Raw genomic sequence first — 111,930 nt, 5'->3', positions numbered from 1 at the left:
GCGGTGAGCCACGGCGCCTCGCTGATCACCGAGAACATCTTCGACGGCCGGTTCATGTTCGCCAACGAGATGATGCGGCTGGGCGCGGACATCAGGACCGACGGCCACCACGCGCTGGTATGCGGTCGCGACCGCCTCTCCGGCGCCCCGGTACGGGCCACCGACATCCGGGCCGGCGCGGGCCTGATCATCGCGGGGCTCTGCGCCCAGGGCGTCACCGAGGTCTCCCACGTGTACCACGTCGACCGGGGCTACCCGGACTTCGTGGGTGATCTGCGGGCGCTGGGGGTGCGGGTGGAGCGGGGCACCGCGCCGGAGGCGCCGGACCTCACCATCTGAGGAGGCCCCGGCGCCGCGGCCGGGGCCTTAGCCGTCGTTCAGGCTCGCCGACTAGGGTGCAGACAGACACTCATTCGCAGCGAGGGAGAAGCAGATGGCGGGTCGACTCGCGGTCGTCGGTGCCGGGCTGATGGGTTCGGGCATCGCCCAGGTGGCGGCGCAGGCGGGCTGGCAGGTGACGCTGCGCGACCTGGACGACGCGGCCACCAAGCGGGGCGTCGACGGCATCCGGAAGTCGCTGGAGAAGTTCGCCGAGAAGGGCCGCATCGACGCGTCCGAGGTCGACGCGACGCTGGGCCGGATCACCCCGACCACGGACCTGGAGGCGGCGGCCGACGCGGACATCGTGGTCGAGGCGGTCTTCGAGCGGCTGGAGATCAAGCACGAGGTGTTCCGCGCGCTGGACAAGATCTGCAAGTCCGACGCGGTGCTGGCCACCAACACCTCGGCCATCCCGGTCACCCAGATCGCCGCGGTGACGCAGCGCCCGGAGTCGGTCGTCGGGACCCACTTCTTCTCGCCGGTGCCGATGATGAAGCTCTGCGAGCTGGTCCGGGGCTACAAGACCAGCGACGAGACGCTGGCGACGGTGAAGGCGTTCGCCGAGGGGATCGGCAAGACCGTGGTGGTGGTGAACCGGGACATCGCCGGTTTCGTCACCACCCGGCTGATCGCGGCGCTGGTCGTCGAGGCGGTCAAGCTGGTCGAGTCCGGCGTGGTGTCGGCCGAGGACCTGGACACCGCCTGCAAGCTGGGCTTCGGCCACGCCATGGGCCCGCTGGCCACCACCGACCTGACCGGCGTGGACGTGCTGCTGCACGCCTCGAAGAACATCTACACCGACACCGCCGACGAGAAGTTCTTCCCGCCGGAGCTGCTCCAGCGCATGGTCACCGCCGGCGACCTGGGCCGCAAGACCGGCAAGGGCTTCTACACGTACTGAGCCCGGGCAAGGAAAGGGGGCGGGCGCCGTGCGCCCGCCCCCTTCTTTCCGTCGTCAGCCGTCGCGCTTGGTGGTCCAGCGGAAGGTGGTCAGGCAGAGCACCAGGCCGATCACGCACCAGAGCGCCAGCACCAGGGCGACCCGGCCCAGTTCGAAGGAGCCGCCGGGCTCCTGGGCGCCGAAGCTCTCCGGCAGGAAGACCGCCCGCAGTCCCTGGCACATCCACTTGAGCGGAAAGAGCGCCGCCACCTGCTGCATCCAGGCGGGCAGCTCGGTGAAGACGAAGAACACCCCGGAGATGAACTGGAGCACCAGGGCGACCGGGGTGACCACGGCCGAGCCGCTACGCGCGGTGCGGGCCAGCGAGGAGATGGCGATCCCGCACAGGGTGCAGGCGGTCACCCCGAGCACGGAGACCCAGCCGAAGGTGAACCACTTCCCGGCGGTGCCGGGCAGGTTCAGGTCGAACAGCGCCACGGCGACGGCCAGCAGCAGCGCCGTCTCGGCGACGCCGATCGCCACCACCATGATCACCTTGCCGGCGAACCACACCCACTTCGGCATCGGCGTGCCCCGGTAGCGCTTGAGCACCCCCCGGTCCCGTTCGATGGGGATCCAGATGCCGAGGTTCTGGAAGCTCACCGTCATCAGCCCGGTCGCGATCATGCCGGTGATGAAGTACTGGGTGAACTTCACCCCGCCGCCGATCGTCCCGTCGAAGATCGACGCGAAGATCAGGATCATGATGATCGGGAAGCCCATCGTGAAGACGACGGACTCCCGGCTGCGCAGGAACTGGGTGATCTCCAGCCGGCCCTGCCGCAGCGCGAGGGCACCGGGCCCGATCCGCCGGCCACCGGTCGCGGCGGTCGGGGCCGCCGGCTTCGTCGTGGTCGTCATGACTGTCCGATCATCCGCAGGTAGACGTCTTCCAGGGTCGGCCGGGTCACGGTCAGGCCGGGGACCTCGCCGCCGAAGCGCGCGGCCAGCTCCGCCACCAGCGCCGTCGGCGTCGCGCTCTGCGCGGTCTGCGGCGTCCCGTCCGGGGTACGCCAGGAGACGGTCGCCAGGGACTCCTGCCGGTTGCCCAGCCGGTTCGGTGGGGCCACCTCGACCAGCCGGCCGCCGGCGATCACCCCGACCCGGTCGGCGAGCGACTCGGCCTCGTCCAGGTAGTGCGTAGTCAGCACGATGGTGGTGCCGGCCGCCGCCAGGTCCCGGATCAGCTCCCAGAACTCCCGGCGGGCCTCCGGGTCGAAGCCGGTGGTCGGCTCGTCGAGGAAGAGCAGCTCGGGGCGGCCGATGATGCCCAGCGCCACGTCGAGCCGGCGCTTCTGCCCGCCGGAGAGCGTGTGCGTGCGGGCCCCGGCCTTGGCGCCCAGCCCGACCCGCTCGACGACCTTGTCCGGGTCGTCGGCGTCGGGGTAGAAGCCGGAGAAGTGCCGGACCACCTCGCCGACGGTCAGCTCGTCGAACTCGCCGGTGCCCTGGAGCACGATGCCGACCCGCGACCGCCAGTGCGGGTCCGGGCGGGCCGGGTCGCTGCCCAGCACCGAGACCTCGCCGGCGTCGCGCTGCCGGTAGCCCTCCAGGATCTCCACCGTGGTGGTCTTGCCCGCGCCGTTCGGGCCGAGCAGGGCGAACACCTCGCCGCGCCGGACGTCGAGGTCGACCCCCGCCACCGCGACGTTGTCGCCGTACGTCTTGCGCAGTCCCCGTACGGAGATCGCGAGCTCGTCATCCATGACGTCCAGTGTGCGACCTCGGACGCCGCGTCGGCTGCCCGGGGTGTGGTGGTGTCGGCCATGTCGCGCCGGGCCTGCCCGGTGGTCCGCTCCATGGACCTGTGTGGTTTTCCACAACCCGTTTTACTGAACGGTAACTTAGACTCCGGCCATGGACGAGAAGGCACTCCCGGGCCGGCTGCCGGAGCGTGACCGCCCCTGGGTGATGCGCACGTACGCCGGGCACTCCTCCGCCGCGGCCACCAACGCGCTGTTCCGGCGCAACCTGGCCAAGGGTCAGACCGGCCTGTCGGTCGCCTTCGACCTGCCGACCCAGACCGGGTACGACCCGGACCACGAGCTGGCCGCCGGCGAGGTCGGCCGGGTCGGGGTGCCGGTGGCCCACCTCGGCGACATGCGCGCGCTCTTCGAGGGCATCCCGCTGGCCGAGATGAACACCTCGATGACCATCAACGCGCCGGCGATGTGGCTGCTCGCCCTCTACGGGACGGTCGGCCAGGAGCAGGGCGCGGAGCTGTCCCGCTGCGCCGGGACGACGCAGAACGACATCATCAAGGAGTACCTGTCCCGGGGGACGTACATCTTCCCGCCTGCGGCGTCGCTGCGGCTGACCGCCGACGTCATCGCGTACACGCTGCGCGAGATGCCGCGCTGGAACCCGACGAACATCTGCTCGTACCACCTGCAGGAGGCCGGCGCGACGCCGGTGCAGGAGGTCGGCTTCGCGCTGGCCACCGCCGTCGCCGTGCTCGACGCGGTACGCGACTCCGGCCAGGTGCCCGCCGAGCGGATGGGCGACGTGGTGCAGCGGATCTCGTTCTTCGTCAACGCCGGCGTGCGCTTCGTCGAGGAGATCGCCAAGATGCGCGCCTTCGGCGCGCTCTGGGACGAGATCACCCGTGAGCGCTACGGCGTGGAGAACCCGAAGCAGCGCCGCTTCCGCTACGGCGTGCAGGTCAACTCGCTGGGCCTGACCGAGGCGCAGCCGGAGAACAACATCCAGCGCATCGTGCTGGAGATGCTCGGCGTCACCTTCTCCCGCGACGCTCGGGCCCGCGCGGTGCAGCTGCCCGCCTGGAACGAGGCGCTCGGCCTGCCCCGGCCGTGGGACCAGCAGTGGTCGCTGCGGATGCAGCAGGTGCTCGCGTACGAGTCGGACCTGCTGGAGTACCCCGACCTGTTCGAGGGCTCGCACGTGATGACCGCGCTGGTCGACGAGATCGTCACCGGTGCCCGCGTCGAGCTGGACAAGGTGCTGGAGATGGGCGGCGTGGTGACCGCCGTGGAGAGCGGCTACCTCAAGAGCGCGCTGGTCGCCTCGCTGGCCGACCGACGCCGCCGGATCGAGTCCGGCGCCGACGTGGTGGTGGGCGTAAACCGGTTCACCGAGACCGAACCGTCCCCGCTGACCGCCGCCGGCGCGGAGTCCGTCGAGCAGGTCGACCCGGCGGTCGAGGCGGCCGCCACCGCCTCCGTACGCGAATGGCGGGCCGGGCGGGACGGCGCGGCGGTCGACGCGGCACTGGCCCGGCTCCGGGCGGACGCCGCGACCACGGTGAACCTGATGCCGGCGACGCTGGAGTGCGTGCGGGCCGGGGTGACCACCGGCGAGTGGGCCGGCGCGCTGCGCCAGGTCTTCGGCGAGTACCGGGCGCCGACCGGGCTGACCGGCGCGGCCGGCGTCGGCGGGGACGCCACCCTGGTCGCGGTCCGTGAGCGGGTCGCCGCCACCGCCCAGGAGCTGGGCAGCGGCCGGCTGCGGCTGCTGGTCGGCAAGCCCGGTCTGGACGGGCACTCCAACGGCGCCGAGCAGATCGCGGTACGCGCCCGCGACGCCGGCTTCGAGGTGGTCTACCAGGGCATCCGGCTCACCGCCGGGCAGATCGTGGCCGCCGCCGTGGAGGAGGACGTGGACCTGGTCGGTCTGTCGGTGCTCTCCGGCTCGCACCTGGCGGCCGTGCCGGCGGTGCTCGACGGGCTGCGTGCGGCCGGGCGCGGTGACCTGCCGGTCGTGGTCGGCGGCATCATCCCTGCCGGGGACGCCGAGGCGCTGCGCGCCGCCGGGGTCGCCCGGGTGTTCACCCCGAAGGACTTCGCCCTGACCGGGATCATCGACGAGCTGGTCGGCGTGATCCGGGAGGCCAACGGGCTGACCGCCTGAGCGGTGGCCCACCGTCCGCGCGACCGCCCGGTCGCGCGGGCCGGGCGTGGTCAGCGGCTCTGGTACGTCACGCAGTCGGCCATGTCCCGGTCCGGGGCGACGGTGATCGCCGGAGCGTGGCACTCCAGCTCCGAGTTGTGCTGGCAGTCCGACCGGCTGCAGGCGCCGACCTGGGCGATGAGCTGCTCGATTCCGCCTCGCACCGGCATCTCGACGAAGGTGTGGCAGCGGGCGCGGTCGCTGCTGCCGACGGTGATGGCGAAGGCGTGGCAGTCGTTGCTGCGGTTGTAGGCGCAGGACACGACCGTGCACTCCTGTACCCGGGGCATCTCGATCGCTGCGGTCATGACGGCCTCCCTCTCGGCTTCTGTCCCGATGGTAGGCATCTGCCCCGATTCCGCGCGGTGTTCCGGGGGGAGGGTCACCCGCACAGGCGCCAGGCCCCGTCCTCCTTGACCAGAGTCAACACCCGCGTGCTCTCGCCGCCGGTCTCCGTCGTCAGCCGTACGGTGGCGGTGCCCCGCACCCGGCCGTTGGTGTTGTTGACGGTCAGCCCCGCGATGTCGTAGTCGACCAGGCGCGGCTCCGCCACCTGCCGCCGGCCGAAGTCGGCCAGCGACGTCCGCTCCCGCTCCTCGCGGCAGAGCAGCTCGTACGCCCGCTGGTGGTCGCCGGCCCGGACCGCGTCCAGGTAGTTCGTCGTGGCCTCCCGGACCGGGCCGACCGCCTCCTTCGCGGCGCCGTAGAGGAAGAAGCCGCCGACCGCGCCGCCGAGGCAGCAGACCGCCAGCACCACGCCCACCACGATCAGCACGATCCGCAGCGTGCGGCGGTTGTCACGCGGGGGTACCGGGATCGGCTGGTACGTCATGGCCGCAGGCTAGGCCGGTCGCGCAAGCCCGCTGCCCTCGCCCGGCTCACCGGGCGAGCACCTCGGAGAGCGGGGCGGGCACCAGGCCCCGCTCGGCCAGCCCCGCCAGGATGTGAGGCAGCGCCTCGTCGGTCATCGCCGCGTTCGCCTCGGTGACGTGCAGGATGATCACCGAGCCGGGCCGGACCTGGCTCAGCACCGCCCGGACGATCGGCTGCCAGGCGGTGGCGAAGGGATCGCCGCTGACCACGTCACCGTCCACCACGGTCAGCCCGAGCGGCGCCAGTTCGGCCAGCGCGGTCCGGTCGTGGCAGAGGCCGGGGAAGCGGAAGTAGCGGGTCTGCCGGCCGCCGTACCGGCCGATCACCTCGAAGGTCCGCGCCACGTCCCGGGTCATCTCCCGCCGGGGCAGCGGCGTCAGGTGGTAGCAGCGCGGGGTGAACGCCGCGTGCCCGTAGGTGTGGTTGGCCAGCTCGAAGCGCGGGTTGCCGGCCAGCCGACGGGTCAGCTCCGGGTAATCCTCGACCCACTTGCCGGTGAGGAAGAAGGTGGCCGGTACCCGTTCGCGCTCCAGCAGCTCGACGATCGCCAGGTTCGCGTACGACGGCGGGTGCGGCCTGCGCAGCTGCCGGCGCATGGTGTCGGTCATGTCGGCGTCGAAGGTGAGCGCCACCTTGTTGCCGGTACGGGGACCGTGGTCGACCACCGGTGGCAGGGTGCCCGGCGTCGTCGCCCCGGGCAGGCTGGAGCCCTCCCCGGGCTGCCCGCTCTGCCCGGGGGTCGGTGGTGCGGCGGTCCCGCCCGCCGTGGCGGGTCCGTTGCCGGCCGGCGCCTTCAGCACGACGGCCCGTACCGGGGTCCGGTCGGGTGCGGGGCCGACGAGGAGCGCGGCGACGGCGGCCAGAGCGAGGGTGGCGGCGGTGCGCAGGACGCGGGTGTTCTTCGCGAGCACCGGGTGATCATGGCAGTGCGGGCGATCCCGTGGTGTCCCGGCCACCGGTCACCGTGGCGAGGTGCGGCGGGGCTAGCCAGGTGTGGTGTCGGCGGGGAAGCGCTCGTGCCCCAGCACGGCGAGCAGCCGCAGCTTCTCGTGGCCCTCGCTGCGCGGTGGCGCGGTGAGCACGAGCAGCGCCTGCGACTGGTCCTCGGTGAACAGGACCTGGCAGTCCAGCTCGATCGCGCCGAGTTCGGGGTGGATGAGCGTCTTGTGGTCGGCGAAGCGCTGCGCGACCTCGTGCCGCTCCCACAGCTCGGCGAACTCCGGGCTCGCCTTCTGCAGCGCCCGCACCAGCTCACCGGCGCGCGACCGCGGGCCCATCGACCCGTACGCGGCGCGCAGGTTGGCGACCTGGACGCGGCTCTGCCGGGGGCGGTCGTCCTCCGGGTAGCGCAGCCGCTCGGCCGGGTCGGTGAACCACCGGTAGATCTCACTGCGGGCGAGGCCCGTGTGGCCCGACCGGTCCCCGAACAGGGCTTCGGCCATCCGGTTCTGCACGAGGGTCTCGCCGAGGTTGGACAGGATGAGCGCCGGGGTGTCGTCGAGCCGGTCCAGCACGCGCAGCAGCGCCGGGGCGACGTGCGTCGCCGTCGCCACCCGCGTCGGCGCGTTCTGCCCCGCCACCCGGAACAGGTAGTCCCGCTCACCGGTCGTCAGCCGGAGCGCCCGGGCCAGCGCGGCGAGCATCTGCGGGCTCGGCTGCGGGCCGCGCCGCTGCTCCAGCCGGGTGTAGTAGTCGGTCGACATGGCGGCCAGGGCGGCCACCTCCTCACGCCGCAGCCCCGGCGCGCGCCGCCGCGCGCCGGCCGGCAGCCCGACGTCCCCGGGCTGCAGCGCCTCCCGGCGGCGGCGGAGGAAGTCGGCCAGGGCTGCACGGTCCATGATCCGAGTATCCGCCTGCCGCCGGGACGAACCAGGGATTGCCGATCCCCCGATGACCGCTCTCTTCATCCACCCCCGGCGGACCGGCGAAGGTGGGTGCATGAACATCTCCGGAAACACCGTCTTCATCCCCGGCTCCACGAGCGGGATCGGCCTCGCCCTCGCCCTCGAACTGCAGGCCAGGGGGAACACCGTCATCGTCGGCGGCCGCCGCACCGATCTGCTGAAGCAGATCGCCGCCGAGCACCCCGGCATCGACACGGTCACGATCGACACGGCGGACCCGGCGAGCATCGCATCGGCCGCGCGAGAGGTGCTGGCGAGGCACCCGGACCTCAACGTCCTCGTCACCATGGCCGGCATCATGCGCGTCGAGGACTGGCACCAGCCCGAGACGTTCCTCGCCTCCGCCGAGGCGGTGGTGAACACCAACGTGCTCGGCCCGATCCGGCTCATCGCCGCGTTCATCGAGCACCTGCGGGCGCAGCCGGACGCCACGATCATGACAGTCTCGTCGGGCCTCGCGTTCGCGCCGCTCAAGGTCACCCCGAGCTACAACGCGTCCAAGGCCGCGATCCACATGCTCAGCGAGTCGATCCGGCTGCAGCTCGCTGACACCACCGTGAAGATCGTGGAACTCGAACCGCCGGCCGTGCGCACCTCGCTGCTGCCCGGGCAGGAGCACAGCGAGTTCGCGGTGCCGCTGGACGAGTTCGTAACGGAGGTGGTCGGACTGCTGGAGGCGCAGCCCGAGGCGAAGGAGATCCAGGTCGAGCGGGTCAAGTTCCTCCGGTACGGCGAGGCCCGCGGCGACTACGACCAGGTGGTCAAGACCCTCAACGCCGCCGACCCCCACAGCAACTAGCGCCGACGGACCCTCCCTCCCCGGACCCCCCCGACCGGACGCGTTGATCATGAAGTTGACGGCAGTGGAGGAGATCCACTCCGCCGCCAACCTCATGATCAACGAGGGGTGTGGGCGAGGGGCGCTGCGGGGGTCAGACGCGGAAGCCGGCTGCGCGGGCGGCCTGGCGTTCGCGGCGGCGGTCGGAGCGGCGGCGCAGGAACCAGAAGAGGAAGGCCACCAGCCCCAGCAGGAAGGCCAGCACCAGCACCGGCAGGATGATCGCGACCACGGACATGACCACGCTCGTCGCGTCCTCCGCGGTGCTGGCCACCGGTGCGCCGAAGCCTGCGGTGGTGGCGTTGACGACCGGCCGGGCCGCCGACTTCAGTAGGTGCACGCCGAGCGCGATGACGACGCCGCTCACCACCGGCACCCACTGGTTGGACGAGAAGAAGCTGCCGGGGTCGCTGACCGTGACGGTCTCGGAGCTGGCCCCCGCGCCGAACGCCAGGCCGCCGGCGGTCGGGCGGACGACGGTCTGCACGACGTCGTTGACGTGGTCGACCACCGGCACCTTGTCGGCGACGACCTCGACGGCGAGCAGCACCGCCAGGATCAGCACGACCCAGCCGTTGCCCAGCCACTGCCAGCCGCTCGGCAGCTCGATCAGATCGGTGTAGCGGGCGAGCAACCCCATGGTGATCAGGGGGATGTATGCGTTCAGGCCGGCCGATGCCGCGAGACCGGTACCCGTGAGAACTTCGAACACGAAATCAGCATCGCACCGGCGCGCCAGGTCCGCTCGGTGGCGACGGCCCGGTCCTCGGCTACCCTCGTCGGGTGCGGCTGGTGATTGCGAAGTGCTCGGTGGACTATGTCGGACGGCTCTCGGCACATCTGCCGCTGGCCACGCGCCTGCTGATGGTGAAGGCGGACGGCTCGGTGTCGATCCACGCCGACGACCGGGCGTACAAGCCGCTGAACTGGATGAGCCCGCCGTGCCGGCTGGAGGAGGCCCCGGGCGTCTGGCGGGTGGTCAACAAGGCCGGCGAGGAGCTGCGGATCACCCTGGAGGAGATCTTCCAGGACACCTCGTACGAGCTGGGCGTCGACCCGGGCCTGCGCAAGGACGGCGTCGAGGCGCACCTGCAGGAGCTGCTCGCCGCCAACCCGGAGACCCTCGGCGAGGGCTTCACCCTGGTCCGGCGGGAGTACATGACCGCGATCGGCCCGGTCGACCTGCTCTGCCGGGACGCCAACGCCGGCGCGGTCGCCGTCGAGGTGAAGCGGCGCGGTGAGATCGACGGCGTGGAGCAGCTCACCCGCTACCTGGAACTGATGAACCGCGACCCGCTGCTCGCCCCGGTCTCCGGCGTCTTCGCCGCGCAGGAGATCAAGCCGCAGGCCCGCGTGCTCGCCACCGACCGGGGGATCCGGTGCGTGGTGGTCGACTACGACAAGCTGCGCGGCATCGAGCGCGACGAGCTGACCCTCTTCTGAGCCGACGCCGGCTCAGCGCCGGCCGTACATCACCTTGGCGGCCTTGACCAGGCGTGCCACGTCGGCGGGGGTCCGCTCGAAGGTCATCGACGGCAGCAGCGACCGGGCCCGCCGCCGGGTGATCGACTTGGCCCGGCCGAACTCGCGCAGCCCGTCCTCGCCGTGGATCCGCCCGAAGCCGGAGTCGCCCACCCCGCCGAACGGCAGCGTGGACATGCCGGCGAAGGTGAGCGCCGAGTTGACCGAGGCCATGCCCGAGCGCAGCCGCCGGGCGATCGCCACGGCCCGCTTGCGACCGAAGACCGAACCCCCCAGGCCGTACGACAGCGCGTTGGCCCGGCGTACGGCCTCGTCGGCGTCGCGTACCCGGCTGATGGTCAGCGTCGGGCCGAAGGTCTCCTCGCGGATGGCGGCCGAGGACTCGGGGACGTCCACCAGCACGGTCGGGTGCACGTACGGCGGCTGGACCGCGCCCGGCCCGCCGAGCACGGCGCGACCGCCGGCGCCGATGGCGTCGTCGATGTGCCGGCGGATCACGTCGAGCTGGCTCGGCATGGTGATCGGGCCGATGTCGGCGCCCTCCGCGCCGACGGTCAGCCGGCCGGCGCGGGCGACGACCTTGTCCACGAAGGCGTCGAAGACGGGCTCGACGGCGTAGACCCGCTCGATGCCGATGCAGGTCTGGCCCGCGTTGGTCAGCGCGCCCCAGACACACGCCTCGGCGGCGGCGTCCAGGTCGGCGTCGGCGTCCACGATCATCGCGTCCTTGCCGCCGGCCTCCAGCAGCACCGGGGTCAGCGACTCGGCGCAGGCCGCCATCACCTTCTTCGCGGTGGCGGTCGAGCCGGTGAAGGCCAGCTTGCCCACCCCCGAGCGGCACAGCGCCGCGCCGACGTCGCCGAGGCCGTGCACCGCGGTGAGCACCGGCTGCTCCGGCACCACCTCGGCGAAGGCGTCCACCAGCCACTGCCCGACGGCCGGGGTGTACTCGCTGGGCTTGAGCACGACGGCGTTGCCGGCGGCCAGGGCGTACGCGGCGGAGCCGATCGGGGTGAAGACCGGGTAGTTCCAGGGGCCGATCACGCCGACCACCCCGTACGGCTGGTATTCGAGGTGGCCGGAGAACTCGGCCAGGATCAGCCGCGAGCGGACCCGGCGCGGGCCGAGCACCCGGCGGGCGTTGCGGGCGGCCCAGTCGATGTGCTCGATCGCGGTGAGGATCTCGACGATGGCGTCGGCGACCGGCTTGCCACCCTCGACGTGGACCAGCTCCGCCAGCTCCTCGATCCGCCTGGCGAGCAGGCCGCGCCAGCGCAGCAGCCGCTCGCGGCGCCCGGTGAAGCCCAGCCCGGCCCACCACTCGCCGGCGGCCCGGGCCCGCTCGACCGCGCGGGCGACGTCGTCGGGGGTGGCCACCTCGAAGCGGCCGGCTTCCGCGCCCGTCGCGGGGCTCGTCGAAACCAGTCGGCCGCCCTCGATGACCGGGGTGCCGGGGACATGCACAGCCGTCATGGCGGAAGTCTAGACCCGGAAATTACTGACCGGTAGGGGTGCCGGCGCGGTCCTCGGCCGCCCGACGTGGAGCGGCCGTGCCGCGCGCCGCCGACCGTCGCCGCCTTCCGCCGCGCCGTCCGCTCGCCGCACGACCGGTTGGCGGCAGTTGTCCAGCCGGGGTCGCGGAGGTGTATGCGCGGGTGGTGAGGTGGGTGGCCGGGACCTGGCACCCCTGACGCGGGGGCGAGGGTGGGTGGGAGCTGACTGTCCATGGAGGATTTTCCGGAACTGACACCGCTGCTGACGGTGGCGGGGGGAACGATGCGCGGGGCCAGCTTCCGACTGAGCCGACGGCCGCAGGTGATCGGCCGCGCGCCGACCGCCGACATCGTGCTGGCCGACGCGCACCTGAGCCGGCGGCACGCCGAGGTGCGACTGACCGACGCCGCAGCCGTCCTGGTGGACCTGGGCTCCACCAACGGCACCTGGCTCAACGACCGGCGGATCACCGGCCCGGAGCAGCTCTGCGACGGTGACGTGGTCCGGCTCGGCCGTACCGAGCTGCGCTTCTTCGACCCGGGCCTGGCCACCACCGACCCGGTGGGGCTGCGGTTCGCCGGCGCGGGCCCCGTTCGTCGGCACCACCGGCCGACCCTGCCGCTGCCACTGGCCACCCCCGTCACCGAGCCGATCGACGCCCCGCCCGCCGGCGGCACACCGGTCGCGTCGGGGGCCGGAACCGACGGCGCGGTCTGACCCTCGGCCGGAACCGACGGCGGCCGCTGTGCCTCCGCCGGGGGCGCGGCACACCCGGGACGGGTGGATCGTGGGCGGCCGACCCATGGACCGGGGCACGCCGCCGTGGCAGCATGCCGCGGATGGAGATCGCGCAGCGGACCGTGACCGCGAACGGCATCACCCAGCGGGTACGGGTGGCCGGACCGCCGGACGGGGTGCCGGTGCTGCTGGTGCACGGCAACGGCTCCTCCTCGGCGTTCTGGGAGCCGCTGGTCCGCCGGCTGCCCGCGACGCTCCGGGTGGTCGCGCCCGACCTGCGGGGGTACGGCGACACCGACACCGCCCCGGTGGACGCGACCCGGGGGCTGGCCGACTTCGCCGACGACGTGGCCGCCCTGCTCGACGAGGCGGACCTCTTCGCCCCCGGCGCGCGCCCGGTGGTGGTCGGGCACTCCCTCGGCGGCGGCGTGGCGATGCGGCTGCTGGTCGACCACCCGGACCGGGTGGCGGCCCTGCTGCTGGAGGCCCCGGTGTCGCCGTACGGCTTCGGCGGCACGCGGGACCTCGACGGCACCCCGACCACGCCCGACTTCGCCGGCACCGGCGCCGGCTCGGTGAACCCGGACTTCGTGGCCCGGCTCGCCGCCGGCGACCGGAGCGCGGACGCTCCGACCAGCCCCCGCACGGTGCTGCGGACGACCTACGTCGCCGACCCGGCCGCGCTCGGTGAGGACGAGGAACTGCTGCTGGACAGCCTGCTCAGCACCGCCACCGGCGACGACAACTACCCCGGCACGGCCACCACCTCACCGCACTGGCCGGGTACCGCGCCGGGGGAGCGCGGCGTGCTCAACGCGCTCGCCCCGGCCCACTTCCGGCTCGCCGACGAGCTGGTCGCCGTCGCGGTCAAGCCGCCCGTCTCCTGGGTACGCGGCGACGCCGACGTGATCGTCTCGGACACCTCGCTGTTCGACCTGGCGTACCTGGGGTCGCTCGGCGTGGTGCCGGGCTGGCCCGGCGAGCAGGCGTGCCCGCCGCAGCCGATGGTCGGGCAGACCCGGGCGGTGCTGGAGCGGTACGCCGCGGCCGGCGGCACGTACCGGGAGGTGGTGCTTCCCGGCTGCGGGCACAGCCCGCACGTGGAACGACCGGCCGAGTTCGTGGCCGAGTTGCTGGCGTTGACGGGGGTGCCGGCGACGAACTGACCCCGTGCGTGAAATATCCCACGGCGTCTCGACAACGCATCGTCACGTGGCAGACTCCGGCGCATAACCTTAGTCGCCGTTCAAGTCGGCGGGGTGCGGAGCAACCAGGGGAGGCCGGTCGTGGCGCGCGAGTTCACCAGTGTGGGTGTGGTGGGTCTGGGCACCATGGGTGCCGGCATCGTCGAAGTGTTCGCCCGCAACGGCATCGACGTCGTCGCGGTGGAGATCTCCGAGGGCGCGCTGGAGCGTGGCCGGGCCACCCTCACCGGCTCCACCGACCGCGCGGTCGCCAAGGGCAAGCTCGCCGAGGCCGACCGGGACGCCCTGCTCTCCCGGGTGCACTTCCAGGTCGGGCTGGACGCCCTGCACTCGGTGGACCTGGTGGTCGAGGCCGTCCCCGAGCACCTCGACCTGAAGCAGCGGATCTTCGCCGAGCTGGACCGGGTCTGCAAGCCCGAGGCGATCCTGGCCACCAACACCTCGTCGCTGAGCGTCACCGAGATCTCGGTCGCCACCACCCGGCCCAACCAGGTGATCGGCATCCACTTCTTCAACCCGGCCCCGGTGATGAAGCTGGTCGAGGTGGTCCGCACGGTGGTCACCTCCGCCGACGTGGTCGCCGACGTCGAGGCGCTCTGCGAGCGGCTCGGCAAGGTCGACGTCACCATCAACGACCGGGCCGGCTTCATCGCCAACGCGCTGCTCTTCGGCTACCTCAACCACGCCGTGAGCATGTTCGAGTCGCGGTACGCCACCCGCGAGGACATCGACGCCGCCATGAAGCTCGGCTGCGGCCTGCCGATGGGCCCGCTCGCGCTGATGGACCTGATCGGCCTGGACACCGCGTACGAGATCCTGGACACCATGTACCGGCGGGGCGGTCGGGACCGCCGGCACGCCCCGGTGCCGCTGATCAAGCAGATGGTCACCGCGGGTCTGCTCGGCCGCAAGTCCGGCCGGGGCTTCTACACCTACGAGCGGCCGGGCTCCCCGGTGGTCGTACCCGACGAGCAGACGCCCGTGGCGTCGCAGTCGGCGCTCGCCGACGGCGCCCGGGGGATCGCCAAGGTCGGCGTGGTCGGCTCCGGGACGATGGCCACCGGCATCATCGAGGTCTTCGCCAAGGCCGGCTACGAGGTCGTCTCGGTGACCCGGGGCGCGGAGAAGTCCGCCAAGGTCTTCGAGTCCGTCAAGACCTCGCTCAACAAGGGCGTGGTGCGGGGCAAGCTCAGCGAGGCCGACCGGGACGCGGCGCTGGGCCGGATCAACTGGTCCGCCACGCTGGAGCACCTGGCCGACGTCGACCTGGTGGTCGAGGCCGTGGTCGAGGAGCTGAGCGTCAAGAAGGCCCTCTTCGCCAGCCTCGACGAGATCTGCAAGCCGGGCGTGGTGCTCGCCACCACCACCTCCTCGCTGCCGGTGATCGACGTGGCGATGGCCACCCAGCGCCCGGCCGACGTGGTGGGGCTGCACTTCTTCAACCCCGCGCCGATCATGCCGCTGGTCGAGGTGGTGCAGACCATCCGCACCTCGGCGGAGACCACCGCCACCGCCCGCGCGGTCTGCGCCTCGCTGGGCAAGACCGGCGTGGTCTGCGGCGACCGGTCCGGCTTCATCGTCAACGCGCTGCTCTTCCCGTACCTGAACGACGCGGTGAAGATGCTGGAGGCCAGCTACTCCACCGCCGACGACATCGACTACGCGATGAAGCTCGGCTGCGGTTACCCGATGGGCCCGTTCGAGCTGCTCGACGTGGTCGGGCTGGACGTCTCGCTGGCCATCCAGCGGGAGCTCTACCTGGAGCTGCGCGAGCCCGGCTTCGCCCCCGCGCCGCTGCTGGAGCACCTGGTCACCGCGGGCTACCTGGGTCGCAAGAGCGGCCGGGGCTTCCGCGACCACACCCGTCGCTGACCCGGGTCAACACCCGGCGTCCGTGACGGCGTCTTGAGGGTGTGACCTTCGAGGAGTACGTCAGCAGCCGCGGCCCGGCGCTCGTCCGCCTGGCCCGGCTGCTGACCGGTGACGAGCACCGCGCCGAGGACCTCACCCAGGACGTGCTGGCGCGTGCCTACGTGCACTGGCGGAGGATCGCCCGCGCCGACCGCCCGGACGTCTACGTGCGGCGGATGCTGGTCAACGCCAACACCTCCTGGTGGCGCCGACGGTCCAGCCGGGAGCTGGCCACGGCGGAGTTCGTCGAACGGCCCCACCGTGGCGACCTCGGCGGCGAGGCGGCCGACCGGGACGAGATGTGGCGATTGATCCTCGCGCTGCCCGACCGCCAGCGGGCGGTGCTGGTCCTGCGTTACTACGAGGACCTCGACGACGCGACCATCGCCCAGATCCTGGACTGCTCGCCGGTCACCGTCCGTACCCACGCGATGCGGGCGCTCACCCAGCTGCGGGAGCGCTACGGCGTTCCCACCACCAACGGGAGCCGGCCGTGACCGACCTGGACCAGCGGATCGCCAGCACACTGCGGGAACGCGCCGAGAGAGCGGTGGACACCGACCGGTTGACCGCCCGGGCGGTCGGCGCGGGTCGGGCCCGGCGGCGGCGTCGCCGGGTGGGCGCGGGCGTGGCGCTCGGGCTGGTGGCGGTGCTCGGATTCGGCGTCACCACGGGCGGACTGCCGGTGCCGACGCCCTGGCCGCACGCGGTCCCGGCCGCCGCCCCGGTCGCCCCGCCCCGGGCCCCGGACGCGCCGGTCGCGGCCGCCGCGCCGGATCTGGTCGGCACCGACGCGGGCGTGCTGCACTTCGGGGTGGACACCACCCGCGCCCGCTACCTCGGCTGGGAGTCCGGGCGAGGGGTGGAGAGCGTCGTGGTGGAGGTGGCCGGCGGGCGTCGCGTGACGATCGACGTGGCGCCCGGCCCGGTCGAGGTCGAGCGGGCCCGCCACGAGGGGATGAGCTACGGCCCGGACCGGACCGCGCCGGCCGCCTTCGACGGCCGGGTCGAACGGCTCCCGCCGGCCGGCCCGGGCGGCGAGCCGGGCTGGGTGCTGCGCTGGCGGATCGGTCCGCTGTACGCCCGGGCCGTCACCGTCGGCCCGGACGACACCGCGGTGCGGACCGCCGTCGGGGCGCTGCGGATGGACCGGGCGCACCGGTGCGCCGCCCCGCTCCGGCTCACCACGCTGCCGGGAGACGCGTTCCTGTCGCGCTGCGCGGTGAACGTGGTCGACTTCCCCGACTCGCTGGACGTCACGCTCACGGTCGTCGGGCCGGGGGAGAAGGTGATGGACGTCCGCCTGGAGCGTCACTCCGAGTTCGCCGGAGGCCGGGCCACGGGTAACCGGACGATCGGCGGCAGAGCGGCCTACCTGCACCCCCGGGGCGATCAGTTGGAGCTGCTCGGCATTCCCAAGGCGCACCTCACCGCCCGCTTCGGCTGGCCGCAGCAGGGGTTCACCGAGGCGGACGCGGCCACGGTGCTGGGCGGGGCGCGGCTCGCGGACGACCTCACCCGGCCGGAGAGCTGGGGCTGATCCGGGCGGTCCGGCCGGCGGAGCGTCCCGCCGGCCGGACCGTACGCTGGAAAGCGTGAGCCCTCGTCGCAACCGTCCCCGCCGGGACGACGCCGCCCACCTGGACTCCGACCGCGTCCGGCAGGGCGTCGCCTCGGTGCAGCAGTGGCGCGACGGCGAGTGGCAGGTACGCGGAATCGGCGGCGGTGCGTCCACCAAGACGTACCGCTGCCCCGGCTGCGACCAGGAGATCCGCCCGGGGGTGGCGCACCTGGTGGCCTGGCCGGCCGACGGGACGGGCGACCTCACCGACCGCCGGCACTGGCACAGCGGCTGCTGGCGGGCCCGGGACCGGCGCGGTCCGGCGATCCAGCGCGGGCGCAGCGCCCCGAAGTACGGCTGAGCGATCTGGATCACCCTGTTTCCGCCCGGCGGGCGGCTGCGGCGAAGTCGCGCCAGACTTGAGCGGTGAGCACACCGATCCGCGCGTCGTCGATCCTGCCCGGCCACCGGGAGGACATCGAGCTGCACACCGCCGACGGCCTGCGCCTGGTCGGCGAGCTGGCCCGGCCGGTGGGCCGCGAACCGGTCGGCACCCTGGTCTGCCTGCACCCGCTGCCCACGCACGGCGGGATGATGGACAGCCACATCTTCCGCAAGGCGGCCTGGCGGCTGCCGGCCCTGGCCGACCTCGCCGTGCTCCGGTTCAACACCCGGGGCACCAGCAGCGTCCGCGGCACCAGCGAGGGGGCCTTCGACGCCGCGGTGGGGGAGCGCTTCGACGTCGCCGCCGCGATCGAGTACGCCGAGTTCCACGAGCTGCCGAACATCTGGCTGGTGGGCTGGTCGTTCGGCACCGACCTGGCCCTGAAGTACGGCTGCGACCCGGCGGTGGCCGGGGCGATCCTGCTCTCGCCGCCGCTACGCTTCTCCCAGCCGGCGGATCTCGCCCCGTGGGCCGAGGCGGGCAGGCCGGTCACCGCGCTGGTGCCGGAGTTCGACGACTACCTGCGGCCGGACGAGGCCCGGGAACGCTTCGCGGCGGTGCCGCAGGCCGAGGTGGTCGGGGTGCCCGGCGCGAAGCACCTCTGGGTGGGCGACGCGGAGCGGGTGCTGGACGAGATCGTCCGGCGGGTCAACCCGGCGGTGCCGCTGCCGCTGCCCACCACCTGGGACGGCCCGATGGAGACCGGCGACGTCAGCGCGTACGCCGACCGCACCGTGGCGTCCTTCGCCGACACGCCCGTTCCGGGTCCGGCGCGGGACTGAGCCTCAGCGGGCCTCCTGCCGGGGCAGCACCACCTCGCGCAGGATCAGCTGGAGGGCGGCCACCGTGGGGATGGCGATGAGCGCGCCGACCACCCCGATCAGCGCCACCCCCAGCAGCGCGGCGAGCAGGGCGGCCACCTCGTTGACCTCCACCGACCGCCGCATCACCTTCGGGTAGATCAGGTAGTTCTCCACCTGCTGGTAGATCAGGAAGAAGACCACGCAGGCGATGCCCGTGGGCAGCCCGGTGGCGAACCCGACCAGGCCGACGATCACCGCGCCGAGGGTGGCGCCGATCTGCGGGATCAGGTCGGTCACCGCGACCACCACGGCCAGCGCGAACGGGTACGGCAGCCCGACGGCCAGCGCGAAGACGAAGGTGCTCACGCCGGCCAGGACGGCGATGCTCAGCGCCCCCACCATGTACGCCCCGACCTTGGCCAGGATCTCGTCGCCGATCAGGCTGACCCGCTGCCGGCGCGAGCGCGGCACCAGCCCGTACGCCAGGGCGCGCAGCTTGTCGAAGTAGGCCAGGAAGTAGATGGTCAGCACCAGCACGGTGAGCGCCCGGAGCAGGGTCCCGAAGATCAGTTGGGCGCCGCCCAGCACCCCGCCGAGCGCCCGGCCCACGGTGTCGGGGTTCGCCGCCGACTGGACGCGCTCCATCACGTCGTACCGTTCCACCAGCTCGTTGGTTGTGGGGTTGCGCCGCAACTCCTCGACGTAGCTGGGGATCTGGTCGATGAACTGTCCGGTCTGGCTCACCACCGGCGGCACGATCGCCACCAGGCCGCCGGCGATCAGCAGCAGCACGGTGAGGATGACGACCGCCACCGCGAGGCCGTTCGGCACCCGCCAGGCACGCAGCCGGACCACCGCCGGTCTGAGCCCGATCGCCAGGAACAGCGCGATGACCACCAGGACGAGGATGCCGCCGGCGTTGCGGATGCCCAGATAGAGCGTGTAGGCCAGCAGCACGCCGAGCGTCCCGGTGAAGCCGACCAGGAAGCTGCTGCGGCGCAGCGGCCGCCCCGGCTGCCCGAAGCGGCCCGAGGCGGTCGCCACGGGAGCGGCGGGGTCGAAGTTCGTCGGGTCCACCTCGGCCCCCTCGGCCGGCGTGGTCGCCGTACCGCCGGCTGTGGTTCGTTCCTCGACGCCCCCGGGGTGCTCTGCGCCGGTGCCGGGGTGCTCCCCGCCCACGCCGGGGTGCGCACCGCCGCGCGCGGTGCGGCCCGCGCCGGGCGTGGTCGGTCCCGTATCGCCGGCGTCCTTCCGGGAGCCGCCCTCCGCCGGTTCGTCCTGTCCCACCCGACCTCCCGGATCGTGTCCCGACGGGTACGCCGGAACTGCCCGACCGTCCGTGGCCTGAGCCCGTGGCCAGCCTCCTGCCCGGAGGGTAGTGGCCGGCAGGTGTCCGGGCCAGCCCGCCAGCACGTCCGGCCCCCGCCGGGGCGCGGCCGGACGACGCGACCGCGTTGGCGGTCCGTCCTGCCGGACGGCAGGTGCCGCCCGGGTCCGTCAGGTCACGGGAAGCGGCACTGCGCCCCGTCCTCAGTGCTCCCTCCGGTTGCTGTGCTCTGCTGCGCCCCCGGCAACACTGGGAGCGCTCTGCCGTTGCCCGGGCGGCAGCAGAGCAAAGCGGGTGGCGCAGGGGTGCCGCCGGACCCGGTCACCGCGATCGGAGCAGGGGCGGGCCCGGGCGCCACCGCCCCGACGGGCGGTCGGCGCGGGGCGGCGACCGTCCAGACGGCGTGGCCGATCAGGCGGCGCTGGCCCGAACGGGCCCGGCCGCCGGTGCGGCGGGTGTCGGCACACCGCCCTGGTCACTCCGACTCGGCGGTGACCTTGCTCGGCTTGGCGCTGCGCTCGTCGGTGGTCGGCTTGGTCGGCCGCTTGCCGTTCTCACCGCTGCTGGTGATCTTGGTCGGGGTGGCCCCCCGGCCGCCCGTCCCGGGCACCGCGGCCACGGTCGGCTCGCCGTCCACCCCGGCGCTGGCCGTGGCACCGTCCACCGTGGTCACCGGCTCGGCCACCGGCCGGGAGCTGGGCTTCGCCCCGTCCGTGGCGGGGACCGGCCCGGCCCCGTCCGGCCCGGCCGGCGCGCCCTTGGCGGCCCGCGCGCCGTCGGTGCCGACCGTCGCGCCCTCGGTCGTCGGCTTGGCGCCATCGGTCGTGGCCCGCGCGCCGTCGGCGGTGGTCTTCGTGGCGACGGTCGTGGCCTTCGCGCCGACGGTCGTGGGCTTCGCGCCGTCGGCCGTCGGCTTCGCGCCGTCGGTGCCCGGGGTGGCGCCGGTGAGCGCCGGCGCGGCACCGTCGGTCATCGGTACGGCCGCCGTCCCGGTGACCTTCTGCAGCTGGAGCTCGGTGATCTGGCGCTGGAGATCGTCGAACTCCTGCCGCGCCTGCCAGGTCTCCTGCCGCAGGTCGGCGAGCTGCTGCTGGGCCTGCGCGATCTCCAGCATCACCTGGGCGAGCTGCTGACGGCCCGCCGCCGCCTCCTGCTGCGTGGCCGCCAGGTGCTGCTGGGTGGTGGCCAGGTGCTGCTGGGTGGTGGCGGCGTACTCCTCGAACTGGCGGCGGGACGCCGCGACGTGCTCGTCGGCCTTGCGGCGCTTGTCGGCCGCGTCCGTCTCGGTCCGCTGGAGCAGCGTGGTGGCCTCCTCCTCGGCCCGGCGGCGCATGGTGAGCGCGTCGGTCTCGGCGGCTTGGCGGATCTCGGCGGCACCCTGTTCGATCTCGTCGCGGCGCGCCGTCCACTCCCGTTCCAGCTGGTCGTGGCGGGTCTTGTGCTGCTTCTCCAGCTCCTGGTGCCGGCTGGTGTACTTCTTCTCCAGCTCGTCGCGGCGCTTGGCGTACTCCTGCTCGACGGCGGCGCGGCGCTGGGCCAGCTCCCGGTCGGCGGTCTCCCGCCGGGTGTTGACCTCCTTCTCCACGCCGGCCCGCCAGGCACCCAGCTCCTGCTGCGTCTGAGCGCGGGCGTGCTGCACGTACGCCTCGGTCTCGCTGCGCATCCGCTGCACGTACGTCTCGGTCTCGGCGCGGTTGCGCTTGGCCGCCTCGGCTGCCTCCGTGGTCAGCCGGTGCGCCTCCTGCCGGGCCCGACCCCGAGTGCCCTTCGCGGCCTCCTCGGCGTCGTCGGTGATCCGCTTGGCCTCCTGCAGCGCCTTGGCGTGGGTGGCCCGCCCGGCCTCGGCCGCCGACTCGGTGAGCCGCTTGGCCTCCTGCTGGGCCTTGGCGTGCACCTCTTTGGCCGCCTCGCGCAGCTGGGTCGCCTCCTGCTGGGCCTTCGCCAGCGCGTCCCGGGCCGTCTCGCGCAGCTTGGTGGCCTCCTGCTGGGCCCGACTGTGGATCTCCTTGGCCGTGTCGCGCAGCTGGGTGGCCTCTTGCTGCGCCTTGGTCAGGGCCTCCTGGGCGGCGGTGCGCAGCCGGGTCGACTCGTCCTGGGCGGTGGCCCGCATCCGGGCGGCGTCTTCCTTGGCGGTCCGGACCGCGGTGTCCGCCTCGGCCTTGCGGGCGGCGGTGTGCCGCTCCTCCTCCGCGCGCCGCGCGGCCAGCGCGATCTCGAAGTCCTTCAGCGCCTGGGCGGCCTGCTCGCGGGCCTCGTCGATGATGTGCTCGGCGGCGGCGCGGCGGGCCTCGATCTCCTCGTTGGCGGCGCGCAGGATGGCGTCCGCCTGCTCCTCGGCGAGGGCGAGGATCTGTTCCACCCGGGGCCCGAGGTGCTTGAACGAGGCCCGGTCCACCACGCCCACCTGCTTGCGCACCTGGGACAGGTCCCGTTGGAGGTGCTCGACCTGCCCGGCCAGCTTGTGAATCTGGGTGTACGCCTGTTCCCGTTCGGCCGTCAGAGTCGCGATCTCGTGCTCCGCACGAGCGACGTACCGGTCGACCTGTCGTTTCTCGTACCCCCGCAGGGCGGACTCGAAGCTGGGCTCCGTGGTCACGTCCCCGCCGAGAGCGAACAGTTCCTCGCCGTGCGACATGCCCCCATCCTCACACGCATCCGGCCCTGCTGGGGCGATACGGACGCCCCTGTTGGGACCTACTTCACTGTGGCCGTACCGCCTGTATCAGGAGTTGGGAAACGCATACGGCGCGGGGTGCCACCGGTCAACCCGATGGCACCCCGCGCCGTGCACTCATGCCCCCACGGTGCGTTGGGTCAGCTGGCCGTCTCCGCGGTCGCCCGCTGCTCGGTGCCCGCCGCCTTGGCAGCCTCCGGCTTGGCCTGCGCGGCGGCCGGCTGCTGGGCCGGCACGCCGGGCACGATGCCGGCGAGACCGGAGAGCATCTGGCCGAGCTGGGAGGTGACGGCGTCCTTCTGGCGGGTGAGGTCCTCGACCTCGCGGCGGGCCGCCTGGGTGGTCAGCTCCGCCTCGGTGCGCGCCTCGGTGAGCAGCCGCTTCGCCTCGGCCTTGGCCTCGTTGAGGGTCTTCTCGGCCAGCGCCTTGGCCTTGTCGACGGTCTCGTTGGCGGTGCGCTCGGACTCGACCCGACGCGCCTCGGCGCGCTGCTCGATCTCCTTGGCACGCTCCTGGGCGGCGCGGGCCCGCTGCTCGGCCTCGCCGACCAGCTTCTGGGTCTGCGCGACCTGGGCGGCGTGCCGCTCCGACTCCTCGCGCTCGGCCTTCTCGCGGCGCTCGGCGAGCTGGAGCTCCAGCGCCTGCAGGTCCTTGTCCCGCTTGTCCCGGGCGTCGGTGAGCAGCTTCGTCGCCTCGGCCCGCTTCTCCTCGGCCTCGCGCGCGGCCTTGGCCCGCTGCTGGGTGATCTCCCGCTCGGCGGTGGCGCGCAGCGTGGCGACCTCCCGCTCGACGGTGGACTTGAGCTCGGCCACCTCGTGCGCGGTGACCGTACGCAGCTGCTTGGTCTCCCGGTCGGCGTCGGCACGCAGGGTGTCGGCCTCGCGGCGGGCCTGCACCCGGACCTCGGCGGCCTCGCGCTCGGCGGTGGTGCGGACGTTGCCGGCCTCCCGCTCCGCGGTGGCCTTCATCGCCGCCGCCTCGGCGCGCGCCTTGTCGGTGATCTCCCGGGCCTCCAGGCGGGCCGCGGAGAGGATGCCCTCCGACTCGCGCTTGGCCTCGTTGCGGTGGTCGTTGGCCTGCTCCTCGGCCAACCGCAGGATCTGCTCGACGCGGGTGCCCAGGCCGGAGAGGGTCGGCCGGCTGTTCTCCTCGAGCTGCTTGTTGGTGTCGGCGAGCTTCTGCTCGAGCGCGCCCTGGCGCTGCTCGGCCTGGCGGAGCCGACGCTGGGCGTCGTTCATCCGCTGCTCGGCCTCGGCCCGGGCCTGCTCGGACTGGGTCAGCGCGGCGGTCATCCGGCCGATGAAGTCATCGACCTGGTGGGTGTTGTATCCGCGCAGGCCGACGGTGAAATCTGGCTGCGAGTTCGCGTTATCGAAGAACGCGAGAGGGGAGGACTGCTGCTGGGGCATTGGGACATACTTGCAGACTCCCCGGGGTCGTTCGCAAGAGCGGTCCCGAGCTTTCGTGTCCTCATTACATGGTCAACTTCTGCGCCCGTCGACACCGGACCAATCGGCGATCTTGGCAGGTCCCGGGCAGGCCGAGGTCACGCCGAGTGAGCGGGAAAAGGGCCGCGGGGGATGCCCGCGGCCCTTTGTCCGTCGTCACTCGAATGGGGGTACGCCGCCCATGTGGAAAGGCAATGGCCTCCTCACCGCAATGGGCATGCCTGCATCACCCGGACGGCTCAGTGGCCGCGGAACCGGTTGATCGCACCCTCGTGGCGGGCCCGCAGCTCGGCGTCCCGGACACCCAGCCCGTCGGCGGGGGCGAGGCAGCGCACGCCGACCTTGCCCTGGTGGGCGTTGCGGTGCACCTCGTACGCGGCCTGGCCGGTCTGCTCCAGCGGGTAGGTCCGCGACACGGTCGGGTGGATCAGGCCCAGCGACACCAACCGGTTGGCCTCCCACGCCTCGCGGTAGTTGGCGAAGTGACTGCCGACGATCCGCTTGAGGTGCATCCACAGGTAACGGTTGTCGTACTGGTGCAGGTAGCCGCTGGTGGAGGCGCAGGTGACGATGGTGCCGCCCTTCTTGGCCACGTAGACGCTGGCGCCGAAGGTCTCCCGGCCGGGGTGCTCGAAGACGATGTCCGGGTCCTCGCCGCCGGTCAGTTCGCGGATGCGCTCGCCGAAGCGGCGCCACTCGTCCTGGTCCTGGGTCTGCTCGTCCTTCCAGAAGCGGAAGCCCTCGGCGGTGCGGTCGATCACCAGCTCGGCGCCCATCGACCGGCACAGCTCCGCCTTCTCCGGCGAGGAGACCACGCAGACCGGGATCGCGCCGCCGTTGAGGGCCATCTGGGTGGCGTAGCCGCCCAGGCCGCCGGAGGCGCCCCAGATCAGCACCACGTCGCCCTGCTTCATGTTGGCCCCGTGGTGCGAGACCAGCTGCCGGTACGCGGTGGAGTTGACCAGCCCGGGGCTGGCCGCCTCCTCCCAGCTGAGGTGGCGCGGCTTGGGCATCAGCTGGTTGGCCTTGACCACGCACAGCTCGGCGAGGCCGCCGAAGTTGGTCTCGAAGCCCCAGATCCGCTGCTGCGGGTCGAGCATGGTGTCGTCGTGGCCGGCCGCGTCCTCCAACTCCACCGAGAGGCAGTGCGCGACGACCTCGTCGCCGGCCTTCCACTTGGTCACGCCGGGTCCGGTGCGCAGCACCACGCCCGCCGCGTCCGAACCCACCACGTGGTACGGCAGGTCGTGCCGGCGGGTCAGCTCGGAGAGCCGGCCGTAGCGCTGCAGGAACTTGAAGGTCGGCAGCGGCTCGAAGATGCTGGTCCAGACCGTGTTGTAGTTGATGGCGCTGGCCATCACCGCGACCAGGGCCTCGCCCGGGCCGAGCTCCGGGGTGGGGACCTCCTGCAGGTGCAGGGCCTTGCGCGGGTCCTTGTCGCGGGTGGCCATCCCGTCGAACATCCGGGTGTCCTCGGCGCGGACGACCACGCCCCGGTAGGTCTCCGGTACCGGCAACCCGGCGAGACCGGCGAGTTCCCGCTCCGGCTGGTCCGAGCCTTCCGCCGCCATGATCGCTTCGAGGATGTCCTGCACGGTGACCTCCCGTTCGTCCGCACCCACGCCGGGGGGCAGGGGGTGCTGCCATCGTCGGCGCCGGTGCGACCGACCGCCATGTCGGCAATCGACACATCCGGCACCGGTCGCGCTCCTTGTTGGGCCGGGACGTTACTGAACGGTAGCTAGGGCCGGAAGTCCTCTGTGAAAAACTGCATTGGCCGATGCGTGGAGGTGTCCGTGCGGCACCCCTACCGCGCACCCCCGCGCTCCGTTCCCTTTCCGGGCGGGCCGCTCGGCCCGTTTGCGGCGGGTCGGGGTGTCCGGCGACGGGGACACCCCGACCCGCCGCAGAACGGCGGCGCGGAGGAGGGCGGGCGAGGCGGGGTCAGTGGGCGTCGGCGGCCGGCTCGACCAGCTCGACCAGCACGCCGCCGGCGTCCTTCGGGTGCACGAAGTTGATCCGGGAGTCGGCGGTGCCGCGCTTGGGCTTCTCGTAGAGCAGCCGGACGCCCCGCTCGCGCAGCGCGGCGCAGGCGGCGTCGATGTCGGCGACCGTGTACGCCACCTGCTGCACGCCCGGCCCGTTGCGGTCGAGGAACTTCGCGATGGTCGACTCGGGGGTCAGCGGGGCGAGCAGCTGCACGCAGCCGCCCTCGGTGGTCGGGCCGACCGCCAGCATCGCCTCCCGGACGCCCTGCTCGGTGTTGGTCTCGGTGTGCACGCAGCGCATGCCGAAGGTGCGCTGGTAGAAGTCGATCGCGGCGTCGAGGTCGGCGACCGCGACCCCGACGTGGTCGATACGGCGCAGGCCGATGTCTGTGACATAGTCGGCAGCGGGCTCGACGTAGGAGTTCTCAGCCATGGCGCTAGTCTGACCGAACAATCGTTAAGGCGTACAGGTCGGCACCCCCCTCGGAGGCAGGCAATGGCTTCGGTGATCATCAGCGGCGCGCGGACCCCGATGGGGCGCCTGCTGGGCAACCTCAAGGACCTCCCGGCGACGAAGCTCGGCGGCGTCGCGATCAAGGCGGCGCTGGAGCGCGCCGGCGTCGCCCCGGACCAGGTGCAGTACGTGATCATGGGGCAGGTGCTCCAGGCCGGCGCCGGGCAGATCCCGGCCCGGCAGGCGGCGGTCGAGGCCGGCATCCCGATGTCCGTGCCGGCGCTGACCATCAACAAGGTCTGCCTCTCCGGCCTGGACGCGATCGCCCTGGCCGACCAGCTCATCCGGGCTGGCGAGTTCGACATCGTGGTGGCCGGCGGCATGGAGTCGATGACCAACGCCCCGCACCTGCTGCTCGGCCAGCGCTCCGGCTACAAGTACGGCGACGTCACGATCAAGGACCACATGGCGCTGGACGGGCTCACCGACGCCTGGGACTGCTGCGCGATGGGCGAGTCCACCGAGAAGCACGGCGTGCGGCACGGCATCACCCGCGAGGAGCAGGACGCGTTCGCCGCGACCAGCCACCAGCGGGCCGCCGCCGCGCAGAAGAACGGCCACTTCGCCGACGAGATCACCCCGGTGGTCATCCCGCAGCGCAAGGGCGACCCGCTGGTGATCAGCGAGGACGAGGGCATCCGGCCGGACACCACGGTGGAGTCGCTGGCGAAGCTGCGCCCGGCTTTCGCCAAGGACGGCACCATCACCGCCGGCAGCTCCTCGCCGATCTCCGACGGCGCCGCCGCCGTGGTCGTGATGAGCAAGGCCAAGGCCAAGGAGCTGGGGCTGACCTGGCTGGCCGAGATCGGCGCGCACGGAAACGTCGCGGGGCCGGACAACTCCCTGCACTCGCAGCCGTCCAACGCCATCCAGCACGCGCTCAAGAAGGGCGGGCTGAGCGTCGAGGACCTGGACCTGATCGAGATCAACGAGGCGTTCGCCCAGGTCGGCATCCAGTCGACCCGTGACCTCGGGATCAGCCCGGACAAGGTCAACGTCAACGGCGGCGCGATCGCGCTGGGACACCCGATCGGCATGTCCGGCGCCCGGCTGGTGCTCACCCTCGCCCTGGAGCTGAAGCGCCGGGGCGGCGGCACCGGCGCGGCCGCGCTCTGCGGCGGCGGCGGTCAGGGCGACGCGCTGATCATCCACGTTCCGAACGGTGGCGAGACCCAGCAGTGAGCGATGCCGTCGACCACGCCCCGGCGGCGGCCACCGGGCCGGTGCGCCGCAGCCGGGACGTACCGATGCTGGTGGAACGGGCCCGCGCGGGTGACCCCCGCGCGGTGGCCCGGCTGATCACCCTGGTCGAGTCCGGTGACGAGGTGCTGCCGCAGGTGGCGGCGACCCTCGCGCCGTACGCCGGTCAGGCCCAGGTGGTGGGGCTGACCGGCTCGCCCGGGGTGGGCAAGTCGACCACCACCAACGAGCTGGTCCGGGCGCTGCGGGCGCGCGGGCACCGGGTCGGCGTGCTGGCGATCGACCCGTCCAGCCCGTTCACCGGCGGCGCGATCCTCGGCGACCGGGTCCGGATGCAGGACCACGCCACCGACCCGGGCGTCTACATCCGCTCGATGTCCAGCCGGGGCCACCTCGGCGGCCTCTCCGCGGCCACCCCGCAGGCGGTGCGGGTGCTGGAGGGCGCCGGCTGCGACGTGGTGCTGGTGGAGACCGTGGGCGTCGGCCAGGCCGAGGTCGAGGTGGCCTCGCTCGCCGACACCACGCTGGTCCTGCTCGCCCCCGGCATGGGCGACGCGATCCAGGCGGTCAAGGCCGGCATCCTGGAGATCGCCGACGTCTTCGTCGTCAACAAGGCCGACCGGGACGGCGCCGACGCCACCGTGCGCGACATCCAGGGCATGATCGCCCTCGGTGAGCGCGGACCTGGCGAGTGGCGCCCGCAGGTGGTCCGCTCGATCGCCGCGCGCGGCGAGGGGATCGACGACATCGCCGCCGCCATCGACAAGCACCGCGGCTGGCTGGAGCAGCACGACGAGCTGCGCCGCCGCCGGGAGGCGCGGGCCGCCGCCGAGATCGAGGCGATCGCGCTCGGCGCGCTCCGCAACCGGATCGGCTCACTGCGCGACGGTACGGAGCTGACCACGCTCGCCGCCAAGGTGGCGAAGGGCGCGCTCGACCCGTACGCCGCCGCGGACGAGCTGCTGGCCCAGCTCGGCTCCTGACCGGTCCACTGCGGACCGGCACCCGACTAGTACGCTCGCACCGCCTCACGACCCGTGGGGCGGTGCGAGCCGTTGTGGGGAGAGCATGGACGAGGCGACCCAGGAGCTGTCGGTGACGCCGGAGGCGGTGGCGGGCGGGACGACGCACGTCTCCAACGAGGTGGTGGAGAAGATCGCGGTGGCCGCCGCGAAGTCCGTGCCCGGGGTGGCCGAGCTGGGCGGCGACGTGGCCCGGTTCTTCAACGCGGTGCTCGACAAGGTCGGCCTGGACCAGGTCGGCGACGCGCGGCGGGGCTGCTCGGCGCACGTGACCGACGGCGCGGCCGTGGTCAACCTGGTGCTGGTGATCACCGCCGGCCACCCGGTGCCGCAGGTGACCGACGGGGTCCGGGCGGCGGTGACGGCGGCGGTCGAGGGGTACGGGCTGCGGGTCGACGAGATCAACATCCGGGTGGACGACGTGGCCCTGGGCGGTCCGGAGGTCCCGTCGGCCTGAGGCCGTTCGCGGCGTGGTCCTTCCTGGCCGACCTGCGCCGGGTCGGCTCAGTCCAGCGCGGCCCGCACCTGCGGGGGCACCTGCAGCAGGTCCAGGCTGTTGCGCCACAGGGTCTCCAGCTGGGCCGGGTCGTTGAGCAGCTTCGCGAGCAGCGCGCGTCCCTCGATCTGCGCGACCATGGACCGCGCGGCCTCGCGGGTGTCGACCGAGGCTCCGGCCTGGCCGCGCTCCTTCGCCTCGACGACCAGCTGCTCGATGAGGTCGATCTGGGCCTCGAAGATCTCCTGGAGCCGGCTGCGGATCTCCTCGGCCTGGTTGCTCAGTTCCAGCGCGAGGTTGCCGAAGAGGCATCCGGCGACCAGCCCGGCCTTTTGCTGCCCCGCACGCTGCACCTGCTCGGTCGCCTCGAACAGGTCCCGCAGGCGTCGTAGCGGGTCGCGGTCGCTGCTGAGCAGCTCGACCCACTGCCGCCGCTGCCTCGCCCAGTGCTCGTCGATCACGGTGAGCGCGAGGGCCTGCTTCGACTCGAAGAAGTAGTAGAAGCTGCCCTTCGGCACGCCCGCCGTGGCGCAGATCTCCGCCACGCCCAGGGCGGAGTAGCCCCGCTGCTCGAGCAGCGTCGCGGCGGCTTCGAGGATCTTGTTCCGCGCGTCACTCGTCCGTCCCATGACGTAGACGATACCCGACCGGTCGGCTAGCTTTTAGTCGACCAGTCGTCTAGTGGTCGTCCAGGGCCGGGCCAACGGGGTCTTCGCCCGTCAGGAAGGGAACCGCATGAGCACCAGTCAGGGTCAGAAGGTCGCCGTGATCACCGGCGCCTCCCAGGGCATCGGCGCCGGCCTCGTGGCGGCGTACCGCAAACTCGGGTACGGCGTCGTGGCGACCTCGCGCACGATCGGCGCCGCCCAGGACCCGGAGATCGTCACCGTCCGGGGCGACATCGCCGAGGCCGACACCGCCCAGCGGGTGGTCGACGCGGCCATCGAGCGCTTCGGCCGTATCGACACCGTGGTCAACAACGCGGGCATCTTCATCGCCAAGCCGTTCACCGACTACACCGACGAGGACTTCGCGCGGGTCACCGGGATCAACGTCACCGGCTTCTTCCACCTCACCCGGCGCGCCCTGCCGCACCTGCTGGCCACCGGCGCTGGGCACATCGTCACGATCACGAGCACCCTGGCGGACCAGGCCAACTCCAACGTCCCCTCGGTGCTCGCGTCGTTGACCAAGGGTGGTCTCAACTCCGCGACCAAGTCCCTGGCCGTCGAGTACGCGAGCCGGGGTGTACGGGCCAACGCCGTCGCGCTCGGTGTCATCAAGACCCCGATGCACCCGGTGGAGACCCACGAGGTGCTCGCCGGCCTGAGCCCGGTCGGCCGGATGGGTGAGACCAGCGACGTCGTCGACGCTGTGCTCTACCTCGAGTCCGCGTCCTTCGTCACCGGCGAGATCCTGCACGTCGACGGCGGCCAGATCGCCGGTCACTGACCCGCAACCCGCAGAAAGGACCAGTGCGATGCCGATCGTCACCATCCAGATCACCCGGGAGGGCAGCACGCCCGGTGCCTCCGCGGCCACCGCCGAGGAGAAGGCGGCCCTCATCAAGGGGGTCAGCCAGCTGCTGCTCGACGTCCTGAACAAGCCGTTGACCTCGACCTTCGTGGTGATCGACGAGGTCGACACCGAGAACTGGGGACGGGGCGGCCTGCCGGTCGAGGAGTTCCGGCGGCAGCAGAGCGAGCGTCCGTCCGAGTGAGCGCGGGAGGTGCGTACCGGCCGGTCGGGTTACCGGCCGGTACGAACTTCCTTAGCGATCGTTCAGGCGTCCGTTCTACACTCGGTCTTCAGTCGAGGACTCGAGGAGGAGCCCCGCGGATGAACGCCGACGAGATCGCAGCCGGACGGGCACGCTGGCAGGCCCGCTACGACGCCGCGCGAAAGCGGGACGCCGACTTCACCACGCTGTCCGGGATGACCGTCGACCCGGTCTACGGGCCGCCGGAGGGCACCGCCTACCCGGGCTTCGACCGGATCGGCTGGCCGGGCGAGTTCCCGTACACCCGGGGGCTCTACCCGACCGGCTACCGGGGGCGGACCTGGACCATCCGGCAGTTCGCCGGGTTCGGCAACGCCCAGCAGACCAACGAGCGGTACAAGATGATCCTGGGCGCCGGCGGCGGCGGGCTCTCCGTCGCCTTCGACATGCCCACCCTGATGGGGCGCGACTCCGACGACCCGCAGTCGCTCGGCGAGGTCGGCCACTGCGGCGTCGCGGTGGACAGCGCCGCCGACATGGAGACGCTCTTCGACGGCATCGACCTGGGCGGCGTCACCACGTCGATGACCATCTCCGGCCCCGCCGTGCCGGTCTTCTGCATGTACCTGGTCGCCGCCGAGCGGCAGGGCGTCGACCTGTCCACCCTGGACGGGACGCTGCAGACCGACATCTTCAAGGAGTACATCGCGCAGAAGGAGTGGCTCTTCGACCCCGAGCCGCACCTGCGCCTGATCGGCGACCTGATGGAGTACTGCGCCCGGGAGATCCCCCGGTACAAGCCGCTGTCGGTCTCCGGCTACCACATCCGCGAGGCCGGGGCGACCGCCGCGCAGGAGCTGGCGTACACGCTGGCGGACGGGTTCGGCTACGTCGAGCTGGGGCTGAGCCGCGGGCTGGACGTCAACGTCTTCGCCCCGGGCCTGAGCTTCTTCTTCGACTCGCACGTCGACTTCTTCGAGGAGATCGCCAAGTTCCGCGCCGCCCGCCGGATCTGGGCCCGCTGGCTGCGCGACGTCTACGGCGCCACCAGCGAGAAGGCGCTCTGGCTGCGGTTCCACACCCAGACCGCCGGGGTGTCGCTGACCGCGCAGCAGCCGGTCAACAACGTGGTGCGGACCGCCGTGGAGGCGCTCGCCGCGGTGCTCGGCGGGACCAACTCGCTGCACACCAACGCCCTCGACGAGACCCTCGCCCTGCCCACCGACGAGTCCGCCGAGATCGCCCTGCGTACCCAGCAGGTGCTGATGGAGGAGACCGGCGTGGTCAACGTCGCCGACCCGCTCGGCGGCTCCTGGTACGTCGAGGCGCTCACCGACAAGATCGAGGCCGAGGCGGAGGAGATCTTCGCCCGGATCCGGCAGCTCGGCGGCGAGGGCCCGCACCAGATCGGCCCGATGACCTCCGGCATCCTGCGCGGCATCGAGGACGGCTGGTTCACCGGCCACATCGCCGAGTCGGCCTTCGTCTACCAGCAGGCGCTGGAGAAGGGCGACAAGCGGATCGTCGGCGTCAACTGCCACACCGGCACGGTCGCCAAGGAGCTGGAGATCCTGCGCATCTCGCACGAGGTGGAGCTGGAGCAGCGCCGACTGCTGGCCGAGCGCAAGGCCGCCCGCGACGACGCCGCCGTCACCGCCGCCGTCGCCCGGATGGTCGAGGTCGGCCGCACCGGCGAGAACATGATCCCGGCCATGCTCGACGCCGTCCGCGCCGAGGCCACCCTCGGCGAGATCTGCGACGCCCTGCGCGCCGAGTGGGGCGTCTACCGCGAACCGGCCCGCTTCTGACCCTGCCCCACCCCAGCACGGACCGGTGCCCTCGCCGGTGGCCGCGAAGCACCGCGAAAGGTGCGAACGGCCACCGGCGAGGGCGCCGTCGCGCAGGGGGCTCGCGGCAGTGGCCGGGTGGGCGGTGAGCAGGGGTGAGAGTTGCAACTGTCGCCGTCGCGGTTGATCTGAGTTCAGCGGGACACGTGCGAGACTAGGTAACCATGAGCGACCCACGGATCACCTCGTCGATCTTCACCCGCGGCGCGGTCGACCTCAGTGCGCTGCGCAGCACCGCACCGGCCAACACCCGCCCCAGCACACCGACCCAGGCCGGCCCGCCCGCCGGTCTCCCGGGCACCCCCGCCGCCGGTGGCGGCGGCCTCGCCGTGGTCGACGTGACCGAGGCGACCCTCCAGTCCGAGGTGCTCGAACGGTCGATGACCGTGCCCGTCGTGGTCTTCTTCGGCGCGGCCGGCTACCCGGAGAGCGACCAGTTCGCGCCGGTGCTGGAGCAGTTGGCGGCCGAGGGTGGCGGGACGTGGGTGCTGGCCCGCATAGACGTCCAGGAGAACCCCCGGATCGCTCAGATGTTCCAGATCCAGGCCCTACCGACCGTCTACGCGGTCGTCGGCGGCCGGCCGATCGACGCGTTCCCCGGCGTCGTCCCCGAGCCGCAGCTGCGCCAGTGGATCGCGGCGGTGCTCAAGGCCGGCGGCGTGGCCGTGGCCGAGCCGGAGGACCCGCGCCTCGACGAGGCCGACGACGCCCTGATGAGCGGCGACCTGGACGCCGCGGAGCGGGCGTACAAGAAGATCCTCGCCGAATCACCGGCGGACGCCGCGGCGGAGGCCGGCCTGGCCCAGGTCGGGGTGGCCCGGCGGGTCGCCGGCGTCGACCCCCAGGCGGCGGTCGCCGCCGCGCAGGCCGCCCCCGACGACGTCGAGGCCCAGCTGCTCGCCGCCGACATCGAGGTGCTCAGCGGCCTGGCCGAGCAGGCGTACGCCCGGCTGGTCAGCCTGGTCCGGCGGACCGCCGGCGACGACCGGGAGAAGGTACGCCAGCACCTGGTGTCGCTGTTCACCATCGCCGGCCCGGAGGACCCCGCGGTCGCCTCGGCCCGGCGGGCCCTGGCCAGCGCACTGTTCTGAGTTCGTAGCACGCCAGCGCGGGCCGGCGTTCCGGCCGGCCCGCCCGACCACCGAGGACGGGAGCCCATGATGCGCCGGATCGCCGTCCTCGACGCGCCGACAAACCTGGGACTGCGCCCACCCACGTCCACCTCCGTCCCCGGCTGCGGCAAGGCCCCCGGCGCGCTGCGCGACCACGACCTGCTCGCCCGGCTGCGGGCCCGCGACGCCGGCTGCCTCACCCCACCCCGGTACGACCCGGGTGACTGGCGGCCCGGCGACGGGGTCTGCCACGCCCGGGAGATCTCCGGCTACTCGGTGGCGCTGGCCGACCGGATCGGCGAGATCATCGACCGGGGGGAGTTCCCGCTGGTGCTCGGCGGGGACTGCTCGGTGCTGCTGGGCTCGGCGCTGGCCATGCACCGGCTCGGCGAGGCGGTCGGCGGCCGGATCGGCCTGGTCTTCGTCGACGGACACTCCGACTTCCGGCACCCCGGCAACGCCTCGTACGTCGGCGCGGCGGCGGGGGAGGACCTGGCCCTGGTCACCGGGCGCGGGCAGGCCGACCTGGCCGCCATCGAGGGGCGGCGCCCCTACTTCCGCGACATCGACGTGGTGGTGCTCGGCATCCGCGCACAGGACGAGTACCGCCTCGACCTGCAGGCCGCCGGCATCACCACCCGGCCGGTGCCGGCGCTGCGCGCCGAGGGCGCGGCCCGCACCGCTCAGTGGGCGCACGAGCAGCTCGCCGACTGCGCCGGCTACTGGGTGCACATCGACGTGGACGTGCTCGACCCGGCGGTGATGCCGGCGGTGGATGCGCCCGACCCGGGCGGGATCGCCTTCGCCGAACTGGAGATCCTCCTCGCCGGCCTGGTGGACACCCCGCACTGCCTCGGCGTCGAGCTGACCGTCTTCGACCCCGACTACGACCCGGACGGCTCGTACGCCGCCGAGATCGTCAACACCGTGGTGGCCGGGCTGGCCCCGGTGTCGGCGCCGGAGGCGGTGCCGCCCCGGCTGCTGCCCGCGGCCCCGCCGCCGCAGCGCGTCCGCTCCACCGGGCCCGGGGCGCTCGCCCGTGTCGCCACCCCGCCCAACGGCGGTGCCGGGCCGGTCCTGGGGCCGGGCTCGCCGGTCGGCATCACGCCGCTCGGGTCCGGCGAGCCGACGGTGGACGGGGTCGACGCCGGCCGGGCCATCGAGGGCGAGATCGGGCCGGGGGCCGCACCGGGCCCGGTGACCGGGCTGCTCGTGCCGGCGCCGGTCGAGACGCCGGTGGCCGTCGAGCCGGTCGGCCCGCCCGCCGCCGTCGGGCCCGGTCTGCTCCGCCGGGTGCCCCGCGCCGAGGAGGACGGGGCGTCGGAGGACGGTACGTCGCCGTCGTCCGCCGGCATCGCCTGACGGACCCGCGGCCGGCCGTGCGGTTTGCGGCGTGTCGGGTATCCGTCGATACCCCGACACGCCGCGAACGGAGTCGACCAACGCTCGGACGGCCCGGGGCGCGGGAGGCGCGGCACCGGGGCCGGGCGGGTCAGCGGAGGGCGCGGAGGAAGCGCTCGGTGATCGGGACCGCGCTGGACGTACTGGACCCGCCCTGCTCGACGAAGACCGCGAACGCGACGTCGCCCTGCCAGCCGACGAACCAGGCGTGGGTGTGCGCCGGGTTGTTGTCGTACTCGGCGGTGCCGGTCTTGCCGTACACCGGGCCGCCGGGCACGTCGGAGAGCGCCTTGGCCGTGCCGGCGGTGACCACCTCGCGCATCATCGCCTTCAGCGGCTCCACCGACTCGGCCTTCAGCTGCGGACCGGGCTCCGCCGGCTTGGCCGGGGCCGGGTCGAGCACCAGCTTCGGCTGCTCCCAGCGACCGCGGGCCACGGCGGCGGTCGCCCCCGCCATGGCCAGCGGACTGACCACCGTGGTGCCCTGGCCGATCGCCGCGGCGGCCTGCTCGACCGGGGAGCCGTTGGCGGAGACCTTGCCGGTGAAGGCGTCCGTGCCGAGGTCCCAGCTGCCCTCCAGGCCGAGGGTACGGCCGGTGGCGGCGAGCCCGTCGGGGCCCAGCTTCGGCGCCAGGGCGGCGAAGGCGGTGTTGCAGGACTTGGCGAAGTCGGTGCGGAACGGCACCTTGCCGAGGACGAAGTCGTCGGAGTTCTTGAAGGGCCGCCCGTCCACGGTGAACGTCTTCGGGCAGTCCACGGTGGCGTCGGCGTTCACCGCGCCCCGGTCCAGCAGGCCGAGGGCGCTGACCATCTTGAAGGTGGAGCCCGGCGGCACCTGGGCGGTGAAGGCCAGGTTCTCCCCGGCCGCGCCCGGCCCGTTGGCCGCGGCGAGCACCGCGCCGTCGCTGATCCGTACCGCCACCAGGGCCGAGCGGCGCTTCTCACCGCGCAGCGCCGCGTCGGCCGCGTTCTGGGTGGCCACGTCGAGGGTGGTCTTCAGCGGCTGACCGGACTGCGGCTCGTGCCGGAAGACCGCGGTCGGCTCCGGGGTGCCGTCGGGACCGGCGGGCTGCTGGACGAGCACGGTGAGCCCGGGGGTGCCGCGCAGGCGGTCGTCGTAGCGGCCCTGGAGGCCGCCGTGGCCGACCAGGTCGCCCTTGGCGTACTTGTCCGGGTGGGCGGCCAGGTCGTCGGCCTGCGCCTCGTCGACCGAGCCGAGCAGCGCCCGGGCGAACTCCCGGGTGGGCGCCAGGTCCCGCTGCTCGCTGGGGAACCGGGTGCCGGGCAGGTCGTAGATGCGCGGCCGGATCTGCCGGTACGCCTCGTCGCGCAGCGTCACCACCTCGACGAAAGCGCCCGGATCGGCCTCGCTGAGCCGTTTCGGCAGGTCGGAGAGGTCGACCGGGGGATTCAGCGCCGGCCGGATCGCCCGGAACGCGGCGTCGAGCTGCCGTACCAGCGCCTTGACGTCGGTCACCTCGCTGGGTTGCACGCCGACCCGGACCACCTTCCGGGGCGCCACGATCGGCTGCCCGGCGGCGTCCAGCACCCCGGCCCGGGGGCTGCGGTCGCGGCGCAGCGTCAACCGGTCGCCCTCGCCGAGCTGCTCCTGCAGCAGCTGCGGCTCCCAGATCACCTGCCACTGGTCGTCCCGGCCCTGGCGCAGCCGTACCGGGCGGTCGTACGCCCAGGTGGTCGGGCCCGGCAGGGCCCACTCCACCCGGATCGTGGCGGTGGCGATGTCCTTGGTGACCTTGGCGTCGCCGGAGCGGCGCAGGGTGGGCGGGGTGGCGGCCAGCTCGCCGGAGAGATCCTTGATCTCCTTGGCGACGTCGGTGGCGGGCAGCCGGGCGCCGGTCGGGTCGATGAACCCGACCGCGGCGAGGTCGCCGGAGCGCCAACCCTTCAGGAAGGCGTCCACGGTCCGCTCCGGCCCGTCACCGTCGGAGCACCCGGTGAGCGCGCCGGCCGCCAGCACGGTGGCGGTCAGCGCCGCGAGGGCCGGCCGAATGTGCGTACGGGGGCGACGGGGTGGGTACGACACGGGCATGGAGCGGTACCTCCGGATCTCGGACTGCCATGCACGCTAGTACGGCCGTGCTCCCCGTACCGCCCCTGTGCGGTCGCACGCTGCGGGAAGACCCGCGGCAGCGGTGTGATGAACATCGCGAGTCGGGGTACTCCGCAGCCGGCCGACCGCGCATCTGCAACGGGTGAAAGGACAGAGTCCCGAACCGGACGTCCGGCCGGTGGTCCGCCGACGATCGCACCGAGCGGCAGGCCTAGGCTGGGCGGCAGAGTGACCCACAACGCGGTGGGTCGAGGGGAGTGGCACCGATGGACCGGCGTCCGGCGTTCAAACCGGGACCCGACCTCCGGCAGGCTGACAACGGCCGGGACGACAGCTTCGATTCGGCGACCGACGGAGACGGCTTCGGCCGACTCGACACAGGAGTGACCGGGATGACCGGTTCGAGTATCGACACCCTCTACGACCTGGGGCTTCCTTCGGAAGCGCTCGGCGACGACGTGGAGGACGCGGAACTCGACGAGCCGGTACCCAACGCGGAGCGCCTGGTGGCCCAGGCGGTGGCGTTGGCCGGCGAGGACCACGACGCAGCGACTCTGGTGAGCCGTTTCTGGCGGTTCGCGCCGGACGAGGAACTGATCGGGTTCACCGCCGAGGAGATGCTCGACGCGGCCCGGGCGCACCGGGACCTGGCCCAGCAGCGGGTGCCGGGCGAGCTGAAGCTCCGCATCCACGAGCCGCACGCCGAGCAGCACCACACGGTCATCGAGATCGTCACGGACGACATGCCGTTCCTGGTCGACTCGGTGACCGCGCTGCTCAACTCCTACCACCTGGACGTGCACCTGCTGGTGCACCCGCTGGTGGTGGTGCGGCGGGAGCCGCTCGGCCGGCTGACCGAGGTCTCCGCCGACGTGGAGCCGGACGACGCGATCGCCGGCGACCTGGTCGAGAGCTGGATGCGGATCGAGATCGACCCGGTCCGCGACGCCGCCGAGCGCGAGAAGCTGCGCCGCGAGCTGCAGCGGGTGCTCACCGACGTGCGCGAGGCCGTGGAGGACTGGCCGAAGATGCGCCAGCGCGCCCTGGCGCTCGCCGACGAGCTGGCCTCCGCGCGGACCTCCGACAACCGCCCGCCGGTGCCGGAGAAGGACATCACCGACTCGGTGGAGCTGCTGCGCTGGCTGGCCCACGACCACTTCACCTTCCTCGGCTACCGGGAGTACCGGCTGGTCGACAGCGACGGCGGCGACGGCCCCGCGCTGGAGGCGGTGCTCGGCACCGGACTGGGCATCCTGCGCTCGGACTCGCCGGAGGCGCGGGCGCTGTCGTCGATGACGCCCGAGGCGCACGAGAAGGTGATGGAGAAGCGCCTGCTGATCATCACCAAGGCGAACTCCCGAGCCACCGTGCACCGCTCGGCGTACCTGGACTACATCGGGTTCAAGATCTTCAACGAGGCCGGCGAGGTGGTCGGTGAGCGGCGCTTCCTCGGCCTGTTCTCCACCGCCGCGTACCGGACCAGTGTCCGGGAGCTGCCGGTGGTCCGGCGCAAGGTCGCCGAGGTGCTGGACCGCTCCGGCCTGAGCCAGCGCAGCCACTCCGGCAAGGATCTGCTGCAGATCCTGGAGACCTACCCGCGCGACGAGCTGTTCCAGATCAAGACCGACGACCTGTACCACGCGGTGATCGGCGTGCTGCGGATGGCCGGCCGCCGGCAGCTGCGGGTCTTCCTGCGGCGGGACGCGTACGGGCGGTTCATCTCCTGCCTGATCTACCTGCCCCGGGACCGGTTCACCACCCAGAACCGGCTGCGGATGCAGGACATCCTGCTGCGCGAGCTGAACGGTGTCGGGGTGGACTACACCACCCGGGTGACCGAGTCGATGCTGGCCCGGGTGCACTTCATCGTCCGGACCGACCCGACCCAGCCGCCCGGCGACGTCGACGCCGACCTGCTCGCCGAGGAGCTGGCCGACGCCACCCGGCTCTGGGACGACGACTACCGGCTGGTGCTGGAGCGCAAGCTCGGCGACGAGCAGGCCAAGCACCTGTTCAGCCGGTACGCCGACGCCTTCCCTGAGGGCTACAAGGACGGGCACACGCCGTACGAGGCGATGAAGGACCTGGCCAAGCTGGAGCTGCTGGAGGAGCCCGGCCAGCTGGAGATGCACCTGTTCCGCAAGCAGCTCGCCCCGCGCGACCCGGACGCCGACGACGTCATGGACGTCCGGTTCAAGGTCTACCGGTACGGCGAGCCGATGATGCTCTCCGCCGTGCTGCCGGTGCTGCACTCGCTGGGCGTCGGCGTGGTCGACGAGCACCCGTACGAGGTGGACCGGGTCGACGGGCGGGTCTTCCTGTACGACTTCGGCCTGCGCCTGCCCGAGGGGCACCAGGAGCTGGCCGAGGTCCGCCCGCACGTGGAGAACGCCTTCGCCGCCGCCTGGCGGGGCGAGGCCGAGGTGGACGGCTTCAACGAGCTGGTCCTGCGCGGCGGTCTCACCTGGCGGCAGGTGGTGGTGCTGCGCGCGTACGCGAAGTACCTGCGCCAGGCCGGCACGGTCTTCTCCCAGGACTACATGGAGCAGACCTTCATCGCGTACCCGAAGATCGCCTCGCTGCTGGTGGAGCTCTTCGAGACCCGGTTCGCCCCCACCGTGGCGGCGAGCATGGAGCAACGCCAGCAGCGCAGCGGCGAGCTGGTCACCGCGATCGGCGCGGCCCTGGACGACGTGGCCAGCCTGGACCAGGACCGCATCCTGCGGTCGTATCTGACGCTGATCCAGGCCACCCTGCGGACCAGCTTCTACCAGCGGCCCGCCGGCGGTCGGCCCAAGTCGTACGTCGCCTTCAAGCTGGACCCGCAGGCCATCCCCGACCTGCCGGCCCCGCGGCCCAAGTTCGAGATCTTCGTGTACTCGCCCCGGTTCGAGGGCGTGCACCTGCGGTTCGGGCCGGTGGCCCGGGGCGGGTTGCGCTGGTCCGACCGGCGGGAGGACTTCCGTACCGAGGTGCTCGGCCTGGTCAAGGCGCAGATGGTGAAGAACGCCGTGATCGTGCCGGTGGGCGCCAAGGGCGGCTTCGTGCTCAAGCAGAAGCCGGGGGACCGGGACGAGGCGGTCGCCTGCTACAAGGAGTTCGTCGGCGCGATGCTCGACGTCACCGACAACATCGTCGGCGGCGAGATCGTGCCGCCGAACGACGTGGTCCGGCACGACGCTGACGACCCGTACCTGGTGGTGGCGGCGGACAAGGGCACCGCGACCTTCTCCGACATCGCCAACGAGATCTCCAAGGCCCACAACTTCTGGCTCGGCGACGCGTTCGCCTCCGGTGGCTCCGCCGGGTACGACCACAAGAAGATGGGCATCACCGCGCGGGGCGCCTGGGAGTCGGTCAAGCGGCACTTCCGCGAGCTGGGCCACGACACCCAGACCCAGGACTTCACCGTGGTCGGCGTCGGCGACATGTCCGGTGACGTGTTCGGCAACGGCATGCTGCTCTCGGAGCACATCCGGCTGGTGGCCGCCTTCGACCACCGGCACATCTTCCTCGACCCGGACCCGGACGCGGCCACCTCGTACGCCGAGCGCAGGCGGCTGTTCGACCTGCCCCGGTCGTCCTGGGAGGACTACGACCGGAAGCTGATCTCCGAGGGGGGCGGGATCTACCCGCGTACCGCCAAGTCGGTGCCGATCTCGCCGCAGGTCCGGGCGGTGCTCGACCTCGACGAGGGCGTGACGCAGCTGAGCCCGCAGGAGCTGATGAAGGCGATCCTCACCGCGCCGGTCGACCTGTTCTGGAACGGCGGCATCGGCACCTACGTGAAGGCGTCGACGCAGACCAACGCCGAGGTGGGCGACAAGTCCAACGACGCGATCCGGGTGGACGGCAAGAGCCTGCGCTGCCGGGTGGTCGGCGAGGGCGGCAACCTGGGCTGCACGCAGCTCGGCCGGATCGAGTACGCCCTGGCGGGCGGACGGATCTACACCGACTTCATCGACAACGCGGCCGGGGTGGACTGCTCCGACCACGAGGTGAACATCAAGATCCTGCTCAACACGGCGGTCGCCGACGGCGCGCTGGACGTCCCGGAGCGGGACGAACTGCTCGCCCAGATGACCGACGAGGTCGCCGAGCTGGTGCTGCGGGACAACTACGACCAGGCGCGGGCGATCAACAACGCCCAGGCGCAGGCCGCGTCGCTGCTCCCGGTGCACCGGCGGATGATCAACGAGCTGGAGCGGGCCGGGCAGCTCGACCGGGCCCTGGAGGCGCTGCCGCCGGACGAGGAGCTGGCGGTCCGCACCGAGAGCGGGCTGACCGCGCCGGAGTTCGCGGTGCTGCTCGCGTACGTCAAGATCGTGCTCGAGCGGGAGATCCTGGCCGAGGGGCTGGCCGACGAGGAGTGGACGACCGAGGTCCTGGTCAACTACTTCCCGACGCCGATGCGCGAGCGCTTCGCCGACCGGATGGCCCAGCACCGGCTGCGCCGCGACATCGTGACCACGGTGCTGGTCAACGAGGCGATCAACCGGGGCGGCATCTCGTTCGTCTTCCGGGTGGTCGAGGAGACGGCCGCCTCGCCGGCGGACGTGATCCGGGCGTACGTGGTGGTCCGCGAGGTCTTCGGGCTGCGCGAGCTCTGGGACGCCGTCGAGGCGCTGGACAACAAGGTCTCCCCGGAGCTGCAGACCAGCGTCTACCTGGACACCCGGCGGCTGCTCGACCGGGCGGTGCGCTGGCTGGTCACCAACCGGCGGTCGCCGATCGACGTGCCGGCCGAGATCGCCCGGCTGCGGGACGGCGTGGCCCGGCTCCTGCCCGACCTGGAGGAGCGCTTCTACGGCAGCGAGCGGGAGTCGCTGGCGGCGCACATCGACTCGATGGCCGAGCGGGGTCTGCCGCGCGACCTGGCCGAGCAGGCGACCCGGCTGATGTACAGCTTCGGCCTGCTGGACGTGGTCGAGACCGCGACCGGCACCGGGCGGGACGTGGGCGAGGTGGCCTCGGTGTACTTCGTCCTGTCGGACCTGTTCCGGGTGGACTCCCTGCTGTCGAAGATCTCCCTGCTGCCGCGGGAGGACCGCTGGCAGACGCTGGCCCGGATGGCGCTGCGCTACGACCTGTACGCCGCGCTGGCCGCGCTCACCGCGGAGGTCCTGGACTCCACCCCGGACAGCCTGCCCTCGAACGAGCGGGTGCTCCAGTGGGAGCAGTCGAACGCCACCTCGATCCACCGCGCACGGCGGGCGATGGGGGAGTTCGACGAGTCGCGGGCCGACCTGGCCGCCCTGTCGGTGCTGCTGCGCCAGATCCGCACCCTGGTGCGGACCTCCGCCGCCGCCTGACGAGTACGCGGAACGCGCCTCCGGCGGGACCTCGGTCCCACCGGAGGCGCGTCGCGTTCACGCGGTCATCGTGGCGGAGACGACGACGTTGTCGGGGTAGCTGCCGGCGGCCTGGTCGAACTGGCCGCCGCAGGTCACCACCCGCAGGGCGGGCTTGTCGTTCGGGCCGTACACCAGCTCGGCCGGGAACGAGGCCTTCGGGTACGACCGGACCTCGTCGACGGCGAAGGTGGCCTTGACCCCGTCGGCCCGGGTCACCGTGATGGTGTCACCCGGCTGGAGGGCGCCGAGCTTGAAGAAGACGGCGGGGCCGAGCTTCGCCGAGTCGACGTGCCCGACGATGACCGCGTTGCCGGCCTCGCCGGGGCTGACCCCCGGGGAGTACCAGCCGGCCCGCTGCGCCTGGTCCAGCGGGGGGACCTGGACGGTGCCGTCCGGGTTGGTGCCCAACGACATGATCTCGGCGTCGACCCCGATGCGCGGGATCGAGATGGTGCTGGGGGCGGACCGGGACAGTGCGGCGGGGGCCGCCTGCGCCGCGCCGTCGCGGCCCTGGCGAGGCACGTCGGAATGGGCGGGGGTCTGCGGGGCGGACTGGGCCCGCGGCTGCGGCGGGCGGGGTGCGGGTTCGGTTCGCATCGACACGCCGATCATTGCGGCGCCCACCATGGCCAGCAGGACGACGACGGCCGCGCCGGCGGCGCGCCACGGTCTCCCGTGACGGCCGCCGGCCCGTGTCGCCGTCGTGTCAGACGAGGCCATCGGCCCGACGCCGACGCATCAGCACGATGCCGCCCAGGGCAGCCGCGCCGATCATGCCCGCCCCGCCCATGGCCATGCCACGGTCGGTGCTGGTGGTGGTCATGCCACCGTCACCACCGTCGACCCCACCGCGGGGGAGCACCACCAGCTCGCCCTCGCCGCAGGAGCCCTTGAGCTTGTACCGGCCCGGACGGGCGTCCTCGTCGACCTTGGCTTCGCCGTAGTAGACGAAGTCCCGCTTGTGCTCCCAGCGGTCGCGGTCGCGGTCCCGGTCGTGGTCCCGGTCACGGTCCCGGTCCCGGTCGCGGTGGTCGCGGTCCCGGTCACGGTCCCGGTCGCGGTCCCGGTCACGGTCCCGGTCGTGGTCCCGGTCGCGGTCGCGGTCGTCGCGGCCGTAGCCGTTGTGGTCCTTGTCGTCACGGTCGCGGTCGTCGCGGCCGTAGCCGTAGCCGTTGTCGTCCTTGTCGTTGTGGCCGTAGCCGTTGTCGTCGCGGCCGTAGCCGTAGCCGTTGTCGTCCTTGTCGTTGTGGCCGTAGCCGTAGCCGTTGTCGTCGCGGCCGTAGCCGTAGCCGTTGTCGTCCTTGTCGTTGTGGCCGTAGCCGTTGTCGTCGCGGCCGTAGCCGTTGTGGTCCTTGTGGTCGCGGTCGCGGTCGTCGCGGCCGTAGCCGTTGTGGTCCTTGTGGTCGCGGTCGCGGTCGCGGTCGTCGCGGCCGTAGCCGTTGTGGTCCTTGTGGTCGCGGTCGCGGTCGCGGTCGTCGCGGCCGTAGCCGTTGTGGTCCTTGTGGTCGCGGTCGCGGTCGCGGTCGTCGCGGCCGTAGCCGTTGTGGTCCTTGTGGTCGCGGTCGCGGTCGCGGTCGTCGCGGCCGTACCCGTTGTGGTCCTTCTTCCAGTCGTCCTTCTTGTCGTGCTCGTCGCGGTCGTGACCGCCGTCGGCGGCGAGGCCGCCGCCCACGCCAGCGGCCGCCGGCTGTCCGCCGCCGTTGCCGTTCCAGCCGTTGCCGTTGTCGTCCTTGCCGTTCTTGTCCTTGTCGTCCTTGTTCTTGTCGTCCTTGCCCTTGTCGTCCTTGCCGTTGTGGTCCTTGCCCTTGTCGTCCTTGCCGTTGTGGTCCTTGCCCTTGTCGTCCTTGTTCTTGTCGTCCTTGCCGTTGTGGTCCTTGCCCTTGTCGTCCTTGTCCTTGTCGTCCTTGCCGTTCCAGTCCTTGCCGTGGTCACCGCGGTCCCCGCGCCGGTCGTCGTCGACCCGCTTCAGGTCGACCTTGCCGGTGACCTTCGACCAGACGTAGGCGTGCTCCTGCCGGTCCTCGCAGACCTCGAGGAACTTGACCTTCTCGCCGGGCTTGACGATCTTCGGCTTGGCGTAGACCTTGCCGTCCCGGTCCCTGCCGTCGTGGTGGCCGTCCGCGAACGCGATCCCCGGCGTGAAAACCAGGAGGGACGCGCCGCCGAGGGCGGCACCCGCTACGACCTTCCCGAGCATCTTCTTAGCCATGACCTGCGTCACTCCATCCCTGTTGTCCTGAGCCCGACGACAGTCGAGCTATGGCCGACGTTAGACGGTTTCGCGACTTATCCGGGGAAAGATTCGTGTTTTAGAGTTTGCAGATCAGAGGGGCGATACGGGTGTTAGACGGCTTCCGTCCGCCTGTCGGCCCGCTGTCGACCCACCGCGCCCTCTGGGTGTCGGCGCGGGGGGAGCGGTGTACGTCCGGTCTGTGGCCTGCTGCGCCCGGACGGGTGACACCGGTATCGAGGCATTGCCATGGAAGCGCTCCCATGCAAGAATCGCTGCACGCGGTTCGGGGAGCCACACCGCGCACGGCAGACGTCGAGGGCAACCGGTCCGACCGGACGGCGTCGCCGCCGATCGGTCCACGGGCCGGTCACGTCACCACCACCACCGCCCGTCCGGGTCGGGCACCCCCGAGATATCCCGTTGGCGCCGAGGACCGTCCCGCCGGGACGTCCAACCGGGCCATTCCGCCGGGCCGTACGCGGATCCGGTCTCGCCCAAGGAGTTCAGTGGCATGAATCTGTGGAGAAACCTGTCCGGCCCACGCCGGACGGTCGCGCTAGCCGGTGCGAGCGTCCTGGTGGCGGGCGGGATGGTGGCCATCCCGGTCACCGCGGCGCAGGCCGCGACCCAGTGCAGCGTCGACTACACCACCAGCGACTGGCCGGGCGGGTTCACCGCCACCGTCACCATCAAGAACCTCGGTGACCCGGTCAGCTCCTGGAACCTCGGCTTCACCTTCCCGAACAGCAGCCAGAAGGTGCAGCAGGGCTGGTCGGCGAAGTGGTCGCAGACGGGCCAGAACGTCACCGCCGCCAGCGAGTCCTGGAACGGGTCGCTCGGCACCGGCGCCAGCACCAGCATCGGGTTCAACGGCGCCTGGAGCGGCAGCAACCCGAAGCCGACCTCGTTCACCCTGAACGGGACGGCCTGCACCGGCGGTAACCCGACGCCCACGCCCACCACCCCGACCCCGACGCCCACCGACCCCACCCCGACCCCCACCGACCCGACCCCGACGCCCACCAACCCGGGGCAGAAGGTGGACAACCCGTACGCCGGGGCCAAGGGGTACGTGAACCCGGAGTGGAAGGCGAAGGCGGACGCCGAGCCCGGCGGCAGCCGGGTGTCGAACAACCCCACCGCCGTCTGGCTGGACCGGATCGCCGCCATCAACGGCACCACCGGTAGCAGCTCCAACGGCGCGATGGGGGTTCGGGACCACCTGGACGCGGCGCTGAGGCAGGGCGCGGGCTACATCCAGTTCGTCATCTACAACCTGCCCGGCCGCGACTGCGCGGCGCTCGCCTCCAACGGTGAGCTGGGCCCGGACGAGCTGCCCCGCTACAAGACCCAGTACATCGACCCGATCGCGGCGATCCAGGGCGACCCGAAGTACGCCGGCCTGCGGATCATCAACATCATCGAGATCGACTCGCTGCCGAACCTGGTGACCAACACCTCCGGCCAGCCGGGCGGCACCGCGATGTGCGACACGGTCAAGGCCAACGGCGCGTACGTCAACGGTGTCGGGTACGCGCTGGCCAAGCTGGGCGCCCTCGGCAACGTCTACAACTACATCGACGCCGCCCACCACGGCTGGATCGGCTGGGACAGCAACTTCGGCCCGACCGCGACCCAGCTCTACCAGGCCGCCAACGCCTCGGGCAGCACGGTGAAGAACGTGCACGGCTTCATCGTCAACACCGCGAACTACTCGGCGCTGCGGGAGCCGTACATCAAGATCACCGACACGGTGAACGGGCAGACCGTCCGCCAGTCCAAGTGGATCGACTGGAACCAGTACGTCGACGAGCTCTCGTTCGCCCAGGGCTTCCGCAACAAGCTGGTTTCCACCGGCTTCGAGGCCAACATCGGCATGCTGATCGACACCTCCCGCAACGGCTGGGGCGGCACCGCCCGGCCCACCGGCCCGGGCGCGACGACCAGCGTGGACACCTACGTCAACGGTGGCCGCATCGACCGCCGCATCCACGCCGGCAACTGGTGCAACCAGGCGGGGGCCGGCCTCGGCGAGCGGCCGAAGGCCGCGCCTGAGCCGGGCATCGACGCCTACGTCTGGGTCAAGCCCCCGGGCGAGTCGGACGGCTCCAGCAGCCTGATCCCGAACAACGAGGGCAAGGGCTTCGACCGGATGTGCGACCCGACCTACACCGGCAACGCCCGCAACGGCAACAGCCTCAGCGGCGCCCTGCCGAACGCGCCGATCTCCGGCGCCTGGTTCTCCGCACAGTTCCAGGAGCTGATGAGGAACGCCTACCCGGCGCTCTGAGCACCGGGCGGACGGCCCACCCGCCGCGGTGGGAGTGAGGCACTGCCGCAGCGGGTTCCCACGGGCCCCTGGCCCGACCGGTCACTCCGGTCGGGCCAGGGGCCCCCGCCGTCGCCGCCGCCCGGGCGGGTGCCCGCCCGGCGGCGACGGTCAGGGAACGGTCCTCTCGATGGCGGCCTGGCCCATCTCGGCCAGGTCGCGGCGGGCCCGCTCGAGGTTGTGCGGGGTCATGTCCTGCCCGCGGGCCATCACCAGGTCCTCCGGCTCCCAGGGCTGCTCGGCGCCGGTGCGGATGTTGGCCCCACCGGCGCCCGTGCCGGTCCCGGTCGCCCCGGTGCCGGCCGCGTACGGGTCGCCGAGCAGGTCCTCGGTCGACGCGTCGCCCGTCCGGCCGGCGGGCTCGGTGAAGGACGGGTTGTCCCGGTCGGGGCCGCCCCCGGTGGCCAACTGCGGCACGGTGGTCTCGTCGTCGACCGCGGCGGCCACCTCCGGGCTCTCCTCCAGCGGTCGGCGGTTCGGGTCACGATCCGTCATGGTGCTGACCTCCTGTCCCAGGCGCGTTCCCTGATCTCGCGTACCCCGCTGAGGCTGGCCCATGCCGGCGGAGGTCACGCCTTCCGGTACGCACGCGAACGCCCCGGCCGGAGATCCGGCCGGGGCGCGCGGCGAGGGTCAGCGACCGAGGACCCGGTCCAGGAAGTCGCGGTACTGGCGCACGGCCACCCGCAGCTGCTCGGTGTCCGCCGAGCCGGCGGTCTGCCAGCCGCTGAGCTTCTCCTTCTGCGCGGCGAGCGCGTCGGAGAGCGCCTGGATCGCCTCCTCGACCAGCGACTGGGCCTCGCCGACGGCCGCCTTGGGGTCGTCCACGAAGCGCAGCTGCACCTCCCGCCAGCGGTCCCGGAAGCCCTGCGCCGCGTCCGCCTCGAACAGCGTCGCCGCGTGCGTGGGCACGTTCGCGCCGGTCGGTCGGGCCGCCTCGGCGACCGACGCCGCCCCGGCTCCGGTCACCCCGGCCGCGCCGACGCCGGCCGCCGCAGCCGCCGCGCCGCCCCCCGGGGCCTCCGCGTCCGGGTCGACCATGGTCGGCTCGGCGCTGCCGTACCCGGCGGCGCCGGCCACCGGCGCGTCGGAGCGTCCCCCGGACGGGGTGCCCGCAGGGTGCTCGTCCCGCCACCGTTGCCGGTCGTGGATCCGGTCGGCGGCGGTCGGGTCTGCCCGCTCGTCGTCGAAGGGCTCGGTCCGCCCGGGCGCGCCGTCACCCGGCGCCACGGTGTCCTCCAGCCGGGCGTCCCGCTCGTCCTCGGGACGGCCGCCGGCCAGCGCCGACGCGGCGACCGCGTCGCCCACGGAGGCTGCCCCGAAGACGGTCGGCAGCGGGCCCGGCTCGTGGAACTCCGGCCGCTCGTCGCGGTCGTTGCGCACGTCGTAGGGGCGGGTGTCGTCGAGGTCGTCGGCGGGCGGGCCGGCGGTCGCCCGTGGGTCGTCGAAGGTGCCCCGCTCGTCCAGCACGTCGTCGGGGATGTCCGCCCGGCCGTCCCGGCCGTCCCGGCCGTCCCGGGTGTTCCGGGGTACGGCGTCCGGCGCGGGGACCGGCACCGGGGCGGAGCGGACCGCCTCCGGGTGGTCGGTGCTGCCCTGCTGCTCTTCCTGGCGCATCGTCGTCTCCTCAGCGGCTCGTGACGTCGTGCGGGCTGTCCGGATGGCGCTGCTCCGGCGGCCGGTGCCCGACCGGCTCCTCGCCGAGCAGTTCGGCGAAGAGGGCCCGGTAGTGCACGACGGCCTGGCGGAGTTCCTCGGTGCTGGCCTCACCGCGCTCGTTGCGCATCCGGATCTCGTGCGCGTCGCGGTAGTGGGTGAGGGTGCGGGCGTGGTCGACGGAGAGGTGGGCGATCTGGTCCGAGAAGTCCCCGGTGGGGTAGCCCCGCTCGGCGATCAGCCGGCTGACCAGCTCGTCGGCGTCGCCCACGGTCTCGCCGGGGGAGTCGACGAAGCGGACCTGGAGTTCCTCCCAGGCGGCGGCGTACCGGGCCCGGGACGCGGGGTCCAGCGGGGTGAGTTCGAGCTGGGCGTGCCGGCGTTCCCGGTCGCGCAGCTCCCGCTCGGCGGCGCCGCGGCTGTCCTGCTCCGCGACGACCCGGTCGTACTCGGGGCCGAAGCGGCGCTTGAGGGCGCGCCGGCGACCGGCCACGACGGCCGCGGCGACCAGCGCGGCGACCACCAGTACGACGAGAACCGCAACGATTACCTGCGTGGGCGACATGGCTCCTCCTTCGCCACCTGGTATTCCCTCGGCATACTGGCCGCCAATCCCCATCCCGGGCACTTTCCTGCGCCATTCCCGACCGGGCATGGCGAGCCCCACAGGGCAACCCGCCGCCAAAACCTGACTCATTCCAGAAAACGGGCTTGGGTGGGGTGATGCCGGTCCACCCCGACGCCGAACGCCTCCGGGCGGTCCGGCGCGGTACGAGCGCGGCGGCGACGACCACGACCACCTGGTCAGCCGCGAGTGCGCAGCGATCACCGACACCGACCGGAGCCCGGCCCGCGGGCCCTGCCTCGACCCCTCGGCCGCCGCCTTCCCGATGGAGTTCGCCGAGTTCACCTACTGGGGGCGCTGCCCCGACCTGGCCCAGTGCGACAAGCACATCCAGGAGAGAATGGTCCGGCACTTCAGCCAGTGCGACGAGGACTACGGCCGGCGGGTCGCCGAGGGCCTCGGCATCTCCGCAACCCATTGACCGTCCCGCTCGCGACGCGACGCCCCGCCAACTCCCCGACGGGGCGTCCGCCGTTGCGGCGGCAGGGGTCGCCGTCCGGACGGTCCACAACGGATTGGTAATGACGTCCGAGACGGACGGTAGTGCTACGGCCCCGGATTACGTATCCTGCCCAAGGCGCCCGAGCCGGTGCCCGGCGCGCCCGGGACGCTGCCCGGCCGGTGTCGGCGCCACCGCTGCCACCCCTTCGGGCGAGGACTCATGGACACCCGCGACTGGCCGATCCGCGCCAAGCTGACCGCCCTGGTCGTCACCCCGGTGGCCGCCCTGCTCGCACTCTGGATCTTCGCCACCACGCTGACCTTCGGCCCGGCGCTGGACCTGCTCTCCGCGCGGACCCTCCTCTACGACCTGGGCCGTCCGGGCGAGGCGGTGGTCGCCGAGCTGCAACGCGAACGCCGCCTGTCGGTGGTGCAGCTCGCCGGCCCGACGGCCCTGCCGGCCCTGACCGACCAGCGCCGCCGCACCGACGCGGCGGTCGCCGAGCTGCGCCGGCGGATCGGCGGGGAGAAGCTGCGCGACGCGGCCGACGCCCTGCTCGACGCCCGGCTCGACAAGTTGTCCGCCGCCCTCGACGCGCTGCCGGCCGGACGGGGCTTCATCGACCGCCGGCAGGTCGACCGGGCCGGCGCCGTCGGCCTCTACAGCGGCATGGTCTCCTTCGCCTTCCAGGCTTTCGCGGCGATGGCCGCGCTGCCCGACCCGGAACTCAACCGGCAGGCGCTGGCCCTCACCGCGCTCGGCCGCTCCCGCGACCTGCTCGGCCAGGCCGACGCGCTGGTGGCCGGCGCGCTCGTCGGTGGCCGCCTCGCCGACGGCGAGCACCTGCTGTTGACGCAGACCATCGGCAACGAGCGGTTCCTGGTCGACACGGCCGTGGCCGACCTGCCGTCAGAGGCCCGCAGCGCCTACCAGCGGCTGACCGAGGCCCCCGCCTTCGTCCAGCTGCGCACCATGCAGGAGGGGCTGCTGCGGGCGGACCCGGCTGCCCGCCCGCCGGTGGACGCCCGTACGTGGCAGACCAGTCACGACGCCGTCCAGCAGGCGCTGCGCGACTTCGAGCTGAACCAGGCCGACGGGCTGGCCGAGCGGTCCGTGCCGGTGGCCGTCGGCATCCTGGTCCGGCTCGCCGTCGCCGGGCTGCTCGGCCTGGCCGCGATCGTGGTGTCGCTGCTGGTCGCCGTCCGGGTCGGGCGCACCCTGGCCCGCCGGCTGACCGGCGTGCGCAGCGCCGCGCTGGAGATGGCCGAGCAGCGGCTGCCCGACGTGGTGGCCCGGCTGCGCCGCGGCGAGCAGGTGGACGTGGCCCGGGAGGCGCCGCCGCTGGAGTACGGCGCCGACGAGATCGGCGAGGTCGGGCGCGCCTTCAACGAGGTCCGGCGGACGGCCGTCCGCGCGGCGGTCGACGAGGTCACCCTGCGCCGCGGTCTCAACGAGGTGTTCCTGAACATCGCTCGGCGCAGCCAGGGGCTGGTGCACCGCCAGCTGGCCCTGCTGGACCGGATGGAACGGCGCGCCGAGGACCCGGACGAGCTGGCCGAGCTGTTCCGGGTCGACCACCTGGCCACCCGGCTGCGCCGGCACGCCGAGGACCTGGTCATCCTCGCCGGTGCGGCCCCGGGGCGCGGCTGGCGGCAGCCGGTGGCCCTGCTGGACGTGGTGCGCGGCGCGGTCTCCGAGGTCGAGGCGTACGACCGGGTGGACATCGGGACGGTGCAGCCCGCCGGGGTGGTCGGCCGGGCCGTCGCGGACGTCATCCACCTGCTCGCCGAGCTGATCGAGAACGCCACCGCCTTCTCCCCGCCGGAGACCCGGGTCGAGGTCTCCGGCCAGCAGGTGCCCCGCGGCTACGTCGTGGAGATCACCGACCACGGCTTGGGCATGAACCCGCAGGCGGTGGAGAACGCCAACCGCCGGCTCGCCCGGCCGCCCGAGTTCGACCCGGCCGACAGCGCCCGGCTCGGCCTGTTCGTGGTGTCCCGGCTCGCCGCCCGGCACGGCGTCCGGGTCACCCTGCGCTCCGAGGTGCCCGGCGGGGTGACCGCCGTGGTCCTCGTCCCGGCCGACCTGGTCACCGACGAGCCGCCGGCCCTGCCGGTCACCGCGGGCCGGCCGGCCGCATCGATCACCCGGCTGGCCACCCTGCCCCGGCCCCGCTCCACCCGCGCCGGGCGGGACCGAGCCCAGCAGACCGTGCTGCCGTTCGCCCCGGCCCGCGCCTCCTCGGTGGAGGCCGCTCCCGACGGGGACGGCCTGCCCCGCCGGGTCCGCCGGCGGGGCCCGACGGTCCGCCCCCGCCCGCAGGTCGCCGAGCCGGCCGTCCGCTCCCCGGACGAGGTACGCCGGCAGATGTCCGCGCTCCAGGCCGGCACGGCACGGGGTCGGCGCGACGGTGCGATCCGTGCCGTGCCGCCGGGGCGATCCGACGACGCCGTGCCCGCCCCGGCCGGCGGCCGTGCCGAGGGGCGGGGCGGCCCGCCCGCGCCGCCCCCGCCGCCGGATGCCGTGGCGGCTTCCCCCGATTCCCCGACCGCGACTGAGAGGGACGCCTAGTGGTGGACACGACGAGGCAGAACGTCGACCTCGGCTGGTTGCTCGACGAGTTGGTCGACCGCGTACCGGCTGCCCGGGAGGCCGTGGTGCTCTCCGCGGACGGGCTGCTGCTCGGCGCCTCCGCCGAGCTGGACCGCACCGACGCCGAGCACCTCTGTGCCCTGGCCTCCGGCTTCTCCAGCCTGGCCAAGGGTGCCAGCCGGCACCTCGCCGGTGGCGGGGTGCGGCAGACCGTGGTGGAGATGGAGTCCGCGTACCTGTTCGTGACGGCCGCCGGCCAGGGCGCGTGCCTGGCGGTGGTCAGCGCCGCCGACGCGGACATCGGCCTGGTGGCGTACGAGATGGCGATGTTGGTCATCCGGGTCGGGGAGAACCTCGCCGCGCCCGCCCGCGCGACGGTGGGGGCCGTCGATGCGGGCTGAGCCGCCGGGTGCCCAGCACGAGTGGCTGGACGCCGCGGCCGGCCCGGTGGTCCGTCCGTACACCCTCACCGGCGGCCGGGTGCGGCCCGCCGTCGACGGCTTCGACCTGGTCGCGTTCGTGCTGGCCGGCGCGGGCGCGGACCCGTCCGGCCAGTCCGGGCTCCAGCCGGAGCACCGGCGCCTGGTCGAGCTGGCCCGGCGCCCCGTCGCGGTGGCGGACCTCGCCGCCGACCTGGACCTCGCGGTGGGCGTGGTCCGGGTCCTCCTCGGCGACCTGCTCACCCGGGGCCTGGTCTCGGTGCACGAGCCGCCGGCCGCCGGCATTCCCGACAACGACATCCTCAAGGCGGTGGTCAGTGGACTACGTGCGCTCTGACCGGGGCTCCTCCGAGCCCCGGTTGCCGCTGGCTCTCAAGATCCTGATCGCCGGGGGCTTCGGCGCGGGCAAGACGACGTTGGTCAGCGCGTTGAGCGAGGTCCGACCGTTGCAGACCGAGGAGGTGCTGACCGGGGCCGGCGTCGGCACCGACGACCTCTCCGGGGTGGAGACGAAGTCGACCACCACCGTGGCGATGGACTTCGGCCGGATCACGATCAACGAGGACCTTCAGGTCTACCTCTTCGGCACGCCCGGGCAGGACCGCTTCTGGTTCCTCTGGGACGAGCTGGCCTTCGGCGCGCTCGGCGCGGTGGTGCTCGCCGACACCCGGCGGCTGGCCGACTGCTTCCCGTCGATCGACTACTTCGAGCAGCGGGGCGTCCCGTTCGTGGTCGGGGTGAACTGCTTCGACGGCTCCCGCCGGTTCGGCATCGAGGCGGTGCGCCAGGCGCTGGACATCGACCCGGACGTGCCGGTGGTGCTCTGCGACGCCCGGGACCGGCAGTCCGCCAAGCTGGTGCTGATCTCCCTGGTCGAGCACGTGGCCCGGCAGCGCGGCGAGCCGGTCCCGGTCGCCTGACCCGTGGCCGGCGACGGCGGGACGGTGCGACCGCACCGCCCCGCCGCCGGCACTCCGCCGGCGGGAATTCCGGAAACAGGGCTAACGCCCGGGTCGGCCGGGAAGCCTCTGGTTGGATCGACGACAAGAGCGGCGGAGGGTGTACCGGTGACGAACACGATCGTCCACATCGGCGGCTACACGGCGGCGAGCGGCGGGCGGGGGGACGGCATCGTCGCCGCCCGCCGGGACCCCGACTCGGGGGAACTCACCCCGCTCGGCACCGTCGCGGTGACCGATTCGCCCTCCTTCCTCGTCCGGCATCCCGGCCTGCCGGTCCTGTACGCGGTGAACGAACTGCCCCAGGGGCAGGTCAGCGCCTTCGGGGTGGGCGCCGACGGCGAGCTGACCCCGCTGGCCGTCCGGTCGACCGGCGGGGCCGATCCCTGCCACCTGGCGGTCGCGCCCGACGGGCGGCACCTCTTCGTGGCCAACTACGGCGGCGGCAGCGTGGCGGTCCTCCCGCTGGACGAGCGGGGAGTGCCCGCCGAGCGCAGCGACCTGGTCGTGCACCAGGGGCACGGGCCCGACCCCGAGCGCCAGGAGAAGGCGCACTGCCACATGGTCTCCCCGGACCCGGCGGGCGGGCCGCTGCTCGCCGTCGACCTCGGCACCGACTCCGTCTACCGGTACGACCTGGACGCCGACGCGGGCCGGCTGGTGCCCCGCGCGCCCCGGATCCGCACCGCCGACGGGACCGGGCCCCGCCACCTGGCCCGCCATCCCGACGGGCGGCGCTGGTGGCTGGCCGGCGAACTGGACGCGACGGTCACCGCGTACGAGTCGACGCCGGAGGGGGCGCTGCACGAGCGGGGGCGGGTGGACGCCAGCGGGCGGACCGGTCACGTCCAGCCCTCCGAGATCGCCGTGGGGCCGGACGGCCGTTTCCTCTACGTCGGCAACCGGGGGGTGGGCACCGTCGCCGTCCTCGCCCTGGACGGGGAACTGCCCCGGCTGATCGCCGAGGTCGACACCGGGGGCGAGTGGCCCCGGCACTTCGCGCTGACCGGGGCCCACCTCTACGTCGCCGACGAGCGAGCCGACATGGTCCGGGTGTTCCGGGTCGACCCCGGCTCGGGGGTGCCGGAGCCGCTCGGCGAGCCGGTGCCGGTGCCGAGCCCGACCTGTGTCCTGCCCTGATTGACACCCTCCGAAGTGGATCGTGGCGACGGCGCGAGACTGACTGATTACTCACTGTCGCAAAAGTGAGATCAACTGTTTCTCCTGCGTAACTTTCGTCCGAACGGTTGTGGCACTATCCGAACGAGATACGCAAGATGGTCAGCGTGTCTGGCCGCCATCGCATGCGTTCAAGTATCCGTGGAGCAGGAGCCGCCGCGGCGGCGACTGCGCTCGTCGTCGTGGTCGGGGGTACCTGGTTCGGCTACCAGCAGCTGGCCGGGCCGTCCTGCTCGGGCGAGATCCAGCTGTCGGTGGCCGCCGCTCCAGAGCTCGCGCCGGCGGTGGAGAAGGCCTCGGCGCAGTGGGTCGAGGACGGCGCGGCGGTGGGGGGCACCTGCATCGCGGTGAACGTCAGCGCCTCCGAGCCGGTGGACGTGGCCGCCGCGGTCGCCAGCAAGCACGGTGCCACCCTGGCCGGCGTCGGCCAGGCCAGCGGCACGGTGGTCACGCCCGACGTCTGGATCCCGGACTCCTCCACCTGGCTGCTGCGACTGAAGAACAACGGCGCGACCGCCTTCGCGCCGGGCAACGGGGCCTCGGTCGCCCGCAGCCCGGTGGTGGTGGCGATGCCGGAGCCGGTCGCCTCCCGCTTCGGCTGGCCGGAGAAGAAGCTCGGCTGGACCGACCTGCTGAAGGCGGTCAGCACCGGCAAGGGGCTGCGCGCCGGGATCGTCGAGCCGACCCAGGACGCGGCCGGCCTGTCCGGCCTGCTCTCCCTCGCCGCTGCGGCGAGCGCCTCCGGGGGCGACACCCAGAAGGCGACCACCGGTGCGCTGCGGGCGCTGGCCACCGGCCGTTCCGCGCTGCGGCAGGACCTGCTCGCCCGCTTCCCGCGCTCGAACGACCAGACGGCCATCGCCAGCGGGCTCGGTGCCGCCGCGCTGTCCGAGGAAGACGTCATCGCGTACAACAACACCAAGCCGCCGATTCCGCTGGCCGCGCTCTACCTGGAGCCGGCGCCGATGCCGCTGGACTACCCGTTCGCGGTGCTGCCCGGCATCGAGCCGGCCAAGCAGTCCGCGGCCAAGGTGCTCTTCGAGCTGCTCACCACGCAGGGTTTCAAGAACCGGTTGGCCGCCCAGTCGCTGCGGGCGCCGGACGGCAACTGGGGCAACGGCTTCAAGGCGCCGCAGGGGGCGCCGAGCCCGGCCGGCGGTCAGTCGACGGCGGCGCCGGCGGGGGTCGGTGCCGTGGGTGGCCTGGACCCCTTCGCGATAGACCGTGCGCTCTCCGGCTGGTCCATCGCCACCCAGTCCGGTCGGATGCTCGCCATCATCGACGTCTCCGGCTCGATGAAGGCGAAGGTGCCCTCCGCGAACGGCGCCACCCGGGAGCAGGTGACGGTGGCGGCGGCGAGCCGGGGCCTGGGCCTGTTCGACGACACCTGGTCGATCGGCCTCTGGACCTTCTCCACCGAGCTGGTGGGCTCGCGGGACTGGAAGGAGATCGTGCCGATAAACCCCCTCTCCACCAACCGGGGCCAGTTGGAGCAGGGCCTCGCCCGGATCAGCCCGTCCAGCGGCAACACCGGTCTGTACGACACCGTGCTGGAGGCGTACAAGAGGGTGCAGCAGGACTGGGAGCCCGGCCGGGTGAACTCGGTGGTGCTCTTCACCGACGGCAAGAACGACGACAAGAACGGCGTCTCGCAGGCCTCGCTGATCAGCCAGCTCAAGCAGCTCAACGATCAGGAGCGCCCGGTGCAGGTGGTCATCATCGGCATCGGCAACGAGGTCTCCAAGACCGAGCTCCAGTCGATCACCAACGTCACCGGCGGCGGCACCTTCGTCACCGAGGACCCGAGCAAGATCGGTGACATCTTCCTGAAGGCGATCGCGCTGCGCCCGAACGCGCCGCGCTGAGCCTTCGGACAGCGCGGAAATACCGCCGTACCGGGAGTTTCCGGTGCGGCGGTTCGCCTTTCCGGCCTCCGGGTCGCGCGGCAAAGTGACGGCAACACGTCCGAATCAATCGGCGAGCATCATTGTAAGGCAGGATGTCGGGGTACGCTCCGGCGTCGCGTCCCCGTCCAGGGGCGGTCGCCGACCGGAGCCTCTGCACGCGATCTGGGGAGGCTGGGTGACCTCGGCGACGCTGTCCACGCCGGTACGGATCCCGCCGGCGCCGAGCGGCCGGCCCGCGGGCCCGGTCGCCCGGGCCGACCAGCGGGCGTACGTGCGGCTCCTGGTGGTGCTCGACACCACCGTGCTCTCCCTCGCCGTCCTGGCCGGGTACACCGCCCGCTTCGGTGACCGGGTGCCGGTCGGCTCCGAGATCCCGTACGTGCTGGTGGCCCCCGGCCTGGTGCTCGCCTGGCTGCTCTCGCTGCGGGTGCTGCGCTGCTACGACGACCGGGTGCTCGGCTACGGCGCCGACGAGTACCGGCGGGTGAGCGCGGCGAGCCTGCGGCTGGCCGGCGGCGTCGCCATCGTCGGCTACGTCGCCGAGGCCGACGTGTCCCGGGGTTTCCTGGCCATCTCGTTCGCCGTCGGCACGGTGGCGCTGGAGGTCAACCGGTTCGCCGCGCGCAAGCGGCTGCACCGGGCCCGGTACCGGGGCGCCGGCTGGTCCCGCCGGGTGCTCGTCGTCGGCGACACCGCCCACGTGCTGGAACTCGTGCACACCCTGCGCCGCGAGCCGTACGCCGGTTACCAGGTGGTCGGCGCCTGCATCCCGGACGCGCTGCTCGCACCGGTGCCGCAGCGGCTCAGCGACGTGCCGGTGGTCGGCTCGCTGCGCGGCGTCCCAGAGGCGGCCACCGCGATCGGCGCGGACACCGTCGCCGTCACCCCCTCCGGCGAGCTGACCGCGGCCCGGCTGCGCCGGCTCGGCTGGCAGTTGGAGGGCACCGGCATCGACCTGGTGGTCGCGCCGGCGCTCACCGACGTGGCCGGCCCCCGCATCCACACCCGGCCGGTCGCCGGCCTGCCGCTGATCCACGTGGAGGCGCCCGAGTTCCGGGGGGCCCGCAAGCTGGTCAAGGAGTTCGTCGACCGGGCCGCCGCCGCGCTGGCGCTGCTGCTCCTGCTGCCGCTCGGGGCGGCGGTCGCGCTGGCCATCCGGCTGGACAGCCGGGGGCCGGTGCTGTTCCGGCAGACCCGGGTCGGGCGGGGCGGCCGCGAGTTCGGCGTGCTGAAGTTCCGCACCATGGTCGTCAACGCCGACGCGCTGCTCGACGGGCTGGCCATGCGCAACGAGACCGACGGGCTGATGTTCAAGATGCGCGACGACCCGCGGGTGACCCGGGTCGGGCGGCTGCTGCGCAAGTGGTCCCTCGACGAGCTGCCGCAGCTGGTCAACGTGCTGCTGGGGCAGATGAGCCTGGTCGGCCCCCGGCCGCCGCTCCCCTCCGAGGTGGCCCGCTACGACGGCGACGTGGCCCGGCGGCTGCTGGTCAAACCCGGCATGACCGGGCTCTGGCAGGTCAGCGGCCGCTCCGACCTGAGCTGGGAGGACGGCATCCGGCTCGACCTGTACTACGTCGAGAACTGGTCGCTCGCCGCCGACCTGACCATCCTCTGGAAGACCTTCGGCGCGGTGCTGCGGGGGCGCGGGGCGTACTGACCGGCGGGGCCGGTCAGGGCTGCGGGCCGGTCCAGTCCAGGCAGACCACCACCGCGTCGTCGATCAGGTCACCGGCGACGAACGCGCGCAGATCGCCGAGGAGCGACCGGACCGCGTCCAGCGGCTCCATCCGGCCGGTACGGCGCAGGAAGCGGTCCAGCGCGGTCTCCCCGTACCGGACGTTCTGGCTGGTCGCGTCGATCACACCGTCGCTGAGCACGAAGAGCCGGTCGCCCCGGCGCAGCTCGAAACTCTGCTCCTGGTAGTCCGTGCTCTCGAACATGCCGAGCGGGAACTGCTTCTCCAGGACCTGCTCGCTGATCTCCCCGTCGCGCAGCCGCACCAGGCGGGGCGAGCCGGCGTCCACCACGGTCAGCTTCCCGGAGGCGAGGTCCAGCTCCATCAGCAGCACCGAGAGGTGCTGCTCGCCCCGGTGCAGGGCGTAGATCGCCTGGTCGGCCAGGGCGGCCTGGTCGGCCAGCCCCAGCCCGCCCCGGCGGGCGTTGCGCAGCGCGTAGGTGGCCAGCGTGGTGAGCATCGCGGCGGCCACCCCCTCGCCCGACCCGTTGATCGTGGCGAGCCAGAGCCGGTGCCCGGCGTCGGACCAGTCGAAGCTGTCACCGCGCACCGCGTACGCCGGCTCCAGCTGCCCGGCGAGACTGAACGACGGGCGGATCCGGCTGCGGCCGGGCAGCAGCTCCCACTGCATCTCGGCGGCGAGGGTGAGCCGGCGGGCCCGACGGGACGCCCGGTAGACGTCGGTGCCGGGAGCGACGGCGGCGAGTTCGTGGCCGAGGGCGGTGGCGATGGAGGCCAGTTCCTCCACCGTGCCGGGGTCGTCGGCGACCGGGGCCAGCCGCAGCACCCCGCGGCGTTCGCCGCGCATGCCGACCGGGAACCAGGCGACGCCGTCGGCGAGGACCGGATCCTGGTGGTCGAAGCACCGCCAGGCCGGGTGGCCGGCCTCGGTGACCGGGTCCCCGTCGCTGAGCGGCAGCAGCACCGAGAGGCGGTAGTCGACCTGGAAAAGCTCGCTCTCCGTGATCCCGAACGCCCGTTCAAGTTCGGCGGCGAGCCGGTCGAGCAGGAGGTCGGCCGGCGCCTCGACCAGCACCCGCCGGGCCCGATCGTCCGGTTCGCTCATCTTCACTCCTCCTGACAGGGGCCGACGACCAGGTACTCCGGGTAGTCTCGGCCCCACCATGGCCGAAGAACATGGTCCTCGGGGACCAGAAGTGAGTATGGCCGCCGAGTTGGACGACGCGGCGGGTGCCCTGCTGTCCGTGTGGGAGGCGGCGCGGGAGAGTACGACCAGTCGCCTCTCCGCCGCCCAGCTGCGCGCGGTCATGGTGGTGGAGCGGCACGACGGCATCAACCTCCGTCGGCTCGCCACCCTGCTCGACATGCTGCTCTCCTCGGCCAGCCGGCTCTGCGACCGGCTGGTGGCGGCCGGCATGCTGGAGCGGGAGCCGGGCCGCCTCGACCGGCGGGAGATCTCCCTGCACCTGACCCCGGAGGCCCGCGGGCTCCTCATCGAGCTGCGCCGGGACCGCCGGCGGCGGCTGGCCGACGTGCTGGACGGGATGACCGGTGAGGGCCGGCAGGCCCTGCTGCGGGGGATCCGCGAGTTCGACCGGGTCGCCCGCGACCTGGAGGAGGCGGCGCCGCCGGCGCTGCCCTGGCAGGGCACGGACGGCCCGCCGCCGGACGCCACGCTCGGCGACCCGTCGGTGGCCCGCACCGCCTGAGCGGTGCAGTCCGCCGCGCCCGCCCCGGCCTCGACGCCGACCGGGTCGGCGCCGGTCACGCCCGGTCGGCGGCGCAGACGGCGAGCATGGCGACGTCGTCGTGGCGCTGCCCGTCCAGCCACTCGTCCACCAGCCGGAGCAGCCGGTCGACCACGGCGCTCGGCGGCAGCCCCGCCGCCGAGGCGAGCGCCTGACGCAGCCGCTGCTCGCCGAACATCTCCACCGCCGCCGGGCCGCCGCGCGCCTCGGTCACCCCGTCGGTGTACGCCAGCAGCAGCTCGCCCGGGGCCAGTCGCACCTCGGCCTCGGCGAACGTCGCGGTGGTGAACGCGCCGATCGGCATGCCGCCGACCGGGACGGGGCTGATGTCACCGTCGGCGCGGAGCAGCAGCGGGGCGGGGTGCCCCCCACCAGCGACGCGCACCCGCGCGCCGCCGTCGGGCTCCGGCTCGACGGTGCCGAGCAGCAGGGTGGTGAACTGGGCCCGCCGGGCGCCGTCCGGGGCGTCGAAGAGCGCCCGGTTGAGCAGTCGCATCAACTCCAGGGGACGCTGCTCGACCAGGCGGAGCGTCTGCAACGACTGGCGTACCCGGCCGGTGAGCACGGCCGCGCCGACGCCCTTGCCGCAGACGTCGCCGAGGGCGAACATCGCGCCCCGCTCGGTGCGGAACACCTCGTAGAAGTCGCCGCCGATGCGCAGGCCGTCCCCGGCGGCCCGGTAGCCGCCGGCGAGGGCGAGCCCGGGCAGCGGCGGCAGCTCCGGCGGGAGGAGGCTGTGCTGCAGCACCCGGGCCAGGTGGGCCTGCTCGCCGTAGAGCTGGGCGGCGGCGAGCGACGCGCCCGCGCGGGCGGCGAACTCCCGGGCCAGCTCGACGTCGCGTTGGTCGAAGCCCGCGCGCTCGGCCCACCGGATGAGGATCAGGGCGCCGGCCGGCCCGCCGGCGCTGAGCATCGGGCTGATCAGCATCGTGCCGGGGCGGCCGAAGGAGGCGGGCAGCACCTCGGCCAGGTCGGCCGGCGCGGCGTCGAGCCAGGGGCTCGGGTCGGTGGCCTCGCCGTCGAGCGCCTCGGCGAGGCCGGGGACGGAGCCGGTCAGCTTCGGGGAGCCGATCCCGGTGACCGGGGCGGCGTCGCCCTCGGCGTAGCGGACCCAGTGCGGCAGGGCGGCGACGGGCGGCGGCGGGTGGTGGACGATCAGCGCGGCGTCGGCCAGGTACGGCACCGGCAGGGTGGCGGTGGCCCGCAGCGTCTGGTCACGGTGCAGGGAGAGGCCGAGCCGGCTGCCGGCCTGGGCGAGGAAGGCGGTGCGGGACCGTTCGGCGAGGAGAGCCTCGCTGCGGGCCTGTTCCTCGGTGACGTCGCGGACGTACCAGGCACAGCGGCCGGCGGCCAGCCGGCGGCAGACCCCGCGCAGCCGGCGGCCACGGTGCTCGGTGTCGAAGGTCTCGGCCCCTTGCCCGACGGCGCTGGCCAGCGCCGGCACCGGGCAGAGCGCGAGGTCGGTCCCGGGGGTCAGCTCGGGCAGGAGTTCGCCCGCCGTCGCGTTGACCAGCGTGACGACGCCGGCGTGGTCGGTGGTGACCACCGCCTCCGCGAGGCCGTCCAGCAGCTCGCGGGCGAGCCGGGAGTCGGCGGGCAGCGGCGCGTCGGAGCAGGGTCGGCGCCGCGCGGGGGACGGCTGCCCCCCGTCGGTCACCGGCCCGGCGTGCCCGCCGTCGTGGGTCGTCGTCACCGCCGGTCGCCGGGCGCCTCGGCCTGTCGACCTGTGCGCATGCTGGTAGTGGACTCCTCGGACGGGAACAGTTGCCTCAGGGAAAGGGTACCGAGGCGAACCGGGGGACGCCCGTCGAGGAAGGTCGGCTCACGGCCGGCCGGCGAGCCAACCGGACGGCCGGGCGATGATCCGGCGGACCACGGACCCGGCTCCGCCGACGGCCGCCGACGCCGGGCCGAGCGCCGCCGCGCGCACCGTGACCGGCGACCAGGCGGCGGTGAGCACCCGGTCGGTCAGCTCGGCTTCCACCGGCGGGCGCAACCAGGGCGCGAGGGTGGCGTATCCGCCCCCGAGCACCACGGTGTCCAGGTCCAGCAGGTTGACCACGCCGGCGACGGCCACCCCGAGGGCGGTGCCGGCCGCGCGCAGCGCGTCGAGGGTGGCCGGGTCGCCCTCGGTGGCGAGGTCGGCCAGCCGGCGTGCCGCCGTGTCGGCCGGCAGGTCCGCCCCGGAGAGTCCGGCCGCGCCGAGGACGGCCTCCTGACCGGCGTACGTCTCCAGGCAGCCCCGCGCGCCGCAGCGGCACCGCGGCCCGTCCGGGTCGACCGGCACGTGGCCCAGTTCACCGCTCCAGCCCCGGGCGCCCCGGAACAGCGCACCGTCGAGCACGATCCCGGCGCCGATGCCGATCTCGCCCGAGACGTGCAGGAAGCTGGCCGTCGCGGGCCCGGCGTGCAGCTCGCCGAGGGCGGCCAGGTTGGCCTCGTTGTCGACCACCAGCGCGGGCACCTCGTCGACCGGCCCGGCGAGCGGGGGATGGGCGGCGAGCAGCCCCGGGACGTCGACGTCGCGCCAGCCGAGGTTCGGCGCGAGCCGGACCAGGCCGTGGGCGTCGACCAGCCCGGGCACGGCCAGCGTCGCCCCGGCCAGGGTGAGTCCCTGCCGCGCGGCGGCGGCGCGGGCCCGCCCGGCCAGCTCGGCCAGCCGGGCCAGCGCGTCGGCGGGGGTGACCGGGCGCAGGTCGGCCCGGCGTACCTCGTGGTGCCGGACGGTGCCGGCCAGGTCGACCACGCAGGCGGCGAGGTAGTCGACGTTGATCTCCAGCCCCAGCCCGGCCGGGCCGTCGGTGGCGAGCCGCAGCCCGCGGGCGGGTCGGCCGGCCCCGCCGCGCGGCGTGGGGTCGGCCTCGGCGACCAGGCGGCCGGTGATCAGGTCGTCCACCACCGCCGAGACGGTCGCCCGGGTGAGGCCGGTCTGGTCGGCGATGCCGGCCCGCGACGGTGGCTGGTCGGCGGCGGCGATCCGCCCGAGCACCACGGCGAGGTTGAGCTCGCGCAGGCTGCCCTGCCGGACCGCGCCCGCGGTGCTGGTGCTGGTCACCCCTTGACAGTGCCACAGCGCGGTCATTTAATCCATCCACTGAACTAATTGCGGCGACACCCCGGAGGTCTGCCATGGCACCCCGTCCCACCCCCGCCGACAAGTTCTCCTTCGGACTCTGGACGGTGGGCTGGCAGGCCCGCGACCCGTTCGGCGACGCCACCCGCCCCGCGCTGGATCCGGTGGAGGCGGTGCACCGCCTCGCCGAGCTCGGCGCGTACGGGATCACCTTCCACGACGACGACCTGGTCCCCTTCGGCGCGGACGCCGCCAGCCGCGAGGCCCACCTGACCCGGTTCCGCAAGGCGCTCGACGAGGCCGGCCTGGTCGTCCCGATGGTCACCACCAACCTCTTCACCCACCCCGTCTTCAAGGACGGCGGCTTCACCAGCAACGACCGGGACGTGCGCCGGTACGCGCTGCGCAAGGTGCTGCGCAACGTCGACCTCGCCGCCGAGCTGGGCGCCCGCACCTTCGTGATGTGGGGCGGCCGGGAGGGCGCCGAGTACGACGTGGCCAAGGACGTCCGGGCCGCGCTGGACCGCTACCGCGAGGCGGTCGACCTGCTCTGCCAGTACGTGGTGGACTCCGGCTACGACCTGCGCTTCGCCATCGAGCCCAAGCCCAACGAGCCGCGCGGTGACATCCTGCTGCCCACCGTCGGGCACGCGCTGGCGTTCATCTCCACCCTGGCCCACCCGGAACTGGTCGGCCTGAACCCCGAGGTCGGGCACGAGCAGATGGCCGGGCTGAACTTCGCGCACGGCATCGCCCAGGCGCTCTGGCAGGGCAAACTGTTCCACATCGACCTCAACGGCCAGCGGGGCGTCAAGTACGACCAGGACCTGGTCTTCGGCCACGGCGACCTGCTCAATTCCTTCGCCCTGGTCGACCTGCTGGAGCACGGCGGCCCGGACGGCGGGCCCGCGTACGACGGGCCCCGGCACTTCGACTACAAGCCCTCCCGCACCGAGGACTTCGCCGGGGTGTGGGCTTCGGCGGAGGCGAACATGCGCACCTACCTGCTGCTCAAGGAGCGGGCCGCGGCGTTCCGGGCCGACCCGGAGGTGGCCGAGGCGCTGGCCGCCAGCAAGGTCGCCGAGCTGGCCACCCCGACGTTGAACCCGGGGGAGGGGTACGCCGAGCTGCTCGCCGACTCCTCCGCGTACGAGGACGTGGACGTCGACGCGGTCGCGGCCCGGGGCTTCGGGTTCGTCCGGCTCAACCAGCTCGCCGTCGAGCACCTGCTCGGCGCGCGCTGAGGCCGGCCGCCATGCCGCTCGTCGCCGGCGTCGACTCGTCCACCCAGTCCTGCAAGGTGGTGGTCCGGGACGCGGAGACCGGCGCCCTGGTCCGCCAGGGCCGGGCACCGCACCCGGACGGCACCGAGGTGGACCCGCGGGCCTGGTGGGACGCCCTGTGCACGGCGGTCGACGCCGCCGGCGGGCTGGCCGACGTCGTGGCCGTCTCGGTCGCCGGTCAGCAGCACGGCATGGTCTGCCTGGACGAGGCGGGCGAGGTGGTCCGGCCCGCCCTGCTCTGGAACGACACCCGCTCCGCCGACGCGGCGCGGGACCTCGTCGCCGAGGCCGGCGGCGGGGCGGCGGGCCGCCGGTTCTGGGCCGAGGCGGTGGGCAGCGTGCCGGTGGCGAGCTTCACCGGCACCAAACTGCGCTGGCTGGCCCGGCACGAGCCGGAACGCGCGGCCCGGGTCGCGGCCGTCTGCCTGCCGCACGACTGGCTCACCTGGCGGCTGGCGGGCGCGCCCGGCCTGGCCGCGCTGCGGACCGACCGGGGCGACGCCAGCGGCACCGGCTACTGGTCGCCCCGCACCGGCGACTACCGGCTCGACCTGCTGGAACAGGCCTTCGGGCGGGTGGTGGCGGTGCCGACGGTGCTCGGCCCGGCCGAGGTCTCCGGGATGCTGGACCCGGCCGCGCTCGGCGGCGGCGCGGCGGCGGGCTCCGGTGGCGCGCCGTCGGGGTCCGCGTCCGACGGGATCCGGCTCGGCCCGGGCACCGGGGACAACGCCGCCGCCGCCCTCGGCGTCGGCGCCGGCCCCGGCGACGTGGTCGTCTCGATCGGCACCTCCGGCACCGTGTTCAGCGTGGCCGACGTGCCGGCCGCCGACCCGGGCGGCGCCGTCGCCGGCTTCGCCGACGCCACCGGCCGGTACCTGCCGCTGGTCTGCACCCTCAACGCGGCCCGGGTGCTGGACGCGGCCGCCGCGATGCTCGGCGTCGGGCTCGACCAGCTGACCGACCTGGCGCTCGCCGCCCCGCCCGGCGCGGACGGCCTGGTCATGGTCCCCTACCTGGAGGGGGAGCGCACGCCCGACCGGCCGCTGTCCACCGGCGCGCTGCACGGGCTCACGCTGCGTACCGCCACCCCGGCGCACCTGGCCCGGGCCGCCGTCGAGGGGATGCTCTGCGCGCTCGCCGACGGGCTGGACGCGCTGACCGCCCAGGGCGCCGACGCCCGGCGGGTGATCCTGGTCGGCGGCGGGGCCCGCTCGGCGGCGGTGCGCCGGATCGCCCCGCAGGTATTCGGCCGGCCGGTGGTGGTCCCGCCGCCGGGCGAGTACGTCGCCGACGGCGCGGCCCGCCAGGCCGCCTGGGTCGCCCTGGGCGGCGCGGCGCCACCGCAGTGGGTGGTCGCCGGCACCCGGGAGTACGCCGCCGAGCCCGTCCCCGCCGTCCGCGAGCGGTACGCGCAGGCCCGCGACCGCACCGTCGACCGGTCGACCCCGGCGCCCTGACCGCCGGGGCGGCCCCCGGTGACGCGTTCGTGACCTCGCCCTGATTGGCTGCCGGAATGACCTTGACCAGGGGTGGGGCGGCGCGGGCCCGGGGCGGCGGCGCGGCGCACCGGTTCTACAGCGTCGTGGTCTTCGTGGTGCTCGCCTCGCTGGACAACGTGGCGATCGGCCTGGTCCCGCCGCTGTACGGGCCGATCTCCGGGGCGCTGGGCGTGTCGCAGCGGCTGCTCGGCCTGGTCACCGCGGTGAGCTTCCTGGTCAGCGCGGTGGCGGCGGTGGCCTGGGCGTACGTGGGGGACCGGACCAACCGCAAGCCGCTGCTCATGGTCGGCACCCTGATCTGGGCGGCGGGCACCGGCGGCAGCGCGCTCGCCGGGAACTACCCGTCGTTCCTGGCCGCGCAACTGCTGGCCGCGATCGGGCTGGGCGCGGTCGGCTCGGTCGGCTTCTCCGTGGTCACCGACCTGATCTCGCCCCGCCGCCGGGGGCTGGTGATGAGCTTCTGGGGGCTGTCGCAGGGGGTGGGCACGCTGGCCGGCACCCTCACCGGCGGCCTGCTCGGCGCCACCGACTGGCGGCGTCCGTTCCTGGCGCTCACCGTGGTCGGGCTGGTGGCCACCCTGGCCTACCTGTTCACGTACGACATCCGGCGCGGGCAGAGCGAGCCGGAACTGGCCGGGGCGCTCGACGCCGGGGCCGAGTACGACTACCGGATCACCCGCAGCGACCTGCCCCGGATTCTGGCCCGGCGGACCAACCACTGGCTGATCATGCAGGGGCTGACCGCGCAGGCGGCGTTCGGGTCGCTGGTCTGGCTGCCGGTGCTCTTCGCCGAGCGGGCCGAGGCCCAGGGCTACTCGACGGCGACCGCGGTGGTGGTGGGCAGCGTCTTCGCCACCCTGTTCCAGCTCGGCGGGGTGCTCTCCATCCTCGGCGGCCTGGCCGGCGACGCGCTGCAACGGCGTACCCCGCGGGGTCGGGCCCTGGTCGCGGCGGTGGGCATCCTCGCGGCCGTCCCGTTCTACCTGGTCCTGTTCTTCGTCCCGGTCCGCATCGTGGTGCCCGACGGCGCCGGCGGCGGGGCGGTGGTCCGGGCGGTGCTGGCCAGCGTGGTGACCGAGCCGACGGTCGGGCTGAGCCTGCTCGCCGCCGTGGTGGCGCTGGCGCTGACCTCGGCGAACTCGCCGAACTGGTTCGCCCTGATCGCCGACGTCAACCCGCCCGAGCACCGGGGCACCGTCTACAGCCTGGGCAACCTGGTCAACGGGGTGGGCCGGGCGGCCGGCAACGGCCTGGTCGGGGTGGCCTTCCACGGCCTGCGGGCGGCCTTCCCGCCGCCGCTGAACTACGCCGTCGGGCTGGCCGCCTTCCAGCTCTTCTTCATCCCCACCGGGTGGATGTACTGGCGCGCCGCGCGCTCCTCGCCCGGGGACATCGAGGCGGTGCACGACCTGCTGCACGCCCGCGCCGAGCGCCTCTGACCGTCCGCGCCGCGCCGCGCCGAGAGGGACGGACTCCGCCAACGCCGATGGGCGACGGCCGCAGTCCTGCGCGAGCCGCTCCCGTCGGCCCCGCGGACGAGCGCGGGGCCGGCGGGAGCGGCAGTGGTCAGGCCTGGACCCAGACCGTCACGTCGGTGGGGACCCGGCCGTCGTCGTCCAGCGGGGCGCTGCTGTGCAGCAGCTTTCCGGCCGGCGGCGGGACGGCCGCCGCGCCGAAGTTGGTCAGCACGGTGAGCCCGCGGTTGCGGAAGGCCAGCACCTCGTCGCCGGAGGCGAGCCACTCCAGCGGGCCCCGGGCCAGCCCGTGCTCGCGGCGCAGCCGCAGCGCCGTCCGGTACATCTCGTACGTCGAGCCGGGCACCTCGCGCTGCCGGTCGAGGGCGTACTCGGCCCACAGCGGCGGCTGGGGCAGCCAGCTCGCGTCGGTCGGCCCGAAGCCGTACGACGGGGCGTCGGCCTCCCACGGGATCGGCACCCGGCAGCCGTCCCGGCCCCGCTGGGTGTGGCCGCTGCGCTCCCAGGTCGGGTCCTGCCGGACCTCGTCGGGCAGCGTGGTGTGCTCCGGCAGGCCCAGCTCCTCGCCCTGGTAGAGGTAGGCGGAGCCGGGCAGGGCCAGCATCAGCAGGCTGGCGGCGCGGGCCCGGCGCAGGCCCAGCGCGGCGTCCGGCTGCGGGTCGCCGATGCCGATGCCGTTCGGCCGTCCGCCGCCGATGGTCAGGCCGAGCCGGGAGGCGTGCCGCACCACGTCGTGGTTCGAGAGCACCCAGGTGGTGGGGGCGCCGACCGAGTCGGTGGCCTCCAGCGAGCGGGTGATCACCGCGTACTGGGCCGGCGCGGTCCAGGAGGCGAGCAGGTACTCGAAGTTGAACGCCTGGTGCATCTCGTCGGGGCGCACGTAGCGGGCCAGCCGCTCCGCCGGCTCCACCCACGCCTCGGCGACCAGGATCCGCTCGCCGTCGTACGAGTCGAGCAGCCGGCGCCACTCCCGGTAGATCTCGTGCACACCGTCCTGGTCCCACATCGGGGGCCGTGGCTTCGCCACCTCGTTGCCGGAGAGGATCTCCTGCGGCTCCTGCCAGTCGGCCAGGTCGGCCTGCTTGATCAGGCCGTGCGCCACGTCGACCCGGAAGCCGTCCACGCCGCGGTCCAGCCAGAACCGCAGCACGTCCAGGAACTCCTCGCGGACCTCCGGGTTGTCCCAGTTCAGGTCGGGCTGGCCGGTGTCGAACAGGTGCAGGTACCACTGGCCGGGGCGGCCGTCGGGGTCGGTGATCCGGGTCCAGGCCGGGCCGCCGAAGACGCTCTGCCAGTCGTTCGGGGGCTGGTCGCCGTCCGGGCCGAGGCCGTCGCGGAAGACGTACCGGGCCCGCTCGGGGCTGCCGGGGGCGGCGGCCAGGGCGGCGGTGAACCACTTGTGCGCCGAGGAGGTGTGGTTGGGCACCAGGTCGACGATCACCTTCAGGCCCTTGGCGCGAGCCTCCGCGATCAGCTTGTCGGCGTCCTCCAGCCGCCCGAAGAGCGGGTCGACGTCCCGGTAGTCGGCCACGTCGTACCCCGCGTCGGCCTGCGGCGACGGGTAGAACGGCGACAGCCAGACGGCGTCCACGCCCAGCTCGGCGAGGTGGCCGAGGCGGGCGGTGATGCCCGGCAGGTCACCGATGCCGTCGCCGTCGGAGTCGGCGAAGGAGCGCGGGTAGATCTGGTAGATGACGGCCTCGGTCCACCATCCGGTGGCGGGGCCACCGGAGGAGTCCTGCTGCGTCGCGTCGGTGTTCAGAGCCTTCTCCCTGTGTCGAGCTGTTGCGGTCGAATCCGTTCAGTGTGCCCGCGGTGGCGCGGTCGATTCCCGCACCACCAGGCGAGTGGGTAGGATCACCGGCCCGCCGGCGCGGTCGCGGTCGGCGCCGCCGCGGGGGTCGGGAACCCGATGGGGGTACGCCTCGGCGGTGCGCGCGCCGAGCGGGTCGAGCAGCAGCCGGGCGGCGAGCCGCCCCTGCTCGGCGGCGGGCTGGGCGATGGTGCTCAACCCGAGCACCCCGGCGAGGTCGTGGTCGTCGACGCCGATCACGCTGACGTCCTGCGGCACGCGCAGGCCGGCGTCGCGCAGCGCGGTCATCGCGCCCATCGCCATCTCGTCGCAGGCGGCGAAGATCGCGGTGGGCGGTTCGCCCCGGGCCAGCAGCTCGGCGGTGGCCCGGGTGCCGCCGTCGATGGTGAACTGGGACTCCACGTCCAGGCTCGGGTCGAGGCGGATCCCGACCGAGCGGAGCGCCTCCCGGTAACCCTGGCGCCGGTCCAGGTGGGTGGTGAAGGCCAGTTCGTCGTCCGGGTCGCCGGAGATGTGGGCGATCCGCCGGTGGCCCAGGTCGAGCAGGTGCCGGGTGGCCGTCCGGGCCGCGGCCACGTCGTCGATCCGGACGCAGGGCCAGCCGGGCACCACCGTGCCGGAGCTGATGGTGATGCCGGGCAGGTCCAAGGCGGCGAGCGCGGTCAGGTCGGACGGGCGCAGCGGGGTGGCGACCAGCATGATGGCGTCCACCCGCTTGTGCAGGTTGGCGGTGCGCAGCACCCGCTGGCGGACCTGCTCGCGCCCGCCCAGGTTGTACAGGAGCAGGTCGTATCCGGCCTGGTGGAGGAATTCCTCGACGGCCTCGACGACGGTGCTGAAGAACCAGCGGGTGATCCGGGGGACCACCACGGCCACCGTCCCGGTCCGGCCGCCGGCGAGTCGGGAGGCGCTCGGCGAGACCGCGTAATCCAGCTGCTCGGCGGCGGCGAGCACCCGGCGGCGCGTCGCGGCCGAGACCGTCGGCAGCCCGCGCAGCGCCCGGGAGACGGTGGCGGTCGACACCCCGGCGAGCCGGGCGACGTCATCAATCCTGGTCACGGTCTTCCCCCGCTCCGCGTCGGCTCCGCCGCCGCCCGGGGGTGCCGGGCGGCGGCGGTACGACGGTCAGCCCTTGACGCTGCCGGCGAGCAGACCTCGCACGAAGTAGCGCTGCAGGGAGAGGAACACGATCAGCGGCACGACGATCGAGACGAACGCGCCGGCGGTGAGCCGCTGCCACTCGTTGCCGCGCGTGCCGGCCATCTCGGCCAGCCGAACGGTGAGCGGGGCGGTCTCGTTGCCGCCCCCGGCGAAGATCAGCGCGACCAGCAGGTCGTTCCAGACCCAGAGGAACTGGAAGATGCCGAAGGCCGCCAGGGCCGGGGTGATCAGCGGCAGGACGATGGTGCGGAAGATCTTGGGGTGGGTGGCCCCGTCGACCCGGGCCGCCTCCATCAGGTCCTTGGGCAGCTGCGACATGAAGTTGTGCAGCAGGAACACCGCGAAGGGCAACGCGAAGCAGGTGTGCGCGAACCACACCTGGGCGAACTTCTGCTCGTCGACCAGGTCCCAGGCCGGCATCAGGGTGACGCCGGCGACCGTGACGCCGGTGGAGAAGAACTTGAGCAGCGGCACGAGGGCCATCTGGAGCGGCACGATCTGCATCGCGAAGATCGCGATGTAGAGCCAGTCCCGCCCCCGGAAGTTGATCCAGGCCAGCGCGTACGCGGCGAGCGACGCGAAGGCCAGCGGGAAGAGCACCGACGGGATGGTGATTGCCAGCGAGTTGATGAAGTAGCTGGCCAGCTGACCGGAGGACGACGAGCTCCCGAAGAGCACTTCCTGGTAGTTCTCCAGGGTGAACTGCGGGTCGCTGAAGACCGTCCACCAGCCGGTGGTCTTGAGCTGGTCCTCCGGCCGCAGGGACGAGACCAGCAGGCCGAAGGTGGGGATGGTCCACAGCACCGCGATGACGATGGAGATCAGCGTCGCGGTGCGGGTGTTGAGCCGCTTACGGACGCGGCCGGCGGCGGTGGTCTTCCCGGTGCTCTGCGCGCCGACTCCGACGGTGGGCGTGGCGGTGGTCATCTCAGCCCTCCCGCTGCTGACGCAGGTTGCGGATCTGGTAGATCACGATCGGGATGACCAGGACGAAGAGGAAGACCGCCAGGGCGGAGCCCTGCCCGTTCTCGCCGTACCGGAACGCCTGGTTGTACATCTCGTTCGCGATCACGCTGGTGTCGTAGTTGCCGTTCGTCGCGGTGCGGACGATGTCGAACACCTTGAGCGTGGCGATCGACAGCGTCACCACCACCACGATCAGCGCCGGCCGGATGCTCGGCATGGTGATCCGCCAGAACATCTGCCACGGGGTGACCCCGTCCAGGCGGGCGGCCTCGACGATGTCGGCGGGGATGGCCTTGATGGCGGCGGAGAGCACCACCATCGCGAAGCCGGCCTGGATCCACACCATGATCACGATGAGCAGGAACGTGTTCAGCGGCGACTCGAGCAGCCACTGCTTCGGTTCGCCGCCCAGGCTGACCACGATCTGGTTGAGCAGGCCGATCTGTTCCTGCTCGTCGCCGCGGTACGCGTAGACGAACTTCCAGATGATGCTGGCGCCGACGAACGAGATCGCCATCGGCAGGAAGATCAGCGACTTGGCCACCGCCTCGAACCGGGCCTTGTCCACCATCACGGCGTAGAGCAGGCCGAACGAGGTGGCCACCAGCGGGACCAGCAGCACCCAGATCAGGGTGTTGGTCAGCACTCGGACGATCGAGTCCTCGGAGAACAGCCAGCCGTAGTTGCGCAGCCCCACCCAGTTGTTGCTGCCGGCGTCCATGAAGGAGAGCAGCGTGGTGCGGATCGCCGGCACGACCAGCCCGATCATGAGCAGCAGCAGCGTCGGCAGCAGGAAGAAGAACGCGAACATGCCCTCGCGCGGCTTCCGGCGCCGGGGGAGCGGCGCGCCGCTCGTCGAGGCGGCGACCAGCTGAGCTTCCCGACGGCGGGCGAACCAGGACGGCACCACGTCGAGGAGCAGGAGCAGGCCGCCCACCACCACGACGAACGCGAGCAGCCCGTACATCAGCATGAAGAGCTTCGGCTGTTCTGCCGCGAAGTCGAAGTCCATCAACCCTCCCTCAAGGGTCCGCTCGGTCGGTGGTCCGGCCCACGGCGTGGGCCGGACCACCGACGGAGAATCACTTCGGCCAGCTGTTTTCGACGCCCTTGAGCACCGTCGCGGTGTCCTTGCCGTTCAGCCAGTCGACCATGCCCTTCCAGAACGTCCCGGCGCCGACGCCGGCCGGCATCAGGTCGGATCCGTCGAAGCGGAAGACGGCGCTCTTGTCCTGGAGGATCTGGACGGAGAGCTTGTCGATCGGGCTGGCGACGTTGGCGATGTCCAGCTTGTTGTTCGCCGTGAGCCAGTTGCCCAGCTTGGCGCGGCTGTTGACGTACTCGCCGGAGGCGAGGTAGGTCTGCACGGCCTGCACCTCGGGGCGGTCGGCGAAGCCGACGACGAACTCGCCCGCGCCCAGCACCGGCTTGCCCTTGGCGGGGTCGATGGCCGGGAAGTAGAAGGCGAACGCGTCGCCGTCCTCGGCCACCTTGGTGCCCTCGGGGAACTGGTTGGCGTAGAAGGACGCCTGCCGGTGCATGGCGCACTTGCCGGTGGTGACCGGCACGCCCGCCTCCTGGAACGAGGTGGTGGTGATGCTCTTGACGCCGCCGAAGCCGCCGTTCATGTACTTCTCGTTCTTGAGGATGGTGCCGGCCCGGTCCACCGCCTCGGCGACCCGCGGGTCGTTGAACGGGATGGCGTGGGTCGTCCACTGGTCGTAGACCTCGGGGGTCTGCGTGCGCAGCATCAGGTCTTCGATCCAGTCGGTCGCCGGCCAGCCGGTGGCGTCACCGGACTCGACGCCCGCGCACCACGGCTTGACGCCGCTGGCGGCGATCTTGTCGCTCAGGGTGACGAGCTGGTCCCAGGTGGTCGGAACCTCCCAGCCCTTCTCCTTGAACGTCTTCGGCGAGTACCAGACGAAGGACTTGACGTTCGCGCCGAGCGGCACGCCGTAGAGCGTCCCGTTCACGGTGCCGTACTTCAGCCAGTCGGCCGGCATGTTCTGCTCGGCCAGGGCCTTGGTGTCGGCCCCGAGGGACTTCAGCTTGCCGGAGTCCGCGAACCGCTTCACCAGGCCCGGCTGGGGCACGAAGGCGATGTCGGGCGCGTTGCCGCCGTCGACCCGGACCGGCAGCTGCGCCTCGAACTCGCCGCTGCCCTCGTAGTCGATCTTGATGCCGGTGCAGTCCTCGAACTGCTTCCAGGACTGCTCCAGCAGGTCGGCCTCCGCGTCCCGGATCGAGGCGTAGATCGAGACCTTCTTGCCGTCGTTGCCCTGGTACTTCTCGTATGCGGCGCACTCGGCGGAGCCCGCCTTGCTGCTCTTCTTGTCGTTGCCGGTGCCGCACGCGGTGGCACCCAGCGCCAGGCCGAGTACGCCGGCGATCGCGAGAGCCTGGCGTGATCTGGCAAACGCCATGCCGTTCTCCTTCCTTGCCGGCGCGTCATGGGTGGGGGCCCGGCGCCGGTCCGATGGTCGTCCCCACATGTAAGCGCTTGCATCAGTTCCGGTCCAGCCCTGGCCGGACACGGCCCGGTAACAATCCCGAAACCCGCCCACCGGCCGTGGGCGCGCTCCCGCGCAGTAGCCGTGACGTGCACTCGGAGCCACTTCCCATCGATGGAAGTTTCTGCCACTCTAGGCGCACGGCATTGAAGAATCTCGACATTGGAGGTGCTGGATGCGTAGACGGTGGTGGAGTCTGGCTGCGGCCACGCTGCTCGCCGCGGTGGCCCTGGTGGCCCCGGCGAGTCCCGCGATGGCGGCGCCGACCTTCAAGGTGCCGTTCCCCTGCGGGCAGTCCTGGTCCGGGCAGACCCGGTCCGACCACAGCCCGGCGTACGCGCTGGACTTCAACCGCACCGACGACCTCGGCGATCCGGTGGTCGCCAGCGCCCCCGGCACGGTCGACCGGGTCACCGACCTCGGTGGCAGCAGCTACGGCAAGTACGTCCGGATCGACCACGGCGGCGGGTACACCACCTACTACGCCCACCTCAACGGCTTCAACGTCTCGGTCGGCCAGACCGTCGGCTACGGCAAGGTGATCGGCTGGGTGGGCAGCACCGGCGGCTCGACCGGCCCGCACCTGCACTACGAGCAGCGGCTCAACGGCAACGACATCCAGGTCCGGTTCAACGGCACGCTGGCGCTCTACTGGGGCACCAAGAGCTACACCAGCGACAACGCCTGCTCCGGCGGCACCGCGTCGGGGACGGTCAACACCGCCGGCGCGGACCTGACCGTGCGCTCCGGCCCGGGCACCGGCTACAGCGCGGTCGGTTCGGTCGCCGACGGCGCCCGGGTCACCATCTACTGCCAGACCACCGGCACCACGGTCACCGGCACGTACGGCACCAGCTCGATCTGGGACCGGATCGGCTCCGGCCGGTTCATCTCCGACGCGTACGTCTACACCGGCCACGACGGCTGGATCCCGAACGTGCCGCGCTGCTGAGGCCCGGACGCGTCGCGGGGCCCCGGGCGTGCCGGGGCCCCGCGACGTCGGGTCAGCTGTTGAGCTGCCAGATGGAGAAGTTGAGCGCGGCGGCGAAGGTGACCCAGGCCCAGTAGGGCAGCAGCAGTGCCGCCGCCGGCCGGGAGACCCGCTGGAACAGCACGACGGTCACCCCGATGGCCGCCCACATCAGCACGATCTCGGCGAAGGCCAGGCCGTACCGCCCGGCGCCGAAGAAGAGCGGCGTCCAGATTGCGTTCAGCACGAGCTGCGCGGTCCACGCCCAGAGCGCCGGACCGAAGCCGACCCGGCGCCAGACCAGCCAGGCGGCGATCGCGATCAGCGCGTAGAGCAGCGTCCAGACCGGGCCGAAGAGCCACGAGGGCGGGGCCCAGTCCGGCTGCCGGAGGGCGGCGTACTCCTCGGCGGTGCCGCGTACCCCCAGCCCGCCGATCGCGGCGGCGACCGTCACGGCCGCGCCGAAGCCGAGCAGCGCCCACCAGGTACGCGCGCCGCGGGTCCGCGGGGTGCTCTGCGTTATCTCCATGGTCGAGATATTTCCGTCCGACGGGCGGCACAAACCTGACACCGCGACGGCGTCAGGCAGACCCGGCACGCACGGCGCCGGGGTCGTCGCTTCCGGATCTCCAGGTCTGGGAGGACGGAGATTCCGGCGGCGACGACCCCGGCGGGTCCGGTGACGCGAACCAGCGTCAATTGAAGATGCTGACACCACCCGGGCCGACCAGCAGGCCCACCACGATGAGGACGACGCCCCACAGGATCTGCCGGCGGAACAGCGCGAGGATGCCGGCGACCACGAGTACGACTGCGAGAATCCAGAGAATCAGCTCCATGGCGGCTGAATACCCGGCTCCCCGATTCGGGAAACCTGGGAGATCATTCGAGGTGGTCCCCCAGGTGGAAGATGCTGTAGGCCTGCTTGATCACCGGGTGCGCGACGTTGCGGACGCGGACTCCGCCCGGGGTGGTGCCCCGCTCGGTGCCCGCGTGGGCGTGCCCGTGCAGGGCCAGCGCGGTCGGCGCCGAGTCGATCGCCTGACCCAGCTGGTACGACCCCAGGAACGGGTAGATCTCCAGCGGCTCACCGGCGAGCGTGTCCGGTACGGGGGAGTAGTGGGTGAGCGCGACCAGCAGGTCGCAGTCCAGCTCGCGTAGCGCCCTGCCCAGCGCCTCGGCACTCTCGTTGGTGGTCCGGACGAAGGCCTTCATCTCCGGCTCGCCGAAGTCGCTGGCGCACCGGCCGGCGAAGCCGCCGCCGAAGCCCTTGACCCCGGCCACGCCGAGCCGGCCGCCGGCGCACTCCACCACCGTGCTCGTCCCCTCCAGCACGGTGATCCCGGCGTCCTCCAGCACCTTGACCACCTGCGGCACCTCGTCGCACTGATGGTCGTGGTTGCCGAGCACGGTGATCACCGGCACCCCGATCCCGCCGAACTCGCGGGCCACGCAGCGCGCCTCGGACTCGGTGCCGTGCCGGGTCAGGTCCCCGGCGAGCAGCAGCGCGTCGGCGCAGTCGGGCAGTTCCTCCAGAGCCGGCCGGAACCGGCCGACCACGTCCTCGTCCACGTGCACGTCGCCGACGGCGGCGATCCGGATCATCGTCGGGCCCCCCTCACGGCAGCTCCTCGACCTGCGTCGGTGCCTGCGTCCGGATCACGCCGATGTCGCTGGTGATCGGCACGTCCGGGAAACGTTCGGACACCCGGCGCAGGATCTCCTCCCGCCGGTGCGGGCTCTCGACCTCGCCGTAGAGGACCAGGCCGCGTTCCCGGTAGAGCACGGTGATCCCCTGCTCGGCGACGTCCGGGTCCTCGGCGAGCATCCGGTGGATCTCCGCCTCGACGTACTCGTCCGGCGGGCCGGCACCATGCTCGGTCACGGTGTCTCCTCTCCCTCGGGGGTGCGGGCGTACGGCACGGGCGTGCCGGAGTACGGGACCACGTCGAGCCGGTCCAGCAGCACCAGGAACGCCTCCGCGTACGGCGAGTGCTGCGTCTCCTTCCGTACCCGTTCCCAGTCGATCTGTTCCCGCAGCGAGCGGGCCAGCGGCAGGCCGCGGGCGAAGTCGCAGTAGTGCTGCGAGAAGCTGAGCAGCTTGTGCACCATCAGCCGGGTCGCGGAGAGCACCGGCATGTGGATGGCGTCCACCGGGCGCACCACGGTGTCGGCGAAGGTCTCCTCCGTCACCGGGGTCTCGACCGGCCGGTGGATCAGGTCCACCATCCGCCCCTCGTCGTAGACCTTCACCAGCCAGTCCTCCGGGGGGCGCTCGGCGGTGAAGCCCTCGGCGACCAGCGCCTCCAGGGACCGCTCGACGTCCTCCTCGCGGAGCAGGAAGTCCACGTCGTGCTCGCTGGAGTGGCCGCCGTGCGCGTAGACGGCGAAGCTGCCGCCGAGGGCAAAGGGGATGTCGTTCTGCTTGAGCACGGCGGCGACCCGCTTGCAGGTGTACAACAGGCTCTCGTCCCCGCGCTCGGCCATCTGGTTCTCCCGTCGTCGTGAAGGTGGACAGGCGGTCGGAAATGACGTTGCGTACCCGGCCTGCCCGCCACCCACACCTCGGGAGCACAGACAAGGGGCACCGGGCCCGGAAACGGGCAAACCGCCGAGCGGGAGCGCGGGTCGGATAACCTGTGCAAGGTGGCCAGATCATTGCGGGCGACCGGCGGCACGGCCCGACTACGCCGGGTCGCCCTGATCGGCATCGACGGCTCGGGCAAGACCACCCAGGCGCACCGGCTCGCCGCCGCGCTCACCGCGGCCGGCCGGCCCGCCACCTACCACCGCAACGCCGGCGGCCGGCGCTGGCTCGGTCGGCTCGCCAACCGGCTCGGACGCCCCGACGCGCAGCGCCTGGTCGGGCGTAACGGGGTGCTCGCGGTCGAGTCGGTGCTGCGCTGGCTGGCCATCGCCGCCGCGCTGCTGAGCTGCCTGGTGACCGGCCGCACGGCCGTCATGGACCGCTACTCCGCCTGCCAGTACGCCAGCATCCGGGCGCACGGCGGGCAGCGCTGGGAGCGGCTGGCCCGGATCGGCTACCGGGTGTTCCCACCCCCGCAGGTGACCTTCCTGCTCACCGTCGACCCGGCGGAGGCGTACCGGCGGATCGAGCGGCGCGGCGACGACCACGAGACGATGGGCTGGCTGACCGCCGCCGACGCCGCGTACCGCACCCTGCCCGAGTACCCGAGCTTCGTGCTGGTCGACGCCGGGGGCACGCCGGACGACGTGACGCGGCGCATCCGCGCCCACCTGGCGGCCTGGCTGCCGCCGGAGGCCGAGCCGCCGGCTCTCGAGCCGCCGGCTCCCGACCCGCTTCCCGACCCGCCGGCCGCCGCGACGCTCCGGGAGCGGCTGGCCGTTCAGGCCCGCCCGTAGACCGGGACGGCCGCCCCGCTGGTCGGTGCGGACTCGTCCGAGGCGAGGAAGCAGACCACCGGGGCGATCTCGGCCGGGCTCACCCAGCGGCGGTGGTCGGCGCCCGGCTGGGCGGTCCGGTTCGCCGGAGTGTCGATCACGCTGGGCAGCACGGTGTTGCAGCGGACGCCGGAGGCCCGGTACTCGACCGCCACCGCGTTGGCGAAGGCCAGCACGGCCGCCTTGGCGGTGGCGTAGCCGGCCGCCCCGGGGAACGGCGCGAGCGCCGCCCGGGCCGAGACGCAGACCACCGCGCCGCCGCCGGCCGCGATCAGGTGCGGCAGCGCCGCCTGGGTGACCAGGTAGGTGGGGCGCAGGTTGATCGACAGCATCCGCTCGAACTCCTCGACCGGCGTCTCGTGCACCCGGCCCCCGCTGGCGTACCCGCCGACCAGGTTGACCACCGCGCGCAGCGGCGCGGCCGGGTCGTCGGCGGCGGCCCGGACGGCCCGGTCGACCCCCGCCGGGTCCATCAGGTCCGCGGTCACCCGGACCGGACCGGCCGCGGCCGGTTCCGCCGCGGTGGCGCTCTCCCGCTGGGGTACGACCACCCGCCAGCCCGCCTGGACGAAGGCGGCGGTGACCGCCCCGCCGAGTCCGCCCGTCCCACCGGTGACCAGCACGCTGCGATCCGCCATGCGAGACACCGTAGCGTGGTCGTGGGCGGACCCGATGTCCGGCGGGAACCGGGCACGCTGCCGCAACCGGGCCTGCGCGGGGGATACTTGTGTCAGATACGTGCGGTGATGGTTGACGGGCCGCAGCTCATGAAAGTAAGTTTCATCCGTGGCGAAGAGTCCGAAGATTTCTGTGAGTCACGAGCAGGGTGGGCTGATCGTCCACATCAGCGGCCTGCTCCCCTCGCTGTCGCCCGCCGAGCAGCGGGTGGCCCGGCTGGTCGTCGCGAACCCGGCCGACGCCGCGCGGCGGACCATCACCGACCTCGCCACCGCCGCCGAGACCTCCGAGGCCACCGTGATCCGGTTCTGCCGGTCGGTGGGCATGGACGGTTACCCGCAGTTGCGGATCCGGCTCGCCGCCGAGGCCGCCCGCCGGGTCGAACCGCCGGACGCCCGGGTCGTCGGTGGTGACATCCCGCCCGGCGCGGACCTGGCCCAGATCATCGCCACCATCGCGTTCAACGACGCCCGGGCCGTGGAGGAGACCGCCGAGCAGCTCGACCCGGCGGTCTGCGAGCGGGTGGTGGACACCATCGCCGCCGCCGGCCGCATCGACGTCTACGGCGCCGGGGCCAGCGGATTCGTCGCCTCGGACTTCCAGCAGAAGCTGCACCGCATCGGTCGCACCGCCTTCTACTTCCCCGACGTGCACACCGCGCTGACCTCCGCCGCGCTGCTCGGCAAGGGGGACGTCGCCGTCGGCATCTCGCACACCGGCACCACCTCAGACGTGATCGAGGTGCTGGAGCAGGCCCGGGCGCGGGGCGCGTCGACCGTCGCGCTGACGAACTTCCCGCGCTCGCCACTGACCGAGGTCGCCGACTTCGTGCTCACCACCGCCGCCCGCGAGACCACCTACCGCTCCGGCGCGATGGCCAGCCGGCTGGCCCAGCTCACCGTCGTCGACGTGCTCTTCGTCGGGGTGGCCGCGCGCAACCGGGCGCGGGCCCGCAAGGCGCTGGAGGCGACCGCCGAGGCGGTCCAGTCGCACCGGGTCGGCCCGGGGCGGAGGCGCGGGTGACCGCCGGCCGGGTGGAGCCGGACGAGGCAGCGGTGGTGGCCCGACCCGTGGTGCGGGTGGGCGCCCCGACCGAGCGCCGCAACCCGGACAGCGCCGACCTCGACCTGATGTCGACCCGGGACGTGCTCACCGTCATCAACGACGCCGACCGCCGGGTGCCGGCCGCCGTCGCGGCCGTCCTCGACGAGATCGCCGCGACCGTCGACCTGGCCGTGGCCGCCCTGCGCGGCGGGCACCGGGTGCACTACTTCGGCGCCGGCACGTCCGGCCGCCTCGGCGTGCTCGACGCCGCCGAACTGGCCCCCACCTTCAACTCCCCGCGCCACTGGTTCTGCTCCCACCTGGCCGGCGGCCCGGACGCGATGTGGCGCGCCGTCGAGGACGCCGAGGACGACGAGCGGGGCGGCGCCGCCGAGGCGGCCGAGTGCGTACGGCCGGCGGACCTGGTCGTCGGCCTGGCGGCCAGCGGACGCACCCCGTACGTCCTCGGGGCGCTCGCCGCAGCCCGGGCGCAGGGTGCCGCGACGGTGCTGCTCTGCGCGAACCCGGACGCGCCGGCCGCCTCCTCGGTCGACGTGTTCATCGGGGTGGACACCGGACCCGAGGTGGTCACCGGCTCGACCCGGATGAAGGCGGGCACCGCGCAGAAGCTGGTGCTGAACACCTTCTCCACGGCCGTGATGGTGCGCCTCGGCCGGGTCTACTCGAACCTCATGATCGACATGGTGGCCACCAACGCGAAGCTGCGCGGCCGGATGATCTCGATCCTGATGGAGGCCACCGGCTGCTCCGAGGAGATCTGCCGGCGCGCCCTGCACGAGGCCGACGGCGACCTCAAGACCGCCCTGGTCTCCCTGGTCTCCGGGGCCGAGGTGCCCGCCGCCCGGGCGGCACTGGCCCGCGCCGCCCACCAGGTGCGTGGCGCGCTCGCCCTGCTCGCCTCCTGAGCCGTACCACCCCTGCGTTGCTCCCCGGACCGGGTGAGACGCGGAACACGTCGCGGACGGGACGTCCCACCCGCCCCTGATTGTTGTCCAGGGGGCGGGGTAATCAATGTCCCGTGCATGAACCGACCGGCGTACCGGCGCGTATCTGGCAGTGACCAGGATCGCAGCCGGGCGGTGACGGAGGTCGCTGTGTCGTCGGCGTCGCAATGGTGCGATTGCCGGGGGCGGAGGTCGCTTTCTCCTGATCCGCCAGCCTGTTCGTGGTGCGGGGTCGGTGAGCCCCGAACGGGGTGCTGACAGCAAACGTGGACTTGGCTTTCAGCTGATACTCAGGCATTCGTGACACTTTCGACTCACGACATGGAATCCCCGACACGTCTCATCTGTTGTGTAGGTGTCAGCACCGACGGGCACAGCGGAGGTTACGGGGGAGAACCGATGGACGTGGGGATGGCAAGGAACCGGGCAACCGGCGCGAGCGAGGGGACCGTGGGCAACGTGGACAAGAACATCGGCATGCGGACCGACGAGGTCGCCGAGGAGCGCGACCTGGTCGGCGTCTACCTTCACGAGATCTCCCGGACGCCGCTGCTGGACGCCGCCAAGGAGGTCGACCTCTCCAAGGCCATCGAGGCCGGCCTGTACGCCGAGCACCTGCTCGGCGAGGACCGGGTGCCCGAGGGCGTCGACCGGGAGGACCTGGAGCGCCTGGTCGTCGAGGGCGAGAGCGCCAAGGATCTTTTCATCCGGGCCAACCTGCGGCTGGTCGTCTCCATCGCCCGGCGCTACGTCCGGTCCGGGATGCCCATGCTGGACCTGATCCAGGAGGGCAACACCGGCCTGGTCCGCGCGGTGGAGAAGTTCGACTACGAGCGCGGCTACAAGTTCTCCACCTACGCGACGTGGTGGATCCGCCAGGCCATCAGCCGGGCGATCGCCCAGCAGGAGCGCACCGTGCGACTGCCGGTGCACCTGGTGGAGGACGTCAACCGGATGCGCAACGTGGCCCGGCAGCTCACCCGTGAGCTGGGCAGCGACCCGGAGCCGGAGCAGATCGCGGCGGCCCTCGGCGTCACCGTCGAGCGGGTCAACGAGCTGGTCCGCTGGTCGCAGGACACGGTGTCGCTGGACACCCCGGTCGGCGACGACGGCGACACCAACCTCGGTGACCTGGTCGCCGACAGCGACGCCCCGTCGCCGGAGGAGATCGTCCTCACCGGCCTGGAGCGGCAGCGGATCGAGGGTCTGCTCAACCACCTCGACGACCGGTCGGCCGGCATCATGCGGGCCCGCTACGGCCTCGAGGACGGTCGCGAGCACTCGCTCACCGAGGTCGCGTCGCGCTTCTCGCTCTCCCGGGAGCGGATCCGCCAGCTGGAGATCCAGGCCCTCGGCCGGCTCCGCGAGCTGGCCCGCGCCGAGGGGCTGCAGGCGGCCTGAGCTGGTAGTAATGACAACGAACGGCCGGCGTCCGATAGGGGGACGCCGGCCGTTCGCCGTTTCCGGGTCAGGTCAGCGGACCCGGCCGTAACCCTGGATCGGCATGATGTCCATGTCGCGCTTGAGCACGTTGCGCCCGGCGCTGGGCGCGTCGATGATCTGCCCGCCCCCGACGTACAGGGCCATGTGGCCCAGGCCGCGGTAGAAGACCAGGTCTCCCGGGCGCAGGTCACCGCGGCCGATGTGGGTCACCACACTCCACTGCATCCGGGTGTTGTGCGGCAGGGACTTGCCCGCCGCCCGCCAGGCGGCCGAGGTGAGGCCGGAACAGTCGTAGCCGCCGGGACCGTCCGCGCCCCAGACGTACGGCTTGCCGATCGCCCCGTACGCGTAGCGCACCGCGACCCCGGCGCTGCCGGAGACGGCGGGCGCGTCGTTGTCGACGGATCGGGCGGCCGGCCGGGGCGTCGGCGCCTCGGTGGCCCGGCCGTACGCCGCCCGGCGCAGCTCGTAGAGCCGGGCCAGGTCGCCCTCGATCTTCTTCCGGGTCTTCGCCATGCTGCGGACCTGTGCGGCCTCCCGCTTCAGCGTCACGTCCAGCCGGGCCTTCTCGTCGAGCAGCTTGCGCTGGCTGGTGGTGAAGCCGGCGATGCGGTCCTGACGTTCCCGGGTGAGCCGGTCGATCGTGCTGAGCCGGTCCATCAGGGCGGCGGACCCACCCGGTTCGAGCAGCGCCTCGGCGGTCCGCAGGCCGCCGGTCTTGTACGCCGTGGCGGCCATCTCGCCGACGTCCGCCCGGCTCCGCGCGGCCTGCTCCTCCAGCGGGCCGATCTTCGCCTGCAGTTCCGCCGCGGTCTTCTTGTTGGCCTTGATCTCCTCGTTGAGCTTGTTGTAGGACTCGACGACCCGTTCCAGCTCGGTCGAGGACTTCTCGATCCGTGCGGTCAGCTCGGCCACCGACGGCTCGGCCCGAGCCGCCGTCGACGGGGCGATCAGCGCGGCCGTGAGGCCGGCGACCGTGAGCGTTCGCACCAGCATCCGTAAGGACGACAAGAGCGGAAAGCTCCTCTCCACGGGCCCTCGGGGGATGCTGACGCCCCCGACGGCACCGGCGGCGGGGCCATCCGGACGGATGGCGGTCGACCGCGCCGGCCCGCCCAACCTAACCCGGGACGGAAGTCACGCGCAGGGGAAGCCGGGGCGAAAGTTGGCAAAGGGGCAGGAAATGCGGCTGCGCAGCGTGATCTCCGCTGACACCCCTGAGGCGTGGCGTGCGGCGTGTCGCGGATGCTTCGTGGCCCTTCGCGGCCTCTGACCGGATTCGTCGTTCTCGACGCATGTCGCAGGTCGCACCCACGACGCGTCCGACAAAACCGACATGGATGCCACTTCGTGGCACCCCCGGCCGATGTGGCCGGGCCAGAGGCGGGAATCCGACCGACAGGGCGGGCGGAGCGGCAACACAATGGGACCCGGAGCCGGGAATCCCGCCGTGAACAGGCACGGCACGGTGGGAGCGCCGGCACCGCCGGCCCCTGGGAGGACGCCGTGCAGCAGGCAGACCGATCCGCCACCCGCCCGCCGCGCTCGTCGCGCGGGACGAACCTGCTCTACGCGCGCCCGGGGATCGTGGTGACCACCGAACGGTTCACCGTCGGCCGGAACAGCTTCGCCGTCGCCGACCTCACCCACCTGCGCGTGGGGCGGGGCCCGCACGACCGGCTGGCCGTGCGGGCGATGGCGGTGACCGCCGCCCTGATCACCGCCGTCGGCGTGCTGCTCGGCTTCACTGGCGGGCTGCAACGGCTCACCGCCGGGGCGTACCTGACCCTCGGGGTGGTGTTCCTGCTGCCGGTGCTGCTGGTCGTGGCCGGCGACCGCTGGCGGCCGCCGGCGTACGAGCTGTGGGGGCACTGCGGGGGCGTCGAGGTGCTGCTGTTCAGCAGCGACGACGAGCAGCAGTTCGGCCAGGTCAGCCGGGCGCTGCGGCGGGCCCGGGAGCTGCACCGCTATCCCGACGCGGAGGACCCGGCCGCCGCGGCCGGCTACTGGCGGCCGGAGCGGGCGGGGGGCTAGCGCGCGGCGACCGGCTCCGGCGCCTGGGTCTGCCGGGCCGCGAGATCCCGGGTGACCCGGCGCTCGGCGACGAACGACACGAACGGCACGGTGCCGGCGAGCATCACCAGCAGCATCCGCTTCAGCGGCCAGTTCATCCGGCGGCCCAGGTCGAAGGTGGCGGCCAGGTAGAGCATGTAGAGCCAGCCGTGCGCGGTGCCGACGACCGCCACCACGAGCGGCTCGTCGAACGCGTACTTCAGCGGCATGCCGATCAGCACCAGCACGGCCAGCGCCACGCCCACGATCCAGGCGATCACGCGGTACCGGGTAAGGGCTCCGCCCACCGTCGTCCGTCCTTCCGCACCGGCCTCAGCCGGGATAGTCGCCGGGCCTCGCGCCCGGATTGGCGTTCAACCATGTGAGGTAGCGGTTGTACTCGGTCAGGTCGGCGTCGTCCGCGGTGTCGGCCGCGACCGGCACCCGGGCCACCCGCACCGGGCGGCGTACCGCCGGGACGGCCGGGTCGGGCGCGCCGTCCGCGACGGTGGCCGCCTCCGGCGCGGTGGCGGCCGGGCCGCGCAGCGTATGGCGGACCTCACGCCACCACACGAAGACCACGAAGCCGGCGAAGATCGGCCACTCCACCGCGTACGCCCAGCTGAGCGTGTTGCCCGAGGCCGCCCGGCTGATCTGCCACCAGCCCAGCGCCAGGAACCCGACGACCAGCACGACCATGGCCACGTGGCGGGCGATCCACGCCGGTGTCCAGAGCCGTTTCATGGCATCGAGCGTACCGGGACACCCCGGCGTCTCCGACGCGGTGTCGTAGGAGGGTTTGGCGACATCCCGGCTGGGCATCCGTCTAGACGCCAGCCCGAACGAGCCCGAGGGGACGACATGACCGAATCAGTACGTCAGTCCGGTGACGTCAGCCCGGAGCAGCGGATGACGGAGTGGGACGGCGACCACGTCCGCGACACGTCGGCCTCCGGCGGGCAGGTCGACGGCGAGCTCGGGATCGACCCGGCGGAGCTGAGCGACGAGGACCTGATCCGGGAGCTGCAGAGCCTGCACCGCACCCGGCTGGACACCCTGCGCCACGCGGCCGACTCCGCGCTCGCCCACCACCTGCGCCGCACCGCCGAGCTGGAGACGGAGTACCTGGCCCGGCACCCCGGCCGCGAGGTCGACCCGAGCCGGCTGCGGGACGCGTGATGGCCATGCGCGCCGAGATCGGCATGTCCGCGCCGCCCGAGGTGGTGTTCGGCACCGCGACCGACCCGGCCCGGGCCTCGGCCTGGCTGCCGGAGCCGCTGCGGTCCGACGGCGGCGAGCGCCCCCGGGAGGCCAGCGCCGATGAGCTGCGGGCCCGGTGGAGCACCGACTCAGCCCCCGGTTGGTCGGCAGAGTTGAAGGTGGAGCCGGGCGACGCCGGGGGGTCCCGGGTCCGGCTCGACCTGACCGGGGGCGACGACGGCCTGGCCGACGAGGCCCTGGCCAACCTCGCGGGCGAGGTGGCCGACAACCTGACGGCCGGTTGAGCGGACCGTGACGAGGAACGAGGAGGCGCCGGTGACCCAGGGTGGCCTGAAACAGAGGGTGGCGCGGCTGCGCCAGGCGTACGCCCCGCACGAGTATCGGCCGCTGGGCAGTTACCTGGCGGCGATGGGCACGTACGCCACGGTCACCGCGTCCCTGGCCGGCCTGGTCCGGGCGACCGGCCGGCCGGTGCCGGACCGTCCCGCCCCGGCCGACGTGGTGCTGCTCTCCATCGCCACGCACAAGCTCAGCCGGCTGCTCTCCAAGGACGCGATCACCAGCCCGCTGCGGGCCCCGTTCACCCGCTACGACCACCCGATCGGCAGCGGCGAGGTGATGGAGGAGGTCCGCGACCAGGGCAGCTCGACGCGGCACGCCATCGGCGAGCTGTTGAGCTGCCCGTTCTGCCTGGCCGTCTGGGTCGCCACCGGCCTCACCGCCGGGCTGGTGCTGACGCCCCGGCTGACCCGGCTGGTGGCCACCGCGCTGACCGCCGTCGCCGCCTCGGACTTCCTCCAGATGGGGTACGCCGTCGCGCAGCGAGCCGCCGAGGGCGGGGGCCACCACGAGAAGTGACCCGTACGCGCGAAGGGGGCCGGCGCTGCGCCGGCCCCCTTTCGCGTCGTCCCGCTCAGGTCGGGGTGGTGCCGCCGTTCTCTCCGGCCCAGCCGCGCGAGGCCTCCGGCTCGCGTTCGTCGGAGTCCTCGCCGGTGATCACGTCGCGGTCGACCGCGGTGCGGTCGTGCTCGTTGGCGAAGTCCGGCTCGGGGGTGGTGTCCCGGCCTTCCGGGGGCTGGCCGAGCGCCGGCACGGACTCGTGCTCGTGCCCCTCGTGGTGCGTCATGCCGTCGTCCTCTCGTCGTCCTGGTCCACCCGTGCGCCGGTCGCTCAACCGGACGACCCGCCCAGCAGGTCGGCCACCTCGTCCGCCGCGTACTCGCCCTGGGGGAGCGCGGCGATCCGGGAGAGCAGGGTCGGCGGCAGTTCCGCGGCGACCGCCCGGCGGTAGATGTTCGCCTGGGTGATCCGCTCCTGGCCGTGGTAGATGTCGTCGAGCAGCTCGTCGAGCTGCCGGGTGTCGACCTCGTCGGTCACCGGTACGTCATCGGTCACTCCGCCCAGCTACCCTCGCCCGAATCGCCCAAACCAGGTCAGGCGGGAGTGGGCAGGGTGGCCCGGCGGGCGCGGACGGCGGTGGCCAGGTGCTCCAGCACCTCGGCGGTGGTGTCCCAGCCGATGCAGGCGTCGGTGACCGACCGGCCGTAGGTCAGCTCCCGGGTCGGGTCCAGGTCCTGGCGGCCGTCGAGCAGGAAGCTCTCCAGCATGATGCCGACGACGCCGCGCTGGCCGGCGGCGAGCTGGGCGGCCACGTCGGCGGCGACCTTCGGCTGGTTGCGATGGTCCTTGCCGCTGTTGGCGTGGCTGGCGTCGACCACCACCCGCTCGGGCAGGCCGGCCGCCCGCAGCAGATCGAGCGCGCCCGCCACCGAGTCCGCGTCGTAGTTCGGCCGGTCGCCGCCGCCGCGCAGCACCAGGTGCCCGTCGGCGTTGCCCCGGGTGTGCATGATCGCCGGGGTGCCGGAGACGTCGATGCCGGGGAAGACGTGCGGCACGCCGGCCGCCCGGATCGCGTCCACCGCCGTGCCGATGCTGCCGTCGGGACGGTTCTTCATGCCGATCGGCATGGAGAGCCCGGAGGCGAGCTGGCGGTGCACCTGGCTCTCCACCGTCCGGGCGCCGATCGCACCCCAGGCCACCGTGTCGGCGATGTACTGCGGGGTGATCGGGTCCAGGAACTCGCAGCCCACCGGCAGGCCGAGGCGCAGCACGTCGAGCAGGAGCGCCCGCGCGGTGCGCAGGCCACGGTTGACGTCGCCGGAGCCGTCCAGCGCGGGGTCGTTGATCAGGCCCTTCCAGCCCACCGTCGAACGCGGCTTCTCGAAGTAGACCCGCATCACCACCAGCAGGTCGTCGGCGTGCCGGTCCGCGGCCTCGCGCAGCCGGTGGGCGTAGTCGAGCGCGGCGGCCGGGTCGTGCACCGAGCACGGGCCGACCACCACCAGCAGGCGGTCGTCGGCGCGGTCCAGCACGCGGCCCACCGCGCGGCGGCCGGCCAGCACGGCGGCGGCGAGCGGGGCGTCCAGCGGCAGGTCGTGCAGGAGCAGGGCGGGGGTGGTCAACGGCACGACGCGGTCGATCCGTTGATCGACGACCGCGGGGGTCTCCGGAGTGGTCACGGTGGGCATCCTTCCGCCGACCGTGCCCGGGGCCGGTGCCCGGGTCGAGCCGGCTGCTCTAACAGCGAAGGGCAGGAGCGGAAGCTCCTGCCCGGCCGGCTCGAAAACTCAGGTGACGTCAGCTCATGGCGAGGTCACCGGCGTCGGAGCCGGCTGCCTAAACCATCGATACGAGCGCGTCACGTCGATCAGCCTACCCGACCGGACGCGAAAGGCTCACCGGGTCGTTCGGAAAGGCTCGCCCGATGTTCACCATCATCGATGCATCCGGCGGTACCTTCATCGGTACCGCTCGTTCCCTCCGGAGGTAACCGATGGACCGTCGTACCGTCCTGCGCGCCACCGTCGCCGGTGGGGCCGCCGCCTTCGCCGGCAGTCTCTGGTCCGGCGCCGCGCTCGCCGCCCCGGCCCAGCCCGGCGTCGGCCCGTACGGGCCGCTCGGCGCCGCGGACGCCCGTGGCCTCCAGCTTCCCGCCGGCTTCACCAGCCGGATCGTCGCCCGGTCCCGGCAGGTGGTGTCCGGCACGTCGTACACCTGGCACGACGCGCCCGACGGCGGCGCCTGCTTCGCCGCCGGCACCGGCTGGATCTACGTCTCCAACTCGGAGATCGCCATCACCGGGGGTGCCTCGGCGATCCGGTTCAACGCCGACGGCACAATCGCCTCGGCGTACCGGATCCTGTCCAACACCAACCGCAACTGCGCCGGCGGGGCCACTCCGTGGGGGACCTGGCTCTCCTGCGAGGAGGTCAGCCGTGGCTACGTCTACGAGACGTACCCGCAGGGCGGCCGGGCGGCGGTGCGCCGGCCGGCGCTGGGCCGCTTCAACCACGAGGCGGCGGCGGCCGACCCGGTCCGCAAGGTGATCTACCTGACCGAGGACGAGTCCAGCGGCTGCTTCTACCGGTTCCGCCCGACCGTCTGGGGCGACCTCTCCGCCGGCACCCTGGAGGTGCTGGTCGCCGGCACCGCGACCAGCGGCCCGGTGAGCTGGGCGCGGGTGCCCGACCCGGACGGCTCGCCGACCTACACCCGGCAGCAGGTCTCCGGTGCGAAGAAGTTCAACGGCGGCGAGGGCTGCTGGTACGCCGACGGCACCTGCTGGTTCACCACCAAGGGCGACAACCGGGTCTGGGCGTACGACGCGGTCAACCAGCGCATCGACCTGGCGTACGACGACTCGCTGGTGACCGGCGGGGCCGCGCCGCTGACCGGGGTGGACAACATCACCGGCACCCGCTCCGGCGACCTCTACGTCGCCGAGGACGGCGGCAACATGGAAATCAATCTGATCACACCGGACGCCGTTGTCACGCCTTTCGTCAGGCTTACGGGGCAGTCCTCGTCGGAGATCACCGGCCCGGCCTTTTCCCCGGACGGCAGCCGGCTCTACTTCTCATCCCAGCGCGGCACCTCCGGGTCCTCCTCCGGCGGGATCACCTACGAGGTGCGCGGCCCGTTCCGCTGAGCCTCCGGCGCGGCCCGTCCGGCGCCGCCCGGCGCCGGATCGGCCGCGCGATCTTGCGGGCGTGTCCGGCGGTCCGGCGGGGTATGAGGTTCGGCATGAGTCACGAGCAGAGCGACCAGGAGCGGGTGGAGTCCCGTGCCCATCTGCTGCCCGAGGAGGCGGCGGTCGGCAGTGAGGACCCGCAGGCGCAGGCCGACGCCATCCTCACTGAGTCCGACATCCGGGAGGAGGACCGCAACGCCGCCCCGGACACGGTGCTGGAGCGGCGCACCTCCGATCAGACCGCGACCCCGATCGAGCCCCCCGACTGATCGACCGCCCCCCGGGCCCGGCGGGAACCCCGGTAGGTCTGCTCGCGCAACCAGGCGAGCGGGCCCGCCGCCCGCAGGCCCGCCGGCAGGTTGCGCACCGGGTCGAACGCCAGCGCGGCGTCCGTCCGGGCGTCCAGCTGCCCGCCGAGGGTGACCTGGCCGACCGGCCGCCACGGCCCGACGGCGGACGCCACCGCGAGCACCAGCCGCGGCGCGTCCGCCCGGGTCGCCGCCGCCACCTCGGCCAGGCTCCGGCCCAGGTCGGGCGAGTCCGGATCGGCCAGCGCCGCCAGCCACAGCCGCCGCGCCCCGACCCGGTACGGCATGATCGTGCTGTACGTCCCGGTGAAGCGCCGCCGGGGCAGTGGCACGTTGCGCAGCACCGGAGCGGCCCCGCTGGAGCTGACCAGCAGGTCGAACGCCCGGGCGTCGGCCAGGTGCAGCCGGACGGCCAGCCCCAGCACGTCCGGCCAGCCGTCCGGGGTGGGCACTCCACGAGAGATCCGCACCGTGGCCGGGTACCGACCCGGCTCGTCGAGCAGCGCCACGCCGGTCGGCGGTCCGGGCGTACCCCAGATCATCACCTCGGCGGTGAACGAGCGGCCGGCCGGGTGCAGCAGGCGGGCCCCGCGCCAGCGGGTCAGGACGGCGGCGGCCCCGGCGACGGCGACGGCCGCGCCGGCGGCGACGGCCGCGCCGGCGGCGACGGAGGGGGAGGGGCTCGGCATGCCCCTGCGGTACCCGCCCGCCGCCCGGTCGATGCCCGCCGCGCCGCGCGGGCTCGCCGACCGAGGACGAGTCCCCTTTCCGCCCGGGAGATCGGATAGCGTCGGGTCATGCCCGACAGCGGTTACCCCTGGCCCATCGAGACGACCCGACTGGACAACGGCCTGCGCGTGGTGGTGAGCGAGGACCGCACCGCCCCGGCGGTGGCGGTCAACCTCTGGTACGACGTGGGATCCCGGCACGAGCCGGCGGGGCAGACCGGTTTCGCCCACCTCTTCGAGCACCTGATGTTCGAGGGGTCGATCAACGTCGCCAAGACCGAGCACATGCGGCTGGTGCAGGGCGCCGGCGGCTCGCTCAACGCCACCACCAACCCGGACCGGACGAACTACTTCGAGACCGTCCCGGCCGAGCACCTGGAGCTGGCGCTCTGGCTCGAGGCCGACCGGATGGGCGGCCTGGTCCCCGCGCTCACCCAGGAGACGCTGGACAACCAGCGCGACGTGGTGAAGAACGAGCGTCGCCAGCGCTACGAGAACGTGCCGTACGGCGACGCGTGGCTGCGGCTGCTGCCGCTGCTCTACCCGCCCGGCCACCCGTACCACCACGCGACGATCGGCTCGATGGCCGACCTGAACGCCGCCGACCTGGCCACCTTCCAGACGTTCCACGCCACCTACTACGCGCCGAACAACGCCGTGCTCACCGTCGTCGGCGACGCCTCCGCCGCCGAGGTCTTCGCCCTCGCCGACAAGTACTTCGGGTCGATCCCGCCGCGCGAGGAGATCCCCGCCGCGCCGGACGGCCGGACCGTCACGGCCACCGGCCGGGCCGCCGTCGAGACCGTCACCGGCGACGTCCCCGCGCCCCGGGTGTACGTCGCGCACCGCACCCACCCCTTCGGCACCCCCGGGTACGACGTGGCGACCGTGCTCGCCGCGGTGCTCGGCAGCGGCCGGGGCAGCCGCCTCTACCAGCGCCTCGCCGACGGGGAACGGATCGCCCAGCCGGACCTGGTCGGGGCGTACGGGGTGGACCTGGCGCACGCCCCGGCGCCGCTGATCGCCACCGCCACCGCCCGCCCCGGAATCGGCGCCGAGCGGCTGGCCGCCGGCGTCGCCGAGGTCGTCGACGAGCTGACCACGGTGCCGGTGACCCACGCCGAGCTGGACCGCGCCAAGGCGCTGCTCAGCACCGCCTGGTGGCGGCAGATGTCCACGGTGGACGGCCGGGCGGACACCCTCGGCCGGTACGCCACCCAGTTCGGCGACCCGGCCCGGGCCGCCGAGCGGCTGCCGGCCTGGCTGGCGGTGACCGCCGACCAGATCGCCGAGCTGGCCGCCGAGCTGCTCGGCGCGGACGACCGGGTGACCCTGACCTACCTGCCGGAGGAGACCCCATGACGCTGATCGCCGCCCGTCCCGGCGCGGGCATTCCCCGCCCGTACCGGTTCCCCGCCGTGGTCCGCCGGGAGGTCGCCGGCGGCCGGGTGGTCGCCGCGCACCTGCCCGGGCAGAACCTCGCCGTCGCGGTGCTGCTGCTCGACGCGGGCGCCGGCCGGGAGCCGGTCGGCAAGGAGGGGCTCGGCGGGGTGCTGGCCAAGGCCCTGGAGGAGGGCACCGCCCAGCGGGACGCCACGACCTTCGCGCTGGCCGTCGAGGGGCTCGGGACCGAGCTGGTGACCGGCCTGGACTGGGACTCCTTCCAGGTCAGCGTCCAGGTGCCGGTGGACCGGCTGAGCGCGGCGGTGGAACTGCTCGCCGAGGCGGTCCGCACGCCCCGGCTCGATCCCGACGACGTGCGCCGGGTCCGCGACGACGAGGCGACCGCGCTGCGGATGGACTGGGCCAACCCCGGCCCGCGCGCCGACGCGGCGCTGCGCGCCGACCTGTTCGGCGCCGACAACCGGTGGGGCCGCCCGATGTACGGCGACCCGGACTCGGTGGCCGGGCTGGACGTCGAGGACGTCACCGTCTTCCACTCCGAGTGGTTCCTCCGGCCCGGCACCCTGATCGTCGCCGGTGACCTGGACCGCCTCGACCTGGACGCGCTCGCCGCGGCGGCGTTCGCCGGCACCGGCGGCGGCCCGGCCGAGCGCGGCGAGCCGATCGAGGTGCCGCTGCACACCGGGCGGCGGATCCTGCTGGTGGACCGGCCCGGCTCGGTGCAGTCCACGCTGCGGCTCGGGCACCCGTCGCCGCACCGCGCCCACCCGGACCACGTGCCGATGACGCTCGCCGGCACGGTGCTCGGCGGGGCGTTCACCTCCCGGCTCAACCACCTCATCCGCGAGGTGCGCGGCTACACGTACGGCATCCGGGGCGACTTCGCCTCGTCCCGCCGGTTCGGCCGGTTCGCGGTCAGCTCCGGGGTGCAGACCGCGGTGACCGCGCCGGCCCTGGTCGAGGCGGTGGGGGAGATCACCCGTACCCAGGTCGGCGGGGTGACCGCCGACGAGCTGGCGGTGGCCAGCTCGTGGCGGGCCGGTCAGCTCTCCGTCGAGCTGCAGAGCCCCCGGGCGATCGCGTCGGCGCTGACCACCCTGGTGGTGCACGACCTGCCGGACGACTACCACGCCCGGCTGCGCGAGTCGCTGCTCGCCGCCGACGTGGCGCAGGTCTCCGCCGCGGCCGCCGCCCACCTGCACCCGGAGTCGCTGACCCTGGTGGTGGAGGGCGACGCGGCGATGATCCGCGACGAACTCATGGCGACCGGGCTCGGCGAGGTGACCGACGCCACGCTCTGATCGGGGCGGATCCGGTCCGGGCGGTGGGAAAGCATTCCCGCCCGGGCCGGCGGGCTGGGTAGCCTCGCGGGCATGAGGATCGGCATTGTGGGAGCCACCGGCCAGGTCGGTGGCGTCATGCGGCAGGTGCTGGCGGAGCGCGACTTCCCGGCGGAGCAGGTGCGGCTCTTCGCCTCGGCCCGGTCGGCCGGGCGCACCCTGCCCTGGCGCGACGGCGAGGTGACGGTCGAGGACGCGGCCACCGCGGACTACTCGGGGCTGGACATCGTGCTCTTCTCGGCGGGCAAGGGCACCGCGAAGGAGCTCGCCCCCCGGGTCGCCGCCGCCGGCGCCGTGGTGATCGACAACTCCTCGGCGTTCCGGATGGACCCCGAGGTGCCGCTGGTGGTCGCCGAGGTCAACCCGCACGCCGCCGCCGTCCGCCCCAAGGGCATCATCGCCAACCCGAACTGCACCACGATGGCCGCGATGCCGGTGTTGCGTCCGTTGCACGCCGAGGCGGAGCTGGTCAGCCTGGTCGTCTCGACGTACCAGGCGGTCTCCGGGGCCGGTCTGGCCGGCGTCGCCGAGCTGGACGAGCAGGTCCGCAAGGTCGCCGAGGACGCCGCCGGGCTCGCCTTCGACGGCGCCGCCGTGCAGTTCCCCGAGCCGCGCTCCTTCGCCCGGCCGATCGCCTTCAACGTGCTCCCGCTCGCCGGTTCGATCGTCGACGACGGCTCCTTCGAGACCGACGAGGAGCAGAAGCTGCGCAACGAGAGCCGCAAGATCCTGGACATCCCGGGACTGAAGGTCTCCGGCACCTGCGTCCGGGTGCCTGTCTTCACCGGCCACTCGCTCCAGATCAACGCCCGTTTCGCCCGGCCGATCACCCCGCAGCGGGCCCGTGAGCTGCTCGCCGACGCGCCCGGCGTGGCCCTCTCCGACGTGCCCACCCCGCTGGAGGCCGCCGGCCAGGACCCGACCTACGTGGGCCGCATCCGCGCCGACGAGACCGTCGAGCACGGCCTGGCGCTGTTCTGCGCCAACGACAACCTGCGCAAGGGCGCCGCCCTGAACGCCGTGCAGCTCGCCGAACTGGTCGCCGCCGAACTCCGCTGAGCGTCCCGCCGCCCCCCGCCCGTCCCGCCCCCGCCCGCCGTGCCCGTCCGGCCCACCGCCGGCCGGTACGGCGGTCCGGTGAGCGGGCGGGCGCGGCGGACCGGCCGATCCGGGTGCGGGCGACCTGCCCGGACAGGCATATTGAGCCTCTCAGGTATGTCGCCCGCGCGGCGTACCAGGCCGCCGACGTCGACGCGGAGGATCCCATGGCGGACGAACGGGCCCGAGCGGCCCTGACCGATCTCATCGCCGGCCACCGGGTCGGCGTGCTCGCCACCATCAAACAGGACGGCCGGCCACAGCTCTCCAACGTGCTCTACGCCTTCGACCGCGAGCGGGAGCTGATCCGGGTCTCGGTCACCGACGGCCGGGCCAAGACCGCCAACCTCCGCCGCGACCCCCGGGCCAGCTTCCACGTCAGCAGCGACGACGGCTGGGCGTACGCGGTGGCGGAGGCGCGGGCCGAGCTGACCCCGGTGGCGGCCGGACCGGACGACCCCACCGTCGAGGAACTGATCGGGCTCTACCGGGCGGTGCAGGGCGAACACCCCGACTGGGACGACTTCCGCGCCGCCATGGTCGCCGAGCGGCGCCTCGTGCTGTGCCTGCACGTCGAGCGGGTCTACGGCATGCCCCCGCCCGGCTGAGGTCCCGGTCTCCTGACCGTCGAGGCGGCGGGCGGCGGCGGTGTGGCGGCGGCCCGGCGGGTATACCCGGCTCCTGCGTAACGCCGGCGACCGCAGCGCCGGCGGGAACGGGGGAGCCGATGGGGGCCGAGGGGGCACGACCGGGACCGGCCGAGGCGCAGGAGGAGGCGGCGCTGCGGTCGGACACCGCCCGGGCCGTCGGGTTCAGCGACGCGGTCTTCGCGATCATCGTCACGCTGCTGGTCCTGGAGCTCAACCCGCCCGAGGTGCAGCCGGGCGGGATGGGCCACGCCCTGGCCGAACAGTGGCCCACCTACCTGGCGTACGTGACGTCGTACCTGTGGGTCGCGGTGGGCTGGCTCAACCACAAGGGAACCTTTCACCGCATCCGCAGCACCGACCGTGGCCTGAGCTGGTGGAACCTCGCGGTGCTCTTCAGCACCGCGCTGCTGCCCTTCACCACGGTCGTCGTCTCCCGGTCGGTGCAGGCCGGCGACCGGGCCGACGAGATGGTGGCGGTGGTGCTGTACGCGGCGGTCGGGGTGATGCTCTCCGCCGCCTGGCTCGGGCTCTACCACTACCTCAGCCGGCACGAGGACCTGTTGCAGGAGCGTGTCCCGGCGCGGTTCTTCGCCGTCGAACGCGGCCGGGCGGTGTTCGGCATCGCCGGGTACGCGGTGGCCGCGCTGGCCGGTTCGCTGGGTGGCGTACCGGTGGCGCTGGTGATCTTTTTGCTGCTGCCGCTCTTCTACGCGCTCTCCAGCAACGGCTTCTACGACCTGCGGCGGCGGCTGCGGCGGCATCGGTGAGCCCGCGTTACCTGCTGCGGGGCGGCGGGTAGACGGGGCCTGCCGACACCGAGAGGGGAGCACCATGACAACGGTCGGAGAGTTCATGACGACCCGGTTGGTGACGATGGACGGCGACGACACGCTGACCGCGGCGGCGCAGGAGATGCGAGACAGCGCGATCGGCGACGTGGTGGTGACCGCGGGAGACGACGTGGTCGGCATCGTGACGGACCGGGACATCACGGTCCGCGGGGTGGCCGAGAGCATGGATCCGAACACCACCAAGCTCAACGAGATCACCAGCAAGGACGTGGTGACGGTCAGCCAGTACGACGACGCGGTCGCCGCGGCCGACCTGATGCGCACGTACGCCGTACGCCGGCTGCCGGTGATGGACGACGGGAAGCTGGTGGGCCTGGTGTCCATGGGTGACCTGGCGGTCGAGCGGGAGCCGCAGTCGGTGCTGGCGGACATCAGCGCCGACGAGCCCAACAACTGACCTGTCCGCCGCGGGCTGTGCCGCCGGCTCCCGTCCCGGGGGCCGGCGTCTGGCTGCCCGCCCTCAGGCCGGCTCCACCCGTACCGTCACGGCGGACGCCCCGCGGGCCAGCCGTACCGTCTCCGCCTCCGCCTCGATCCGCTCGCCGGCCCGGCGCGGCAGCCGGGTGAACGGGGTGACCGTCAGGTCGAGCCGGCCCCGACCGGACTGTTTCGCCCGCCAGGTGCCGCTGATCTCGCCGTCGACCAGCAAAGCGCCCGGGTTGCCGAGCATCCGCCACAGCTGTCGCTGGTGCGCCCGGTCGGGGACCAGGACGTCCCGGTCCCGTGCCTGGAGGAACGGGTCGCCGGTCGGCAGGAGGCGGACGCCGTCGAACGGCTCGGCGGAGCGCAGCGTTGCCAGGCGGTCGGTCGGCAGCCACGCCCGTCGGCCGTCCACCCGGACCTCGGTCAGCCCGGCCGCCGGCCACACCGCCCGCAGCTCGGTGGCGGAGGTGCCGAGGAAACCGGCCACGTCCGCCACGGTGGCCGGCCCGAGCAGGCGCAGGTACGCCAGCACCAGGCCCGCCGTGCCCACCGCCCGTCCGGGCGGCGCCGGCCGCTCGGCCAGCGGCGCCAGCCGGGCCCCGCGCCCGGACACCTCCAGCCGTACGCCGCCGGCCAGCCCGGCCTGCTGGAAGAGGGACCCGGCGACGTGCCGTGCCCCGCACGGCCCGCAGTCGTAGCTCAGCTCGGCGGGGATGCGGTCGCTGACCGCCCGGCTCACCGCGCCCTTGTCCATGGCGGCGGTGACCACCTCCCGGAAGGCCTGCGCGGTGCGCTGGAAGGCGGCCGTCCCGTGCTTCGTCGCCCCGTCGCGGATCTGCCCGGCCACGCGGCGGGCAGCGTCGGCGTCGCTGAGCGGCCAGAGCGCGGCGGCCAGCCCGGCCAGCTCGGCGCGGCGGTGCAGGTGCGGCGCGCCCCGGGCGGCCCAGACCAGCTCCAGCCGGTCGTCGTCCAGGTCGGTGGCCCCGCGGGCGGCCAGCGCCAGCCGTGCCGAGCCGTAGGGGGTGTCCTGCACGCCGAGGTCGAGCACCGCCAGGTCGGCCGGGCGCAGCCCGGGGCGGTCGAGCTGCTGCGCCGCGGCCCGGTACGCGAGCACCCGGCCGCGGTCGACCGTCGGCACCGTCGCCATCGGCCCCTCCCGTCGTCGTCCGTGCCGCACGCTACTGCGCCGGTACGACGTCCCACCCCGACTCACCCGAACCGGGCGAGGTTGACGGCGCGGGGGAGGGGGACCCGGTCGGCGTACGTCGTAATGCCGTGGATCGACGGGGGGAGTGGATGGTGGACCAGACCACGAGGTTCTTCGAGGATCTCGACCGGCGAGGTTACGAGCCCCTGCTGGCGAAGATCTCGGGGACGTTGCGCTTCGACCTGCACGAGGGGGCGCAGACCAGCCACTGGCTGCTCCGGGTCGACCGGGGCGAGCTGGGCGTCAGCCGGGAGGACCGGGAGGCGGACACCGTGGTCGGCACCGACCCGAGGTTCTTCGGGGACATGGTCGCGGGCGGCGAGAACGCCATCGCCGCGCTGCTGCGCGGCGACATGACCGTCTCGGGTGATTTGCGACTGCTGCTCCAGGTGGAGCGGATCTTCCCCGGTCCCGCCAGTTCCCGCGGCCCCCGTCACGAATTCCGCAGGGAGGCCCGCTGATGGCGCAGAGCAACACGATCCGGATCCTGGACGGCAACACCTTCGTCGTCTCCCAGGACACCGGCGACATCGAGGCGACGCCGAGCGAACCGACCGGGTTGTTCAACCTCGACACCCGCTTCCTGTCGAAGTGGGTGCTGACGGTCAACGGCGAGCGGCTCAACGCGCTCTCCTACGACGACCTGCAGTACTACGAGGCCCGGTTCTTCCTGGTGCCCGGCATGGCCACCCACTACATCGACGCCAAGCTGTCGGTCATCCGGGAGCGTGCCGTCGGCGGGAGCTTCCGGGAGCAGGTGACCATCCTCAACCACGACGAGAAGGCGGTGGACCTGGAGGTCCGGATGGACGCCGGCTCCGACTTCGCCGACCTGTTCGAGGTCAAGGACGAGGTCCTGAACAAGAAGGGCGAGAGCTACTTCGAGGTGGAGGCCGACCGGCTGCGCCTGGGCTATCGGCGGGGCAACTTCCGGCGCGAGACGGTCATCTCGGCGTCCCGGCCCGCCCGCTACGACAAGAACGGGTTCGCGTTCAGCGTCCACCTGGAACCGAACGAGGAGTGGGACACCAGCATCGAGGTGGACACGTTCGCGCTCGGCCCCGGCGGCCGGGACCTGCGGATGGGACTGCGGGCGCACGGCACCGAGCGGCTCGCCCTCCAGCACGACCTCGAGGAGTGGATAGCCAAGGCGCCCAAGGTCAACAGCGAGCATCCCGAACTGGCGTCCACCTACCGGCGCAGTCTGATCGACCTGGCCGCGCTGCGCTTCTCGCCGCTGTCCCTGGGTGGTCAGGCGCTGCCCGCGGCCGGCCTGCCCTGGTTCATGACGATGTTCGGCCGGGACAGCATCTTCACCTGCCTGCAGGTGCTGCCCTTCGTCCCCGACCTGTCCAAGACCACGCTGCGCATCCTCGGCGCGATGCAGGGCACCCGGTTCGACGACTTCCGGGACGAGGACCCGGGCCGGATCCTGCACGAGATGCGCTACGGCGAATCCGCCGCCTTCGAGGAGCAGCCGCACTCGCCGTACTACGGCTCGGTGGACGCCACCCCGCTCTTCGTGATCCTGCTCGACGAGTACGAGAAGTGGACCGGGGACGTCGCGCTGGTGCACGAGCTGGAACGGGAGTGCCGGGCTGCGCTGAAGTGGGTCGACGACTACGCCGACCTGGTCGGCAGCGGCTACATCTGGTACGAGCGGCGCAACAGCGACACCGGGCTGGAGAACCAGTGCTGGAAGGACTCCTGGGACTCCATCTCGTACCGCGACGGCACGCTGCCGCCGTTTCCCCGGGCCACCTGCGAGCTGCAGGGCTACGCGTACGACGCGAAGATACGCGCGGCCCGGCTGGCCCGGGAGATCTGGGGCGACCCGGCGTACGCCGACCAGTTGGAGCGGGAGGCGGCGCAGCTCAAGGAGCGGTTCAACCGGGACTGGTGGGTGGAGGACGGCGAGTACTACGCCCTCGCGCTGGACCCGGAGGGACGCCAGTGCGCCACGTTGAGCTCCAACATCGGGCACCTGCTGTGGAGCGGCATCGTCGACGACGACCGGGCCGAGAAGATCGCCCACCACCTGGTCGGTCCCCGGCTCTTCACCGGCTGGGGCGTGCGTACCCTCGCCGAGGGCGAGGTCCGGTACAACCCGATCGGCTACCACAACGGCACGATCTGGCCCTTCGACAACTCCTTCATCGCCTGGGGCCTGCGCCGGTACGGCTTCGCCGAGGAGGCCGGCATCATCGCCAGCGGGATCCTGGACGCCGCCCGGTACTTCGAGGGGCGGCTGCCGGAGGCGTTCGGCGGCTATCGCCGGGAGCAGACCAAGTTCCCGGTGGAGTACCCGACCGCGTGCAGCCCGCAGGCGTGGTCCACGGGCACACCCCTGCTGCTGCTGCGCACCATGCTGGGGCTGGAGCCGCACGAGGGGCACCTGGCCGTCGAGCCGATGCTGCCGGCGGGGATGGGCCGGATCGAGGTGCTGGACATCCCCGGTCGCTGGGGCCGGGTGGACGCCTTCGCCCGGGGCCGGCTGGAAATGGACAAGCTGGGCGACTGACCCGTTGTGCCTGCTCTCCCGCCGCCCGCTCAGGGCTGGTGGGGGAGCAGGCAGAACTCGTTGCCCTCGGGGTCGGCGAAGACCGTCCAGCCGGGCAGCTCCCGGACCACGGTGGCGCCGGCCTCCAGCACGGCGGCCCGTTCCTCGGCGTCGCCGACCAGGTCGAGGTGGATCCGACCGGGGGCGGGCAGCTCCGCCAGCGGCGAGATCCACACGTCGGGCCGGTGCCGGTGCGGGTCGCGCAGCAGCACCGACTCGCCCGGCGCCAGCGACCGGTCGGCGAGCTTCGCCTCGTCCTCGGCCACCACCGGCAGCCCGGTGACCACGCTCCAGAAGGGCGCCAGCAGGTACGGGTCACGGCAGTGGATCACGATGGAGTGCAGCTCCGGCATGCGTCGACGGTAGCCCCGCCGGCTCGCTGCGGGCGGATGATTCCGGAGCCGGTCAGCGGGCCGGCAGGACGGTGTCGAGGAACGCCGCGGTGACCGCCCGGACGTCCGGCCGGTCCAGAGCCAGGCCGTGCCCGCCGTGGGTGACCCAGGTGTGGGTGGGGTGGCCGGCGGCGACGAGCGCCCCGGTGAGCGCGACCGACTGCGCCACCGGTACGGCCGCGTCGCCGGTGCCGTGCACCAGCAGCACCGGCACCCCGTTGCCGAGGTGACTGGCGACGGTCGAGTCGACGGTGCCGGGGTCCCCGGCGGCCGGCGAGTGGCCCAGCAGGTCGGCCCACGGGTCGTCGTCGGCCCGGGCCCGCCGCCACTCGTCGTCCAGCGGGTCGCTCACCGGCCAGTACGCCAGCCCCGCCGCCACGTCGTCCGGCCGGTCGACCCCGCGCAGCGCCAGGTGCAGAGCCAGGGTGCCGCCGGCCGAGTCGCCCGCGACGAGCAGCGGCAGACCGTCGGCGTCGTCGCGGGCCGCCCGCGCCGCCCGGCGTACGTCGTCGAGCTGCGCCGGCCAGTGCGCCTGGTGGGAGAAGCGGTAGGTCGCCGCCACCACCCGCAGCCCCAGCCCCGCCAGGGCGGCGCCGTCCTCGTCCGACCGGCCACGCCAGCCGCCGCCGTGGATCCAGAGCACCACCCCGCGTTGCGTCATCCCGCCATCCTGGGTCGCGCCCAGCGCCTCCGGCCAGCCCTTCTGCCGGCGGCAGAGCGGCGGTCGCGGGCCGGGGACACCGGGGGCGGCGGTTCGGCCCTACGGCTGCGTAACCTACGCGGGGTAAAGTTGGCGAATGTCGGAACTCGTGTACCCCCCTGTGATCGCCGCCGCCAAGACGATGTTCCGGGTCCTCGACCTGCGCCTGACCATCGAGGGCAGCCACCACGTCCCGCGTACCGGCGGGGCGGTGCTGGCCAGCAACCACGTCAGCTACCTCGACTTCATCTTCTGCGGCTACGGCGCGCACGAGTCCCGCCGGCTGGTCCGGTTCATGGCCAAGCACGAGGTCTTCGCGCACAAGGTCTCCGGCCCGCTGATGCGCGGCATGAAGCACATCCCGGTGGACCGCCGCGCCGGCGCCGGGTCGTACAACGCGGCGGTGGGTGCGTTGCAGCGCGGCGAGGTGGTCGGCGTCTTCCCCGAGGCGACGATCAGCCGCTCGCTGACGGTCAAGGAGCTCAAGAGCGGGGCCGCCCGGATGGCGCAGCAGGCCGGCGTCCCCCTGCTGCCGGTGGCCCTCTGGGGCACCCAGCGGCTCTGGACCAAGGGCCGGCCGAAGAACCTGACCCGCCGGCACACCCCGATCACCATCCTGGTCGGCGAGCCGATGGACCCGGCGGACTGGCCGGACGCCAACACCATGACGGTCGAGCTGAAGAGCCGCCTGTCGGCCCTGGTCGACCGGGCGCAGCAGGAGTACCCGGACAAGCCCGCCGGCCCGGAGGACGCCTGGTGGCAGCCGGCCCACCTGGGCGGCACCGCCCCCACCCTCCAAGAGGCCGCCGAGCTGGACCGTCGCGGCCGGCGCACCGCCACCTCCTGACCCCGCCGAGCCTGCCGCCGCCATCGGCCACCGTTGACGGCGGCGGGCCGGTGCCAATGTCTCGGCGAGACGCTGTGGAGCTGATGTCGTCGACGACTCACCGGACAGCCACGCCCCGGTCGGCCCCGTGCCTAGCGCTGCGGCCGGGACGGGCCGGGTGGCCGGATCCACCTGGCGAACCCCACGCGGCGCGGCGGACGTGACTGCTCGCGTGCCGGCCGATCTCCTGCCGGACCGGTGCGGGCGTTGAATCGTTGCCGACATCAGCTCCACAGCGAGTGCGGACCTACCTTTGCCTCGCCGGATTCCCTCGGGGAGGGGACGGGGCGGTGGCCGGATCGTTCCGCACCCGGGCAGGATGGTGTCTGCCGCCCCGGCAGCCACCCGGTCAGGATCAGATCCATGAGCAGAGCAGCACTCGTCGTCATCGACGTCCAGGAGTCCTTCCGTCAGCGACCGATGTGGGCCCACGCGTCGCAGCCCGACATCGTCCGCCAGGTCGACCGGCTGGTCGACGCCGCCCGCCGCCGGGGCGACCTGGTGGTCTGGGTCCTGCACGCCGAGCCGGGCAGCGCGGGCGTCTTCGACCCGGCGCTCGGCCACGTCCGGCTGATCGAGGGGCTGACCCCGGTGGCCGGCGAGCCCACCCTGGTCAAGACCGCCCACAACGCCTTCACCACCACCAACCTCCAGCAGATCCTCACCCTGGCCGGCATCCGCGACCTGACCGTCTGCGGCATCCGCACCGAGCAGTGCGTGGAGACCACCACCCGGATCGGCTGCGACCTCGGCTACGAGATGACCTTCGTGACCGACGCGACCGTCACCTTCCCGACCCCGCACCGGGACCTGCCGTCCACCGCCACCGTCGAGGAGATCCTCGCCGACCCGCGCACCCTGTCGACCGAGGAGATGATCGCCCGCACCGAGTACGCCCTCGCCGGCCGCTTCGCCACCGTACGCACCGTCGACGAGGTGACCGGGGCGAGCCCGGTCGGCACGCGGAGCTGACGGCGTGGCCCGGGTCGTCTTCCTGCTGGTCCCGCAGCTGCACCTGCTGGACCTGGCCGGCCCGGCCCAGGTCTTCTCCACCGCCGCCGACCACGGGTACGACTACCGGCTGCACTACGTCGCCGAGCGGGACACCGTGCCGACCGTGCAGGGCGTACCGCTGGGGGCCGCCACCGGGTGGCCGGAGCTGGACGCCGACGACCTGGTGGTCGTACCCGGATGGCGGCCAAGGGCGCACGGCCCGGCGGGGCCGGTCGGCCGGGACGACCTGCGGCGCCTGGCCGAGCACCACGCCCGCGGCGGCACGGTGGCGAGCGTCTGCGCCGGCGCGTTCGCGCTCGGCCGGGCCGGCCTGCTGGACGGCCGGCGCTGCACCACCCACCACGACGTGCAGGACGACCTGGCCCGGGTCTTCCCGGCCGCCCGGGTGGTCCGTGACGTGCTCTACGTGGTCGACGATCGGGTGGTCACCTCGGCCGGCATCGCCAGCGGCATCGACGTGGCGCTGCACCTGGTGGCCACCCGGCACGGCCCGGCCGCCGCCGCCGGGATCGCCCGCACCCTGGTGGTCTACGCCCGGCGCAACGGGCACGAGCAGCAGGCCAGCGCGATGATGCGGTACCGCTCGCACCTGTCCGACGCCGCCCACCGGGTGCAGGACCTGATCGACAGCCGGTTCTCCGAGCCGCTGCCGCTGGCCGACCTGGCCGCCGCGGGCGGGGTCGCCGAACGCACCCTGACCCGGCTGTTCCGCCAGGCCACCGGGCTCACCCCGCTCGGCTACCAGCAGTTGCTCCGGGTCGAGCGGGCCGAGCATCTGATCGGACACGGCGCCACCGTCGAGTCCGCCGCCCGGGCCGTCGGGTTCACCGACGCCCGGATGCTGCGCCGGCTACGCGCCCGGGCTCACTCGCCGACCGCGTCGAGCGCGGACGCCGTCGGCGCGCGGTAGTAGTCGTCCCGGGACAGGAACTCCACCGGCAGCGAACCGGGCAGCGTCACCCGGGCCGCGCCGCCGAACGGCCCGGACACCGCCCGCCGGGCCAGCTCGTCCCGCTCCGGCGGGGAGAGCTCCACCAGGTCCGGATGGGCCAGCCGGAAGGCGGCCACCGACCGGCGGACCAGCCGGGCCAGCTCCGCCACCGTGTCGAGCGGACCGCCGAGGGCGAGCGCCGGCTGCTGGATGGTCCGCAGCGCGTCGCAGACCACCAGCAGCTCACCGTCGGGCGCCCGGAGCCCGGGCCCCGCCACGGCGGGCCCGGCCGCGGGTGGCAGCAGCTCCACCCGGGACGGCCACTGCCAGCGGATCTGCCCACTGACCAGACGGGACAGCCGCAGACCGCGCCGGTGCCGGGCACCGTCCCGGCCGTCCCGCCCGGAGACCACGGACAGCTCCGCGCCGGCGCACACGTACGCCAAGCGGCGGTCGGTGACGGTCACCGTGGCCGGCGCGGGCAGCACCCACTGCCGGCGCGCGCCGGTGGGGCTGAGCAGACAACCGGCCACCGGGGTACGCAGCCGCCGCAACACCCGCTCGCCCGGCTCCGGCACCAGCTCGTAGCGCCGGTCCAGCACCGGTCGGAGCTCGTCGTCCGGCGCGTCGAAGCGGTGCGGTGCGATGAAGAACGGAGCCGCGTCCTCGCGCATCGTCACGACCTCCCCGGGCAGTTGGCCTCCTGCCGGTAAGCGTCGCCGAGCCCGCCGGGCCTGTCATGACAGCCGTTAGGGGGTCGGCCAATCGGCCGCCGCCTGGGACCGGTAGATGCCGATCTCCTCCGGTCGGACGAGACCGTCCTCGATCGCCCGGGCCAGCAGCGCCGCCTTGGTGGCCGCCGGTCGGCCCGCCCGGGTGTACTTGATCCGCGCCCGGTCCACGTACTGCTTGACGGTGTGCTCGCTGATCCGCATCCGGCGGGCCACCGACGCCTTCGACATCGACTGGAACCAGAGCAGCAGCGCCTCCCGTTCCTTGTCCGACAGGGTCGGCCGGTCCGGGCGGGGGTCACCGACCATCGCCCCGGCCAGCGCCGGTGGCACGTACGGGCGGTCGCTGGCGGCGGCCAGGACGGTGGCCACGCAGTGCTCCCGCCCCTCGTGCTTGGCCAGGAACGCCGCCGCCCCGGCGTCCAGCGCGGCCAGCATCGTCGCCGGGTCGGTGTGCTCGGAGTAGACCACCACCCGCCGGCCGGCGGCGCTCAGCTCGGCCAGCTTGTCGATCACCATCCGCCCGTGCAGGCGCAGGTCCAGCAGGACCACGTCGGCGTCCGGGGCGTCCCGCAGCACCTGGTCTGGGTCGTCGCCGGTGGCCAGCACGCGCAGCCGGGGCTCGGTGGCCAGCCAGGCGCGGACCCCGTCGATCACCACCGGGTGGTCGTCCACGATGGCCACTCCGACCGGCCCGTTCCCGCTCACGTCCTGCGCCACCGGGTCTGCGTCCACCTGATCTCCCCGTCCCGCTCCTGCACGTGCTCCACCTGGCCGTCGTCCTCGACGCGGCTCGGCGGACCGGTCGCCCCCGGACCGTCCACCTCGGGGGTGACCAGGCTGACCGCCACCTCGTCCGGGCCGGCGACCACGGTCAGCCGGGCCCAGCGCGCCGCCTCGGCCAGCGCGGCGGTGGGCGGGTCGACCAGCCGGCGGCGGACCTCCACCGGCAGCGGCGGAGGCGTGCCGATGGCGACGAGATCGATCGGCAGACCGTTCCGCTCGGCCAGGTCGGCGGCGGCGCGCAGCTCGTGCAGCAGCGGGTCCGGCACGTCGTCCGACTCGGCGATCAGCCGGCGCAGCCGGGCCGCGGCGAGCACGCACCGGCGCTGCACCAGCGGGTCGGCCGGGTCGGCGCGCCCGTCGGCCAGCTCGGCCAGCACCTCCTCGGCGACCCCGCTGACCAGGGCGAGCCGGGCCCGCCGCTCCCGCCCGGCCCACTCGGCCGCGTCGCGCTCGGCGGCCACGGCGAGGGTGGCCGCCGCCGTCGCGGCGCGGTCCCGGGCGAGGCGGGCGATCACCGCCGCGCCGGTGAGGAAGGCGATCGGCAGCGACGAGGTGCCGTAGACGTACATCGCGTACCGGGTCAGGTCGGCGGGGGCCGTCGCCTCGTACCCGAGCAGCGCGACCAGGGCGATCAGCGAGTGGGCGGCGAGCAGGGCGGCCAGCCAGGGGAGCCGCCGTCCCCAGAGCGCCACCACGAAGAACCAGCCGAGGGTGCCCCAGACCCAGTTCGCGGCGGTGAACAACTGCGCCCGCCCGGCGGCCGCGAAGACCACGGCGTCCACCGTCAGCAGCACCACGACGAGCGGCGGCACCGGCGGTAGGCCGCCGCGCAACAGCCGGGCGCCGGCGTACCCGCCGGTCGCGGCGACGACCAGCCAGCCGGCCCCGACCACCGCCGGCGCGGCCAGCTCCGACCAGGCCCCCAGCAGCGCCGGCAACCCGATCACCGCGTGCCAGACCAGCGCGATGGCGACCGCCGCGATCCGGGCGCCCCGGTCCGAGGCGCGGGCCACGTCCACCGCCCGGACGTCGTCCGGTCGCGCAAGGCTCGCAGGGGACGGGCCAACCCGGGGTACGGCGACCGGGGCGGCGTCGAGGTCAGCCGACATGCGGCCATTCCAACCGGATGCGGGTGCCCTCGCCAGGGTCGGAGGTCACCTCGGCGCGCCCGCCGATCTCGGCCAGCCGCCCGCGTACCGACTCGCGCAGCCCGTACCGGTGGGCCGGGACGGCGGCCGGGTCGAAGCCGGGACCGTCGTCGACCACCTCGACCACGACGGTCTCCGCGTCTCCGGTCAGCCGCAGCGTGACGGTCGCGCCGGGCGCGTGCCGGGCCACGTTGGCCAGCGCGGCGGCGGTGGCGTCCGCGAGCGCCGTGGCGACCGGCGCCGGGGCCGTGCGGGGTGCCAAGTCGGCGGTCACCGTGAGTTCCGGGTGCGCGTCGCGGACCGCCCGCAGCCGCTGGTCGACCGCGACCCGTCCCTCGACCGGCGCGGACCGCGCGTCGGCGAGCCCGACGAGGGTACGCAGGTCCGCCGCGGCCCGCCGGCGCAGCGCCGGTGATCCGTCGGTCACCGCGCCCAGGCCGACCATGGTGAGCGTGCCGAGGACGGTGTCGTGCAGGTCCCGGTTCTGCCGCCGCTCCGCCTCCCGGGCGGTACGGGCGAGCAGCGCGTCCCGGCGCAGGCCCTGGTACTCGGCGAAGGCCCGATCGGCCCGGCCGATGCGCTGGCGCATGACGGCGGTCATCATCGCCGCCAGCCCGGTCTGCCCGAGCAGGGTCGCCGCGTGGGCGGTGCCCTCGGCGGCGTTGCCGGCGGCGGTGGCACCGGTGGCGTAGGCGGCGGTGACCAGCAGACCGGCCGGGACCGACCAGCGGGCCGGTGCGGTCGCCTGCGCGTTGATCACCGTGGTGCTGGCCAGCACCGCGATCCAGCTCCCCTCGCCCGGCAGCACCTCCGGCGCGACCATGTGGGGGATGAGCAGGCACGCCGCCGTGGTGAGCGCGACGTCCCCGGCGACCAGCGCGCTGCCGATCCCGGTGCGCAGTGCGCGGACCGCGTACCCCACCGACCAGGTGGTGAGCACCGCGACCGCGACCAGCAGCGCCCCGGTCCGCACCGGCGGGGTGCGCACGGCCAGCGCGGTGACCGCCCCGACCAGCCCGCAGGTGATTCGCAGCAGGGCCGGCAGGGTGGTGAAGATCAGCGTGAACGCGCCACCGGCCGGCCGGTCCAGCAACGACGGCGGCGAGGTCGGAGCTGGTACGACCGACATCCGGGCGTCCTTCGGGCAGCGACCCGTCCGGGTCCGCACAGCGGTGGATCGACGACGGAGAATAGCACGCAACGTCCGTTCCGATCACCTTCGGTAGGCGTCGTGTCGCTGACAGGTCAACGGGTCGGCTCGGCGTCGTCGGCGTGTGACGTATCGGGGGAGGCCGGCGCTGAGGTGCACGAAAGGTCAAGTGATCTCCGACGTCGGGCGGGGCACGACACTCCCACCCCCCTGCCCCGCCCCGGCGTCGGCCAGGCCGCGTCGCACCGACCGCTCACCCCCCAGCCGTCGGTGCGACGCGAGCCGACCTTGCCGGCGAGGTAGTACGCCCCGTCAGGTCTGCGCCCAACCGGCGGTGTTGCTGACGGACTCCCGCGAGATGCCGGAGCCGGTGTCGGGCCACGCCCCGAAGCGTTCCTCGTGCAGGTGGGCGAAGAAGTAGCACATCTCCTCGCAGTCGGCGTCCAGCACGGCCTTCCCCGGGTCGGCGGCCACCGCCTCGTAGAACTCCCGGCCCAGCGCGACGATCCAGCCCCGGCAGTAGAGGAAGCCGTCGTCCGAGCCGTCGGTGACCTCGTGGACGTCCTCCCGGTCGATGTCGTACAGCTTCCGCTCGACCACCCGGTCGAGGTCGGTCAGCTCCCGGCCGGACAGGTCGGCGCAGAGGACGCGGAGGTTGGCCAGGAACGGATCGAGCCAGTCGTCGATCGCGTACGGGTCGACGTCGTCGACCTCCGGGTCGCGGGTCGCCAGGGCCCGGCGCAGCGCCGCCGGCTCGGGACCCAACCGATCCCAGGCGGCCTCCACCAGCGCCCAGAAGCGGGCCTCGTCATCCACAGTGGGCAGACGCGTTTCCTCTGTGGTCTCGGTCACCGGCGGAGGGTAGCGGGCCGGACCGACAAACCGGTCCCGTCGCCGGGGCGGTGGCGGGCACGGCCGCAAACCGGTTGCCCCGCTGACACGGCCGCCCCAGTATGACCCGGATGAGCGCGATCAAAATGCATGCCGACGAGGTCGAGACCGACGTGGACCTCGTGCGTCGCCTGCTGGCCGGACAGTTCCCGCGCTGGGCCGAGCTGCCGATCCGTCCGGTCGCCTCGTACGGCACGGACCACGACATCTACCGGCTCGGCAGCCAGCTCGTCGCCCGGCTGCCCCGGATCGGCTGGGCCACCCGCCAGGCGGCGAAGGAGGCGCAGTGGCTGCCGAAGCTCGCGCCACACCTGCCGCTCGCGCTGCCGGTGCCGGTGGCGATGGGTCGTCCGGCGGAGGGCTATCCCTTCGACTGGTCGGTGTGCGAGTGGCTGCCGGGGGAGAACGCGAACGGCACCATCCACGACCTGGAGCAGGCGGCGGTCGACCTCGCCGCCTTCGTGACCGCGCTGCGCCGGATCGACACCACCGGCGCCTTCCCGCGTCCGCCCCGTAGCCGGGGAGGCGCGCTCGCGGAGTTCGACGAGTCGGTGCGACGGTCGGTGGCGCAGCTCGGCGACCGGATCGACGGCGCGGCGACCCTCCGGTCGTGGCAGGAGTCGCTCGACGCCCCCGCGTGGGACGGGCCGGAGGTCTGGGTACACGGCGACCTGCTGCCGGGCAACCTGCTCGTCGTCGACGGCCGGCTGTCGGCGGTCATCGACTTCGGCGGCCTCAACGTCGGTGATCCCGCCTGTGACCTGCAACCGGCGTGGAACGTGTTCGCGGGCGCCAGCCGCGCACGGTTCCGCGCCGAACTCGACGTGGACGACGCGTCGTGGCTGCGCGGGCGGGGCTGGGCGCTCTTCCAGGCCGTGTCCGCGCTGCCCTACTACTGGGAGACCAACCCCGGCATGATCCGCCAGGCCTCGCACGCCTTGACGCAGGTCCTCGGCGACCACTGACCCGTCCGGGCTGCCCGTTCCGGCTCAGTTGACCGGCAGCACCTTCGGGCCGCCGCCGGCGATCGACCGGGTGACCTTGCGGCCACTGGACCAGTAGTAGCAACGCACCCCCCGGTCGCCGCGCGCCCACAACTGAGGCGACGGCAGACGGTACGCGGTGCCGGTGCGGTACCGCAGGTTGCCGTCGACCGGCACCTTGGCGTACCGGGCCACGACCGCGCGGCACCCGGCGTGGATGGTCTTTGCGTCCCGGCCGGTGACCTCGTAGGAGCGGTCCGGGGCGGTCCAGATGCCGGCGTACTCGAACTCGTGTGCCTTGGTGCACGCGGCCGGCCGCAGCCGTCCCCAGTCGTCCTCGTTCAGGCAACCGTGGTTCAGCGGGGAACGGCTGCCCACCGTGTCGCGCAGCGTGCCGGCCCGGCCGATCGCCCGGTCGCTGTCGCCGTTGGCGCCGTCCACCTCGTCCAATTCGAAGATGTCGCAGCGGTACCAGCGGCTGCTGCCCGTCCAACCGGGCGGCGAGGCCGGCGCGACCTGCACCGACAGGCGGGCGTCCCGCCAGTCACCGCCCACGAACCGCTTGGCCCGCGTGTCGCAGTCGGCGAAGGCGGCGCGCATGGCGGACGACTCCACCTTGGGCGGGATGGGCCGCGCGGCCAGGGCGCCGGTGAAGGTGCCGACGTGGAACGTCTCCACCAGGTGGAACCTGGTGCAGTCCACCGGGGCGTAGCTGGAGAGGTACGCGGTCGCCTCGGGGATCAGGTGGCACTCGCCGGCCTGCGGGCTGAACTGTCGCGCCGCCGCCATCGGCCGCCAGTCGTCGGTGAGGTCCGCGTCCGTGCCGGCCGGTGCGCCGCAGCCGGTCAGCACCATCGTGATCAGCGCAGCCGTGACCGCCGCCCTGCCCTGGCTCCGCATCTGTTTCCCCCGTGTCCCCGTGACGACGGGCGCAGCATATGGCACCGCCGCCGCGGACGGGCAGCCGTACTTCGGGTCCGGTTGGGCTGTGCGGCCGAACAGCCTGCGATACGGTCGGACGCTGTGACCGCGCCTGAGATCACCGTCGCCACCCCGGAAGACCGTGAACGCGTCATCGGCTCGCTGGTCGCCGCATTCACCAAGGACCCCGTCCTGCGGTACCTGTTCCCCGACGATGCGACCTACCCGCGGTACGCCGCCGCCTTCTTCGGGCACCTCTTCGACAAGCGGGTGGACAAGGGGACTATCTGGACGATCGAGCGCGGCGCGTCGGTCGCGATCTGGGAGCCTCCCGCGATGCAGAGCGAGTGGCCGGACGACGACCTCGTCGCCCAACTGCCTCCCGACGCACTGGCCCGCGCCCATGTGTACGACGAGGCCGTGCACGCAGCGCTGCCGACCGCTCCCTATTGGTACCTCGGCGTCCTGGGTACCCATTCGCAGAGCGCCGGCCGCCGCTGGGGCCACGCCGTCATGAGAGCCGGACTGCTCCGTGCCGCCGCGGACGGCCTGCCGGCGATCCTGGAGACGAGCAACCCCGACAACGTCGAGGTGTACGGCCGCGCCGGCTGGGAGGTGGTCCGCGTCTTCACGGAGCCTGTGCCCACCTGGATCATGCGGCACGCGGGGCCCGGCCACTTTTCCCCAGCGACCTAGTAGTGCTTTGTTAGGTCGGCGTGTCGTTGGGGTGCGCGAAGTGGTCCGGGTAGTTCGAT

107 protein-coding genes and 1 pseudogene (1 of these 108 only partly in view) are annotated in these 111,930 nt (G+C 73.3%); 58 read left to right on the top strand and 50 right to left on the bottom strand.

Annotation, left to right across the window (positions count from 1 at the left end; genetic code table 11):
- Together murA and V6U88_RS00535 are read left to right on the top strand one after the other, a co-directional pair.
- On the top strand, nt 1-339 hold the end of the coding sequence (gene murA, locus V6U88_RS00540; protein ID WP_334448934.1) for a UDP-N-acetylglucosamine 1-carboxyvinyltransferase. Its footprint begins 1,104 nt before the window's first position; only the last 339 of its 1,443 coding nucleotides appear in the window; its start codon lies off the left edge, out of view; its stop codon occupies nt 337-339.
- 94 nt (nt 340-433) lie between these two features.
- A complete protein-coding gene (locus V6U88_RS00535; RefSeq protein ID WP_334448932.1) occupies nt 434-1,282 on the top strand; it encodes a 3-hydroxyacyl-CoA dehydrogenase family protein in 849 nt (282 codons plus the stop codon).
- A gap of 54 nt (nt 1,283-1,336) precedes the next feature.
- Here the strand turns inward: V6U88_RS00535 and V6U88_RS00530 are convergent, their stop codons facing one another.
- Both V6U88_RS00530 and V6U88_RS00525 read right to left on the bottom strand, forming a co-directional pair.
- Nucleotides 1,337-2,182 (bottom strand): ABC transporter permease, encoded by an 846-nt coding sequence (locus V6U88_RS00530; protein ID WP_334448929.1) that lies wholly within the window; start codon nt 2,180-2,182, stop codon nt 1,337-1,339.
- Nucleotides 2,179-3,027, bottom strand: coding sequence for an ABC transporter ATP-binding protein (locus tag V6U88_RS00525; protein ID WP_334448927.1), 849 nt, complete (start codon nt 3,025-3,027; stop codon nt 2,179-2,181). Before V6U88_RS00525 ends, V6U88_RS00530 begins: the two co-directional genes overlap by 4 nt.
- Nucleotides 3,028-3,178: 151 nt before the next feature.
- Here V6U88_RS00525 and V6U88_RS00520 point away from each other — a divergent pair, with 151 nt between their 5' ends.
- Entirely contained in the window at nt 3,179-5,188 is a 2,010-nt protein-coding gene (locus V6U88_RS00520; protein ID WP_334448925.1) for a protein meaA, read from the top strand.
- A 50-nt stretch (nt 5,189-5,238) separates the two neighbouring features.
- On the opposite strand, the gene V6U88_RS00515 is transcribed toward V6U88_RS00520, so the two are convergent.
- From V6U88_RS00515 to V6U88_RS00500, 4 genes are all read right to left on the bottom strand, one after another.
- The gene (locus V6U88_RS00515; RefSeq protein ID WP_334448923.1) at nt 5,239-5,535 is read right to left on the bottom strand and encodes a DUF1540 domain-containing protein; all 297 of its coding nucleotides are present in this window, start codon (nt 5,533-5,535) and stop codon (nt 5,239-5,241) included.
- A gap of 74 nt (nt 5,536-5,609) precedes the next feature.
- On the bottom strand, nt 5,610-6,059 hold the full coding sequence (locus V6U88_RS00510) for an Rv0361 family membrane protein (RefSeq protein WP_334448922.1): 450 nt from the start codon (nt 6,057-6,059) through the stop codon (nt 5,610-5,612).
- 46 nt (nt 6,060-6,105) lie between these two features.
- Entirely contained in the window at nt 6,106-7,011 is a 906-nt protein-coding gene (locus V6U88_RS00505) for a polysaccharide deacetylase family protein (protein WP_334448921.1), read from the bottom strand.
- Between the two features lie 72 nt (nt 7,012-7,083).
- The gene (locus V6U88_RS00500) at nt 7,084-7,938 is read right to left on the bottom strand and encodes a helix-turn-helix transcriptional regulator (protein ID WP_334448920.1); all 855 of its coding nucleotides are present in this window, start codon (nt 7,936-7,938) and stop codon (nt 7,084-7,086) included.
- A gap of 100 nt (nt 7,939-8,038) precedes the next feature.
- Between V6U88_RS00500 and V6U88_RS00495 the strand changes: the two genes are divergently transcribed.
- Complete coding sequence (locus V6U88_RS00495; RefSeq protein WP_334448919.1) at nt 8,039-8,803, top strand: SDR family oxidoreductase; 765 nt, start codon at nt 8,039-8,041, stop codon at nt 8,801-8,803.
- A gap of 133 nt (nt 8,804-8,936) precedes the next feature.
- Here the strand turns inward: V6U88_RS00495 and V6U88_RS00490 are convergent, their stop codons facing one another.
- Entirely contained in the window at nt 8,937-9,554 is a 618-nt protein-coding gene (locus tag V6U88_RS00490; RefSeq protein WP_334448918.1) for a DUF4126 domain-containing protein, read from the bottom strand.
- 71 nt (nt 9,555-9,625) lie between these two features.
- Between V6U88_RS00490 and nucS the strand changes: the two genes are divergently transcribed.
- A complete protein-coding gene (gene nucS, locus V6U88_RS00485) occupies nt 9,626-10,285 on the top strand; it encodes an endonuclease NucS (protein WP_334448917.1) in 660 nt (219 codons plus the stop codon).
- A 12-nt stretch (nt 10,286-10,297) separates the two neighbouring features.
- Here the strand turns inward: nucS and V6U88_RS00480 are convergent, their stop codons facing one another.
- A complete protein-coding gene (locus tag V6U88_RS00480) occupies nt 10,298-11,797 on the bottom strand; it encodes an aldehyde dehydrogenase family protein (RefSeq protein WP_334448916.1) in 1,500 nt (499 codons plus the stop codon).
- Nucleotides 11,798-12,049: 252 nt separating this feature from the next.
- On the opposite strand from V6U88_RS00480, the gene V6U88_RS00475 reads away from it, so the two are divergent.
- The 7 genes from V6U88_RS00475 to V6U88_RS00445 all read left to right on the top strand — a co-directional run bounded on the left by V6U88_RS00475 (nt 12,050) and on the right by V6U88_RS00445 (nt 18,460).
- Nucleotides 12,050-12,535, top strand: a complete 486-nt coding sequence (locus V6U88_RS00475) for an FHA domain-containing protein (protein WP_334448915.1) — start codon at nt 12,050-12,052, stop codon at nt 12,533-12,535.
- 122 nt (nt 12,536-12,657) lie between these two features.
- Complete coding sequence (locus V6U88_RS00470) at nt 12,658-13,722, top strand: alpha/beta hydrolase (protein ID WP_334448913.1); 1,065 nt, start codon at nt 12,658-12,660, stop codon at nt 13,720-13,722.
- A 120-nt stretch (nt 13,723-13,842) separates the two neighbouring features.
- Nucleotides 13,843-15,633 carry a 3-hydroxyacyl-CoA dehydrogenase family protein gene (locus V6U88_RS00465; protein WP_334448911.1) on the top strand — a complete coding sequence of 597 codons (1,791 nt, stop codon included), beginning with the start codon at nt 13,843-13,845 and terminating at the stop codon, nt 15,631-15,633.
- Between the two features lie 41 nt (nt 15,634-15,674).
- Entirely contained in the window at nt 15,675-16,169 is a 495-nt protein-coding gene (locus V6U88_RS00460) for a SigE family RNA polymerase sigma factor (protein WP_334448910.1), read from the top strand.
- Entirely contained in the window at nt 16,166-17,212 is a 1,047-nt protein-coding gene (locus V6U88_RS00455) for a hypothetical protein (protein WP_334448909.1), read from the top strand. The genes V6U88_RS00460 and V6U88_RS00455 overlap by 4 nt, the downstream gene beginning before the upstream one ends.
- A 55-nt stretch (nt 17,213-17,267) precedes the next feature.
- Nucleotides 17,268-17,594, top strand: coding sequence for a hypothetical protein (locus V6U88_RS00450; RefSeq protein ID WP_334448907.1), 327 nt, complete (start codon nt 17,268-17,270; stop codon nt 17,592-17,594).
- Between the two features lie 65 nt (nt 17,595-17,659).
- The gene (locus V6U88_RS00445; protein ID WP_334448906.1) at nt 17,660-18,460 is read left to right on the top strand and encodes an alpha/beta hydrolase; all 801 of its coding nucleotides are present in this window, start codon (nt 17,660-17,662) and stop codon (nt 18,458-18,460) included.
- A gap of 3 nt (nt 18,461-18,463) precedes the next feature.
- Here V6U88_RS00445 and V6U88_RS00440 read toward each other — a convergent pair whose 3' ends face one another.
- The 5 genes from V6U88_RS00440 to mce all read right to left on the bottom strand — a co-directional run bounded on the left by V6U88_RS00440 (nt 18,464) and on the right by mce (nt 26,351).
- On the bottom strand, nt 18,464-19,558 hold the full coding sequence (locus V6U88_RS00440) for an AI-2E family transporter (protein ID WP_334449842.1): 1,095 nt from the start codon (nt 19,556-19,558) through the stop codon (nt 18,464-18,466).
- Nucleotides 19,559-20,283: 725 nt separating this feature from the next.
- Nucleotides 20,284-22,443, bottom strand: coding sequence for a hypothetical protein (locus V6U88_RS00435; protein ID WP_334448903.1), 2,160 nt, complete (start codon nt 22,441-22,443; stop codon nt 20,284-20,286).
- Between the two features lie 179 nt (nt 22,444-22,622).
- Nucleotides 22,623-23,891 carry a cell division protein DivIVA gene (locus V6U88_RS00430; RefSeq protein WP_334448901.1) on the bottom strand — a complete coding sequence of 423 codons (1,269 nt, stop codon included), beginning with the start codon at nt 23,889-23,891 and terminating at the stop codon, nt 22,623-22,625.
- A 278-nt stretch (nt 23,892-24,169) separates the two neighbouring features.
- Nucleotides 24,170-25,525: a crotonyl-CoA carboxylase/reductase gene (gene ccrA, locus V6U88_RS00425; protein ID WP_334448900.1), complete on the bottom strand. Its 1,356-nt coding sequence runs from the start codon at nt 25,523-25,525 to the stop codon at nt 24,170-24,172.
- Nucleotides 25,526-25,874: 349 nt separating this feature from the next.
- Nucleotides 25,875-26,351: a methylmalonyl-CoA epimerase gene (mce, locus tag V6U88_RS00420; RefSeq protein ID WP_334448899.1), complete on the bottom strand. Its 477-nt coding sequence runs from the start codon at nt 26,349-26,351 to the stop codon at nt 25,875-25,877.
- Between the two features lie 63 nt (nt 26,352-26,414).
- On the opposite strand from mce, the gene V6U88_RS00415 reads away from it, so the two are divergent.
- The 3 genes from V6U88_RS00415 (at nt 26,415) to V6U88_RS00405 (ending at nt 29,111) form a co-directional block, all read left to right on the top strand.
- A complete protein-coding gene (locus tag V6U88_RS00415) occupies nt 26,415-27,614 on the top strand; it encodes an acetyl-CoA C-acetyltransferase (protein WP_334448898.1) in 1,200 nt (399 codons plus the stop codon).
- A complete protein-coding gene (gene meaB / locus V6U88_RS00410; protein ID WP_334448896.1) occupies nt 27,611-28,615 on the top strand; it encodes a methylmalonyl Co-A mutase-associated GTPase MeaB in 1,005 nt (334 codons plus the stop codon). The genes V6U88_RS00415 and meaB overlap by 4 nt, the downstream gene beginning before the upstream one ends.
- A gap of 85 nt (nt 28,616-28,700) precedes the next feature.
- On the top strand, nt 28,701-29,111 hold the full coding sequence (locus V6U88_RS00405) for an Asp23/Gls24 family envelope stress response protein (RefSeq protein WP_334448894.1): 411 nt from the start codon (nt 28,701-28,703) through the stop codon (nt 29,109-29,111).
- A gap of 47 nt (nt 29,112-29,158) precedes the next feature.
- Here the strand turns inward: V6U88_RS00405 and V6U88_RS00400 are convergent, their stop codons facing one another.
- Nucleotides 29,159-29,779 carry a TetR family transcriptional regulator C-terminal domain-containing protein gene (locus tag V6U88_RS00400; protein WP_334448893.1) on the bottom strand — a complete coding sequence of 207 codons (621 nt, stop codon included), beginning with the start codon at nt 29,777-29,779 and terminating at the stop codon, nt 29,159-29,161.
- A 106-nt stretch (nt 29,780-29,885) separates the two neighbouring features.
- Here V6U88_RS00400 and V6U88_RS00395 point away from each other — a divergent pair, with 106 nt between their 5' ends.
- The 5 genes from V6U88_RS00395 (at nt 29,886) to V6U88_RS00375 (ending at nt 35,191) form a co-directional block, all read left to right on the top strand.
- On the top strand, nt 29,886-30,602 hold the full coding sequence (locus V6U88_RS00395; RefSeq protein WP_334448892.1) for an SDR family NAD(P)-dependent oxidoreductase: 717 nt from the start codon (nt 29,886-29,888) through the stop codon (nt 30,600-30,602).
- A 28-nt stretch (nt 30,603-30,630) separates the two neighbouring features.
- Nucleotides 30,631-30,870, top strand: coding sequence for a tautomerase family protein (locus V6U88_RS00390; RefSeq protein ID WP_334448889.1), 240 nt, complete (start codon nt 30,631-30,633; stop codon nt 30,868-30,870).
- Nucleotides 30,871-30,989: 119 nt separating this feature from the next.
- Nucleotides 30,990-32,678 (top strand): acyl-CoA mutase large subunit family protein, encoded by a 1,689-nt coding sequence (locus tag V6U88_RS00385; protein WP_334448887.1) that lies wholly within the window; start codon nt 30,990-30,992, stop codon nt 32,676-32,678.
- 203 nt (nt 32,679-32,881) lie between these two features.
- Nucleotides 32,882-33,808 carry a tetratricopeptide repeat protein gene (locus V6U88_RS00380; protein WP_334448885.1) on the top strand — a complete coding sequence of 309 codons (927 nt, stop codon included), beginning with the start codon at nt 32,882-32,884 and terminating at the stop codon, nt 33,806-33,808.
- Nucleotides 33,809-33,874: 66 nt separating this feature from the next.
- On the top strand, nt 33,875-35,191 hold the full coding sequence (locus V6U88_RS00375; RefSeq protein ID WP_334448883.1) for an arginase family protein: 1,317 nt from the start codon (nt 33,875-33,877) through the stop codon (nt 35,189-35,191).
- Between the two features lie 130 nt (nt 35,192-35,321).
- Here V6U88_RS00375 and V6U88_RS00370 read toward each other — a convergent pair whose 3' ends face one another.
- Nucleotides 35,322-37,280, bottom strand: a complete 1,959-nt coding sequence (locus tag V6U88_RS00370) for a penicillin-binding transpeptidase domain-containing protein (RefSeq protein ID WP_334448881.1) — start codon at nt 37,278-37,280, stop codon at nt 35,322-35,324.
- A gap of 287 nt (nt 37,281-37,567) precedes the next feature.
- Here V6U88_RS00370 and V6U88_RS00365 point away from each other — a divergent pair, with 287 nt between their 5' ends.
- Nucleotides 37,568-42,613 (top strand): NAD-glutamate dehydrogenase, encoded by a 5,046-nt coding sequence (locus V6U88_RS00365; RefSeq protein ID WP_334448879.1) that lies wholly within the window; start codon nt 37,568-37,570, stop codon nt 42,611-42,613.
- 57 nt (nt 42,614-42,670) lie between these two features.
- Here the strand turns inward: V6U88_RS00365 and V6U88_RS00360 are convergent, their stop codons facing one another.
- Nucleotides 42,671-43,375: a class F sortase gene (locus V6U88_RS00360; protein ID WP_334448878.1), complete on the bottom strand. Its 705-nt coding sequence runs from the start codon at nt 43,373-43,375 to the stop codon at nt 42,671-42,673.
- Complete coding sequence (locus tag V6U88_RS00355) at nt 43,362-44,864, bottom strand: hypothetical protein (RefSeq protein WP_334448877.1); 1,503 nt, start codon at nt 44,862-44,864, stop codon at nt 43,362-43,364. The genes V6U88_RS00360 and V6U88_RS00355 overlap by 14 nt, the downstream gene beginning before the upstream one ends.
- 535 nt (nt 44,865-45,399) lie before the next feature.
- Between V6U88_RS00355 and V6U88_RS00350 the strand changes: the two genes are divergently transcribed.
- Nucleotides 45,400-47,178: a glycoside hydrolase family 6 protein gene (locus tag V6U88_RS00350; RefSeq protein ID WP_334448876.1), complete on the top strand. Its 1,779-nt coding sequence runs from the start codon at nt 45,400-45,402 to the stop codon at nt 47,176-47,178.
- 150 nt (nt 47,179-47,328) lie between these two features.
- Here the strand turns inward: V6U88_RS00350 and V6U88_RS00345 are convergent, their stop codons facing one another.
- The 3 genes from V6U88_RS00345 to V6U88_RS00335 all read right to left on the bottom strand — a co-directional run bounded on the left by V6U88_RS00345 (nt 47,329) and on the right by V6U88_RS00335 (nt 49,438).
- Nucleotides 47,329-47,712 (bottom strand): hypothetical protein, encoded by a 384-nt coding sequence (locus V6U88_RS00345; RefSeq protein ID WP_334448875.1) that lies wholly within the window; start codon nt 47,710-47,712, stop codon nt 47,329-47,331.
- Nucleotides 47,713-47,850: 138 nt separating this feature from the next.
- Nucleotides 47,851-48,834, bottom strand: coding sequence for a hypothetical protein (locus V6U88_RS30205; RefSeq protein WP_442934546.1), 984 nt, complete (start codon nt 48,832-48,834; stop codon nt 47,851-47,853).
- A 10-nt stretch (nt 48,835-48,844) separates the two neighbouring features.
- Nucleotides 48,845-49,438, bottom strand: coding sequence for a hypothetical protein (locus V6U88_RS00335; RefSeq protein ID WP_334448874.1), 594 nt, complete (start codon nt 49,436-49,438; stop codon nt 48,845-48,847).
- Between the two features lie 325 nt (nt 49,439-49,763).
- Here V6U88_RS00335 and V6U88_RS00330 point away from each other — a divergent pair, with 325 nt between their 5' ends.
- From V6U88_RS00330 to V6U88_RS00295, 8 genes are all read left to right on the top strand, one after another.
- Complete coding sequence (locus V6U88_RS00330; protein ID WP_334448873.1) at nt 49,764-49,919, top strand: catalase-related domain-containing protein; 156 nt, start codon at nt 49,764-49,766, stop codon at nt 49,917-49,919.
- A gap of 240 nt (nt 49,920-50,159) precedes the next feature.
- Nucleotides 50,160-52,511, top strand: a complete 2,352-nt coding sequence (locus V6U88_RS00325; RefSeq protein ID WP_334448871.1) for a sensor histidine kinase — start codon at nt 50,160-50,162, stop codon at nt 52,509-52,511.
- Nucleotides 52,511-52,933, top strand: a complete 423-nt coding sequence (locus tag V6U88_RS00320) for a roadblock/LC7 domain-containing protein (protein WP_334448869.1) — start codon at nt 52,511-52,513, stop codon at nt 52,931-52,933. Before V6U88_RS00325 ends, V6U88_RS00320 begins: the two co-directional genes overlap by 1 nt.
- Nucleotides 52,923-53,309: a DUF742 domain-containing protein gene (locus V6U88_RS00315; RefSeq protein WP_334448867.1), complete on the top strand. Its 387-nt coding sequence runs from the start codon at nt 52,923-52,925 to the stop codon at nt 53,307-53,309. Before V6U88_RS00320 ends, V6U88_RS00315 begins: the two co-directional genes overlap by 11 nt.
- On the top strand, nt 53,290-53,892 hold the full coding sequence (locus V6U88_RS00310; RefSeq protein ID WP_334448864.1) for a GTP-binding protein: 603 nt from the start codon (nt 53,290-53,292) through the stop codon (nt 53,890-53,892). Before V6U88_RS00315 ends, V6U88_RS00310 begins: the two co-directional genes overlap by 20 nt.
- Before the next feature lie 147 nt (nt 53,893-54,039).
- On the top strand, nt 54,040-55,071 hold the full coding sequence (locus tag V6U88_RS00305) for a lactonase family protein (RefSeq protein ID WP_334448862.1): 1,032 nt from the start codon (nt 54,040-54,042) through the stop codon (nt 55,069-55,071).
- A gap of 164 nt (nt 55,072-55,235) precedes the next feature.
- Nucleotides 55,236-56,975 (top strand): substrate-binding domain-containing protein, encoded by a 1,740-nt coding sequence (locus V6U88_RS00300; RefSeq protein WP_334448859.1) that lies wholly within the window; start codon nt 55,236-55,238, stop codon nt 56,973-56,975.
- A 217-nt stretch (nt 56,976-57,192) separates the two neighbouring features.
- Nucleotides 57,193-58,677, top strand: coding sequence for a sugar transferase (locus tag V6U88_RS00295; RefSeq protein WP_442934545.1), 1,485 nt, complete (start codon nt 57,193-57,195; stop codon nt 58,675-58,677).
- A 13-nt stretch (nt 58,678-58,690) separates the two neighbouring features.
- Here the strand turns inward: V6U88_RS00295 and V6U88_RS00290 are convergent, their stop codons facing one another.
- Nucleotides 58,691-59,821: a PP2C family protein-serine/threonine phosphatase gene (locus tag V6U88_RS00290; protein WP_334448858.1), complete on the bottom strand. Its 1,131-nt coding sequence runs from the start codon at nt 59,819-59,821 to the stop codon at nt 58,691-58,693.
- Nucleotides 59,822-59,918: 97 nt separating this feature from the next.
- Between V6U88_RS00290 and V6U88_RS00285 the strand changes: the two genes are divergently transcribed.
- Complete coding sequence (locus tag V6U88_RS00285; RefSeq protein ID WP_334448856.1) at nt 59,919-60,425, top strand: MarR family winged helix-turn-helix transcriptional regulator; 507 nt, start codon at nt 59,919-59,921, stop codon at nt 60,423-60,425.
- A gap of 55 nt (nt 60,426-60,480) precedes the next feature.
- Here the strand turns inward: V6U88_RS00285 and V6U88_RS00280 are convergent, their stop codons facing one another.
- Entirely contained in the window at nt 60,481-62,157 is a 1,677-nt protein-coding gene (locus V6U88_RS00280) for a PP2C family protein-serine/threonine phosphatase (protein ID WP_334448854.1), read from the bottom strand.
- 129 nt (nt 62,158-62,286) lie between these two features.
- A complete protein-coding gene (locus V6U88_RS00275) occupies nt 62,287-63,546 on the bottom strand; it encodes an ROK family protein (protein WP_334448852.1) in 1,260 nt (419 codons plus the stop codon).
- Between the two features lie 47 nt (nt 63,547-63,593).
- On the opposite strand from V6U88_RS00275, the gene xylA reads away from it, so the two are divergent.
- The 3 genes from xylA to V6U88_RS00260 are packed head-to-tail and all read left to right on the top strand — an operon-like array spanning nt 63,594 to nt 67,758.
- Entirely contained in the window at nt 63,594-64,781 is a 1,188-nt protein-coding gene (gene xylA / locus V6U88_RS00270; protein ID WP_334448851.1) for a xylose isomerase, read from the top strand.
- Between the two features lie 11 nt (nt 64,782-64,792).
- Nucleotides 64,793-66,277, top strand: a complete 1,485-nt coding sequence (xylB, locus tag V6U88_RS00265) for a xylulokinase (RefSeq protein ID WP_334448849.1) — start codon at nt 64,793-64,795, stop codon at nt 66,275-66,277.
- A gap of 56 nt (nt 66,278-66,333) precedes the next feature.
- Nucleotides 66,334-67,758, top strand: coding sequence for an MFS transporter (locus V6U88_RS00260; protein WP_334448848.1), 1,425 nt, complete (start codon nt 66,334-66,336; stop codon nt 67,756-67,758).
- A 127-nt stretch (nt 67,759-67,885) separates the two neighbouring features.
- Here the strand turns inward: V6U88_RS00260 and V6U88_RS00255 are convergent, their stop codons facing one another.
- The 5 genes from V6U88_RS00255 to V6U88_RS00235 form a co-directional block, all read right to left on the bottom strand.
- Entirely contained in the window at nt 67,886-69,556 is a 1,671-nt protein-coding gene (locus V6U88_RS00255; RefSeq protein WP_334449840.1) for a glycoside hydrolase family 13 protein, read from the bottom strand.
- A gap of 39 nt (nt 69,557-69,595) precedes the next feature.
- Nucleotides 69,596-70,666 (bottom strand): LacI family DNA-binding transcriptional regulator, encoded by a 1,071-nt coding sequence (locus V6U88_RS00250; protein WP_334448847.1) that lies wholly within the window; start codon nt 70,664-70,666, stop codon nt 69,596-69,598.
- Nucleotides 70,667-70,732: 66 nt separating this feature from the next.
- Entirely contained in the window at nt 70,733-71,695 is a 963-nt protein-coding gene (locus V6U88_RS00245) for a carbohydrate ABC transporter permease (RefSeq protein ID WP_334448846.1), read from the bottom strand.
- 1 nt (nt 71,696) lies between these two features.
- Nucleotides 71,697-72,746 carry a carbohydrate ABC transporter permease gene (locus tag V6U88_RS00240; protein WP_334448845.1) on the bottom strand — a complete coding sequence of 350 codons (1,050 nt, stop codon included), beginning with the start codon at nt 72,744-72,746 and terminating at the stop codon, nt 71,697-71,699.
- 70 nt (nt 72,747-72,816) lie between these two features.
- Nucleotides 72,817-74,160, bottom strand: coding sequence for an ABC transporter substrate-binding protein (locus V6U88_RS00235; protein WP_334448843.1), 1,344 nt, complete (start codon nt 74,158-74,160; stop codon nt 72,817-72,819).
- Nucleotides 74,161-74,422: 262 nt separating this feature from the next.
- Between V6U88_RS00235 and V6U88_RS00230 the strand changes: the two genes are divergently transcribed.
- Entirely contained in the window at nt 74,423-75,199 is a 777-nt protein-coding gene (locus tag V6U88_RS00230) for a peptidoglycan DD-metalloendopeptidase family protein (RefSeq protein WP_334448842.1), read from the top strand.
- A gap of 52 nt (nt 75,200-75,251) precedes the next feature.
- On the opposite strand, the gene V6U88_RS00225 is transcribed toward V6U88_RS00230, so the two are convergent.
- From V6U88_RS00225 to V6U88_RS00205, 5 genes and pseudogenes are all read right to left on the bottom strand, one after another.
- On the bottom strand, nt 75,252-75,746 hold the full coding sequence (locus V6U88_RS00225) for a TspO/MBR family protein (protein WP_334448841.1): 495 nt from the start codon (nt 75,744-75,746) through the stop codon (nt 75,252-75,254).
- A 166-nt stretch (nt 75,747-75,912) separates the two neighbouring features.
- Nucleotides 75,913-76,056 (bottom strand): GPGG-motif small membrane protein, encoded by a 144-nt coding sequence (locus V6U88_RS00220; protein WP_165947907.1) that lies wholly within the window; start codon nt 76,054-76,056, stop codon nt 75,913-75,915.
- Nucleotides 76,047-76,822, bottom strand: a pseudogene (locus V6U88_RS00215) (metallophosphoesterase family protein). Before V6U88_RS00215 ends, V6U88_RS00220 begins: the two are co-directional and overlap by 10 nt.
- Before the next feature lie 13 nt (nt 76,823-76,835).
- Nucleotides 76,836-77,045, bottom strand: a complete 210-nt coding sequence (locus V6U88_RS00210; RefSeq protein WP_334449839.1) for a hypothetical protein — start codon at nt 77,043-77,045, stop codon at nt 76,836-76,838.
- Between the two features lie 53 nt (nt 77,046-77,098).
- Entirely contained in the window at nt 77,099-77,779 is a 681-nt protein-coding gene (locus V6U88_RS00205; protein ID WP_334448838.1) for a nucleotidyltransferase family protein, read from the bottom strand.
- A gap of 84 nt (nt 77,780-77,863) precedes the next feature.
- Between V6U88_RS00205 and V6U88_RS00200 the strand changes: the two genes are divergently transcribed.
- Entirely contained in the window at nt 77,864-78,601 is a 738-nt protein-coding gene (locus tag V6U88_RS00200; protein WP_334448837.1) for a dTMP kinase, read from the top strand.
- Here V6U88_RS00200 and V6U88_RS00195 read toward each other — a convergent pair.
- On the bottom strand, nt 78,586-79,278 hold the full coding sequence (locus V6U88_RS00195; protein ID WP_334448836.1) for an SDR family NAD(P)-dependent oxidoreductase: 693 nt from the start codon (nt 79,276-79,278) through the stop codon (nt 78,586-78,588). The two genes, V6U88_RS00200 and V6U88_RS00195, sit on opposite strands and share 16 nt — an antisense overlap.
- Nucleotides 79,279-79,426: 148 nt before the next feature.
- Here V6U88_RS00195 and V6U88_RS00190 point away from each other — a divergent pair, with 148 nt between their 5' ends.
- The 3 genes from V6U88_RS00190 (at nt 79,427) to V6U88_RS00180 (ending at nt 82,728) form a co-directional block, all read left to right on the top strand.
- Nucleotides 79,427-80,341 (top strand): MurR/RpiR family transcriptional regulator, encoded by a 915-nt coding sequence (locus V6U88_RS00190; protein WP_334448835.1) that lies wholly within the window; start codon nt 79,427-79,429, stop codon nt 80,339-80,341.
- The gene (gene murQ / locus V6U88_RS00185) at nt 80,338-81,288 is read left to right on the top strand and encodes an N-acetylmuramic acid 6-phosphate etherase (protein ID WP_334448834.1); all 951 of its coding nucleotides are present in this window, start codon (nt 80,338-80,340) and stop codon (nt 81,286-81,288) included. The genes V6U88_RS00190 and murQ overlap by 4 nt, the downstream gene beginning before the upstream one ends.
- Nucleotides 81,289-81,738: 450 nt before the next feature.
- Nucleotides 81,739-82,728, top strand: a complete 990-nt coding sequence (locus V6U88_RS00180; protein ID WP_334448832.1) for a sigma-70 family RNA polymerase sigma factor — start codon at nt 81,739-81,741, stop codon at nt 82,726-82,728.
- Between the two features lie 72 nt (nt 82,729-82,800).
- Here V6U88_RS00180 and V6U88_RS00175 read toward each other — a convergent pair whose 3' ends face one another.
- Nucleotides 82,801-83,781, bottom strand: coding sequence for a C40 family peptidase (locus tag V6U88_RS00175; RefSeq protein WP_334448831.1), 981 nt, complete (start codon nt 83,779-83,781; stop codon nt 82,801-82,803).
- A 495-nt stretch (nt 83,782-84,276) separates the two neighbouring features.
- Between V6U88_RS00175 and V6U88_RS00170 the strand changes: the two genes are divergently transcribed.
- On the top strand, nt 84,277-84,804 hold the full coding sequence (locus V6U88_RS00170; RefSeq protein WP_334448830.1) for a DUF6232 family protein: 528 nt from the start codon (nt 84,277-84,279) through the stop codon (nt 84,802-84,804).
- On the opposite strand, the gene V6U88_RS00165 is transcribed toward V6U88_RS00170, so the two are convergent.
- Together V6U88_RS00165 and V6U88_RS00160 are read right to left on the bottom strand one after the other, a co-directional pair.
- A complete protein-coding gene (locus tag V6U88_RS00165) occupies nt 84,801-85,130 on the bottom strand; it encodes a DUF3817 domain-containing protein (protein WP_334448829.1) in 330 nt (109 codons plus the stop codon). The genes V6U88_RS00170 and V6U88_RS00165 overlap by 4 nt on opposite strands.
- Nucleotides 85,131-85,155: 25 nt before the next feature.
- A complete protein-coding gene (locus V6U88_RS00160) occupies nt 85,156-85,566 on the bottom strand; it encodes a hypothetical protein (RefSeq protein WP_334448828.1) in 411 nt (136 codons plus the stop codon).
- Nucleotides 85,567-85,683: 117 nt separating this feature from the next.
- Here V6U88_RS00160 and V6U88_RS00155 point away from each other — a divergent pair, with 117 nt between their 5' ends.
- Genes V6U88_RS00155 through V6U88_RS00145 form a run of 3 tightly spaced genes read left to right on the top strand, consistent with a single transcriptional unit; the run spans nt 85,684 to nt 86,901 of the window.
- A complete protein-coding gene (locus tag V6U88_RS00155; RefSeq protein ID WP_334448827.1) occupies nt 85,684-86,001 on the top strand; it encodes a DUF6158 family protein in 318 nt (105 codons plus the stop codon).
- Nucleotides 86,001-86,327 carry a hypothetical protein gene (locus V6U88_RS00150; protein WP_334448825.1) on the top strand — a complete coding sequence of 109 codons (327 nt, stop codon included), beginning with the start codon at nt 86,001-86,003 and terminating at the stop codon, nt 86,325-86,327. Before V6U88_RS00155 ends, V6U88_RS00150 begins: the two co-directional genes overlap by 1 nt.
- A gap of 31 nt (nt 86,328-86,358) precedes the next feature.
- Nucleotides 86,359-86,901, top strand: coding sequence for a DUF1360 domain-containing protein (locus V6U88_RS00145; protein WP_334449838.1), 543 nt, complete (start codon nt 86,359-86,361; stop codon nt 86,899-86,901).
- 55 nt (nt 86,902-86,956) lie between these two features.
- On the opposite strand, the gene V6U88_RS00140 is transcribed toward V6U88_RS00145, so the two are convergent.
- Genes V6U88_RS00140 through V6U88_RS00130 form a run of 3 tightly spaced genes read right to left on the bottom strand, consistent with a single transcriptional unit; the run spans nt 86,957 to nt 88,571 of the window.
- The gene (locus V6U88_RS00140) at nt 86,957-87,169 is read right to left on the bottom strand and encodes a hypothetical protein (protein ID WP_334448824.1); all 213 of its coding nucleotides are present in this window, start codon (nt 87,167-87,169) and stop codon (nt 86,957-86,959) included.
- 44 nt (nt 87,170-87,213) lie between these two features.
- Complete coding sequence (locus V6U88_RS00135; RefSeq protein ID WP_334448823.1) at nt 87,214-87,438, bottom strand: hypothetical protein; 225 nt, start codon at nt 87,436-87,438, stop codon at nt 87,214-87,216.
- Nucleotides 87,439-87,476: 38 nt separating this feature from the next.
- The gene (locus V6U88_RS00130; RefSeq protein ID WP_334448822.1) at nt 87,477-88,571 is read right to left on the bottom strand and encodes a 3-deoxy-7-phosphoheptulonate synthase; all 1,095 of its coding nucleotides are present in this window, start codon (nt 88,569-88,571) and stop codon (nt 87,477-87,479) included.
- Between the two features lie 305 nt (nt 88,572-88,876).
- On the opposite strand from V6U88_RS00130, the gene V6U88_RS00125 reads away from it, so the two are divergent.
- Together V6U88_RS00125 and V6U88_RS00120 are read left to right on the top strand one after the other, a co-directional pair.
- Complete coding sequence (locus V6U88_RS00125) at nt 88,877-90,031, top strand: alkaline phosphatase PhoX (protein WP_334448821.1); 1,155 nt, start codon at nt 88,877-88,879, stop codon at nt 90,029-90,031.
- Between the two features lie 95 nt (nt 90,032-90,126).
- Nucleotides 90,127-90,342 carry a hypothetical protein gene (locus V6U88_RS00120; RefSeq protein WP_334448820.1) on the top strand — a complete coding sequence of 72 codons (216 nt, stop codon included), beginning with the start codon at nt 90,127-90,129 and terminating at the stop codon, nt 90,340-90,342.
- On the opposite strand, the gene V6U88_RS00115 is transcribed toward V6U88_RS00120, so the two are convergent.
- The gene (locus V6U88_RS00115) at nt 90,309-91,070 is read right to left on the bottom strand and encodes a phosphodiesterase (protein ID WP_334448819.1); all 762 of its coding nucleotides are present in this window, start codon (nt 91,068-91,070) and stop codon (nt 90,309-90,311) included. The genes V6U88_RS00120 and V6U88_RS00115 overlap by 34 nt on opposite strands.
- A 108-nt stretch (nt 91,071-91,178) precedes the next feature.
- On the opposite strand from V6U88_RS00115, the gene V6U88_RS00110 reads away from it, so the two are divergent.
- The 6 genes from V6U88_RS00110 (at nt 91,179) to V6U88_RS00085 (ending at nt 96,849) form a co-directional block, all read left to right on the top strand.
- Entirely contained in the window at nt 91,179-92,471 is a 1,293-nt protein-coding gene (locus tag V6U88_RS00110; RefSeq protein ID WP_334448816.1) for a M16 family metallopeptidase, read from the top strand.
- Nucleotides 92,468-93,814, top strand: a complete 1,347-nt coding sequence (locus V6U88_RS00105) for a M16 family metallopeptidase (RefSeq protein WP_334448814.1) — start codon at nt 92,468-92,470, stop codon at nt 93,812-93,814. Before V6U88_RS00110 ends, V6U88_RS00105 begins: the two co-directional genes overlap by 4 nt.
- Before the next feature lie 72 nt (nt 93,815-93,886).
- Nucleotides 93,887-94,912, top strand: coding sequence for an aspartate-semialdehyde dehydrogenase (locus V6U88_RS00100; RefSeq protein WP_334448811.1), 1,026 nt, complete (start codon nt 93,887-93,889; stop codon nt 94,910-94,912).
- Nucleotides 94,913-95,118: 206 nt separating this feature from the next.
- Nucleotides 95,119-95,559, top strand: a complete 441-nt coding sequence (locus V6U88_RS00095) for a PPOX class F420-dependent oxidoreductase (protein WP_334448810.1) — start codon at nt 95,119-95,121, stop codon at nt 95,557-95,559.
- A gap of 119 nt (nt 95,560-95,678) precedes the next feature.
- Nucleotides 95,679-96,368, top strand: a complete 690-nt coding sequence (locus V6U88_RS00090) for a TMEM175 family protein (protein WP_334448809.1) — start codon at nt 95,679-95,681, stop codon at nt 96,366-96,368.
- A gap of 64 nt (nt 96,369-96,432) precedes the next feature.
- Nucleotides 96,433-96,849: a CBS domain-containing protein gene (locus tag V6U88_RS00085; RefSeq protein WP_334448807.1), complete on the top strand. Its 417-nt coding sequence runs from the start codon at nt 96,433-96,435 to the stop codon at nt 96,847-96,849.
- A gap of 63 nt (nt 96,850-96,912) precedes the next feature.
- On the opposite strand, the gene V6U88_RS00080 is transcribed toward V6U88_RS00085, so the two are convergent.
- Complete coding sequence (locus V6U88_RS00080) at nt 96,913-98,022, bottom strand: DNA glycosylase AlkZ-like family protein (RefSeq protein WP_334448806.1); 1,110 nt, start codon at nt 98,020-98,022, stop codon at nt 96,913-96,915.
- 149 nt (nt 98,023-98,171) lie between these two features.
- Here V6U88_RS00080 and V6U88_RS00075 point away from each other — a divergent pair, with 149 nt between their 5' ends.
- Both V6U88_RS00075 and V6U88_RS00070 read left to right on the top strand, forming a co-directional pair.
- Nucleotides 98,172-98,543, top strand: a complete 372-nt coding sequence (locus tag V6U88_RS00075; RefSeq protein WP_334448804.1) for an SCP2 sterol-binding domain-containing protein — start codon at nt 98,172-98,174, stop codon at nt 98,541-98,543.
- Nucleotides 98,543-100,603 (top strand): amylo-alpha-1,6-glucosidase, encoded by a 2,061-nt coding sequence (locus V6U88_RS00070; protein WP_334448802.1) that lies wholly within the window; start codon nt 98,543-98,545, stop codon nt 100,601-100,603. Before V6U88_RS00075 ends, V6U88_RS00070 begins: the two co-directional genes overlap by 1 nt.
- A gap of 29 nt (nt 100,604-100,632) precedes the next feature.
- On the opposite strand, the gene V6U88_RS00065 is transcribed toward V6U88_RS00070, so the two are convergent.
- Nucleotides 100,633-100,995 (bottom strand): VOC family protein, encoded by a 363-nt coding sequence (locus tag V6U88_RS00065; RefSeq protein ID WP_334448800.1) that lies wholly within the window; start codon nt 100,993-100,995, stop codon nt 100,633-100,635.
- A gap of 52 nt (nt 100,996-101,047) precedes the next feature.
- On the bottom strand, nt 101,048-101,695 hold the full coding sequence (locus V6U88_RS00060) for an alpha/beta hydrolase (protein ID WP_334448798.1): 648 nt from the start codon (nt 101,693-101,695) through the stop codon (nt 101,048-101,050).
- A 136-nt stretch (nt 101,696-101,831) separates the two neighbouring features.
- On the opposite strand from V6U88_RS00060, the gene V6U88_RS00055 reads away from it, so the two are divergent.
- The 3 genes from V6U88_RS00055 (at nt 101,832) to V6U88_RS00045 (ending at nt 104,544) form a co-directional block, all read left to right on the top strand.
- The gene (locus V6U88_RS00055) at nt 101,832-102,581 is read left to right on the top strand and encodes a lysophospholipid acyltransferase family protein (protein WP_334448796.1); all 750 of its coding nucleotides are present in this window, start codon (nt 101,832-101,834) and stop codon (nt 102,579-102,581) included.
- 402 nt (nt 102,582-102,983) lie between these two features.
- Complete coding sequence (locus V6U88_RS00050) at nt 102,984-103,592, top strand: isochorismatase family protein (protein WP_334448795.1); 609 nt, start codon at nt 102,984-102,986, stop codon at nt 103,590-103,592.
- Between the two features lie 4 nt (nt 103,593-103,596).
- Nucleotides 103,597-104,544 (top strand): GlxA family transcriptional regulator, encoded by a 948-nt coding sequence (locus V6U88_RS00045; RefSeq protein WP_334448794.1) that lies wholly within the window; start codon nt 103,597-103,599, stop codon nt 104,542-104,544.
- Here the strand turns inward: V6U88_RS00045 and V6U88_RS00040 are convergent.
- The 5 genes from V6U88_RS00040 to V6U88_RS00020 form a co-directional block, all read right to left on the bottom strand.
- A complete protein-coding gene (locus V6U88_RS00040) occupies nt 104,499-105,239 on the bottom strand; it encodes a hypothetical protein (RefSeq protein WP_334448792.1) in 741 nt (246 codons plus the stop codon). The two genes, V6U88_RS00045 and V6U88_RS00040, sit on opposite strands and share 46 nt — an antisense overlap.
- Nucleotides 105,240-105,314: 75 nt before the next feature.
- Nucleotides 105,315-106,031, bottom strand: a complete 717-nt coding sequence (locus tag V6U88_RS00035) for a response regulator transcription factor (RefSeq protein ID WP_334448791.1) — start codon at nt 106,029-106,031, stop codon at nt 105,315-105,317.
- Complete coding sequence (locus V6U88_RS00030) at nt 106,001-107,191, bottom strand: hypothetical protein (protein ID WP_334448790.1); 1,191 nt, start codon at nt 107,189-107,191, stop codon at nt 106,001-106,003. Before V6U88_RS00030 ends, V6U88_RS00035 begins: the two co-directional genes overlap by 31 nt.
- The gene (locus tag V6U88_RS00025; protein ID WP_334448789.1) at nt 107,181-108,359 is read right to left on the bottom strand and encodes a sensor histidine kinase; all 1,179 of its coding nucleotides are present in this window, start codon (nt 108,357-108,359) and stop codon (nt 107,181-107,183) included. Before V6U88_RS00025 ends, V6U88_RS00030 begins: the two co-directional genes overlap by 11 nt.
- A 333-nt stretch (nt 108,360-108,692) precedes the next feature.
- A complete protein-coding gene (locus V6U88_RS00020; protein ID WP_334448787.1) occupies nt 108,693-109,232 on the bottom strand; it encodes a DUF4240 domain-containing protein in 540 nt (179 codons plus the stop codon).
- Nucleotides 109,233-109,342: 110 nt separating this feature from the next.
- Between V6U88_RS00020 and V6U88_RS00015 the strand changes: the two genes are divergently transcribed.
- A complete protein-coding gene (locus V6U88_RS00015) occupies nt 109,343-110,236 on the top strand; it encodes an aminoglycoside phosphotransferase family protein (protein ID WP_334448786.1) in 894 nt (297 codons plus the stop codon).
- Nucleotides 110,237-110,260: 24 nt separating this feature from the next.
- Here the strand turns inward: V6U88_RS00015 and V6U88_RS00010 are convergent, their stop codons facing one another.
- Nucleotides 110,261-111,154, bottom strand: a complete 894-nt coding sequence (locus V6U88_RS00010; protein WP_334448785.1) for a septum formation family protein — start codon at nt 111,152-111,154, stop codon at nt 110,261-110,263.
- Between the two features lie 123 nt (nt 111,155-111,277).
- On the opposite strand from V6U88_RS00010, the gene V6U88_RS00005 reads away from it, so the two are divergent.
- The gene (locus V6U88_RS00005) at nt 111,278-111,871 is read left to right on the top strand and encodes an N-acetyltransferase (protein ID WP_334448784.1); all 594 of its coding nucleotides are present in this window, start codon (nt 111,278-111,280) and stop codon (nt 111,869-111,871) included.
- The last annotated feature ends 59 nt before the right edge of the window (nt 111,872-111,930 follow it).

Source organism: Micromonospora sp. CPCC 205739 (assembly GCF_036906795.1).
Lineage (GTDB): Bacteria > Actinomycetota > Actinomycetes > Mycobacteriales > Micromonosporaceae > Micromonospora.
This window is presented reverse-complemented; position numbering and strand designations above follow the sequence as displayed.

Bases quoted from the DNA above. Each gene is read 5' to 3' on its own strand.
- V6U88_RS00015 (WP_334448786.1), top strand. From the start codon at position 109,343: ATGAGCGCGATCAAAATGCATGCCGACGAGGTCGAGACCGACGTGGAC.
- V6U88_RS00160 (WP_334448828.1), bottom strand. From the start codon at position 85,566: ATGAAACGGCTCTGGACACCGGCGTGGATCGCCCGCCACGTGGCCATG.
- V6U88_RS00285 (WP_334448856.1), top strand. From the start codon at position 59,919: ATGGCCGCCGAGTTGGACGACGCGGCGGGTGCCCTGCTGTCCGTGTGG.
- V6U88_RS00075 (WP_334448804.1), top strand. From the start codon at position 98,172: ATGGTGGACCAGACCACGAGGTTCTTCGAGGATCTCGACCGGCGAGGT.
- mce (WP_334448899.1), bottom strand. From the start codon at position 26,351: ATGGCTGAGAACTCCTACGTCGAGCCCGCTGCCGACTATGTCACAGAC.
- V6U88_RS00510 (WP_334448922.1), bottom strand. From the start codon at position 6,059: ATGACGTACCAGCCGATCCCGGTACCCCCGCGTGACAACCGCCGCACG.
- V6U88_RS00480 (WP_334448916.1), bottom strand. From the start codon at position 11,797: ATGACGGCTGTGCATGTCCCCGGCACCCCGGTCATCGAGGGCGGCCGA.
- xylA (WP_334448851.1), top strand. From the start codon at position 63,594: ATGGCACCCCGTCCCACCCCCGCCGACAAGTTCTCCTTCGGACTCTGG.
- V6U88_RS00500 (WP_334448920.1), bottom strand. From the start codon at position 7,938: ATGGACCGTGCAGCCCTGGCCGACTTCCTCCGCCGCCGCCGGGAGGCG.
- V6U88_RS00385 (WP_334448887.1), top strand. From the start codon at position 30,990: ATGAACGCCGACGAGATCGCAGCCGGACGGGCACGCTGGCAGGCCCGC.
- V6U88_RS00365 (WP_334448879.1), top strand. From the start codon at position 37,568: ATGGACCGGCGTCCGGCGTTCAAACCGGGACCCGACCTCCGGCAGGCT.
- V6U88_RS00095 (WP_334448810.1), top strand. From the start codon at position 95,119: ATGGCGGACGAACGGGCCCGAGCGGCCCTGACCGATCTCATCGCCGGC.
- xylB (WP_334448849.1), top strand. From the start codon at position 64,793: ATGCCGCTCGTCGCCGGCGTCGACTCGTCCACCCAGTCCTGCAAGGTG.
- V6U88_RS00345 (WP_334448875.1), bottom strand. From the start codon at position 47,712: ATGACGGATCGTGACCCGAACCGCCGACCGCTGGAGGAGAGCCCGGAG.
- V6U88_RS00275 (WP_334448852.1), bottom strand. From the start codon at position 63,546: ATGACCGCGCTGTGGCACTGTCAAGGGGTGACCAGCACCAGCACCGCG.
- V6U88_RS00065 (WP_334448800.1), bottom strand. From the start codon at position 100,995: ATGCCGGAGCTGCACTCCATCGTGATCCACTGCCGTGACCCGTACCTG.
- V6U88_RS00470 (WP_334448913.1), top strand. From the start codon at position 12,658: ATGGAGATCGCGCAGCGGACCGTGACCGCGAACGGCATCACCCAGCGG.
- V6U88_RS00080 (WP_334448806.1), bottom strand. From the start codon at position 98,022: ATGGCGACGGTGCCGACGGTCGACCGCGGCCGGGTGCTCGCGTACCGG.
- V6U88_RS00530 (WP_334448929.1), bottom strand. From the start codon at position 2,182: ATGACGACCACGACGAAGCCGGCGGCCCCGACCGCCGCGACCGGTGGC.
- V6U88_RS00180 (WP_334448832.1), top strand. From the start codon at position 81,739: ATGGCAAGGAACCGGGCAACCGGCGCGAGCGAGGGGACCGTGGGCAAC.
- V6U88_RS00155 (WP_334448827.1), top strand. From the start codon at position 85,684: ATGACCGAATCAGTACGTCAGTCCGGTGACGTCAGCCCGGAGCAGCGG.
- V6U88_RS00430 (WP_334448901.1), bottom strand. From the start codon at position 23,891: ATGCCCCAGCAGCAGTCCTCCCCTCTCGCGTTCTTCGATAACGCGAAC.
- V6U88_RS00040 (WP_334448792.1), bottom strand. From the start codon at position 105,239: ATGCGCGAGGACGCGGCTCCGTTCTTCATCGCACCGCACCGCTTCGAC.
- V6U88_RS00300 (WP_334448859.1), top strand. From the start codon at position 55,236: ATGCGTTCAAGTATCCGTGGAGCAGGAGCCGCCGCGGCGGCGACTGCG.
- V6U88_RS00395 (WP_334448892.1), top strand. From the start codon at position 29,886: ATGAGCACCAGTCAGGGTCAGAAGGTCGCCGTGATCACCGGCGCCTCC.
- V6U88_RS00350 (WP_334448876.1), top strand. From the start codon at position 45,400: ATGAATCTGTGGAGAAACCTGTCCGGCCCACGCCGGACGGTCGCGCTA.
- V6U88_RS00070 (WP_334448802.1), top strand. From the start codon at position 98,543: ATGGCGCAGAGCAACACGATCCGGATCCTGGACGGCAACACCTTCGTC.
- V6U88_RS00010 (WP_334448785.1), bottom strand. From the start codon at position 111,154: ATGCGGAGCCAGGGCAGGGCGGCGGTCACGGCTGCGCTGATCACGATG.
- V6U88_RS00370 (WP_334448881.1), bottom strand. From the start codon at position 37,280: ATGCCCGTGTCGTACCCACCCCGTCGCCCCCGTACGCACATTCGGCCG.
- V6U88_RS00110 (WP_334448816.1), top strand. From the start codon at position 91,179: ATGCCCGACAGCGGTTACCCCTGGCCCATCGAGACGACCCGACTGGAC.
- V6U88_RS00335 (WP_334448874.1), bottom strand. From the start codon at position 49,438: ATGTCGCCCACGCAGGTAATCGTTGCGGTTCTCGTCGTACTGGTGGTC.
- V6U88_RS00210 (WP_334449839.1), bottom strand. From the start codon at position 77,045: ATGCTCGCCGAGGACCCGGACGTCGCCGAGCAGGGGATCACCGTGCTC.
- V6U88_RS00235 (WP_334448843.1), bottom strand. From the start codon at position 74,160: ATGGCGTTTGCCAGATCACGCCAGGCTCTCGCGATCGCCGGCGTACTC.
- V6U88_RS00025 (WP_334448789.1), bottom strand. From the start codon at position 108,359: ATGTCGGTCGTACCAGCTCCGACCTCGCCGCCGTCGTTGCTGGACCGG.
- V6U88_RS00050 (WP_334448795.1), top strand. From the start codon at position 102,984: ATGAGCAGAGCAGCACTCGTCGTCATCGACGTCCAGGAGTCCTTCCGT.
- V6U88_RS00220 (WP_165947907.1), bottom strand. From the start codon at position 76,056: ATGGAGCTGATTCTCTGGATTCTCGCAGTCGTACTCGTGGTCGCCGGC.
- V6U88_RS00105 (WP_334448814.1), top strand. From the start codon at position 92,468: ATGACGCTGATCGCCGCCCGTCCCGGCGCGGGCATTCCCCGCCCGTAC.
- V6U88_RS00330 (WP_334448873.1), top strand. From the start codon at position 49,764: ATGGAGTTCGCCGAGTTCACCTACTGGGGGCGCTGCCCCGACCTGGCC.
- V6U88_RS00315 (WP_334448867.1), top strand. From the start codon at position 52,923: ATGCGGGCTGAGCCGCCGGGTGCCCAGCACGAGTGGCTGGACGCCGCG.
- V6U88_RS00390 (WP_334448889.1), top strand. From the start codon at position 30,631: ATGCCGATCGTCACCATCCAGATCACCCGGGAGGGCAGCACGCCCGGT.
- V6U88_RS00055 (WP_334448796.1), top strand. From the start codon at position 101,832: ATGTCGGAACTCGTGTACCCCCCTGTGATCGCCGCCGCCAAGACGATG.
- V6U88_RS00475 (WP_334448915.1), top strand. From the start codon at position 12,050: ATGGAGGATTTTCCGGAACTGACACCGCTGCTGACGGTGGCGGGGGGA.
- V6U88_RS00415 (WP_334448898.1), top strand. From the start codon at position 26,415: ATGGCTTCGGTGATCATCAGCGGCGCGCGGACCCCGATGGGGCGCCTG.
- V6U88_RS00150 (WP_334448825.1), top strand. From the start codon at position 86,001: ATGGCCATGCGCGCCGAGATCGGCATGTCCGCGCCGCCCGAGGTGGTG.
- V6U88_RS00290 (WP_334448858.1), bottom strand. From the start codon at position 59,821: ATGAGCGAACCGGACGATCGGGCCCGGCGGGTGCTGGTCGAGGCGCCG.
- V6U88_RS00125 (WP_334448821.1), top strand. From the start codon at position 88,877: ATGGACCGTCGTACCGTCCTGCGCGCCACCGTCGCCGGTGGGGCCGCC.
- V6U88_RS00375 (WP_334448883.1), top strand. From the start codon at position 33,875: ATGATGCGCCGGATCGCCGTCCTCGACGCGCCGACAAACCTGGGACTG.
- V6U88_RS00380 (WP_334448885.1), top strand. From the start codon at position 32,882: ATGAGCGACCCACGGATCACCTCGTCGATCTTCACCCGCGGCGCGGTC.
- V6U88_RS00130 (WP_334448822.1), bottom strand. From the start codon at position 88,571: ATGCCCACCGTGACCACTCCGGAGACCCCCGCGGTCGTCGATCAACGG.
- V6U88_RS00085 (WP_334448807.1), top strand. From the start codon at position 96,433: ATGACAACGGTCGGAGAGTTCATGACGACCCGGTTGGTGACGATGGAC.
- V6U88_RS00060 (WP_334448798.1), bottom strand. From the start codon at position 101,695: ATGACGCAACGCGGGGTGGTGCTCTGGATCCACGGCGGCGGCTGGCGT.
- V6U88_RS00115 (WP_334448819.1), bottom strand. From the start codon at position 91,070: ATGCCGAGCCCCTCCCCCTCCGTCGCCGCCGGCGCGGCCGTCGCCGCC.
- V6U88_RS00400 (WP_334448893.1), bottom strand. From the start codon at position 29,779: ATGGGACGGACGAGTGACGCGCGGAACAAGATCCTCGAAGCCGCCGCG.
- V6U88_RS00355 (WP_334448877.1), bottom strand. From the start codon at position 44,864: ATGGCTAAGAAGATGCTCGGGAAGGTCGTAGCGGGTGCCGCCCTCGGC.
- V6U88_RS00030 (WP_334448790.1), bottom strand. From the start codon at position 107,191: ATGTCGGCTGACCTCGACGCCGCCCCGGTCGCCGTACCCCGGGTTGGC.
- V6U88_RS00495 (WP_334448919.1), top strand. From the start codon at position 8,039: ATGAACATCTCCGGAAACACCGTCTTCATCCCCGGCTCCACGAGCGGG.
- V6U88_RS00240 (WP_334448845.1), bottom strand. From the start codon at position 72,746: ATGGACTTCGACTTCGCGGCAGAACAGCCGAAGCTCTTCATGCTGATG.
- V6U88_RS00405 (WP_334448894.1), top strand. From the start codon at position 28,701: ATGGACGAGGCGACCCAGGAGCTGTCGGTGACGCCGGAGGCGGTGGCG.
- V6U88_RS00525 (WP_334448927.1), bottom strand. From the start codon at position 3,027: ATGGATGACGAGCTCGCGATCTCCGTACGGGGACTGCGCAAGACGTAC.
- V6U88_RS00520 (WP_334448925.1), top strand. From the start codon at position 3,179: ATGGACGAGAAGGCACTCCCGGGCCGGCTGCCGGAGCGTGACCGCCCC.
- V6U88_RS00100 (WP_334448811.1), top strand. From the start codon at position 93,887: ATGAGGATCGGCATTGTGGGAGCCACCGGCCAGGTCGGTGGCGTCATG.
- V6U88_RS00535 (WP_334448932.1), top strand. From the start codon at position 434: ATGGCGGGTCGACTCGCGGTCGTCGGTGCCGGGCTGATGGGTTCGGGC.
- V6U88_RS00090 (WP_334448809.1), top strand. From the start codon at position 95,679: ATGGGGGCCGAGGGGGCACGACCGGGACCGGCCGAGGCGCAGGAGGAG.
- V6U88_RS00225 (WP_334448841.1), bottom strand. From the start codon at position 75,746: ATGGAGATAACGCAGAGCACCCCGCGGACCCGCGGCGCGCGTACCTGG.
- V6U88_RS00360 (WP_334448878.1), bottom strand. From the start codon at position 43,375: ATGGCCTCGTCTGACACGACGGCGACACGGGCCGGCGGCCGTCACGGG.
- V6U88_RS00435 (WP_334448903.1), bottom strand. From the start codon at position 22,443: ATGTCGCACGGCGAGGAACTGTTCGCTCTCGGCGGGGACGTGACCACG.
- V6U88_RS00120 (WP_334448820.1), top strand. From the start codon at position 90,127: ATGAGTCACGAGCAGAGCGACCAGGAGCGGGTGGAGTCCCGTGCCCAT.
- V6U88_RS00140 (WP_334448824.1), bottom strand. From the start codon at position 87,169: ATGACGCACCACGAGGGGCACGAGCACGAGTCCGTGCCGGCGCTCGGC.
- V6U88_RS00230 (WP_334448842.1), top strand. From the start codon at position 74,423: ATGCGTAGACGGTGGTGGAGTCTGGCTGCGGCCACGCTGCTCGCCGCG.
- V6U88_RS30205 (WP_442934546.1), bottom strand. From the start codon at position 48,834: ATGCGCCAGGAAGAGCAGCAGGGCAGCACCGACCACCCGGAGGCGGTC.
- V6U88_RS00515 (WP_334448923.1), bottom strand. From the start codon at position 5,535: ATGACCGCAGCGATCGAGATGCCCCGGGTACAGGAGTGCACGGTCGTG.
- V6U88_RS00260 (WP_334448848.1), top strand. From the start codon at position 66,334: ATGACCTTGACCAGGGGTGGGGCGGCGCGGGCCCGGGGCGGCGGCGCG.
- V6U88_RS00325 (WP_334448871.1), top strand. From the start codon at position 50,160: ATGGACACCCGCGACTGGCCGATCCGCGCCAAGCTGACCGCCCTGGTC.
- V6U88_RS00195 (WP_334448836.1), bottom strand. From the start codon at position 79,278: ATGGCGGATCGCAGCGTGCTGGTCACCGGTGGGACGGGCGGACTCGGC.
- V6U88_RS00245 (WP_334448846.1), bottom strand. From the start codon at position 71,695: ATGACCACCGCCACGCCCACCGTCGGAGTCGGCGCGCAGAGCACCGGG.